Source organism: Parasphingorhabdus sp. (assembly GCF_048269865.1).
GTDB lineage: Bacteria > Pseudomonadota > Alphaproteobacteria > Sphingomonadales > Sphingomonadaceae > Parasphingorhabdus.
Map to the genome: position 1 here is coordinate 55632 of NZ_JBLWUA010000003.1, position 115343 is coordinate 170974.

General features: G+C 57.4%; 106 protein-coding genes and 1 tRNA gene (2 of these 107 cut by a window edge). 67 read left to right on the top strand and 40 right to left on the bottom strand.

Annotated features, from left to right (window positions below):
• From ACN0WW_RS04620 to ACN0WW_RS04630, 3 genes are all read left to right on the top strand, one after another.
• A protein-coding gene (locus ACN0WW_RS04620) for a potassium transporter Kup (protein WP_417609887.1) crosses the window boundary here: on the top strand, positions 1-1420 show its 3' portion. The gene continues 461 nt to the left of window position 1, outside the view; 1420 of the gene's 1881 nt are visible here — the last part of the coding sequence; the start codon falls outside the window, past its left edge; the stop codon is at positions 1418-1420.
• 266 nt (positions 1421-1686) lie between these two features.
• A complete protein-coding gene (locus tag ACN0WW_RS04625; RefSeq protein WP_417609889.1) occupies positions 1687-1974 on the top strand; it encodes a Flp family type IVb pilin in 288 nt (95 codons plus the stop codon).
• Positions 1975-2001: 27 nt separating this feature from the next.
• Positions 2002-2157: a lipid II flippase family protein gene (locus tag ACN0WW_RS04630; protein WP_417610490.1), complete on the top strand. Its 156-nt coding sequence runs from the start codon at positions 2002-2004 to the stop codon at positions 2155-2157.
• A gap of 44 nt (positions 2158-2201) precedes the next feature.
• On the opposite strand, the gene ACN0WW_RS04635 is transcribed toward ACN0WW_RS04630, so the two are convergent.
• The 4 genes from ACN0WW_RS04635 to ACN0WW_RS04650 all read right to left on the bottom strand — a co-directional run bounded on the left by ACN0WW_RS04635 (position 2202) and on the right by ACN0WW_RS04650 (position 3931).
• On the bottom strand, positions 2202-2354 hold the full coding sequence (locus ACN0WW_RS04635) for a hypothetical protein (RefSeq protein WP_417609891.1): 153 nt from the start codon (positions 2352-2354) through the stop codon (positions 2202-2204).
• Positions 2355-2422: 68 nt separating this feature from the next.
• Positions 2423-2860: a DoxX family protein gene (locus ACN0WW_RS04640; protein ID WP_417609893.1), complete on the bottom strand. Its 438-nt coding sequence runs from the start codon at positions 2858-2860 to the stop codon at positions 2423-2425.
• Complete coding sequence (locus ACN0WW_RS04645; RefSeq protein WP_417609895.1) at positions 2857-3285, bottom strand: ion channel; 429 nt, start codon at positions 3283-3285, stop codon at positions 2857-2859. The genes ACN0WW_RS04640 and ACN0WW_RS04645 overlap by 4 nt, the downstream gene beginning before the upstream one ends.
• Before the next feature lie 4 nt (positions 3286-3289).
• The gene (locus tag ACN0WW_RS04650) at positions 3290-3931 is read right to left on the bottom strand and encodes a hypothetical protein (protein ID WP_417609897.1); all 642 of its coding nucleotides are present in this window, start codon (positions 3929-3931) and stop codon (positions 3290-3292) included.
• A gap of 238 nt (positions 3932-4169) precedes the next feature.
• On the opposite strand from ACN0WW_RS04650, the gene ACN0WW_RS04655 reads away from it, so the two are divergent.
• The gene (locus ACN0WW_RS04655; protein ID WP_067200226.1) at positions 4170-4376 is read left to right on the top strand and encodes a cold-shock protein; all 207 of its coding nucleotides are present in this window, start codon (positions 4170-4172) and stop codon (positions 4374-4376) included.
• Positions 4377-4449: 73 nt separating this feature from the next.
• Here ACN0WW_RS04655 and ACN0WW_RS04660 read toward each other — a convergent pair whose 3' ends face one another.
• The gene (locus ACN0WW_RS04660) at positions 4450-5598 is read right to left on the bottom strand and encodes a JmjC domain-containing protein (protein WP_417609899.1); all 1149 of its coding nucleotides are present in this window, start codon (positions 5596-5598) and stop codon (positions 4450-4452) included.
• 132 nt (positions 5599-5730) lie between these two features.
• Between ACN0WW_RS04660 and ACN0WW_RS04665 the strand changes: the two genes are divergently transcribed.
• The 3 genes from ACN0WW_RS04665 to ACN0WW_RS04675 are packed head-to-tail and all read left to right on the top strand — an operon-like array spanning position 5731 to position 7793.
• The gene (locus tag ACN0WW_RS04665) at positions 5731-6276 is read left to right on the top strand and encodes a pseudouridine synthase (protein WP_417609901.1); all 546 of its coding nucleotides are present in this window, start codon (positions 5731-5733) and stop codon (positions 6274-6276) included.
• A gap of 60 nt (positions 6277-6336) precedes the next feature.
• The gene (locus ACN0WW_RS04670; protein ID WP_417609903.1) at positions 6337-7308 is read left to right on the top strand and encodes an alpha/beta fold hydrolase; all 972 of its coding nucleotides are present in this window, start codon (positions 6337-6339) and stop codon (positions 7306-7308) included.
• Positions 7308-7793 carry a hypothetical protein gene (locus ACN0WW_RS04675; RefSeq protein ID WP_417609905.1) on the top strand — a complete coding sequence of 162 codons (486 nt, stop codon included), beginning with the start codon at positions 7308-7310 and terminating at the stop codon, positions 7791-7793. Before ACN0WW_RS04670 ends, ACN0WW_RS04675 begins: the two co-directional genes overlap by 1 nt.
• On the opposite strand, the gene ung is transcribed toward ACN0WW_RS04675, so the two are convergent.
• Positions 7708-8421, bottom strand: coding sequence for a uracil-DNA glycosylase (ung, locus tag ACN0WW_RS04680; RefSeq protein WP_417609907.1), 714 nt, complete (start codon positions 8419-8421; stop codon positions 7708-7710). The two genes, ACN0WW_RS04675 and ung, sit on opposite strands and share 86 nt — an antisense overlap.
• Before the next feature lie 131 nt (positions 8422-8552).
• On the opposite strand from ung, the gene ACN0WW_RS04685 reads away from it, so the two are divergent.
• The 3 genes from ACN0WW_RS04685 (at position 8553) to ACN0WW_RS04695 (ending at position 10732) form a co-directional block, all read left to right on the top strand.
• Positions 8553-9686: a beta-ketoacyl-ACP synthase III gene (locus ACN0WW_RS04685; RefSeq protein ID WP_417609909.1), complete on the top strand. Its 1134-nt coding sequence runs from the start codon at positions 8553-8555 to the stop codon at positions 9684-9686.
• A 15-nt stretch (positions 9687-9701) separates the two neighbouring features.
• A complete protein-coding gene (locus ACN0WW_RS04690; protein WP_417609911.1) occupies positions 9702-10106 on the top strand; it encodes a GFA family protein in 405 nt (134 codons plus the stop codon).
• A 92-nt stretch (positions 10107-10198) separates the two neighbouring features.
• Entirely contained in the window at positions 10199-10732 is a 534-nt protein-coding gene (locus tag ACN0WW_RS04695; protein ID WP_417609913.1) for a hypothetical protein, read from the top strand.
• Between the two features lie 14 nt (positions 10733-10746).
• Here ACN0WW_RS04695 and ACN0WW_RS04700 read toward each other — a convergent pair whose 3' ends face one another.
• The 6 genes from ACN0WW_RS04700 to ACN0WW_RS04725 form a co-directional block, all read right to left on the bottom strand.
• Complete coding sequence (locus ACN0WW_RS04700; RefSeq protein ID WP_417609915.1) at positions 10747-11148, bottom strand: VOC family protein; 402 nt, start codon at positions 11146-11148, stop codon at positions 10747-10749.
• Between the two features lies 1 nt (position 11149).
• Positions 11150-11926, bottom strand: coding sequence for an enoyl-CoA hydratase (locus ACN0WW_RS04705; RefSeq protein ID WP_417609917.1), 777 nt, complete (start codon positions 11924-11926; stop codon positions 11150-11152).
• Positions 11926-12750 (bottom strand): SDR family NAD(P)-dependent oxidoreductase, encoded by an 825-nt coding sequence (locus tag ACN0WW_RS04710; RefSeq protein WP_417609919.1) that lies wholly within the window; start codon positions 12748-12750, stop codon positions 11926-11928. The genes ACN0WW_RS04705 and ACN0WW_RS04710 overlap by 1 nt, the downstream gene beginning before the upstream one ends.
• Positions 12751-12950: 200 nt before the next feature.
• The gene (locus ACN0WW_RS04715; protein ID WP_417609921.1) at positions 12951-13265 is read right to left on the bottom strand and encodes a DUF3297 family protein; all 315 of its coding nucleotides are present in this window, start codon (positions 13263-13265) and stop codon (positions 12951-12953) included.
• Positions 13266-13420: 155 nt separating this feature from the next.
• The gene (gene typA / locus ACN0WW_RS04720) at positions 13421-15238 is read right to left on the bottom strand and encodes a translational GTPase TypA (RefSeq protein ID WP_417609923.1); all 1818 of its coding nucleotides are present in this window, start codon (positions 15236-15238) and stop codon (positions 13421-13423) included.
• A gap of 105 nt (positions 15239-15343) precedes the next feature.
• Positions 15344-16606 carry an APC family permease gene (locus tag ACN0WW_RS04725; RefSeq protein ID WP_417609925.1) on the bottom strand — a complete coding sequence of 421 codons (1263 nt, stop codon included), beginning with the start codon at positions 16604-16606 and terminating at the stop codon, positions 15344-15346.
• Between the two features lie 58 nt (positions 16607-16664).
• Here ACN0WW_RS04725 and ACN0WW_RS04730 point away from each other — a divergent pair, with 58 nt between their 5' ends.
• The gene (locus ACN0WW_RS04730) at positions 16665-17648 is read left to right on the top strand and encodes a bile acid:sodium symporter family protein (protein WP_417609927.1); all 984 of its coding nucleotides are present in this window, start codon (positions 16665-16667) and stop codon (positions 17646-17648) included.
• Here the strand turns inward: ACN0WW_RS04730 and ACN0WW_RS04735 are convergent.
• Both ACN0WW_RS04735 and ACN0WW_RS04740 read right to left on the bottom strand, forming a co-directional pair.
• Positions 17645-20155, bottom strand: a complete 2511-nt coding sequence (locus ACN0WW_RS04735; RefSeq protein WP_417609929.1) for an ABC transporter permease — start codon at positions 20153-20155, stop codon at positions 17645-17647. The genes ACN0WW_RS04730 and ACN0WW_RS04735 overlap by 4 nt on opposite strands.
• Positions 20152-20877 (bottom strand): ABC transporter ATP-binding protein, encoded by a 726-nt coding sequence (locus ACN0WW_RS04740; RefSeq protein WP_417609931.1) that lies wholly within the window; start codon positions 20875-20877, stop codon positions 20152-20154. Before ACN0WW_RS04740 ends, ACN0WW_RS04735 begins: the two co-directional genes overlap by 4 nt.
• 17 nt (positions 20878-20894) lie before the next feature.
• On the opposite strand from ACN0WW_RS04740, the gene ACN0WW_RS04745 reads away from it, so the two are divergent.
• The 3 genes from ACN0WW_RS04745 (at position 20895) to ACN0WW_RS04755 (ending at position 23696) form a co-directional block, all read left to right on the top strand.
• Positions 20895-21620 (top strand): arylesterase, encoded by a 726-nt coding sequence (locus tag ACN0WW_RS04745; protein WP_417609933.1) that lies wholly within the window; start codon positions 20895-20897, stop codon positions 21618-21620.
• A gap of 150 nt (positions 21621-21770) precedes the next feature.
• On the top strand, positions 21771-22976 hold the full coding sequence (locus ACN0WW_RS04750) for a toxic anion resistance protein (protein ID WP_417609935.1): 1206 nt from the start codon (positions 21771-21773) through the stop codon (positions 22974-22976).
• 6 nt (positions 22977-22982) lie between these two features.
• Complete coding sequence (locus ACN0WW_RS04755; RefSeq protein ID WP_417609937.1) at positions 22983-23696, top strand: hypothetical protein; 714 nt, start codon at positions 22983-22985, stop codon at positions 23694-23696.
• Positions 23697-23751: 55 nt separating this feature from the next.
• On the opposite strand, the gene ACN0WW_RS04760 is transcribed toward ACN0WW_RS04755, so the two are convergent.
• The 5 genes from ACN0WW_RS04760 to ACN0WW_RS04780 form a co-directional block, all read right to left on the bottom strand.
• Positions 23752-24186, bottom strand: a complete 435-nt coding sequence (locus ACN0WW_RS04760; protein ID WP_417609939.1) for an ester cyclase — start codon at positions 24184-24186, stop codon at positions 23752-23754.
• 2 nt (positions 24187-24188) lie between these two features.
• Positions 24189-24617, bottom strand: a complete 429-nt coding sequence (locus ACN0WW_RS04765; RefSeq protein WP_417609941.1) for a glyoxalase superfamily protein — start codon at positions 24615-24617, stop codon at positions 24189-24191.
• Between the two features lie 256 nt (positions 24618-24873).
• On the bottom strand, positions 24874-25647 hold the full coding sequence (locus ACN0WW_RS04770) for an SDR family NAD(P)-dependent oxidoreductase (RefSeq protein ID WP_417609943.1): 774 nt from the start codon (positions 25645-25647) through the stop codon (positions 24874-24876).
• Positions 25648-25651: 4 nt separating this feature from the next.
• Positions 25652-26053, bottom strand: a complete 402-nt coding sequence (locus ACN0WW_RS04775) for an antibiotic biosynthesis monooxygenase family protein (protein ID WP_417609945.1) — start codon at positions 26051-26053, stop codon at positions 25652-25654.
• 10 nt (positions 26054-26063) lie between these two features.
• Complete coding sequence (locus tag ACN0WW_RS04780; protein WP_417609947.1) at positions 26064-27380, bottom strand: cytochrome P450; 1317 nt, start codon at positions 27378-27380, stop codon at positions 26064-26066.
• An 88-nt stretch (positions 27381-27468) separates the two neighbouring features.
• Between ACN0WW_RS04780 and ACN0WW_RS04785 the strand changes: the two genes are divergently transcribed.
• From ACN0WW_RS04785 to ACN0WW_RS04795, 3 genes are all read left to right on the top strand, one after another.
• A complete protein-coding gene (locus tag ACN0WW_RS04785) occupies positions 27469-28056 on the top strand; it encodes a carboxymuconolactone decarboxylase family protein (protein WP_417609949.1) in 588 nt (195 codons plus the stop codon).
• 11 nt (positions 28057-28067) lie between these two features.
• Entirely contained in the window at positions 28068-29333 is a 1266-nt protein-coding gene (locus ACN0WW_RS04790) for a cytochrome P450 (RefSeq protein ID WP_417609951.1), read from the top strand.
• A 137-nt stretch (positions 29334-29470) separates the two neighbouring features.
• Positions 29471-30808 (top strand): aromatic ring-hydroxylating oxygenase subunit alpha, encoded by a 1338-nt coding sequence (locus tag ACN0WW_RS04795; protein ID WP_417609953.1) that lies wholly within the window; start codon positions 29471-29473, stop codon positions 30806-30808.
• A 268-nt stretch (positions 30809-31076) separates the two neighbouring features.
• Here the strand turns inward: ACN0WW_RS04795 and ACN0WW_RS04800 are convergent.
• A tRNA-Gln gene (locus ACN0WW_RS04800) sits at positions 31077-31150 on the bottom strand.
• Positions 31151-31370: 220 nt separating this feature from the next.
• On the opposite strand from ACN0WW_RS04800, the gene ACN0WW_RS04805 reads away from it, so the two are divergent.
• Together ACN0WW_RS04805 and ACN0WW_RS04810 are read left to right on the top strand one after the other, a co-directional pair.
• A complete protein-coding gene (locus tag ACN0WW_RS04805; RefSeq protein ID WP_417609955.1) occupies positions 31371-32480 on the top strand; it encodes a Ppx/GppA phosphatase family protein in 1110 nt (369 codons plus the stop codon).
• Positions 32480-33154 (top strand): RlmE family RNA methyltransferase, encoded by a 675-nt coding sequence (locus tag ACN0WW_RS04810; RefSeq protein ID WP_417609957.1) that lies wholly within the window; start codon positions 32480-32482, stop codon positions 33152-33154. The genes ACN0WW_RS04805 and ACN0WW_RS04810 overlap by 1 nt, the downstream gene beginning before the upstream one ends.
• On the opposite strand, the gene ACN0WW_RS04815 is transcribed toward ACN0WW_RS04810, so the two are convergent.
• From ACN0WW_RS04815 to ACN0WW_RS04825, 3 genes are all read right to left on the bottom strand, one after another.
• Positions 33151-33936: a DsbA family protein gene (locus tag ACN0WW_RS04815; RefSeq protein ID WP_417609959.1), complete on the bottom strand. Its 786-nt coding sequence runs from the start codon at positions 33934-33936 to the stop codon at positions 33151-33153. The two genes, ACN0WW_RS04810 and ACN0WW_RS04815, sit on opposite strands and share 4 nt — an antisense overlap.
• 74 nt (positions 33937-34010) lie before the next feature.
• The gene (locus ACN0WW_RS04820) at positions 34011-35414 is read right to left on the bottom strand and encodes a M48 family metalloprotease (RefSeq protein ID WP_417609961.1); all 1404 of its coding nucleotides are present in this window, start codon (positions 35412-35414) and stop codon (positions 34011-34013) included.
• Positions 35415-35531: 117 nt separating this feature from the next.
• Positions 35532-38228: an Rne/Rng family ribonuclease gene (locus ACN0WW_RS04825; protein WP_417609963.1), complete on the bottom strand. Its 2697-nt coding sequence runs from the start codon at positions 38226-38228 to the stop codon at positions 35532-35534.
• A gap of 519 nt (positions 38229-38747) precedes the next feature.
• Here ACN0WW_RS04825 and ACN0WW_RS04830 point away from each other — a divergent pair.
• The 5 genes from ACN0WW_RS04830 to phoU all read left to right on the top strand — a co-directional run bounded on the left by ACN0WW_RS04830 (position 38748) and on the right by phoU (position 45399).
• Entirely contained in the window at positions 38748-39992 is a 1245-nt protein-coding gene (locus ACN0WW_RS04830) for an N-acetylmuramoyl-L-alanine amidase (RefSeq protein WP_417609965.1), read from the top strand.
• 109 nt (positions 39993-40101) lie between these two features.
• Positions 40102-42630: a penicillin-binding protein 1A gene (locus ACN0WW_RS04835; RefSeq protein ID WP_417609967.1), complete on the top strand. Its 2529-nt coding sequence runs from the start codon at positions 40102-40104 to the stop codon at positions 42628-42630.
• Between the two features lie 21 nt (positions 42631-42651).
• Positions 42652-43275 (top strand): GNAT family N-acetyltransferase, encoded by a 624-nt coding sequence (locus ACN0WW_RS04840; protein ID WP_417609969.1) that lies wholly within the window; start codon positions 42652-42654, stop codon positions 43273-43275.
• 141 nt (positions 43276-43416) lie between these two features.
• On the top strand, positions 43417-44463 hold the full coding sequence (locus ACN0WW_RS04845) for a substrate-binding domain-containing protein (protein ID WP_417609971.1): 1047 nt from the start codon (positions 43417-43419) through the stop codon (positions 44461-44463).
• 198 nt (positions 44464-44661) lie between these two features.
• Positions 44662-45399, top strand: a complete 738-nt coding sequence (phoU, locus tag ACN0WW_RS04850) for a phosphate signaling complex protein PhoU (protein WP_417609973.1) — start codon at positions 44662-44664, stop codon at positions 45397-45399.
• Between the two features lie 29 nt (positions 45400-45428).
• Here the strand turns inward: phoU and ACN0WW_RS04855 are convergent, their stop codons facing one another.
• The 3 genes from ACN0WW_RS04855 to ACN0WW_RS04865 form a co-directional block, all read right to left on the bottom strand.
• Positions 45429-46826, bottom strand: coding sequence for a porin (locus ACN0WW_RS04855; RefSeq protein WP_417609974.1), 1398 nt, complete (start codon positions 46824-46826; stop codon positions 45429-45431).
• Positions 46827-47019: 193 nt separating this feature from the next.
• A complete protein-coding gene (locus tag ACN0WW_RS04860) occupies positions 47020-47196 on the bottom strand; it encodes a hypothetical protein (protein WP_417609976.1) in 177 nt (58 codons plus the stop codon).
• Positions 47197-47220: 24 nt separating this feature from the next.
• Positions 47221-48864 (bottom strand): winged helix-turn-helix domain-containing tetratricopeptide repeat protein, encoded by a 1644-nt coding sequence (locus ACN0WW_RS04865; RefSeq protein ID WP_417610492.1) that lies wholly within the window; start codon positions 48862-48864, stop codon positions 47221-47223.
• A gap of 160 nt (positions 48865-49024) precedes the next feature.
• Between ACN0WW_RS04865 and ACN0WW_RS04870 the strand changes: the two genes are divergently transcribed.
• The 4 genes from ACN0WW_RS04870 (at position 49025) to lepA (ending at position 54632) form a co-directional block, all read left to right on the top strand.
• Positions 49025-49486: a hypothetical protein gene (locus ACN0WW_RS04870; RefSeq protein ID WP_417609978.1), complete on the top strand. Its 462-nt coding sequence runs from the start codon at positions 49025-49027 to the stop codon at positions 49484-49486.
• Between the two features lie 194 nt (positions 49487-49680).
• On the top strand, positions 49681-51054 hold the full coding sequence (locus ACN0WW_RS04875) for an MFS transporter (RefSeq protein WP_417609980.1): 1374 nt from the start codon (positions 49681-49683) through the stop codon (positions 51052-51054).
• Between the two features lie 4 nt (positions 51055-51058).
• Complete coding sequence (locus ACN0WW_RS04880) at positions 51059-52363, top strand: APC family permease (RefSeq protein ID WP_417609982.1); 1305 nt, start codon at positions 51059-51061, stop codon at positions 52361-52363.
• A 463-nt stretch (positions 52364-52826) separates the two neighbouring features.
• Positions 52827-54632: a translation elongation factor 4 gene (gene lepA, locus ACN0WW_RS04885; protein ID WP_417609984.1), complete on the top strand. Its 1806-nt coding sequence runs from the start codon at positions 52827-52829 to the stop codon at positions 54630-54632.
• Positions 54633-55030: 398 nt separating this feature from the next.
• Here lepA and ACN0WW_RS04890 read toward each other — a convergent pair whose 3' ends face one another.
• Genes ACN0WW_RS04890 through ACN0WW_RS04900 form a run of 3 tightly spaced genes read right to left on the bottom strand, consistent with a single transcriptional unit; the run spans position 55031 to position 58412 of the window.
• Positions 55031-55840 (bottom strand): class I SAM-dependent methyltransferase, encoded by an 810-nt coding sequence (locus ACN0WW_RS04890; protein ID WP_417609986.1) that lies wholly within the window; start codon positions 55838-55840, stop codon positions 55031-55033.
• 59 nt (positions 55841-55899) lie between these two features.
• Positions 55900-56550 (bottom strand): response regulator, encoded by a 651-nt coding sequence (locus ACN0WW_RS04895; RefSeq protein WP_417609988.1) that lies wholly within the window; start codon positions 56548-56550, stop codon positions 55900-55902.
• Entirely contained in the window at positions 56547-58412 is a 1866-nt protein-coding gene (locus ACN0WW_RS04900) for a 7TM diverse intracellular signaling domain-containing protein (RefSeq protein WP_417609990.1), read from the bottom strand. Before ACN0WW_RS04900 ends, ACN0WW_RS04895 begins: the two co-directional genes overlap by 4 nt.
• Positions 58413-58614: 202 nt before the next feature.
• Between ACN0WW_RS04900 and ACN0WW_RS04905 the strand changes: the two genes are divergently transcribed.
• The 3 genes from ACN0WW_RS04905 to ACN0WW_RS04915 all read left to right on the top strand — a co-directional run bounded on the left by ACN0WW_RS04905 (position 58615) and on the right by ACN0WW_RS04915 (position 63295).
• Complete coding sequence (locus tag ACN0WW_RS04905) at positions 58615-59193, top strand: hypothetical protein (RefSeq protein WP_417609992.1); 579 nt, start codon at positions 58615-58617, stop codon at positions 59191-59193.
• A 248-nt stretch (positions 59194-59441) separates the two neighbouring features.
• On the top strand, positions 59442-62234 hold the full coding sequence (locus ACN0WW_RS04910) for a TonB-dependent receptor (protein ID WP_417609994.1): 2793 nt from the start codon (positions 59442-59444) through the stop codon (positions 62232-62234).
• 5 nt (positions 62235-62239) lie between these two features.
• Complete coding sequence (locus ACN0WW_RS04915; protein WP_417609996.1) at positions 62240-63295, top strand: phytase; 1056 nt, start codon at positions 62240-62242, stop codon at positions 63293-63295.
• Positions 63296-63461: 166 nt separating this feature from the next.
• On the opposite strand, the gene prfB is transcribed toward ACN0WW_RS04915, so the two are convergent.
• Positions 63462-64589: a peptide chain release factor 2 gene (gene prfB / locus ACN0WW_RS04920; RefSeq protein ID WP_417609998.1), complete on the bottom strand. Its 1128-nt coding sequence runs from the start codon at positions 64587-64589 to the stop codon at positions 63462-63464.
• Between the two features lie 214 nt (positions 64590-64803).
• Here prfB and ACN0WW_RS04925 point away from each other — a divergent pair, with 214 nt between their 5' ends.
• The 6 genes from ACN0WW_RS04925 (at position 64804) to ACN0WW_RS04950 (ending at position 70596) form a co-directional block, all read left to right on the top strand.
• Positions 64804-65553, top strand: coding sequence for a carbonic anhydrase (locus ACN0WW_RS04925; RefSeq protein ID WP_417610000.1), 750 nt, complete (start codon positions 64804-64806; stop codon positions 65551-65553).
• Between the two features lie 74 nt (positions 65554-65627).
• Positions 65628-66542: an oxidoreductase gene (locus ACN0WW_RS04930; RefSeq protein ID WP_417610002.1), complete on the top strand. Its 915-nt coding sequence runs from the start codon at positions 65628-65630 to the stop codon at positions 66540-66542.
• 119 nt (positions 66543-66661) lie between these two features.
• Entirely contained in the window at positions 66662-68059 is a 1398-nt protein-coding gene (locus tag ACN0WW_RS04935) for a circularly permuted type 2 ATP-grasp protein (protein WP_417610494.1), read from the top strand.
• A gap of 13 nt (positions 68060-68072) precedes the next feature.
• Positions 68073-69023, top strand: coding sequence for an alpha-E domain-containing protein (locus ACN0WW_RS04940; RefSeq protein WP_417610004.1), 951 nt, complete (start codon positions 68073-68075; stop codon positions 69021-69023).
• Between the two features lie 2 nt (positions 69024-69025).
• Positions 69026-69826, top strand: a complete 801-nt coding sequence (locus tag ACN0WW_RS04945; RefSeq protein WP_417610006.1) for a transglutaminase family protein — start codon at positions 69026-69028, stop codon at positions 69824-69826.
• 32 nt (positions 69827-69858) lie between these two features.
• Positions 69859-70596 carry a peptidase gene (locus ACN0WW_RS04950; protein WP_417610008.1) on the top strand — a complete coding sequence of 246 codons (738 nt, stop codon included), beginning with the start codon at positions 69859-69861 and terminating at the stop codon, positions 70594-70596.
• On the opposite strand, the gene ACN0WW_RS04955 is transcribed toward ACN0WW_RS04950, so the two are convergent.
• Positions 70593-72614 (bottom strand): GMC family oxidoreductase N-terminal domain-containing protein, encoded by a 2022-nt coding sequence (locus ACN0WW_RS04955; RefSeq protein ID WP_417610010.1) that lies wholly within the window; start codon positions 72612-72614, stop codon positions 70593-70595. The two genes, ACN0WW_RS04950 and ACN0WW_RS04955, sit on opposite strands and share 4 nt — an antisense overlap.
• A gap of 44 nt (positions 72615-72658) precedes the next feature.
• On the bottom strand, positions 72659-73687 hold the full coding sequence (locus tag ACN0WW_RS04960) for a beta-propeller fold lactonase family protein (RefSeq protein ID WP_417610012.1): 1029 nt from the start codon (positions 73685-73687) through the stop codon (positions 72659-72661).
• Between the two features lie 147 nt (positions 73688-73834).
• On the opposite strand from ACN0WW_RS04960, the gene ACN0WW_RS04965 reads away from it, so the two are divergent.
• The 3 genes from ACN0WW_RS04965 to ACN0WW_RS04975 all read left to right on the top strand — a co-directional run bounded on the left by ACN0WW_RS04965 (position 73835) and on the right by ACN0WW_RS04975 (position 76530).
• The gene (locus ACN0WW_RS04965) at positions 73835-74401 is read left to right on the top strand and encodes a hypothetical protein (RefSeq protein ID WP_417610014.1); all 567 of its coding nucleotides are present in this window, start codon (positions 73835-73837) and stop codon (positions 74399-74401) included.
• A 3-nt stretch (positions 74402-74404) separates the two neighbouring features.
• A complete protein-coding gene (locus ACN0WW_RS04970) occupies positions 74405-75121 on the top strand; it encodes a hypothetical protein (RefSeq protein ID WP_417610016.1) in 717 nt (238 codons plus the stop codon).
• Between the two features lie 104 nt (positions 75122-75225).
• Positions 75226-76530, top strand: coding sequence for an FAD-dependent oxidoreductase (locus ACN0WW_RS04975; RefSeq protein ID WP_417610018.1), 1305 nt, complete (start codon positions 75226-75228; stop codon positions 76528-76530).
• Positions 76531-76547: 17 nt separating this feature from the next.
• Here the strand turns inward: ACN0WW_RS04975 and ACN0WW_RS04980 are convergent, their stop codons facing one another.
• Positions 76548-77900 carry a hypothetical protein gene (locus ACN0WW_RS04980; protein WP_417610020.1) on the bottom strand — a complete coding sequence of 451 codons (1353 nt, stop codon included), beginning with the start codon at positions 77898-77900 and terminating at the stop codon, positions 76548-76550.
• A 74-nt stretch (positions 77901-77974) separates the two neighbouring features.
• The gene (locus ACN0WW_RS04985; protein ID WP_417610022.1) at positions 77975-78865 is read right to left on the bottom strand and encodes an alpha/beta fold hydrolase; all 891 of its coding nucleotides are present in this window, start codon (positions 78863-78865) and stop codon (positions 77975-77977) included.
• Between the two features lie 77 nt (positions 78866-78942).
• On the opposite strand from ACN0WW_RS04985, the gene ACN0WW_RS04990 reads away from it, so the two are divergent.
• Entirely contained in the window at positions 78943-80685 is a 1743-nt protein-coding gene (locus tag ACN0WW_RS04990; protein WP_417610496.1) for an N-acyl-D-amino-acid deacylase family protein, read from the top strand.
• A 45-nt stretch (positions 80686-80730) separates the two neighbouring features.
• Here the strand turns inward: ACN0WW_RS04990 and ACN0WW_RS04995 are convergent, their stop codons facing one another.
• From ACN0WW_RS04995 to dnaN, 4 genes are all read right to left on the bottom strand, one after another.
• Positions 80731-82812, bottom strand: coding sequence for a TonB-dependent receptor plug domain-containing protein (locus tag ACN0WW_RS04995; RefSeq protein WP_417610024.1), 2082 nt, complete (start codon positions 82810-82812; stop codon positions 80731-80733).
• Positions 82813-82910: 98 nt separating this feature from the next.
• Complete coding sequence (locus tag ACN0WW_RS05000) at positions 82911-83357, bottom strand: hypothetical protein (protein WP_417610026.1); 447 nt, start codon at positions 83355-83357, stop codon at positions 82911-82913.
• A 120-nt stretch (positions 83358-83477) separates the two neighbouring features.
• Complete coding sequence (locus tag ACN0WW_RS05005) at positions 83478-83828, bottom strand: hypothetical protein (protein ID WP_417610028.1); 351 nt, start codon at positions 83826-83828, stop codon at positions 83478-83480.
• An 11-nt stretch (positions 83829-83839) separates the two neighbouring features.
• Positions 83840-84955: a DNA polymerase III subunit beta gene (dnaN, locus tag ACN0WW_RS05010; RefSeq protein WP_417610030.1), complete on the bottom strand. Its 1116-nt coding sequence runs from the start codon at positions 84953-84955 to the stop codon at positions 83840-83842.
• Positions 84956-85185: 230 nt separating this feature from the next.
• Between dnaN and ACN0WW_RS05015 the strand changes: the two genes are divergently transcribed.
• The 3 genes from ACN0WW_RS05015 to rlmN are packed head-to-tail and all read left to right on the top strand — an operon-like array spanning position 85186 to position 87601.
• Positions 85186-85830: a histidine phosphatase family protein gene (locus ACN0WW_RS05015; protein ID WP_417610032.1), complete on the top strand. Its 645-nt coding sequence runs from the start codon at positions 85186-85188 to the stop codon at positions 85828-85830.
• Positions 85827-86321, top strand: coding sequence for a hypothetical protein (locus ACN0WW_RS05020; RefSeq protein ID WP_417610034.1), 495 nt, complete (start codon positions 85827-85829; stop codon positions 86319-86321). Before ACN0WW_RS05015 ends, ACN0WW_RS05020 begins: the two co-directional genes overlap by 4 nt.
• Positions 86322-86344: 23 nt before the next feature.
• Complete coding sequence (gene rlmN, locus ACN0WW_RS05025) at positions 86345-87601, top strand: 23S rRNA (adenine(2503)-C(2))-methyltransferase RlmN (RefSeq protein ID WP_417610036.1); 1257 nt, start codon at positions 86345-86347, stop codon at positions 87599-87601.
• Here the strand turns inward: rlmN and ACN0WW_RS05030 are convergent.
• Positions 87598-87987 carry a RidA family protein gene (locus tag ACN0WW_RS05030; protein ID WP_417610038.1) on the bottom strand — a complete coding sequence of 130 codons (390 nt, stop codon included), beginning with the start codon at positions 87985-87987 and terminating at the stop codon, positions 87598-87600. The genes rlmN and ACN0WW_RS05030 overlap by 4 nt on opposite strands.
• Before the next feature lie 265 nt (positions 87988-88252).
• Here ACN0WW_RS05030 and ACN0WW_RS05035 point away from each other — a divergent pair, with 265 nt between their 5' ends.
• From ACN0WW_RS05035 to ACN0WW_RS05050, 4 genes are all read left to right on the top strand, one after another.
• A complete protein-coding gene (locus ACN0WW_RS05035) occupies positions 88253-89047 on the top strand; it encodes a cytochrome b/b6 domain-containing protein (RefSeq protein WP_417610040.1) in 795 nt (264 codons plus the stop codon).
• Positions 89044-89802, top strand: a complete 759-nt coding sequence (locus tag ACN0WW_RS05040) for a molybdopterin-dependent oxidoreductase (RefSeq protein ID WP_417610042.1) — start codon at positions 89044-89046, stop codon at positions 89800-89802. The genes ACN0WW_RS05035 and ACN0WW_RS05040 overlap by 4 nt, the downstream gene beginning before the upstream one ends.
• Before the next feature lie 35 nt (positions 89803-89837).
• Complete coding sequence (locus tag ACN0WW_RS05045; protein ID WP_417610044.1) at positions 89838-91088, top strand: class I SAM-dependent methyltransferase; 1251 nt, start codon at positions 89838-89840, stop codon at positions 91086-91088.
• Between the two features lie 146 nt (positions 91089-91234).
• Positions 91235-91717 carry a DUF4440 domain-containing protein gene (locus ACN0WW_RS05050; protein ID WP_417610046.1) on the top strand — a complete coding sequence of 161 codons (483 nt, stop codon included), beginning with the start codon at positions 91235-91237 and terminating at the stop codon, positions 91715-91717.
• Positions 91718-91723: 6 nt separating this feature from the next.
• Here ACN0WW_RS05050 and ACN0WW_RS05055 read toward each other — a convergent pair whose 3' ends face one another.
• Complete coding sequence (locus tag ACN0WW_RS05055) at positions 91724-92167, bottom strand: DUF1801 domain-containing protein (protein ID WP_417610048.1); 444 nt, start codon at positions 92165-92167, stop codon at positions 91724-91726.
• 89 nt (positions 92168-92256) lie between these two features.
• Between ACN0WW_RS05055 and ACN0WW_RS05060 the strand changes: the two genes are divergently transcribed.
• The 19 genes from ACN0WW_RS05060 to ligA all read left to right on the top strand — a co-directional run.
• The gene (locus ACN0WW_RS05060) at positions 92257-93477 is read left to right on the top strand and encodes an argininosuccinate synthase (RefSeq protein ID WP_417610050.1); all 1221 of its coding nucleotides are present in this window, start codon (positions 92257-92259) and stop codon (positions 93475-93477) included.
• Positions 93478-93492: 15 nt separating this feature from the next.
• Positions 93493-94467, top strand: coding sequence for a calcium/sodium antiporter (locus ACN0WW_RS05065; RefSeq protein ID WP_417610052.1), 975 nt, complete (start codon positions 93493-93495; stop codon positions 94465-94467).
• Positions 94468-94591: 124 nt separating this feature from the next.
• Entirely contained in the window at positions 94592-95149 is a 558-nt protein-coding gene (rimP, locus tag ACN0WW_RS05070; RefSeq protein ID WP_417610054.1) for a ribosome maturation protein RimP, read from the top strand.
• 2 nt (positions 95150-95151) lie between these two features.
• Positions 95152-96780, top strand: coding sequence for a transcription termination factor NusA (gene nusA, locus ACN0WW_RS05075; RefSeq protein WP_417610056.1), 1629 nt, complete (start codon positions 95152-95154; stop codon positions 96778-96780).
• On the top strand, positions 96761-97444 hold the full coding sequence (locus ACN0WW_RS05080; protein ID WP_417610058.1) for a DUF448 domain-containing protein: 684 nt from the start codon (positions 96761-96763) through the stop codon (positions 97442-97444). The genes nusA and ACN0WW_RS05080 overlap by 20 nt, the downstream gene beginning before the upstream one ends.
• A 66-nt stretch (positions 97445-97510) precedes the next feature.
• Entirely contained in the window at positions 97511-100054 is a 2544-nt protein-coding gene (gene infB / locus ACN0WW_RS05085; RefSeq protein WP_417610060.1) for a translation initiation factor IF-2, read from the top strand.
• 115 nt (positions 100055-100169) lie between these two features.
• Positions 100170-100571: a 30S ribosome-binding factor RbfA gene (gene rbfA / locus ACN0WW_RS05090; RefSeq protein WP_417610062.1), complete on the top strand. Its 402-nt coding sequence runs from the start codon at positions 100170-100172 to the stop codon at positions 100569-100571.
• An 83-nt stretch (positions 100572-100654) separates the two neighbouring features.
• Complete coding sequence (locus ACN0WW_RS05095) at positions 100655-101233, top strand: thymidine kinase (RefSeq protein ID WP_417610064.1); 579 nt, start codon at positions 100655-100657, stop codon at positions 101231-101233.
• Positions 101226-101765, top strand: coding sequence for a GNAT family N-acetyltransferase (locus ACN0WW_RS05100; protein ID WP_417610066.1), 540 nt, complete (start codon positions 101226-101228; stop codon positions 101763-101765). The genes ACN0WW_RS05095 and ACN0WW_RS05100 overlap by 8 nt, the downstream gene beginning before the upstream one ends.
• A gap of 64 nt (positions 101766-101829) precedes the next feature.
• Positions 101830-103257 carry a hypothetical protein gene (locus ACN0WW_RS05105; RefSeq protein WP_417610068.1) on the top strand — a complete coding sequence of 476 codons (1428 nt, stop codon included), beginning with the start codon at positions 101830-101832 and terminating at the stop codon, positions 103255-103257.
• 35 nt (positions 103258-103292) lie between these two features.
• Positions 103293-104267 (top strand): tRNA pseudouridine(55) synthase TruB, encoded by a 975-nt coding sequence (gene truB / locus ACN0WW_RS05110; RefSeq protein ID WP_417610070.1) that lies wholly within the window; start codon positions 103293-103295, stop codon positions 104265-104267.
• A 23-nt stretch (positions 104268-104290) separates the two neighbouring features.
• On the top strand, positions 104291-104560 hold the full coding sequence (gene rpsO / locus ACN0WW_RS05115) for a 30S ribosomal protein S15 (protein ID WP_348039410.1): 270 nt from the start codon (positions 104291-104293) through the stop codon (positions 104558-104560).
• 265 nt (positions 104561-104825) lie between these two features.
• Entirely contained in the window at positions 104826-107111 is a 2286-nt protein-coding gene (gene pnp, locus ACN0WW_RS05120) for a polyribonucleotide nucleotidyltransferase (protein WP_417610072.1), read from the top strand.
• A 119-nt stretch (positions 107112-107230) separates the two neighbouring features.
• A complete protein-coding gene (locus ACN0WW_RS05125; RefSeq protein WP_417610074.1) occupies positions 107231-109339 on the top strand; it encodes a hypothetical protein in 2109 nt (702 codons plus the stop codon).
• A gap of 3 nt (positions 109340-109342) precedes the next feature.
• On the top strand, positions 109343-110080 hold the full coding sequence (locus tag ACN0WW_RS05130; RefSeq protein ID WP_417610076.1) for a DUF3142 domain-containing protein: 738 nt from the start codon (positions 109343-109345) through the stop codon (positions 110078-110080).
• A 104-nt stretch (positions 110081-110184) separates the two neighbouring features.
• Positions 110185-110967: an outer membrane protein assembly factor BamD gene (locus ACN0WW_RS05135; RefSeq protein ID WP_417610078.1), complete on the top strand. Its 783-nt coding sequence runs from the start codon at positions 110185-110187 to the stop codon at positions 110965-110967.
• A 56-nt stretch (positions 110968-111023) separates the two neighbouring features.
• Complete coding sequence (gene recN, locus ACN0WW_RS05140; protein WP_417610080.1) at positions 111024-112688, top strand: DNA repair protein RecN; 1665 nt, start codon at positions 111024-111026, stop codon at positions 112686-112688.
• Complete coding sequence (locus ACN0WW_RS05145; protein WP_417610082.1) at positions 112688-113239, top strand: hypothetical protein; 552 nt, start codon at positions 112688-112690, stop codon at positions 113237-113239. Before recN ends, ACN0WW_RS05145 begins: the two co-directional genes overlap by 1 nt.
• Positions 113232-115343, top strand: the 5' portion of a protein-coding gene (gene ligA / locus ACN0WW_RS05150) for an NAD-dependent DNA ligase LigA (protein ID WP_417610084.1). 267 nt of this gene lie beyond the right edge of the window; 2112 of the gene's 2379 nt are visible here — the first part of the coding sequence; the start codon lies at positions 113232-113234; the stop codon falls past the right edge of the window. Before ACN0WW_RS05145 ends, ligA begins: the two co-directional genes overlap by 8 nt.

Consider the following 115343-nt stretch of genomic DNA (forward strand, 5'->3'; position numbering starts at 1 on the left):
ATTGATCGGTTTATTCTCCATACAGCGGTTCGGTACCGCCAAAATTGGACGCGTGTTTGGCCCTATTCTGGTCCTCTGGTTTTCGGCGCTTGCGCTGCTCGGTTTGCGAGGCATCTGGCTGGAGCCAGGGATATTGGTAGCCTTGAGTCCAAGCTGGGCGATACAGTTCCTGTTGACGGAATCGGCAACGGCATTTCTGGTCTTGGGAACGGTCTTCCTGGTGGTGACTGGGGGGGAGACCTTATACGCCGATATGGGACATTTTGGTGTGAAACCCATCAAGCTGGCGTGGTTTGCGTTGGTCCTTCCGGCCCTCTTGATCAATTATTTCGGACAGGGTGCACTGGTTCTTTCTGACAACGAGGAAATTGCCCAACCATTTTTCCATCTGGCTCCAGATTGGGCCCTGATCCCGCTGATCATCCTCGCGACCGTCGCAACAGTCATTGCATCCCAAGCGGTTATCTCGGGCGTGTTTTCGCTGACTCGTCAGGCAATGCAGTTGGGACAATTGCCGCGCATGGCGGTGGTCCAGACCGATGGCGAAGAATTTGGGCAAATCTATATTCCGTTTGTGAACTGGATGCTGTTGTTCGCTACAATAGGGTTGGTTTTGCTCTTTCAGTCCTCCGGCAACCTCGCTTCCGCCTACGGGCTCGCGATTGCGATGGATATGGTGATCACGACTTTTCTGACCCTGTTCGTTTTAGGGCGATGGGGTTGGAACAAAGCGCTGCTTGCGGCCTTGGCGATCATGTTCATTCCGCTCGACTTTGCCTATTTCGGTGCCAATATCGTGAAATTCTTTGACGGCGGCTGGTTCCCAACCATCGTGGCAGTGTTAATCTTTACTCTGATGACGATTTGGGCTCGCGGCCGGAGAAAATTGAACGAGCAAGTGAAGCATGGGGAAATGGAGGCAGCTCAGTTCGTCAAGCAGTTGCCCTCCAGTTCAATAATTCGCACGCCAGGCATCGCCATATTCATGACCTCGTTGTCCAAAGGCGTACCGACGTCTTTGCTGCATCATATCAAGCATAATCGTTCATTGCACAAACATGTGGTCCTGCTGCACGTCGAAATCCGGCCGACCGCCAAGATTGCGGCTAAAGACCAGATCATTCTCGAGACGCTCGGTCCGGACTTTTATCGCGTGACCTTTAACTATGGGTTCAACGAACGCGTCAACGTGCCACATCGACTGAAACGGTGCAAAGTGAAGGGCCTTGATCTTGATTTTGACAAAGCCAGTTATTTTCTCGGTCGGGAAACCATAACCTTCAAGCGATCAGGAAATGTGATCCGCGCTATCAGCAATTCGATCTTCTCCTTTCTCAACCGCAATGCAGGAAGGGCGACGCTGTTCTATGGCATTCCTCCCAATCGTGTGGTCGAACTGGGGTCTCAAGTCGAAATCTAGAACAGTCGCAGCGCGCAATATATTGGTTATTGGGAGAGGAAGGGGCCTTCTGTCGACCTTCCACACCAACCCTATCCGAAATAGCGCATTGACCGTTTTTCGATATCAAGCTCGATTGAGCACGATTCATCATCCGGTGATCTCAAAAAGATGACAACCGGAAATATTGCTAAAAAAAACCATCTCACCATTAACCAATTTTACCATTTTTGCACATTAAGGGGGGGGGCAATGCGTTAACGACACACGAAGACGGGGGCTGAAAATTGAATATCAAATATCTCATTGAAGACACCGCGGGAGCATCGGCTATTGAATATGGCTTGCTCGCAGCACTCATTGGCGTCGGTATGATTGCCGCCGTCACCAGCACCGGCACGGCAGTGAATAATACGATGACGAATGTTGAATCCTGTTTGGCCCATTCAACTCAACCATGTGCCCTCAACGACGCTAGTGGCTCAGATGACAGCTCTGCTGATGGGGACTCTGGCTCCAGCGGCCCTGGTAGTATCACCACTGGCACGGAAGGTGGGCGGCGCAGGACTAGATAGAGCCATCAATCACTGCAATTGTCGGTGATGACCGACGATGTGGTTAGTGGACGGGTCAGCCAGCCGATGTTCATGCGCACGATCACCTGGCTCTCGCTAAGCCGGGTGGGAGGAACCGTGCTCGCCCAAGCGCTCCTCCTCCCGTCTGCTTTGCTGGTTGCCTATATCGCTGGCGTCGTCTGAGAACTAACGGATCAACCGTATTACGGTCCGACCCTTGCGATCCTTTAGCTGAGCGCGGGAATGATCCACACCAGTGACAATACAATGATGGCCAGCAGCAAAGAAGCCGCCAATACGATTCTGACATTATGAGCGCCGCGCGGCTTGTTGCTGGCTTCCCGCTCGCTTACTTCGATTTTATCACCATGCTTTTCCATACATTCTCCTTTTCCCTGCCGCGTCTAGCGACTTCTTTCCTAATATAAATACCCACTTAGGGGCAGCTTTACGGCCTTTTCCTTCCAAATGGCCAATCGATTACGTCACCCGCGATCAGCGCCCACCAGATGAATACCGGCTGGAACGCCAGACGGGGACCATGATAGATCCAACTTGCCGTTTCTCCATTGATCGCGATATTATTGATCGCATGGTTGACGTTCGCAGGATAGACACAAAATGCGTAAAGCGCGAGGCCGATGCCCGCCGCATATCGAAGGCCTGGAACGAGCTTTGGCGGAATTAACAGCCCGATAGCGCCGGCAATCTCCGCCATTCCCGTGAACAGGATGACCTGTTTCGGAAACGGGACCCAGTCCGGCGTGATCGCCAGAAAGCCGGCGGGTGATCGAATATGGGCGATGCCGGCGACGAGATAGATCAGAGCCAGCAGCCAGCGGAAGAAGCTGCGCCAACGGCCCTGCTTTTGGTTGCCGTCCGTCATTTCGTTCTTCCCATACGCGCGACTACGGTGACAAAAAATGCGGTCGACCATCCGAGCAAAATGATACCATTCACCCCCTCTATCGCGGCCACCATGCGCCAGGCCACGTTAAAGCCTTCGTCATCATATCCGGTCGTTGAATAGGTGATGGTCGAAAAATAGATCGCTTCGTCTATCGTGGGAAGTGCGTCGAGACCAAGAAACACGAAAGCATAGAGCCATATCTCGATACCATGCAGGGCAATCAGGCCAAGCACCAGCGCCAGTGTCACCGAAATACCGCGCAGCGACATCGGATGTATATTTTCCGCCGCTTCCTCGCGCGCTTCGACTTTCAGGAATCGGCCCAATGCAAATATTCCGGAGCCATGGATAAAGACGGTGAGCAACACCATCATTCCGCTGACAGCCAGTTGAGCCAACATGGCTTTAGCTTCCCCAGGGCGGTGGCGGCAGGGCTACCGGTTTTGACAAGTCGAATTCGACCCGGAAAAAGCGCCCGTCTGCCGAGTTTGGCCGGCGCAGTTCATAGGCAAAACGCGATCCGGATTGGCCGGGTGGGGTGATCTCCATCGCCCATATATTGGTCACCGATTGATCCAGCCCATTGGCCTGAAACGAGGCGATAGATTCGTCGTCAGCGGGAAATTCCTGTCGGTCTGCCGTGCCATCTTTACCAGTTTCTCCACCATAATTGGTGACGTCGTCCAGACTGCCATCTTCGTGGCGATGGCGATGTTTCAAGCGAAGTCCCTGATCTGTCCGCGTTATCATCCACGTTCGCGACCGATCCCATTTGCCATCACCGTCGGCGATATGGAAGGGGATCTGGATATCGTTCAAGTCGCATTTGGCTACATGCATGATCATTGGCTTGCCCTTCATCTCCGCATCAGCTTCCTGATCCGATACCAGCAGACCGGCATAGGCTTTGCCGCAGAGTTTGCTCAGGCGTTCAAAAAACAGGTCCTCGGGGGAAGGTTCCTGCGCCGGCAGAGAAGCGGTATCGCAGGCAGCGAGCGGCATGCAGAGCGACAAAACTGCCAGACTGGTCACGAAGAATTTGTTCATTGTCGCCGCTGCTACACAATTTCGGCGGGCCATGAAACAGTCGAAATACATCTGTTTGCTTATTACCGAATAGGCTGTTATAGATAGTGAAGCTAATAAATCGCGTTACGACGAAATCATGGTCTCGCAACCCCTAAGGTCGCATACTCTTTTTCCCATTTCTCGAAGTTGGCCAATCCCGTCCGGTTCTGCATGTCGCAGCATCGGGCATAATTAAGTTATGAATAGGAATAAGACTATGCCTACAGGCACCGTAAAATTTTTCAACACCGACAAGGGCTATGGTTTCATTGCTCCTGAAGATGGTGGCGATGACAGCTTCGTGCACATTACAGCAGTTCAGGCTGCCGGAATGCAGTCGCTCGAAAAAGAACAACGTCTGACATATGACGTCGAAACCGGAAATAACGGCAAGAAAGCCGCTGTAAACTTGCAGCAGGCTTAAGCCTAAAACCGAATATAAAAAGGGCGGGAGTGCTTGGCACTGCCGCCCTTTTTTTGTCCTGAATCCCTGATGGCTAGCGCCAGTCGAACGAAAGGCTGCCGCGATTATACAGTCCTGCGAGCAGTGTCACCACGGCGTCCGACTTCTGCCATTCCGGATTGATGACAAACTGGTCCTGAGCGCACAGCATTTTCGCGACGGCAGCCGTTTCAGCTGCGCAGGGGAAAGATTCCCCGTCGACGAATAGCAGCAACTCATCTTCCTCCTCACGAACAAAAGAAAACCGGCTGGCGGGATTACGGAGCAGGGGATGGTCGGCTGTCAGCAAGCCGCGCAGATGTTCTGTTTCGATCGGCTCCTCGGGACGCCAGTCCGTATCCGGATATCGCGGTGTGCTGTTATGTTCCCCGAACCATCGGGCAAAAGCGGCGCGGTCGTTCAGCGTCTCGGTCAGCATGGCGTGCAGCCGGTCGATCGCCGTCTTTGGTATCTCCCCGGGATTGCTCTGAACGGACAGATCAGGGTCGCGATAGCGATCGTCATCGGTCAGTGTTGGCAGCAGATCATCGCACCAGTTGCCAATCAGTTCCTTGCGCGATGGCGAGCGGAAACCAATGCTGTAGGTCATACAGTCCTTGCCGACTGCGACGCCATTATGAGCAATGCCGGGAGGGATATAGAGCATGTCTCCCGGATCCAGCACCCATTCCTGTGTGGCTTCAAAATCAGCCAGAAGAAGCAGGTCTTCATGCGAACGCAACGGCGTGTGATCGTCACACATGCCGCCAATTTGCCAGCGCCGCCGGCCGAGACCCTGGATCAGAAAAACATCATAATGATCGAAATGCGGGCCCACACCGCCAGCGTCACTGGCATAGCTGACCATCACATCGTCTATGCGCCAGTTAGGGATGAACCGAAACGGATCGACAAGCGCTGCCACATCTGGAACGTGATGGTCGACCGCCTGAACCAGAAGCGTCCAGGGGGATTTTCCCAATTCACCAAAGCGCGTCGCAGGCAAGGGGCCGTGTTCTGCATTCCAGTCATCGCTCATTTGCGTAATCAGGCGTGATTCAACATGGTCTTCGCACGCCAGGCCGGCAAGTTCGTCGGGCGACAGAGGGTTTTGCCACTGCTGCCAGGGATTGCGGATCAAAAGTGGCCGTTTCTGCCAGTAATCGCGCAGGAAAGCTTCGGTTTTAAAATTTTTAAATTGCATCCGCACCCGTTACACATTTTCGAGCGAGACCGGTAGTGATAGCGGCACCGCCAATACTTTCCTCGCCCCTCACAATGATGGAACGCGATCCTGGTCCATTGCTCATTCTGTTCGGTGCTGGCAAAGAAGCGCATGGCCAAATTGATCCTCTTTAACAAGCCATTCGGAGTGCTGCCGCAATTTACCGATCGGGGCAGTGAAACCAAACGGCCTACGCTTTCCGATTATATCGATATGGGCGGCGTGTATCCCGCGGGACGGCTCGATCGCGATAGCGAGGGACTGATGGTTCTCACCGACGATGGAAAGCTGCAGGCACGGATATCCGATCCTAAATATAAATTACCGAAAAGCTATCTGGTGCAGGTCGAAGGCGATATTGAAGACAAGAGTCTCGCCATGCTGCGGCAGGGCGTTAAGTTGAAGGACGGCTTGACCAGGCCCGCCAAAGCGGAGCGTATCGCTGATCCGGAGGTATGGCTGCGCGATCCGCCAATCCGGGTGCGCAAAAACGTTCCGGACTGCTGGATAAAGCTCACCATAAGCGAAGGCCGTAACCGGCAAGTCCGCCGGATGACTGCGGCTGTCGGGAATCCAACCTTGCGGCTGATACGCTGGAGCATTGGCGACTGGGCAGTTGCAGACCTTCTCCCGGGACAATGGCAGGCTGTCGAATAAGTCTTTGGTGTGTATCATGACTCTTGTTACACTCGGCCTGTTCGGCACAAAGGCGATATCATGAAAAAGACGATCCGTATCTTGGTTGTGCTCCTGATTCTCTTGGGTGCGGCTTTCCTGATATTTCGCACGCCGGATACCGATCGCGCCGAGATGATCACGAAATATTCAAATGAATCGTCGCGTTTCCTGGATGACGGACAGGGCGGCAAAATCCATTATCGCGATGAAGGCAACAGGGATGGCCCCGCGCTGCTGCTGATCCATGGATCGAACAGTCTGCTACAGACTTGGGAGCCGCTGGTCGCCTTGCTCGGAAACAAATATCGCATGATTTCGCTGGACCTTTACGGACATGGCCTGACCGGACCCAGTCCAACGGGCGCTTATGATGCCGAAACCAATATCGCCTCGGCGGTCAAGGTCCTCGACGCAATTGGTGTCGACAAGGCCTATTGGGTTGGCAACAGCCGTGGCGGATGGATCGCCTGGCGCGCGGGTCTGTCTGTGCCGGAACGCACGTCGGGGCTCATTTTGATCGATGCCTCTGGTGCGCAGGTCGAGCAGGCCGGCAAGCCATATCTTGGTGCCAGACTCGCTCAGTCATGGCTAGGGCAACTTCTTTTGCCGGAGATAACGCCCCGCTTTCTGGTCAAATCTTCTCTGGAGGACAGTTATGCGCAGCCTGAGCGGTTGACGGAAAAAATGGTTGATCGCTACTGGGAGCTATTGCGCTTCCCCGGCAACCGCCAAGCGACACTGGACCGGGGAAAAACCGATCGTGAACCGGAAAAATGGAACGAAGTCGGCAGTCTGAATATGCCGGTTCTGGTGCTTTGGGGAGAACAGGACACCGTCATTCCGCCGTCCCATGCCAACGCTTTTGAAAGCAGGATTCCGGGGAGCACTTTGATAACCTATGCCGATGCCGGGCACCTGCCGATGGAGGAGACGCCGCATCAGGTCGCGCGTGATATTGACGCCTGGATCCAGGGAGTAACGGCTGAGGCATCAGTACCGAACCAGAACTGATGCAGGAGGTCGCAAAAACAGCCGGAGACGTGTCGATCGACCGTTTGGTCATTGTCTACAATGCCGATGACGGCTGGACCTCGGCGCTGATGGATGCGGTACACAAACTGGTGCGGCCCGAGACTTACGAATGCAGTTTGTGCATGATCAGTCACGGCGCCGTGTCCATGCGGAGGCCTTGGCGAAACTATCTCGACAGCCTGCCTATGGAAAAGCGCTTCTATCACCGGCAGGACTTTGCCCGCGCCTATCCGTCTGATGCTTTTCCGGTGATCGCTGGGCTCGATTTGCCTGCAATCTTGCTGGAATCAGACAGCGCATTGCATTGCTTGTTGTCCAGCCAGGAGTTGGGGCGTCTTGCCGACGTTAAAGCACTCATCGCCGCTCTTGATCGGGCGCTCAAGTCGTTTCGGAACCGACGGGGGGCAGGCTCCAGTCAATTGGAGCCAGTCCGTTCTGGTCGAGAAACGCGTTTGTTTTGCTGAAATGCTTGCACCCGAAAAATCCGTTATGGGCCGACAGGGGCGATGGATGAGGAGCTTTCAGCACCAAGTGCCGGCCGCCCTGGTCGACGCTTTGCACGAAAGCTGCCTTTTTCTGCGCGTAGCTGCCCCACAGGAGGAAAACCACCGGTTCGGATTTTGTTGCTATCAGGCGTATGATCGCGTCCGTAAACTGCTCCCATCCCTTGCCCCGATGAGAGGCGGCATTGGCCATTTCGACCGTCAATACGCTGTTGAGCAGCAATACGCCCTGTTTGGCCCAATGCTCCAGAAATCCGTGGCTTGGTCGCGCCAGACCAAGATCGCTTTCCAGTTCCTTGTAGATATTGACCAGAGAAGGCGGTGGTCGAACGCCGGGCTGGACGCTGAAACACAGTCCATGGGCCTGGCTTGGACCATGATAGGGGTCCTGGCCCAGGATCACGACGCGAACCTTGTCGAGCGGAGTCAGGTCGAGTGCCCGAAAATATTCTGCCCCTTTTGGGAATATCTGCTTGCCCGCCGATTTCTCTTTCAGCAAAAATTCGCGGAGATTTCCCATATATTCGCTGTCAAATTCGCTGGAGAGTGGCTCTTTCCAGCTGTCATCGAGTTTAACGCGGTCATTCATGGGCTATCGATAGCAAGCGGCGGCGGATTGGCAAAGCATGATCAACCCTTCTTGCCAGTTTCGCCAAGGGAGATTACCGTCGCATTCAAGCGCTATATAAAGCGCAATCGCAGAAGGAAAAATAGCTTCCCATGACGGATAATAATATTCCCGTGATTTCCGCTACCGGCCTGTTTACGCCGGAAGACAGTATCAGCAACGCCGAACTGGTTGCCAGTTTTAACGCTTATGCCGATCTCACCAATCGTCAGAATGCCGAGGCGATCGAAGCTGGAGAAGTGGCAGAAATACCGCATAGTTCAGTAGAATTTATCGAGAAAGCATCCGGCATCAAATCGCGCTTCGTGCTCTCGAAGGAGCCAATTCTCGATCCGGAGATCATGTGTCCGCGTTTGCCGGAGCGTCCGAATGAGCAAATCTCTATTCTGGCCGAAATAGGGGTAAAGGCCGCGCTGCAGGCACTGGAGCGGGCAGGGCGAAAGCCGGAAGACGTGGATGCGGTGCTCTGTGCCTGTTCCAATCTGCAACGGGCCTATCCGGCGATTGCGGTCGAGATACAGGATGCCCTCGGGATGGAGGACGGCTTTGGCTTTGACATGAACGTCGCTTGCTCATCGGCCACTTTCGGCATTCAGACAGCCGCCGATTATATCCGCTCGGGCAGTGCCAGATCGGTGCTGGTGATCAATCCGGAAATCTGTTCCGGCCATCTCAACTGGCGCGACCGGGACAGCCATTTTATTTTTGGTGACGTGGCCACCGCGATCCTGGTGGAAGCCAAGGACGTTGCCCCAGCCGAGCATTGGGAAATTATCGGTACGAAACTCAAGACCCAGTTTTCCAACAATATCCGCAACAACTTCGGTTTCCTCAACCGGACCCATCCGGAAAGCCGGGATGCCAAGGACAAGCTGTTTGTCCAGGAAGGCCGCAAGGTCTTCAAGGAAGTGGTGCCGATGGTTGCGACGATGATCAACGAGCAAATGGAGCGGCTCGGCATTGAAGCGGCCAAGTTGCGTCGCCTCTGGCTGCATCAGGCCAATGCCGGGATGAATCGCCTGATTGCGCAGCGCGTGCTTGGCCACGAAGCGAGTGACGATGAGAGTCCGACGGTCCTGGATACTTATGCCAATACGTCTTCCGCCGGTTCGATCATCGCCTTTCACAAGCATAGTGACGATCTGGATGAGGGAGAATTGGGGCTGATCTGCTCATTTGGCGCCGGTTATTCAGCCGGGACGGTTTTTGTGCGCAAGGTTGCCTAATCAGGGAGAATAGGGATGACGATAACAGGCCAGTGTTTATGCGGTGCGGTAAGCTATAGCATTGAGGGGGAACTGCAGATGTGCGGCGTCTGTCACTGCAAAAATTGCCAGCGACAGGCAGGCAGCGCTTATTCCGTGCTGTTCGCGGTGTCCGATGAACAAATCGATATCCACGGTTCTCTTGCGACATATGAAGACCATGCTGACAGCGGAAATATCGTCCATCGCCATTTCTGCGGTAGCTGTGGCTCGCCAGTAAAGACCACGCTTCCGACCCAGCCGGGCATGACCTTCATCAAGGCGGGAACCCTGGACGATACCAGCATACTCGAGCCTCAGGTCCATTTCTGGACCGACAGCAAGCAGCAGTGGGTTAAAATAGATGAAAATGTCGCCCAGATCGGGGGGAACCCTTCGTGAGGGGCCTTTCGCGCCTGTCGCTGTCCTTGCTCCTTTTGGTCGGTGTAGCGGCCTGTGCGGAAGAAAATCGAACAGCAGAACCGAGCGACGCAGTGGCGGAAGCAGAAGCGGATCAAACGGTCGATGCAAAACCCGAGAAACAAGATACGGTAAAAATTGCCGTAGCGCTCGACGGTGAGGGGCTTCGCTTCGTGAATGCCACGACCGGCAGCACGCGTCTGCTGGCATTCGGCACGGAGAGAGCTACAGCCGAACAGGCCATTGCGGCGCAACTGGGGCCCGTTGATAGCAGGACTTCAAATCAGGAATGCGGAGCGGGACCGGTTGATTTCAGCCAATTTGGCGATTTTACTGCCAATTTTCAGGATGGTAAGTTCGTTGGTTGGGCCTTGAGCGACGGCGATAAGAACTCAGACCTTACCACCATGAGCGGTATCGGCATCGGAACGGAGCGGACAACAATGGCGCAATCGATCACATTTGAGATCGATGATGACAGTAGCATCGGTACCGAATTTCATACCGGCGGCGATGGCGCTGGCGGGCTCTCCGGACTATTGGATAGCGATGCTCAAGATGCGAGAATTACAGACCTTTGGGCGGGGACCAACTGTATCTTCCGCTAACATCGCTTCCAACGCTATTCGCCGCGAAAATTGAGCTCCAGAAGCACGCCATTGGGTTCGCTGAAAAACAATTGCTTCAGATTGATAGACGGTATGTCATTCAGCCGATACTCGATATCATGGGCTTCGAGGCGCGCGATAAATCCGTTATGATCGCTGCAATCCAGCGCAACATGATGGATCGCGCCTGTCATCGGCCCGGATTGTGTATCGCGGCGATAGGCCTGCTGCATTTCTTTTGAATTGATGTGAAAAATCGCGCGGTCGCTATCATCATAAAGCCACTGCACATGCTCCGGAGGCAAGGGCTCCGGACCGTCGCGGACGTCAAGACCGAAAACTTCAGCAAAGAACTTCACCGTTCCGGCTAGATCGTCGGTAATGATGTTCACATGATCGAGCGCGTTGAGTTTCATCTCAGTTCTTTAACGCCCGGCCGCGCTCGATAACGGCAAGCCGTCTCTGCTCGACTTCTTCCGCCGTCACATCAGCATTCCACGCGTCAGTCGTCTGTTTTTCGAGCGCCATGGCCTCTTTGAAATTCTGATCGTAGCCATCGAAGATCAGCCGTTTGTACGCTTTCAGGAAGCTCGGATCCATGCTGGCCATGTCGGCGGCAAGGGCGTGGGCTTTTGTCATTAATTCATCCGGTTCATACACATGGTTCACCAATCCCCAGTCACAGGCGGTCTGTGCATCGAGAAATTGTCCGGTGAAGCTCAGCTCACAGGCGCGTGAAAGCCCGATGAACCGCGAGAGTTTCTGCGAAAGCCCCCATCCGGGGATGATGCCAACACGGCCGTGGGTATCGGCGAAACGGGCGTTGCTTGATGCGATACGGATATCGCAAGCCAATGCCAGTTCGAAGCCACCGGTAATGGCGACCCCGTTAATCGCGCCGATCACCGGTACGGCCAGCGATTCCAGTGCCCGGCAGGGATTGCTGGCGGGCTGCTGGTCGGTCGCTGCACCCAGGCCTTGTTCGCCCAGTTCCTTGAGGTCGAGGCCCGCTGTAAACGCCCGGTCACCGGCACCGGTAACGATGACAGCACGAATATCATCATCTTCGGAGATCGTTTGGCAGGCTGCGTGAAATTCACTTCTCAGTGCGTGAGACAGAGCATTCATCGCTTCCGGACGATTGAGCGTTATCGTCGCCACGCCCTCCGATTTTTCGAGTAATATCAGAGCCATCAGTCATCATCTCCTGCTTCATATTTTGCTGCAATCTCCGCGCCCATATCACTCGCGATGGAGAAACATTGCTCGGGATCGCTCTGACGCAATTTGGCCAGAGTCATCTCCGGACCCTGGGCGATGATCAGTTCCGGGACATTGTTGGCAATGCCATCCAGAATTTGCCGGGCACATTCTGCCGGCTCCATACCATTGTCGATAACCGAGTCAGACTTGCCCCGGCTGGCACCCTCCTTGGTCAAGGCATTGCGTGATACGTTGGTGCGGATCGAGCCCGGCAATATGTTGCTTACCCTGATATTATGCAGCCTTTCCGTTTCCGCTCGCAGCGCGTCCATATAGCCAATCAGCCCGTGCTTCGCGGCACAATAGGCTGTGCGCAGCGGGACGCCAACCCGGCCGGCAACGGAACTGATGCCAACGATATGTCCGCCGCCAGCCGCAATCATATGGGGGAGCAGCAGCTGCGTCAGCCAGATCGGGGCGAGCAGATCGACGTTGATAATTTTGTGATGCACATCGGGATGGGTTTCGAGTGCCAGACTGCGCTGGCTGATTCCCGCGTTGTTGACAAGGATATCGACCTTGCCTTTCCAATTGCGGGCTGCTTCAACTTGTGCAGGCAGGACATCATAATCGGTCGTCTCGAAAGGCAGCAGCAAACTTTCGGTTTCCAGTCCGTTGGCAACCCTTTGCAGCGCGTCTGTTCGGCGACCAGAGAGGATGATATGCGCCCCTTGTTCCGCAAAGGCCACGGCCAGCGCTTCGCCGATTCCTGACGATGCTCCCGTGATCCAGACTATTTTTCCGGCAAATGTCATACGTCCGCTCCCTGTTCAGCCAATTTACATTGCTTCCATCCGACATAGCATAGCATCAGCATGATGATATTGCCTACCGCGTTGAACGGTCCGATGCTGGTCAAGACCGGATTGTGAAAAGCGCTGCGCAACCACCGACCAAAGAAAACCAGCGCAATTGGCAACTGGATATGCCGGGGGGCATTGCCGGAGCGTTTCGATCAAGCGCCCTTGGTCATCTTCGGAGCGTCATCGCCAAGGTCTTCAAACCAGGCTTCCACTTCACCGTTCAACTTGATCAGCAGCGGATTGCCCTTGCGGTCCATCGTCTTGCCAGCCTGAACCTTTACCCAGCCCTCAGATACTGAATATTCTTCGATATTATGTTTGCGGGTACCGCGAAAGTTAATGCCGATCCCGCGCGACAACAAATCGCCCCCAAAATGCGGGCTACGCGGATTGATCGCCAGCCGGTCCGGCGGGATGTCCTGATCGGATTTCTCATTCGTTGCCATTTCGGATTTATCGTCAGTCATTCATCAGGTCTTTCAAAGAAAAGGAATTGCTGGCCCAATGCCACAATCATCCTGATATTCCAAGCGATCCTGAGCGCGGATTGACCTAGAATCGTGTGACCTAAATATAAAAAAGGCGGCCAAAGGGCCGCCTTTTGATTTGGATTGCTTTCGCTTTAAGCCGCAGCCGCTTGCCGCGATGCTTTCTTCCGGTCGTTCGGATCCAGATAGCGTTTGCGCAGGCGGATGTTTTTCGGCGTTACTTCGACCAGTTCGTCATCGTCGATATAGGCAATTGCCTGTTCCAGCGTCATGACCTTTGGCGTGGTCAGGCGAATGGCGTCTTCCTTGCCGGAGACACGGAAGTTGGTCAGCGCCTTGGACTTCATCGGATTGACATCCAGATCGCCCGGTTTGGCATTTTCGCCAATGATCATGCCTTCGTAAACCGGGGTCTGCGCGCCGATGAACAGTACGCCGCGTTCTTCGAGCATATTCAGTGCGTAAGCCGCGGTATTGCCGGTGCCGTTGGAAACCAGCACGCCAACCGGACGGCCTTCAATAACCCCCTTATAGTCGTCATATTTTTCGAACAGGCGGTTCATCAGGCCGGTACCGCGCGTATCGGAAAGAAATTCGCCATGATAGCCGATCAGGCCGCGGGAAGGCGCGGAGAAGGTGAGGCGGGTCTTGCCGGCGCCAGAGGGGCGCTGCTCGGTCAGTTCCGCCTTGCGCCGCTGCATCTTGGAAACAACGGTGCTGGCATACTCGTCATCAACATCGATGACGACAGTTTCATAAGGTTCTTCGCGCTTGCCATTTTCCTCGCGGTACAGAACGCGTGGCCGGGAAATACCGAGTTCAAAGCCTTCGCGGCGCATCGTCTCGATCAGAACGCCGAGTTGCAGTTCGCCGCGGCCAGCGACTTCGAAGCTGTCCTTGTCGTCGCTTTCGGTCACTTTGATCGCCACGTTGGATTCTGCTTCGCGTTCCAGACGATCGCGGATGACGCGGCTGGTGACCTTGTCACCTTCCCGGCCAGCAACCGGGCTGTCATTGACGGCAAAGCGCATGGAGAGCGTTGGCGGATCAATTGGCTGTGCAGCAATTGGTTCTTTTACCGATACATCACAGATCGTGTTGGACACGGTTGCTTTGGTCAGGCCGGCGAGAGAAATAATGTCACCCGCCTTGGCGCTTTCAACGGGCACCCGCTCTAGGCCGTTGAAAGCCATGATCTTGGTGGCGCGTCCGGTTTCGACGATATTGCCGTCCATATCGATCGCGTGGATCGGCATGTTGACGTCGATTTTCCCGCTTTCGACCTTGCCGGTCAATATGCGGCCAACGAAATTGTCGCGGTCCAGCAGAGTAACCAGGAATTTGAATTCCGCATCCGGATCGACGTCAGGCTCTGGCACATGTTCGATGATCTTGTCGAAAAGCGGCGACAGGTCGCCTTCACGAACATCCGGCGTTTCGCCTGCGTAGCCGTTGCGCCCGCTCGCGAAAAGCGAGGGAAAGTCGAGCTGCTCGTCATTCGCGTCGAGATTGACGAACAGGTCGAACACTTCGTCGAGCACTTCTTCAGCACGGCCATCAGGACGGTCGATCTTGTTGACGACGACAATTGGCTTCAGGCCAAGCGCAAGTGCCTTGCCGGTCACAAATTTGGTTTGCGGCATGGCGCCTTCGGCGCTGTCCACCAGCAGGATCACCCCATCGACCATCGACAGGATGCGTTCAACCTCACCACCGAAGTCGGCGTGGCCCGGTGTGTCGACGATATTGATCCGTGTGCCCTTCCACTCAACGCTGGTGCATTTGGCGAGAATCGTGATGCCGCGCTCTTTTTCCAGGTCGTTCGAATCCATCGCTCGTTCTTCGACGCGTTCATTGTCGCGGAACGTGCCGGATTGGCGGAAAAGCTGGTCAACCAGCGTGGTTTTGCCGTGATCAACGTGCGCAATGATTGCAATATTGCGAAGGGACATATCAAATTCTACCGTAAGAAGAGGAAAGGGCGGCCATCAGCAACGCCCCGCAGTGGCCGCGCCTCTACCGGAAATCGTGCTGCGCTGCAACAACAGTCTTGTGGATTACTGGCTGGTTCGTTTCTTGAGCAGGATCGGGCGCACGAAGATCGAGATCAGAATAAGGCTAGCGAGAATCATCAGCGGAATAGGCTGGCTATGGGCCAGATGATAGATCAGCACGACACCGATCGCCGCGCACAGCACGGTTCCAATCCAAGCGACGAGGTCGCCGTTGGCCATCGTTCGTGCGCACAAATAGTTGACCACGCCAAATGTGGCGACAAACACCAGACTTGCCGCTTCGACCAGCGACGAGAGGGAGCCGGTAATCGCAAGCATCCCGGCGGTCAGACCTAATGCGATGACCGCGCGATCCGGGATATTATTGCTATTTTTATGGCCCCAGAATTTCGGCAATTCCTTGTCGCGGGTGATCCGGGCCGCCAATTTTGCGGTCGAAAAGAGAGTCGAATTAATTGCTGCCGAAGTGGCAAAGGCTGCGGCGACGGTCATGCCAATAAGTCCTGGGATACCAAGAACTTTTTGTGCCGCATTGGAAAGCGCGACTTCCTTGCCTTCGACCACGCCGCCAGCGCCCAGGATCATCGTGGCGCCCAGAGTCACGGCGACATATATGCCGATCACGAAAATGCTCGCTGAGACCAGCACGGGGACGAAATATTTCTTCGGCTCGACCAGGTCGCCATATTCATAGGCGAGCAGTTGAAACCCCTCATAGGAAATGAATATCACGGCCGCACCGACGAAGGCGGCAGAGAGCGGCTTGTCGGGGACGCCGTCGCTCAGGGCGGACGGGTTCCAGTCGAGCATGCCGATGACTGCAAGGACAGTGAGGATCAGCAGATTTCCCGTCACGATCAAGACCTCGACACCGGTCAGTTTGCCTGCTCCCATCAAATTCAGACCGATCATCAGGATCGCGATCGCCAAAGCCAAGGCGCGGATGATCATTTCGCTGCCGCCAAAGCTGTGGGCGACATAATGGCCGAATGCATAGGCATAGACAGAAATCGTCAATGTATAGCCGATGATCAGCAGCCAGCTAAGGCTGCCGGCGACGTCGGGATGCTTCATTTCTTCCAGAAATTCAAAGGCACCGCCGGAGCGGCCAAATTTGTTTGACAGCTTGCCGTAGCTGTAGGCCGAGATGAGTGCAGCCAGTCCGGCGATGGCAAAGCTCAGCCAGGCCCATGCGCCTGCCGCCTGGATCACCACGCCCAGGGATATATAAATGCCGCCGCCGACCATGCCCCCGGCCGCAAGTGCCCATGCGCGAACCGGGCCGATGGTCTTTTCGCTTTTCACAGTAACAATCTGCAATAATAGTTGCTGTGAGGCAACGGGAAAGGCATGGCAGCGCGCGATGCAAACCCTTCGCCTGATCCTTACCGACAAATTTATCTGGCTGCTCAGCGGAGCAGTGTTGCTCGCGACGCTTGTCCCGGTCCAGGGCACGGCCAAGGATGTTGCGGAAATCTTGTTCAATGCGGGGATTTTTTCGGTGTTTCTGCTGCATGGCATCCGTTTGGAACGTCATGAAGTGCGGGCTGGACTGGGAAATATTCGGTTGCAGGGAACGATATTTGTCTGGGTATTCGGCGTAATGCTCACCATCGGCCTGCTCCTGTCGAAGGCCGTCGCTACGGTTCTGCCGGTCGACGTCGCGCTTGGTTTTCTGTTCCTGGGCGTGCTGCCCTCGACCGTTCAGTCCGCGACCAGCTATTGCGCTATCGCCAGAGGCAATGTTGCTGCCTCGGTTGTCGCTAGCGCATTCATCAATCTGGTCGGAGTCTTCCTGTCGCCGCTATTATTTGCCTTGCTCGCCAGCGCTGCCGGGGTCGAGATCACCAGCGGCACGATCACCAAGCTGGCCGCCATATTGGTGTTGCCCTTTGTACTCGGGCAGGTCTTTCAGCAATGGCTGCGCCCGCTGGTCATAGAATATAAAGCGCTTGCGGGCTGGATTGATCGGGGTGCTATTGCGCTGGCGGTTTACGTCTCCTTTTCAGCCGCGATCATTGCCGGGATGTGGAGCCGGGTAACCGGTGCGGAATTCGGCTGGTTGGGCGCTGCTCTTGTGCTTTGGTTGGGCCTGGCTTTTGGCGGCACATGGCTGCTCGGCGGCTGGATGGGATTTGTCCGCGCCGATCGTAAGACATTGCTGTTTTCCGGGTCACAGAAAAGCGTTGCAATTGGCGCGCCATTGGCAGCGATCCTCTTCGCGCCAGAGCGGGCTGGCCTGATCATTCTGCCACTGATTTTTTACCATCTCTCGCAACTGTTTCTGTCCGCGCCCATTGCTGTGAGGCTGGCGGGAGATCCAGCGCTGGATGAGGGCGCGGCCTAAAGTTCTCTCAAAGCTCTCGCCGGTTTTGCCGATAGCACGGGAATCGAACCAAGCAGACCGATCGACAGCGTCGCGATCGCGCCGACACCCAGGGTCAGGAGCACCACCGCCCAGTCCGGTTGCCAGGTAAACTCGAAGATCTGGGTGATAACGAACCAGCCCCCCAACAGACCAAGGCCGAGCGCAACCGCTGACAATAAAAATGCCAGCAACGCATATTCGATGGCTTGCACCGACAATATTTGCGAGCGCGTTGCGCCGAGCAGCTTCAGGATCACGCTGTCATAGACACGCGCTTGGCGGGAGGCCGCGATGGCCCCGATCAGTACGGCGATACCGGACAGGATGGCGATCGACGCGGCCGCAGCGATGGCGGTGGCCATCTGGTCCAATATATCACCAATCTGTGCGGCAATCTCCTTGACCTTCACCATCGATATCGAGGGAAACTCGCTCGGCAAGATACTGAGAAGCCGGTCTTCCTTGGCTGGATCGAGCTGGATCGTTGCAGCAACATTGTGAGGGACATTGGCCAGCACGCTCGGCGGAAACACCAGCACATAGTTGAATCCGAAATTGCGCCAGTTAACCTTGCGGAAAGACGCAACTTTCGCTGGAATTTCAACGCCCAGCAGGCTGACCGTCAGACTGTCTCCGATCTTGAGGCCCAAGGCAGCGCCTTGCTCTTCGTCAACCGAAACCAGCGGCGGCCCGTCATAATCCGCGTCCCACCATTCGCCCGCGACGACTTCGCTGCCTTCGGGAATCGTGGCGCTATAGGTCAGGCCACGATCACCGCGCAGCACCCAGGCGCCCTCCGGCAGCGTTTCCAGGTCGGCTACCCTTTGGCCCCCAAATTCGGTGATTGTCCCACGCAGGGTCGGCACGACATTAATTTCCGCATCGCTGGCGGTTTCAGCAACTTTGGCGCGGAAGTCGTTGGCGCGCTCGACCGGGATGTCGAGGACGAAAAAGCTGGGCGCATCGCGCGGCACCGTCGAGCGGATCTCATTCGTCAAACTGGTCTGGATCGCGGCCAGCGTGGCAAACAGGGTGAGGCCCAGACCCAGCGCCACGACCAATTGTCCGGTTTGCGCTCCCGGTCGATGGAGGCTGGTCAAAGCAAGGCGTAGCAAAGGTTGCTTGGGACGGGGTGCCTTGCTCGCTAGCCAGCGGATCAACGCGCCGAGCGCGGTGAGCAGCAGCAAGATGGCAGTTGCCGCCCCGATAAAGGACGCTGAAAAAAGCGGCTCGCGAGCAGTCGCCAGGGCCAGCGCGATGATGGCAGCGATCGACAGGCCGACGCCGATCAAGCTCTGGCGGTCAATCCTGCGCCAGGACCGGCCTTCGCCGCGAAAGATGCCAGCTGCCGGGATGGTTTTGGCGCGCGACAGCGGGGGCAGCGCAAAAATGACGGCGATCAGCAGTCCGTAGAGCGCGCTTACAAGCAGAGGTAGCGGATAGACGGCAAATTCCGGCTTGATTGGCAGGACATCTCCGGCGACCTCAATAATCGCCAGCGGTGCCAAAGCCCCGATAGCGAGACCCACAACAATCGCGCCCAGCGCCACGGCCAATATCTGGAGCAGATAGATGCGAAAAATCATCGCGCTGTCTGCGCCGAGAATCTTGAGAGTCGCAATTGCGCCCTGTTTGCCGCGCAAATAGGAAGCGACGCCATTGCCGACGCCGATGCCGGCGATCACCAGTGATGCAAGGCCGACCAGAGTCAGAAACTGCCCCATGCGTTCGATGAACCGCCGGGTGCTGGGCGCGCCGTCATCGCGGGTCTTCACTTCCCATGAGGCATTGGGAAATTTTTCGGTGAGTTGATCCGCGATTTCGCCGGGTTCAGATATTGGCGGTAATTTGACGCGATATTTGCTCTCGAACAGGCTGCCCGGCTGGATCAATTGCGTCGCGCGCAGCCCTTCGAGCGACACAATTGCTACCGGACCGAGGGAAAGGCCCTCGCTGAGCCGGTCGGGTTCTTGGCCGATGATACCGGAAACCGTAAAGCTGGTCTCGCCAAATGACACTGTGTCGCCAATGGCCAGTGACAGGCGCTGCATCAGGGCAGGGGTAATGAAAATTTCGTCGGCTTTTGGGCCCGAGGCCATATCGCCGTTTTCCAGGGTAAATGTTCCGTAGAGGGGATAGGCGTCATCCACCCCTTTCAGTTCAACCAATTGTGTGTCGCTGCCATCCGGCAGCCGCGCCATGGCCTGCATCCGCAAGGTTTCGGACAGTGTTCCGGCATTTCGCAGCGCCGCCAGTTCGGAGCTGGTTGCTTCGCGCTGGGCAACCGCGACCTCCAGATCGCCGCCCAGGATCGCCTGTCCGCGATTGGCGAGTTCTTCGGTGATCGCATTGGTGAGACTGCCGATAGCGGCCAAGGTTGCAACGCCGAGCAATAAACAGACGATCAGCAGTCGTAACCCGACAAAGCGTCCTCGCAGGTCGCGGCGCGCGATTGTCCAGGCTTTGCCGAGTTCGGTGCGCGTCACGCGGCGCTATCCTTCTCGATCAGCCCATCGCGCAATTCGATAATCCGGTCGCAGCGTTTGGCGAGCTCGGGGTCATGGGTAATGATCAGCAGGGTTGCATCGGTCGCTTTCTGACGATCGAACAGCATGGTGATAATTTTCTCCCCGGTGGCTCCGTCAAGATTGCCCGTCGGTTCATCTGCGAAGATGATCGTTGGGCGTGAAGCCATGGCCCGGGCAATGGCGACCCGTTGCTGTTCACCGCCGGAAAGCTGGGTTGGATAGTGGCCGAGCCGATCGCCAAGGCCGACTGCCGCCAGTTCTTCTGCGGCAATCTCAAAAGGTCTGGATTGGCCATCCAGTTCCAGCGGAACCGCAACATTTTCCAGCGCTGTCATCGTCGGCAACAGATGAAAAGCCTGCAGAACGATGCCGACACGTCCGCGCCGGGCCACTGCCAGCTGGTCTTCGTTCATCGTGCCAAAGTCGGCGCCGGCGATGTTGACGGAGCCGCCGCTGGCGCGTTCAAGGCCTGACAGGATCGCCATCAGGGATGACTTGCCGGAACCGGATGGACCGAGCAGGGCGACCGTCTTTCCTTCTTCGATCGACAGATCGATGCCGCGCAGAATATCGACCCGTGCGGTCCCTTCACCCAAAGACAGGGTGACATTCCGGGCTGCAATCGCGATATGGGGTTCAACTGTGGCGGCGTCGCTGGATGCGGCGGTTTTCTGGATCATGGGAGTAAGGATATCCAATGCTGAAGAATTTGATCTTATATGGGTTCACGCTGGCATTTCTGCAACTTTTGATCGCTTGTGGTCCGGCGCCGGACGAACCGCAAGCTGTTCAGGAGGACGTAGGCTCCGCCTCGACGGAAACGGGTGGCGAGCAATCCGCAGCGTCGGAAGAGGCCGAGACCCTGGTCGTTGCTTTTGGCGACAGCCTTTACGCAGGCTATGGCCTTGAGCCGAACGAGGGTTTTGCGCCGGAATTGCAGGCCGCTCTGAAAGCGGACGGCAAGGACGTCCGGGTGCATAATGCCGGGGTGTCGGGGGATACCACGGCGGCAGGATTGCGGCGGATGGATTTTGTGCTCGACAGCCTGTCGCGCAAACCGGATCTGGTGATTTTGGGCCTGGGGGGCAATGATATGCTGCGCGGGCTGAAACCGTCAGAAACGCGGGCCAATCTCGAGGCGATGATCGCGAATCTGAAGGACCGGGATATTCCCGTGATGCTGACTGGCATGCTGGCGCCGCCCAATCTGGGTGCAGAATTCACCAAGGAATTCAATGTCATCTATCCGGCCCTGGCCAAGAAATATGATATCGCGCTTTACCCGTTTTTCATGGACGGAGTGGTGGGGAAGCCGGATCTTTTTCTTCCCGACGGGATTCATCCGACCGCTGACGGGATTGATGTGATCGTCGGGAAAATCGCGCCGCAGGTGGTTGCTGTGTTGGATGACCAGCCAGCTTAGACGGTGGAAGAAATGGAAGCATGTTGCGTGGTTTTCGAAAAACTGTATTATATTTCTAATACAGCAGTTGAAACGCTTGAAAAGCGGGGCATTTGCATCCATTTATAAGGAAAGCCCCGCACTGGTGCCGGGGCAGGGAGGCTGAACAGCATGGCGACCGAAACAACCACCGCGACCGAAGATTTGAAACTGACTCCGCCCGATCCGGTGGTTCCGGTCGCGCCCGAGAAGGCCGGCGGCCTGGTGTCGATCGGCGACGAGGTAAAGTCCAAACTGGAACAAAAAGTCGACACTTTTATCGATGATTTGATCGCACAGGACGAGAACAGCCCGGAATTCGGCAAGAAAGTGGACCAGATTACCAATATGGGCCGCAAGGAAATCGCCGAGGCGGCGGGGCAGTCCAACCGCTTTCTGGATCGCCCGATCCGGTCGATGGACGAGAGTAGCGGTATCGGTTCCGATCTCGCCGAACTGCGTCGCACGGTTGAGGATCTCGATCCGGGCAAACGCGGCAATCTGACCGCGAAGCGCAAGATTTTCGGGATCATCCCGTTCGGCAACAAGATGCGGAATTATTTCGACGGCTACAAAAGCGCGCAGGGCCATATCGCCTCGATCCTCGACCGGCTTCGCTCCGGCAAGGACGAATTGCTGATGGACAATGCGGCGATCGATGTCGAACGCAAGAATCTGTGGGCAGCGATGGGCCGACTGGAACAGATGATCCACGTCTCCAAGGTCATGGACCAGCGGCTGGAAGACAAGGCCGCCGAACTGGACGCAACCGATCCGGCCAAGGCCAAGGCGATCCGCGAAAGCGCGCTCTTCTATGTGCGCCAGCGGACGCAGGACCTGCTGACCCAGATGGCGGTCACGGTGCAGGGCTATCTCGCGCTCGATTTGGTCAAGCGCAACAATGTCGAGCTGGTCAAGGGCGTCGACCGTGCCAGCACCACCACCGTGGGCGCTTTGCGCACCGGCGTCACCGTGGCCCAGGCGCTGACCAACCAGAAGCTGGTCCTCGACCAGATCAGCGCGCTGAACACGACGACAGCGGGCGTGATCGACAGCACCAGCGAGATGCTGAAAAACCAGACCGGCCAGATTCACGAACAGGCCGCTTCATCGACGATCCCCCTCGAAACGCTGCAACGCGCGTTCCAGAATGTCTATGACACGATGGACAATATCGACACGTTCAAGCTGAAAGCGCTGGAAAATATGAAGACTACGGTCAACAGCCTGTCTGGCGAGATCGAAAAGTCGAAAGGCTATATCGCCCGGTCTGAAGGGCAGGCCAAGGCGCAGCTGGAAGCGCCCTCGGAAAATCCGCTTACGGCGTTGGAGGAATAAGGACCGGTGGCCGAAACCAATCAGCAAATCTACGACGGCGCGGCGCGGGCGCTCCGCGAATCCCAGTTCCGGCGCTCGATCGGCAATCGCTCGCACAAGCTGAAGCAGGGCCATTTTTTCAAGAAGCTCGGCCGCGCTGCCCTGTGGACTGTCGGCGTGCTGGTCGGTGCCAGCGTCGTCGGCGGAATATTGAGCGGCATCGGTTTCTGGGGCGTGATGATTTCTGCCGGTCTGATCGCGGCCGGTATCTGGGCCTCGATGACATTTCCCAAAATGAAAATGCCGACGCCCGAAACGATCATGAAGTCGGATCTGAAATCGCTGGCCGGCAAGACCGAAATCTGGCTGGAAAACCAGCGCCCGGCGCTCCCGGCACCGGCGGTGCAGATTGTCAACGGCATCGGCGTCCAGCTGGATATGCTGTCGCCGCAGCTGAACAAGCTCAACGAAGGCGATGCCGCAGCCTATGAGGTGCGCAAGCTGGTCGGCGAGCATCTGCCCGAACTGATCAATGGCTACCGCGCGATTCCCCTTTCGATGCGCGCCAAAACCAATGACAGCGGCAAATCGCCGGACGAGCAGTTGATCGGCGGCTTGACCCTGATCGAAAAGGAAATCGCAGGGGTTACCCAGCAAATAGCGAAGGGCGATATCGACAATCTGTCGATCCGCGGTCGTTATCTTGAGCTCAAATATGACAAGAATGCCGAAGCCGAATAAGGCTGGCACAGGCTGCCAGCTTCAAGTTTCCGGAAAACCGGCCGATCAGAGCTGATCAGCCGGGACCCTGGGTCAATTGCTGGAATACCGACAGGCGATCCGCAATCTGCCAATGGCCAGACAGCCGGTCTCCCTCAAAACTGTAGATGGTCAGGCCGGTCATGGTGATATTCCTGCCGGTCGCCGGAATGCCGGGAATGTCTCCCAGATGGGTTCCCGACCAAGACCATGCAACGGCAATGTCATTGCCTTCCTCAACCATTTTCTCGACATCGAAGATCTGATCCGGCGCCATCGCGCGAGACTGGATCAGGCGATCCTTGAATCCCGCTATTGAAAGAGTCTGCCCGTCCCACGGATCGCCGGGATCATTGTGAATGCTGTAGTTGTCGGCCAGATAGTGATCGACTTTCTCAACCTGGCCATCGGTCCAGACATCCTGAAGGAAGTCGGTGAGTATCTGCTTGCGGGCCGATATTTCTCCTCCCATCGTCACAGCTCCAATATCATATGCGGTTCACCGTTGGACGTCCTTGCCGGAGAAACACCGCTGTGGTCGACCGTGCAGCTCAAGCGCCTGCGGAAGTTGGAAAAGGAATCAAACGTCACTACGTCGATCGCTTGTTCCAGCTGGATCGAGACATGATAAAGCTGACCCAGCTTCACTGTCCGGATACTGACAACTTCGCCTGCAAATGCCTGTCCCAGATAGCGACCGCGCACGGTGTCGCCCAAGCCCAGCTTTTCAAAGGCGGGACGGTTGGAAGCGGTCGCATGCAGCGTATTCCAGTCCTTGAAACCTTGTTGGTGGGCAATCATCTCGAGCGATTGGCTGTGCGAGATTGGCGCAGATTTCGCGGCGATTTCGGATCGCAAGCGACGCGCCTGCTGTTTCAGTTCATTCAGGTACGGGGAATTCATATCATATCTCATTCATTGCAAAATATGCTTCGATAAAATGGTGCCTGCATTGCCATCCTGAAGCATGTTCTGAACATGACGAGATGTGTATCTTCCGGGAGCTTCACCACGACAATTGTCTGCAGGCGGCAGGTGTCCCGAACCGATGCCCGAATATTGCCAGGCGGATTTGAAGTCAACCGGCTTCCTGACCGAAACCGCTGCTTCTCCAGATCGACTATTGCCCGATACCGACCCTTCAGTCTTTCGATTCTGCCTAATGCGCGAGAGCGGCAATCTGCCTGAGGCTCTCCTGACGCGATGATCCGCTGTAGCCGAAAGAACAGGCTGCTCCGGTTATACCTTCCGGTCCCTGATCGATGATATGAAAAACGGCAGCGGCGATGTCTTCGGCTTTCATGCCGGCTTCGGCAATCTGTTGGTTGACCGCACGGAGCATCGGGGTGTCGACCGCTCCAAAGCAAAGTTCATTGACCCTGATATTCTTTGGCGCGAGCTCGCGCGCCCAGCTTTTTGTCAAACGCGACAGGCCGAATTTTGCGCAATCATAGCCAGAGGCTGCGGCGATATGGGTCAGCGCGCGATCCTCATCCATATGTTCGGTGTTGAGATTGATGATATTCGCATTGGACGATTGTTCGAGCAGCGGCAGCGCAGCCATTGTGCAGCAAAATGCGGCGGTCGTGCACGATTGCAAGGCGCGCTCAAAGGCTTCTGTCTGGCTGTCATAATCGCCGCCGGTCAGCGAAGTGTCATTCCAGATTGCCGCGTTGTTCGCGAGCAGGTCTAGCCGGTCGACCTGTCCGGCAATCTCCGCAAAGATCTGTTTTACCGCATGGGCATCACCAGCATTTTCTGCAAAACTCACGCACCGTCCACCAGCCTGTTCTACCAGCCTGCCGGTCTCCAGATTCTGCTCCTCGTCCGGATCAATGTTGAACAGCAGGCCGCCGCGTTCGGCGACCGCGATTGCGATGGCACGCCCGATGCCGACTGCGCCGCCCGTGACCAGTGCGATTGGTGCGGTCACGATCCTATTTCCGTCCCGTCCACCAGCTCGCTATGTCGAGCGGGAAGCGGTCCTGGGCAATTTTCATCGGTTCCTCCATATCGTCCGTCAACGCCGGATCGACAGTGGTCGGCAAACCGCCGCCAGCGCCCTTCACCGGATCGACATATTCCAGCCTGATATCGGCAATCACGTCGCCGAAGTCATGGCCTTCGTGATGGTCCGACATCTGGTGCCGGTAGAAAGCCCATTTGTCCTCGAACGAGAGCAGGCAATAATAGAAATTTTCTTCCTGACCTTTCCAATATTCATAGCGCAATACGCCGGTCTCGGTCTCCAGCGTCTGCTTGACCATATCCGCCGTGATCGCCTCGAACTTCTCTTCCTTGCCGGATTTGATTTTAATATGTGCGAGCAGCGTAGCCATGGAGCGTCTCCTATGCCGGGGTGAAGGTCAGGTTCAGTCGATTGGTGCCCAGCATGATGCCCGGCTGATGGAGGAAATCATTGTCCAGCCCGAACTGGATATCATCGAGACGGTCGAGCAGCCGGTTCCAGGCAATGGTCTGTTCCAGGCGCGACAATCCGGCACCCGGGCAGACCCGTGGGCCGGCGGAAAAGGCGAGGTGGCGCGTGACCGCCTTGCGGTCCGGTTTCAATTCCTTGGGGTCTTCAAATTCATCCGGGTCGATATTGGCTGCGCCCCAGCGAAGATGCAGCGAAGAACCGGCGGGCACTTTCACACCCTGGAATATTTCGTCGCGGCTGGTGATCCGCGTCGACAGGCCCTGCGTCGGTGAGCGGAGCCGCATGCCCTCCTCGATAAAGCCGCGGATCAGGCTGCGGTCGGCCTTCAGCTCCTGGAACAGACCGGGCCGTTCGCAGATCAGCTGCGCCTGTTCGCATATCGCATATTGGGTGGTTTCCAGTCCGCCGATGACCATGGCGTAGACGACACCGTTGATCTCGTCGTCGGTCAGTTTCCGGTCGAGCGCCTGATAGTGCACCTGCGTCAGAAAACTGACCATGTCGTCCTGCGGACTGGCGCGTTTTTCGCGGGTCTTTTGCCGGACATAATCCGAGAATCCGTCGAGCAGGCGGAATTTCTCGCGCGCCTGTTCCGGAGTCAGCTTGTTGTTGTGGCCGCAGCCGTGGACATAAGACATGACCTGCGCATTGCCCCAGATTTCCAGCCGGGCGACGTCTTCAAGCGGAAATCCGAGCACCGACGCCATCGTGCGCTGGGGCAAGGGGCGGGCAAATTGCCGGACGAAATCCACTTCCCTGTCCGCGATCCACTGGTCGATGAGGAAGTCGACATGGTCAGTGATCATCTCACGATGGCGACCGGCACCGGGGCCAACCCACGGATCGGTCAGTTCCTGCCGGTGGGCGCGCCACAGTTCCGGTGTTGGTCTTAGCGAGCAGATAGAGATGATCATCGCATCGAGATCGGGCATCTCCTGCGGCAAGCTGCCCGTCGCCTCAATCTGATCGACAAGCAGCGACAGGGTTGGCGGGAAACGCTCCCAGTCCTTGACCACCCGGGAAATATCAGCGTGCTTGGTGAGGATGAAGGCATCCTTGTCCGGTGTCAGGCCTTCGTCGGCCAGACGCAGCACCGGCGCTTCCCGATGCAAGATATCATAGGCTTCGTACCAGTGCTCTGCCGCACCGGGCTCGAACAGATCGACATCCTCCAGAGCGACCGGACAGGGCATCGGACTCAACGCGTGATTGGGGGTCTTGTCCAAATCCTCTCCTTCTCCAAATGGACAGTATCTTTGCCACCAGTAAAACCTATTCTGGAAAAAACGCCATTGACAGATTGGAGAGGATCGGATGAGCCGCATATCGAAATTGCCGCCGGAGGACTGGGATCCGCGAATCCGGGAGGCGGTCAATCCCGATGCTGCTACCGATCTCGAACAAGGTCTGGTCCGCTATTTCGCGCATTGTCCGGAACAGGCGCTCGGCCTGATGCAATTTGGCGGCGCGCTCAAGCGCGGTCGCACCCTGCCGGAACGGCTGGTCGAGCTGGTCCGTCTGCGCATCGCCTTTTTCAACCAGTGCCGCAGCTGCATGGCCATCCGCTACACCGACGCGGTCAAGGATGGCGTCGATGAAGGTGCGGTCTGCTCGCTGGAAAAGCCGCAGGAAGCAGATAATCTGAGCGACGCGGAAAAAGCGGCGATCCATTATGGCGAGCTAATGGCGACTGATCATCTGGCGATTGATGACAGCGTGCACGCTGGTTTGCGGGAGCATTTCAGCGAAGCGCAAATTGTCGAACTGGGCATGACCTGTGCCTTTTTCGTCGGCTTCGGGCGGCTGGGGGCGACCATGCACATGGTCGAAGAGCTGCCCGAAGCCTTTCAGAAAGCCGAAAAAATTGCACCATGGGGCGAGGAAAAAATTCAGGTGCGCTAGGGAGAAGCGATATGGCAACCACGGGCGATCTCGAGATCAATCTGCTGGATGCAGAAACGCAGCAATGTCCTTATGATGCCTATAAAAGGTTGCGCGACGAAGCGCCGGTCTACAAGCAGCCGGGCACCGATATCTATGTCATCACCCGCTATGAGGATGTCCGCCGGGTTCTGCTGGACCCGGAGACTTTTTCCAGCAGTCCGAAGAAATTCGCAGCTTTCGGCAAGACCGGCAGCGCGGAACGTCAGCGCGTCGTGCAGCAGCGGTTTGAGGAGAAGGGCTGGCTGCCCGAACCGACGCTGGGCAGCCGCGATGATCCCGACCACAAGCAGATGCGGGCGATGTTCAACGAAGCGTTCAGGCCGAGCAAGATCAAGACCATGGACCCGCTGGTTGAGAATCTCGCCTATGAGCTGATCGACGGCTTTATCGACGATGGCGAGTGCAACTGGGTCAGCCAGTTTGCGGTGCCATTACCGCTATATATCATCGGCGAGCAGATGGGCGCGCCGCGCGAGGACATGTGGAAGATCAAGCGCTGGACCGACGCCTTCTTTCACCGGATATCGATGATGCTCGACGAGGAAACGGAACTCGAGATGGTCGACCGCGAGATCGAGGGGCAGCATTATTTCCATCCGGTTTTCGAGCGGCTGCGCAAAAATCCCGACGACAGCCTGCTCAGCGAGCTGGTCAACCGGGTGATCGAGGAATGGGGCCGACCACTGAGCGACAATGAACTGCACGCCGAAATGATGGCCGACACATTTGTCGGGGGCAGCGAGACCACGACCAACGCGCTGGCCTCCGGGATTAGGTTGCTGATCGAGAACAAGGATGTCTGGGAGCAGCTGAAGAGCGATCCCGACCAATATATGAAGACCTTTGTCGAGGAGGTGGTGCGTCTGGAATCGCCGGTGCAGAGCCTGATGCGCTTCGCCGCAGAGGATGTCGAATTACACGGCGTAGCGATCCCCAAGGGGGCGCTTATCAATGTCCGCTTTGCCGCGGCCAACCGCGACGAGAGTGTGTTCGACTGCCCGGAGAAAATCGACCTCGAACGCAAACGGGCAGGGGCGCACATGGGCTTCGGTTCGGGCGTCCACCATTGTCTTGGCGCGCCGCTCGCCCGGCGCGAACTGACCTGGGGCTTTACCGCCGTGGTCGACCGGTTCGAGGATATGTGGTTTGTCGAGGGCAAGAATGATTTTGCCATCCACCCGCATTTCCTGCTGCGGTCGCTCAAGGAACTGCACATCGGATTTACCCCGAAATAGAGCCGCCAAGGCTGCTGTCTGACAGGCGATAACCTTGGAGCGCCAGCGCTCATCATTAGAATAGTGCTCATAGGATCGCTCAAATGTTATGATATTTTCAAATAACGTCTGGAAGAAAAATATTAGGAGAGAAGAACATGGCTGACCGCGATCCTGGTGAAATGACCCGGCAACGGGCGGACATTTCAAAGCAACCCGAGCCGACTTTGCGCGGTGACCCGATCACGCCGGAGCGCTATTTTTCCAAAGATTATATGGACCGGGAATGGGACAAGATTTGGACCCGGACCTGGCAGATCGCCGGACTTAAGCGGGAACTGGAAAACCGCGGCGACTATATCACGACGTCGCTGGGCCGGGAGCGGATCCTGGTAACGCGCGGCGATGATGATGTCATTCGGGCCTTTTACAACGTCTGCCAGCACCGCGGGCTGCAGCTGATGGCTGAACCATCGGGCAACACGCGCCGATTGACCTGCCCCTATCATGGCTGGGCCTATGACCTGAAAGGAACGCTGAAAGCGGTTCCGGACGAAGCCGATTTCGCGCAGGGCAGCCCGTGCGGCAAACTCAATCTGGTCGAGATTCCGTGCGAGAGCTGGGCCGGTTTTGTCTGGTACAATATGGATCAGGACTGCTCGCCGCTAAGAGAATTTCTCGGGCCGATCGCGGACCAGATCGATTCCTATCCGATGGAAGACATGCGGCGGACCCACTGGGTGACGATCGAAGGCGATTTCAACTGGAAGCTGGTGCAGGATAATTTTAGCGAATCCTATCATGTGCCCTTTGTCCATCCGTCGTCGAAATTCGTAATCGAGTATAGTCACCATCAATGCCAGTTCGATCATTATCCGGAAGGCCATTGCCGGATGTTCATGCCGGGCGCCGGGCCGGCGGAAGCGATCAAGGGCGGGGAAAAGGAAACGCTGGAATCGCTGAGCGAAGAGCTGAAGCGGTGGGAGCTGAACCCTGACGATTATCGCGGCGGCAAGACGCGCAATATCCGCAAGGACCTGCAACGGCAGAAGCGCAAGCTGGGTGAATCCAAGGGCTATGATTTCTCGAGCTATCATGACGACCAGCTGACCGATAACTGGCACTATACGATTTTCCCGAACCTGTCGTTCAGCCTCAAGCCGGACGGCAATATCTGGCTGCGCGCCCGGCCGCATGAAAGCGACCCGGAAAAATGCTATTTCGACATGTGGTATATGACGCTGTTCCCGAAGGGTGAGACAGAATATTATTCCTGGGTGATGGGCGAATTTGTCTCGATCGACACGCCTGCGCAGCATGTCCAGGGCAAGGCAGGGGAAGTATCCGCCGGACCGGCCATCGACGAGGATCTCGAAATCTGGCCGCTGCAACAGCAGGGCCTGCACTCGAGAGGCTATCAGCGCGATTATCTTGCGGGACAGGAAAGCCGGATGCGCTATTTTCACGAAACGCTGGAAGACTGGCTGGAGCGTTAAGCCGGGCAACGGTTTGAGAGCGACCATCTGGGCGAGCTGCAGCAGCTGTGGCTCGCCTGCGATCGGCAGGACGGAATCGGGGAGCGATTTGCGGTTTTCTGATCCGTCGCTGCTGCGGTAGGCTCAGGGGCCGTGTGCCGCGCCAGGCTTTCTCTTAAACGGATATTTGGGCCGGTTGATCAGGTCATTTGGACCGAACCGCGCGTGCGTACGCCGCGCTGTGCCGCGCCTTTGGCCTTTTCCGCTATGCTGATCTGAGGAGAAATATTGGATCCCCCGTGAGGATTCGAACCTCAATTAACGGAGTCAGAGTCCGTGGTATTACCATTATACGACAGGGGAGTGCCGGTGCGGGGCAATAGGCAGGGAGCGGCTGCGGGTCAACCCCTTTGGTGATGGTCAGCCAAGATAGGTTGAGGTCGCTGAGGGCGGCAATAGTGACCGCATATTATATTTTCCATGCGACATGGTTACCGCCCCTTGCGCCGGGCGCATAGCGACGTTATCTTCGCAACCAAGTACCGGCGGTATTATCCGATCCGGAGAATATAAGAGTACGGTTATGGCGGATCACGCATCCCCATCGCCGCATGATAAAAAAGGCGGATCATCCGCAAGGAAATCCCGCCCGAAACCTGCGGCGACACATAAAAAACAGGGCAGTAATGCGCCTATCGTCCGTCCAGGACCGGCGCGGTGGCCGAAGCTGCGCTCCTATGCAGCTATCGATCTGGGAACCAACAACTGCCGATTGCTGGTGGCAAAGCCGTCTTCGGATGGTTTTATCGTCACCGATGCTTTCTCGCGCGTAGTGCGGCTCGGCGAAGGACTGGTTGAAACCGGTCAGATCAGCAACCGCGCAATGGACAGGGCGGTTGCGGCGCTTTCCATCTGTGCAGACAAGTTGCGGCGGCGCAATGTTACGCTTGCCCGGTCGGTTGCGACCGAGGCTTGCCGGCGAGCCAGCAATGGCGACAAGTTTATCGAACGGGTTCGGCGCGAAACCGGCATTGCGCTTGACGTGATCACGGCGGAAGAAGAGGCGCGGCTGGCGGTTCTGGGCTGCCAGATCTTGCTGGAGCCAGGCGAGGGGCCAGCGCTGATCTTTGATATTGGCGGCGGCTCGACCGAGCTTGTGCTGGTCGACACCAGCGGTTCTGCGCCCGAGATTATCGACTGGCAGAGCGCGCCCTGGGGTGTTGTCTCTCTAACCGAAAGCGAAAAGTTCGATGGCAACGACCCGGCAGCGCGGCGCGCGGCCTTTGCAGCGATGCGGGCACGGGTCAGGGACAGTTTCGCCAGCTTCGCCGAACGCTTGCCGCGGGTGGACCGGTGCGATTACCGGCTCCTGGGTACCAGCGGTACGGTGACCACGCTTGCCAGCCTGCATCTGAAACTGCCGCAATATGACCGCAAAGTTATCGATGGCCTGATCGTGCCCACGGAATCGATGCGGGAAATCAGCAATATGCTGGCTCACGCCTCGCCGGACGAGCGCGCGGATATCCCGTGTATCGGTCGCGAACGGGCCGATCTGGTCGTTGGCGGCTGTGCGATCCTTGAATCGATACTCGATATCTGGCCAGCGACCCGAGTCGGCGTCGCGGATCGCGGCATTCGCGAAGGCATATTGCGCTCGCTGATGTCGGCCAACGAACGGCGCGCTGTCTGATGAGCCGGGGCAGATCAGGAGGCAAACAGAGAGTCAAAACCGCCAAGGGGCGGAAGATCGGATCGACCCGTTGGCTCGAACGGCAGTTGAACGACCCTTATGTCAAAAAGGCGAAGGCAGAGGGCTATCGCTCTCGTGCTGCCTACAAGCTGCTGGAACTCGACGAGCGATTCAAACTGGTGCGCAACGCCAAGGCGGTTGTCGATCTGGGCATCGCACCGGGTGGCTGGGCGCAGGTGATGCGAAAATTTGCCCCAAAGGCGGCTGTCGTCGGAATTGATCTGCTGGATGTCGACCCGATCGATGGGGTGACGATTTTCAAGATGGATTTCATGGACGATGCGGCACCGGACATGCTGATCGAAGCCCTAGGCGGCAAGCCGGATCTGGTGCTGTCGGATATGGCGGCAAATACGGTTGGCCATCAGCAAACCGATCATTTGCGGACAATGGGGCTGGTCGAAGCCGGTGCCTATTTCGCGGTTGATAATCTGCAGGAAGGCGGCGCGTTTGTTGCCAAGGTTCTGGCGGGCGGGACCGACAATGAGCTGCTGACGCTGCTCAAGCAGCATTTCGATGTGGTCAAACATGCCAAGCCGCCAGCGAGCCGCAAGGGATCGTCAGAATGGTATGTGATTGCCCAGGGCTTCAAGGGCAAGCCGTCTGCCGCTTAATTGGCAGCGCGGGCTTTTGCGATCATCTCTTTGAGTCCATCATAGCCCACCGCGCCGACTTCTGACTGATCGCCGATCACCCAGGCGGGTGTGCCGGTGAAGCGCAGTTTCCGGGCGATAGCGATATTGTTTTCGATTTCCTTTTTCGCCTCGGGCGACTTGATGAAGGCCCGCGCCGCAGCCATGTCCAGTCCGACTTCATTTGCCGCCGCCTCTATTGTCGAGGGTGTTGGCCGGCCGGTGGCGAACATGGTTTTGTGAAACGCGTAATATTTGCCCTGTTTCGCCGCCGCGAGGGCCATGAGAGCGGCGTCATTGCTGGCTTCACTGAGAATCGGAAGCTCGCGGAATACCACTTTGACATTCTTGTCTTCCGCAATAAGTTTGGCGATGTCGCGCTCTGTTTGCTTGCAATAGGGGCAGTTAAAATCGGAATATTCGACAACGACTACGTCGCCATCGGGATTGCCCGCAAATGCCGCCCCGGCGAACGGCTTTTCGATCTGGTCGCGCACCTCATCAATAGCGGAAGCCTTTTGACGGTTTTGCAGCAGCTCGACCGCTTCCGGAATGATTTCGGGATTTTTCAGGATATAATCGCGGACGATCGCTTCGATCGCCTTTTGCTCTTTCGCATCAAAACCCGCAGCCAATGCCGCTTCGGTCGCTGCTTGCGTTGAGGCCGTGCTGCTGGTCTGCCAGAACCAGACACTCAATGCTGCCGCTATGGCCAGTCCGCCACCCGCCATAATCATCCACTTTCTGTTTTTGTTATCATCCACAATCGGCTTCTTTCGTTGCAGGAGGGCATTGGCGATGGTCGCACCGCTTGTCCAGCCCAAACCATAGATATGGGCTAGCGGCGGCGGCGGTTGTTTTTCTCAAATTCGGCCTTGGCAATAAACGAAATATCCTGGGCACGGATCCAGTCGGGGGTGTTTTCAGGAATACCGGCCATGGCAATCTGCGAGCTGCGGATGGCGCTCGCGTAATTTCGTTCGAGCAACGAACTTTCTGCCGTCGCCAGCTGGGCGCGCGCGATATCGCCTTGCTGGGAATAGACAACGCCGAGCTGGTACCAGGCGAAGGGGTTGCGATTGTCCTTGTTGACTGCCGCTTTCAGGACCTTCGCCGCCTCATCGAGATATTGCGGGTCTTCGGTGGCGATCAGGGCATGGCCAAACAGACTCGCGATCAGCGGCTGGTTGTTGGTCAAATGGACGGACTTGCGCAGCGCCTGCAGCGCTTCATCCGGCTTGCCGGACTCGAGCAGAATCTGGCCCTGCAATTCGAGGAAATAGGGATCATTCGGTGCGGTTTTGAGGAGATTGTTGACCTCATAGAGAGCCCGATCCGGATAGGCGCTCTTGTGCCAGGCATAGGCCCGTGCATAGCGGGCAGGGACGCTCTGATCGCTCTCGGGATATTCGCGCAAGGTGACGGCCGGTTCAGCAGTATAGCCGAGCAGCTTGGCCTTCACCCGCTGGAACCGTGCTTCAATCTCGGGGTCTGACGGTTTGTCCCAGGCCGGGTCCTTTTGATAAACGTCGCGGAGCAGGGTTACGCGTTCGCCCGATAGAGGATGGGTTCGCCCGTAGCTGTCCTCTTGCGGGATTCCGAGGCGGAATTCATAATTTTGCAGCTTCTTGAAAAAATCGATCGAGCCTCTGCCGGATATGCCTGCGGCAGACAGATAGCGTGCGCCCGCCGAGTCCGCCGACCGTTCCTGCACTCTGCTGAAGGCCAGAAACTTGCCCATTGCGGCTTGCTGACCCGCGGCCAATATGCCCATTCCGGCATCGCCAGCACCAGCAGCGATCGCCGCCGCCCCCAGAAGGAGACTGAGTACGGTGATGCCGGTAGCGGTTTTTACGCCCTCGTCGAACCGGATGATATGTCCGCCGGTGATATGGCCAAGCTCATGGGCCATAACGCCTTGCACTTCATTCGCGGTGTCGGCGGTTTCGATAAGGCCGGAGTAGAAATAAATTCGCTGACCGCCAGCGACAAAAGCGTTAATCTGACGATCATTGATCAGGACGACTTCCACCTCGTCAGCGTCGAGTTCGGATACGGCCACCAGCGGTGCCACCATATCGGTAAAGAGAGCTTCCGTCTCTGCATCGCGCAGGATGGATTGAGCGGCGACCGGCTGCGCCGTGATCGACACTATCGCCAGCAACGCGACCATGAAACGGATCGACCGGCCAGCGGATCGCAGGCAAATGCGGGAAAATGGGACAGCAAGCAAATTGCGCATGGAATTCCTAAGCATCTAAGTCCGGTTAAAGTCTTCCCCTGCCACTAGCTGCCTGAACCATGGATGAAACCAAGGCCGTTCCCGCCCGATATTCGGGCGGGAACGGCCTATAGTTTTTTATCCGAACGTGCGTTGCCACCAGCCCTGACGGGGCTTCTCATCGCTCGATTCCTTGGCATCGCTGTCCGATGCTTTGGCGACGGCTTCGTCTTTTGGCTTGGCCGCTGTCTCGTCTTTCGGTTTGGCCGCTGCCCTGGATTTGCGCGGCTTGGCTGGCGTCTTTTCCTTGGCTTCTTTCGCGTCCTCTGTCGCTACCGATGCCGCCTTGTCAGCGGTCTCGGCATTGTCAGCCTTTTTGGCACGTGACCGTGGAGCCCGTTTTGCCGCCGGCTTTTTGGCCGTGGTTTCTTCGGTGGTTTCGCCCTTGGCCTCAGGCGCAGAGGCTGCGGCGTCGGCCTTTGGCTTGCGCGGTGCGCGACGCCGTTTCGGCTTTTCTTCAGCCGCTTCGGCACCGTCTTCCTTGCTGGCTTCAGGCTGCTCGGCCGGGGCCTCGCTTTTTGCAGTACGGCGTCTGCCGCGCGGCTTTGGCTCGGCTTTGTCCTCGCCATCGGCTTCGGCGTTCGCGTCGGGTGCAGCATCCGCCTTGCGGGCGCTGCTGCGGCGGGTCTTGGGTGCAGGCTTGTCGGCCTTGTCCGAGCTGTCCGTTTCGCTTGCCTGTGCTTCGGCTTCGCCGGAATTGTCCGAACCGGCATTTTCAGTATTACCAGAATCCGAACGATCGCCGCCGCGATTGCGTCTGCCGCGCCGCCGCCGTTTGCGTTTCGGGCGATCTCCGCCGTCATCGCGGGAGTCCGACTGCCGCTGCTCGCCGTCGGAGGCTTCGGTCTCGTCCGCGATATCGTCATCATCGTCGTCATCATCGACAATGGGTTCGAACTTCGGCATGTTTTTTGGCGGACTGCCAGAGGTCTGGATGTCCATCCGCGCCCCTTCGGTCTCCCCATCGGGCACGATTTCGATCGAGACGCCGTAGCGTTTTTCAATATCCTCAATCTCGTGACGCTTGCTGTTCAGCACGTAAATGCACGCTTCCTGGCTGGTGCGCAGAGTGATCTGGCTTGCCTTGCCCTTGGCGGCTTCCTCTTCCAGCAGGCGCAGGACGGACAGCGCTGCAGAGGATGCCGTCCGCACCAGTCCGGTTCCTTCACAATGCGGGCAGACCTTGGTCGAGGCCTCCAGAACGCCGGTGCGCAGGCGCTGGCGGCTCATTTCCATCAGACCAAAGCTGGATATGCGTCCGACCTGGATGCGGGCCCGGTCGTTTTTCAGCGCATCGCGCATCGCGCGCTCAACTTTGCGGACATTGCCGGTGCGGTCCATGTCGATGAAATCGATCACGACGAGGCCGGCCATGTCGCGCAGGCGCAGCTGCCGAGCGATCTCGGCGGCGGCTTCCATATTGGTCTTGACTGCGGTCGCCTCGATGCCGTGCTCGCGGGTCGAGCGACCGGAGTTGATGTCGATCGACACCAGTGCCTCGGTCGGATTGATCACCAGATAGCCACCGGATTTCAGCTGCACTTCCGGCGAGTACATCGCCGACAGCTGGTCTTCGACGCCATAACGCTGGAACAGCGAAACCGGGTCGGCGTAGCTCTTCACGCGTTTGCTGTGGCTTGGCATCAGCAATTTCATGAAATTCTTCGCCGCCGTATAGCCGCTGGCGCCTTCGACAAGCACTTCTTCAATCTCGCGATTGTAAATGTCGCGGATCGCGCGCTTGACCAGATCGCTGTCGCTGTGGATCAGGCTTGGTGCCGTTGCGCTCAGCGTCTTTTCGCGGATCTCATCCCACAGCCTGGCAAGATAATCGAAGTCGCGCTTGATTTCAGGCTTGGTGCGGGACAGGCCAGCGGTGCGGACAATGCAGCCCATGCTGGTTGGCAATTTGAGGTCGGCGATGATCGATTTGAGACGCTTTCGATCGCCAGCATTGTTGATCTTCCGGCTGATGCCGCCGCCGTGAGACGTGTTCGGCATCAATACGCAATAGCGACCGGCCAGGCTGAGATAGGTGGTGAGCGCAGCGCCCTTGTTGCCGCGTTCTTCCTTGACGACCTGGACGAGCACAACCTGCCGGCGCTGAATAACGTCCTGAATCTTGTAGCGTTTGCGCAGCGCCATACGCTTCTGGCGCGCCTGGTCGCTGGCCTTGGGCATGTTGCCTTTGCCGCGACCCTTGTTGCGGCCACCACGGCCGCGACGGCCACCCTTGTTCTTGCCGTCCGCGCTGTCTTCCGACGAATCATCATCCTCGTCGGAGTCGTCGTCCTCGTCGTCTTCGTCATCGCCAGGATTTTCCTGCGGAATTTCGCCTTCGGTGACGTCGATCGTGTCGACGCTGTCATCCTTGTCGACTTCCACCAGCGCGGTATCGAGTTCTTCTGTGGCTTCGCTGCGCACCATATCGGCTGGCGCGTCGTCCTCTTCCTCTTCCTGCGCGCGCAGGGCGGCTTCCTCTGCCGCATGTTCGGCTTCTTCAGCCAACAGCCGCTCGCGGTCTTCTGTCGGAATCTGATAATAGTCGGGGTGGATTTCGGAAAAGGCCAGAAAGCCGTGGCGGTTGCCGCCATAATCGACAAAAGCAGCCTGCAGCGACGGTTCGACGCGGGTGACTTTCGCTAGATAGATATTGCCTTTGAGCTGTTTATGCTCGGAAGATTCAAAATCGAATTCCTCAATCTTGTTTCCTTTTACGACCGCCACCCGGGTTTCTTCCTGGTGGCGCGCGTCGATTAGCATGCGCGTAGTCATTCAATAGTCTCCTGACATGGAGCCCCGGGTCGATGCCCGGCGGGGCCATGCGATATAATAGGGATGACGGTTCTGTGCGCGCGGTCCTTTGATGAGGGGCGGGCGACGTCATCCGGTTGATTTCAAATATTTCAGATAAAAATGCTTCTGCAACAACCGCATGGCTCTGGCCGTTAGCCAAAGTCTTTCCGCCCAAGGAAGCGCCTCCCGTCTGGAGAGCTTCAAAGTCGGAGATGTCATGCCTCATGTTGCGTCAACCTGGTGTATGCCGGATGATTTCCGGCATTTTGATAAGCCACTCCCGGACGGATCCGGAAAGGCTCAGTCGATTGCTAGCACTGCTTGCGGTGGTCGGCAACTAAAACGTCATAGTTCAGAAACTTAGTTGCGGGTCCTGGTCGGCCTCTTTTCTTCCCTAACAGTCCGTTAACCGCGTCGTTTCACTGCGCTTTACGAATGCATCCTTAATTTGATGTTCACACCGTTCGATAGTGCAATTCATTCAGGACACCGCAATATATGAAATTTGACTGGACCAAAAAGGCCCGCAGGATGCATAAGCAGGCCATGGCACTGGCAACCATATTGGCATCTGCATTATTGTCGGTTCATCCGGCGCAAGCGGGCTCGATCAGCCGGATCGAAGCCGACGGTTCGCATATTACGATCGCGTTTGACGATGTGGTCGAAGAAGTTTCCACCTTCTCCCTGGTGGGTCCTGACCGGATTGCTGTTGATATTCGCGGCGGCAAGGCCGGGCAGGGCGGTTCTGCAAGAGGGATCGTCAAGGGCGTCCGCCAGGGACAATTTACGCCCGACACTGCTCGTGTCGTGTTCGATCTGGAACAGCCCGCGGTGATCACCGATGGCAGTTTCTCCCATGATGGAAAAAGCCTCAGTCTGCGTCTGCGGTCCGTGGGTGAGGGGCAGATTCACGCCAGCCGGCAGTCGTTCCTGCCACCGGCACAATTCCGTGCAGAGCCACCGCGCAAAAGCTACAGCGTCAAGGTTCCCTTGGGCAAACCCAAGGATTCTGTCCGCTTGCCGAAAATATACGGGCCGGATGACCCGAACAGACCGCTGGTGGTCATTGATGCCGGCCATGGTGGCCATGATCCGGGCACGGTATCGCCGCACGGCGGAACCTACGAGAAGAATGTGGTCCTGGCGATTGCACTAGCGGTCCGCGATCGGCTGATCGCCGGTGGCCAGGTGCGCGTGGCATTGACCCGTGATACCGACTCCTTCCTCGTGCTCGAAGAACGGTACGGCATTGCCCGACGGCTCGGGGCGGATCTGTTCCTGTCCATTCACGCCGATGCTGCCGGCAATCAGTCAGCGTCGGGCGCTACGGTCTATACGCTGTCGGAAGTAGCTTCCGACCGGGAAGCGGCGAAACTGGCCGCCCGCGAAAACAAGGCCAACATCATCAATGGCGTCAATCTTGGCGGCGCGACGCATGACGTGTCCTCGATCCTGATCGACCTGACGCAGCGTGAGACGATGAATGTTTCCGCAGATTTTGCCAAATTGCTGCACCGCGAAGCCCGTCAGCAAATGGCATTCCGAAAAATTCCCCACCGTTTCGCTTCGCTGATCGTCCTGAAAGCGCCGGATACGCCGTCGGTCCTGTTCGAAACCGGATATCTTACCAACAAGGACGACGTCGCATTTTTGAATTCCCGGCAGGGAAGAAGCAAGGTTGCAGCGGGAGTGGCCAGTGCAATTGAGGCGCATTTTGCCCGGAAACTGGCGCTGCGCTAGAGGAAAATATCCGCGCGTGATAAGAGCGTCGTCCCGACCCGGGGCGGCGCTCGTTTTTCATCGATAATCGCTGGAAAATGGACGCGAGGCGGTTTAGATAGCCGAACCTATGGTAAATGATGCGTCTGATACGGCTGGAGAAAGCCTCGCCTACAAGCTGGAGCGAAGCACGGGCAGCTTTTTCGAGCGAGTGGAAACGCTCTGGCAGAAAAAATGGTTTCGCCTGCTGGTCGCGTTCCTTGGGCTTTGTATTCTGGGATGGTTCCTCATCTGGCTGATCTTTGCTCGGGATTTGCCGGACGCAACCGCACTGCAGACCTATGAGCCACCGTTGCCGACCGTCGTTCGCGCCTATGACGGCGAGCCGGTTCACAGCTACGCTCGCGAGCGGCGCGTGCAGCTTGAATTTTCCGAATATCCCGCGCTGCTGGTCCGGGCCTATCTGGCTGCCGAAGATCGCACGTTTTTCGAGCATGGCGGACTGGACTATCCCGGTATCGCGACGGCCATCCTCACCAATATCTCGAACAGCGGCCGACCAGTTGGGGCATCCACGATCACGCAGCAGGTCGCGAAAAATCTGCTGCTGAGCAGCGAAGTATCCTACCGGCGCAAGGTTCGCGAAGCGATCCTGGCCTACCGGATTGAGGATGTACTGACCAAGGAGGAAATCCTCGAGCTCTATCTCAACCAGATTTTCCTCGGTCGCAACGCTTATGGGGTTCAGGCCGCCGCCCAGGCCTATTTTGGCAAGGATGTTGATGAGCTGGCCCTGCATGAAATTGCCTATCTCGCGATTTTGCCAAAGGGACCGTCCAACTATCGTCCGGAAGTGCACGAAGAGCGTGCGATAAAACGCCGCAACTGGGTGCTGGGAGAGATGCGCGACAATGGCTGGATCACCGCTGCGCAATATCAGACAGCAAGTGCGCAGCCGCTGGGAACGATTTCGCGTGCAGGACCGCGTTTTGAGCGGGTCGGCGGTTATTTCATTGAAGAAGTCCGGCGTCAGTTGATTGAGCAATTTGGCGAGAATGAAAAGGCTGGCCCCTATAGCGTCTATTCCGGCGGGCTTTGGGTGCGCACATCACTGAATCCGGAATTGCAGGAATATACCAAATCTGCACTGCGCAGCGGCTTGCTGCGCTACAGCAGCGGCAAGGGGTGGAGCGGGCCGATCGCCAAGATCGAGATCGACGATCAATGGGCTCAGCGGCTTTCATCGACGTTCATCGGGACAGATTATGACAACTGGCAGATTGCCGTCGCCATCGGCACCGGCAGTGGCGGAGCGGAGATCGGATTTTCGGACGGGACCACAGGCCAGATCAATTCTGTGCCGAGCGCGCTGAAGGCGGGAGATATCATAGCCGTCAGTCCGCTGGGCGGCAGCCGTTACCGGCTGGAAAATGTTCCGGAAGTCTCTGGCGGCATGGTCGTGCAAAATCCGCGCAACGGCCGGATCTGGGCCATGCAGGGCGGGTTTGACGACCGGATGAGTTCGTTCAACCGTGCGACGCAGGCCGAGCGTCAGCCCGGTTCAACGATCAAGCCCTTTGTCTATGCCACCGCGCTGGAACACGGGATGACGCCGGCGACGCTGATCGATGATGCGCCATTTTGCGTGTATCAGTCGGCCTCTCTCGGACGCAAATGTTTCCGGAACTTCGGCAATTCGCGCGGCGCTGGCCAGCAAACGCTGCGTTGGGGCGTCGAGCAGTCCCGCAACCTGATGACGATCCGCGCGGCGAACGACGCCGGCATGGAAAATGTTGTGAAGACGATCAAGACAATGGGCATCGGGGACTATAAGCCCTATCTCGCATTTGCGCTGGGCGCGGGCGATACCACGGTGATGAAGCTGACCAACGCCTATTCAATGCTCGCCAACCACGGCCGCGAATTGCATCCGACGGTGATTGACTTTGTCCAGGACCGCCATGGCAAAGTTATTTTTCGCGCCGACCAGCGGGTCTGTGACAATTGCAATATGGACGACTGGGATGGGCAGCCGATGCCCCGGCCCCGGCCATCAGGCAAACAGTTGATGGATCCAATGACCGCTTACCAGATGATCGACATCCTGCAGGGAGTGATCACGCGCGGCACCGCGCAGAATTTGCGCAGTCTCGACCGGCCCTTGTTCGGCAAGACCGGAACCACCAGCGGCCCGACCAATGTCTGGTTCGTTGGCGGATCGCCCGATATGGTCGCAGGCGTTTACCTTGGCTTCGATCAACCGCGCAATATGGGTGGTTATGCGCAAGGCGGGACGCTCGCGGCGCCCGTTTTCCGGCGGTTTGCCGAAAAGGCGATGGCTGGCATGCCAAAAACGCCGTTTGTCGCGCCTAAGGGTGTACGGATGGTGCGTGTTGACCGCCGGACCGGCAAGCGCGTGTACGGCGGCTGGCCGACCGACGAGCCCAAAGCCGCTGTCATCTGGGATGTGTTCAAGCCCGAAACCGAGCCTCGCCGGTCGATCCGCAAGGATGAGCTGTTGGCGCGGCTGGAAGCCCGCAAGGCCCAGTTGATTGCGGAACGGGCCGCAGCCCGTGAGCGGGCTTTGGAGGCCAGCCGCAATCGGCGGCCTGCGCGGAATGACGATGAATTTCTTCAGGCCGAAGGCGGTATTTATTAGCGGGCGTTCGATTGGACGCCGATGCTGAAGGTATCGGATATCAAGCCCGCAGAGGGCGTGCACACCGTTGGGCGCGAGAGCGTTGCTGCACTGGCCGCTATTACCGCGGATGCGTTTCGGGATGATCCGTTTAATAGCTGGGTCTTCGGCGGGTTTGAACCGATGCATCGGACTTTCGTCAATCTTGCGCGTCATATCTATGTGCCAAGCGGCTTTTGCCAGATCTTGAAAGAAGACGGTGAAGATCTGGCTGCGGCCATGTGGTTGTTGCCAGGCGATAGTCCGGATGCGAATCTGTGGGGAATGCTGAAGACCTATTGGGGTCTCTTTGCCAGCGGCGGCACTGCAGCGCTGATGCGTGGCAAAGCCGCCGAGGACGTCATGGCCAGACACCATCCGCAGGCGCGTCATGCCTATCTGTTCACGGTTGGCGTCACCAGCGCCGCACGGGGCAGGGGGCTGGGCCGGCGTCTGATCAAGCCGGTCCTGGATGCCTGCGATTCCACCGGCACGATGGCCTATCTGGAAAACAGCAACCCGGCGAACCGGCGCTTTTACAACGGGCTCGGGTTCGAGCGCGTTAAAATACTCCATGCGACATCGGACAGCCCGCCGCTCGAATCCATGCAAAGGGTTCCGCGCTAGGCGCTGCGACCGGCGGCGGCTGCTGCAACAATAGTGAAATATATATGTAATCCAACGGTCATTGAGCACCGGTAGATGGCATGCTCAGAAGGCCGCCCGGGATTGGACCGGGCGAAACGAACCTTGAACAAGGAATTACGGATGAAAACCAAATTTGCATTAATCGCAATGGCTGCGCTGGCACTGGCGGGCTGTGACAACCAGGCTGGCGGCAGCGGCGGCGGTGGCAGCCGCGACCAGATCCGCATTGTCGGATCCTCGACCGTCTTTCCCTTCGCGAAAGCCGTATCGGAAAATTTCGTCAATTCCGGCACCTACAAGGCACCTGTTCTGGAATCGACCGGAACCGGCGCTGGCATGAGCCTGTTCTGTTCCGGCGTTGGCGCTGACACGCCCGATATCGAGAATGCATCACGCCGGATGAAGGCATCGGAATTTGACCTCTGCCAGACCAACGGTGTCACCGATATCGTTGAGATCACCGTCGGTATCGACGGCATTGCGGTCGCTCAATCGAAGGAAGGTCCAAGCTTCGTTCTGACTCCGAAGCAGATTTACGAGGCGATTGCCGCCAAGCCGTACGGCAAGGAAAATACCAACGAGAAATGGTCTGATATCGATCCATCGCTGCCATCGATTCCGATCAGCGTCTACGGCCCGCCATCGACGTCCGGTACGCGTGACGCGCTGACCGAACTGATCATGGAAGTCGGTTGCAAGACCGATCCGGCGACCAAGGCGCTCAAGGACAGCAACAAGGACGAATATGAGCTGATCTGCCATGAAATCCGCACCGATGGCCCATATCTGGATGCCGGCGAGAACGACAATCTGATCGTGCAGAAACTGAAAGCCAATCCGAACGCGGTTGGTATCTTTGGCTACAGCTTCCTTGAAGAAAATATGGATACGGTGCGCGGCATCTCGATCTCGGGCGTTGCACCGGATTATGACGCGATTGCATCCGGCGAATATCCAGGCGCCCGTCCGCTGTATATCTATGTCAAGAAACAGCATGTCGGCGTCATCCCTGGCATTCAGGAATATGTCACGGAATTCGTCAAAGCCGGTACCCGTGATGGCTATCTGGTCAAGGCTGGTCTGATTGCTTCGCCAGAAGCGACCCACGCATCAATGCTGGAAGCGGCGAAAAACCTGCCTCTGCTGACCAAGGACGTGTTGAAATAGGAGACCCGCCAGGGTTGGTGGATCCACGAAAATAGCGCCGGACGATCGCATAACTCCGGCGCTGAATATAAGGGGCTGTTGGCAACAACGGCCCCTTTTTTATGCTCTAAAAACAGAGGTTTAAGGCAGGTTTTGCAAAAGATTTGCCATTTATATGACATTTTTGTTACAATATAGAAAGCGTAACAAGGAAATCTGATGAATCTCACCAACCTCCAGCATACGGTGTCGGCATTCGATGCGGAAATTCACAATCTTCGGGACATGGTACTGGAGATGGGTGACAAGAGCACCAATGCCATCACCCGGTCGATCACGGCGCTGGAAAAAAATGATCTGGCGCTGGCGCAATCGGTCGTCGCCGATGACCAGGAAATTGACGCTCTGGAACGGCGGATTGACTCGCTGTCGATCCAGACCATCGCGCTGCGGGCACCGATGGCGGATGATCTGCGCCACCTGATCGCGACCTTCAAGATTTCCAGCATTGCCGAGCGGATCGGGGATTATGCCAAGAATATCGCAAAGCGCGTGCCGCTGGTAGCGGACTCCAGCCGCCAGATCGAACCGGTGGCGCTGTTACCGTCAATGGCGAAAATCGCTGCCGACCTGGTTGCGGACTCGTTCCGCTGCTACGCCGATGGCGATGTTGATCTCGCGGTTTCGGTGTGGGCGAGGGACCAGACGCTGGACAATTTCTACACCAGCTTCTTCCGCTCGATCATCACCTATATGATGGAAAATCCGGCGCATATCAGCGAATCCGCGCATCTTCTGTTCATCGCCAAGAATCTCGAGCGGATCGGCGATCATGCCACCAATATTGCCGAGCTCAGCTATTTCGCCGAGACCGGCCGGCAGATGCCGGACCGGACCAAGGGCGACAGCGTTGCCGGGCCAAGCTGGGCCGACAAGGAAAATCTGCTGATTGAATAGGCGGGCGCGTTAACCGCCGGTGGTGCCGATCAGAAGCTGATCTGGAACCGTCCGGCGACCGCATCGACATCATAATCGCCGCTGCCGGCCGCGAGGATCGCGGCATTGCCGTAATCGAGCTTGGAATAGGACAGCAGGAACCGGACATAGTCGACCGGCGTCCAGATCAGCGACGCCTGATAGGCATCCTGGGTGCCCCCGATAAAGCCGGCATCGACCAGATCGAGCCGGTCGTAGCGGACATTGACCTGCCACGCGCCCATGCCGCCCTGGTCAACCGGATTGGCCACCTTCACGCCCTTGAACACGCCTTCCTTGTAGCCGCGCGTATCGTCGGTCAGGAACAGGCCGGCCTCGATCGCGCCGCCGAAGAAGGTCGGCTCGGCGAGAGTGCCGGTGCGGTTCAGCTTGAGCCAGTGCGCTTCGCCCGCGGCATGGAACCGCCCGGCGATCAGCGCAGCCTCCAGCCCGTAACTGGTCTCGGACTCGGCGTTGGCAATAGCGCCGGTGTCGATAAAGCGCCTATCGGTGAAATGCACCGCCGGGCGCTGGCGATAGCGGCGCGCAGTGATCGCATCGCCAAGATCCTTGTAATGGTATGACGCGCCGAAGTGGGTCTGGACATCGCCGAATTTCGGCATCGCCACCGCGCGCAGGTCAAAGCCGATGCTATTGTTCTCGTCATTGGTCAGATCACCGATATTGTCGGTGAACACACCGGCCTGAAACAGCAGGTCCGATACGCCATATTGCGCGGAGATGCCGAGCTGCCGCTGGAAACCGAAGGCATCGGTAAAGGCCGCGCGCTCGATAAAGCTGGTGTCGTTGCTGCTCGACAGCTCTTCCAGGCTCTGGAAATTATTGTGTTGACCGAGTGTCATCGTCAGACCGCCGGTTTCATAGGTCAGAAAGACATCGGTCAGGTCGACGTCATTGTCGGCAAAATCCGCTTCCAGCTTGTAGCCGAAGCCGCCGGGGATGGTGCCCGATGCGCCCAGCCGGATCCGCCGCGCTTCATTGCCGAAGCCCAGACCGGGGTCGACAATGCTGTCAGGAGCGCTGACCGTACCGGCATCGACCAATATCCGGCCGCGCGGCTTGAAGCTCCAGCCGCCGTCGCCCTTGATCTCGGGCGCGCCCTTCCAGCCGATCTTGGCCGGTTTCTGTTGCTGTTCCAGCTTCGCTTCGGTCGCGGCAATCTTGGCATCGGTGGCGGCAAGGGCGCTGGTCGAGGCCTGCTGCGATTGCTTGACATTGCCGAGCTGCGCCTTGAGATCGGCGACTTCCTGCTCCAGCTGGTTGAGCCTGGCGAGCAGGGCGGCGGCCTGTTCCTCGGAAATCGGCGCGGCCATCGCCGATGAGGGATAGAGCGCAATCGCTGCGGTGCCGGCCAGCAGGCCGATGGATTTGAGCATCGAGGATTTCATCAGTTCAGCCTTTCTGTTGTGGATCACTTTTCAATTGATGAGCGATCTATGACGGTATCGTTGCCCTTTCATGGCAAATTTATTGCATGTTTGTGACAGGAATTTGCAGCGCCACGCAAGCGCTTTCGGCGGACGCTTTTGGGCGCGGTGGAAGCTTGGATGGGTCCGGTCTGCGAACAGGCCGGGGCGGGCTTTAGCCGGAAGCGGGCAACCGGCGCTTGCCTTTCGTGCGGCTGGTCAGATGATAGTGAAAGCAGCGATCACAGCGATAGGGGCGGAGGTCGATGGTGGCGCTTTGTGCCGCGGCTGTCGCTTCTGCCTCGGTGGCAAAGCGCTTTTTCTTGCGGCAGATGGCGAGGCGGGTGCGCATGGCTGGTGGTCCCGATTGGCAATATCAGGACTGGGTTCCGCTCTCGCCGGACGAGAGCGGGATCAGAGCGTCCAGCGCTTTGGCGCATTGGGTCGCGTTGGGGGAGTTTAGCGACCATTGCTTCATCTCCCCGACAAATTTAGGAACGATCTGATCACCCTCGAATGTCTCCGCCTCGCGAATGGCGGCCAGTGACAAATCGGCCTTGCCCAGACCCAGTAGCGCCCAAGCAAGCGACAGGCGCGGCTGATAATAATTGGGGGTTCGCAATATCGCCTGTTTGCAAGCCGGCACCGCGGAGGCATAGTCTAGCATGAACAGATGACCCGACGCCCGATAGGTTGCCCACAGACCGAAACGGGGATGATGCGGTGCGCGTTGCTCTGCGGATTCGATCAACCCTATCCCTTCGGGATTGGATTCCACCAGACAGGTCTGCCACCCCAGCACGGCCAGCGCATGGGCCTTGTTCGGATCGAGGTCGAGAGCCCGTCGCAGGAAGACGAGCGCTTCCCTCGGACGGTGGAACATGGCGTTGACTATCCCGGCTCCGGCGATCACATCTGGATTAGCCGGTTCCATCGCCAGCGCATGCTCGATATGATCGAACGCCAGTCGCTCGGCTGCTTGCGGGTCTGCTTCCCACTGGCTGACGACATTCTGGCTAAGCTGCACCGCCAGATTTGCCCGCAGGACAGCATGATCAGGGTCGATCGCGAGACCCTCCCGGCAAAGCCTGACGATCTCCTGGGCCACTTCCTTCCCGTAGCGATATCGCAGGGTCTCCGTCATCTGCAATATGTGGTATATGTCGTTCTTGAAGGGCTTGCTCCGCAACTCCGGCCGCGACAGCGGAAATCTGACCCGGGTGGAAATCGCGGTGGACACGCTCAGCAGAACATCATTCTGCACCTCGAAAAACTGGTCGAGATTCGTAATATATTTGCCCGACCATGCGAGCGAGGAGTCCTGCGTGTCGATTAGCTCGAAGCGCAGCGTGATCTTATCGTCCCACCTGCGGAAATTGCCGGTTAGGAGAAAGCGGCAGTCCAGCGTGCGGGCAATCGCCCCCAGCGAATCGTCGGGGTCATGCAGCGCTGCAACCGAACTGTAGGGGGTGACAAAAAGCATGGCGGTGGTCGCGAGGAAACTGGTCAGGTCGCGGCTCATGCCATCGGCCAGATATTCATTTTGGGGCAGGCGGTCCTGGTCGGCCACCGGTAGCACGGCCACAGAGAGATTATATTCCCGGCTGCTTTCCGGATGCGATCGCCAGCCCGTACCGTCTTCATCCAGGCCGGTTACGGTTGCGTCCAGTCTGTACCCTGATTTGGAAACCGTCACTATCGACTTGGCGAGTGTCGGAAAGGAGCGAAAGGCCCGTCGCAACTGATAGACTAGGCGAGTCAGCGACTCGTCGCCGCCAAGACCGTCCGGCCAGATATGTTCGAGCAACTGATCCCGGCGGACCAGCTCGTGCGGGTGCCTTGCCAGGATAACCAAAAGCGCCATCACCTTTGGTTCCACCCTTACTGTCAGGGGCAAGTGGCCAAGACAATGATTGGCGATGTCCACGGCGACATCATTGACGAAAAATGGCTCGGCAGGTTGTTCCTCGGACTTGGCGAAGGGCTTTCCCGTTATATTTGCGGCCGGCATTTTCTGCATGATCAAATGCGTTCCCCCCGATCACCACCTCGCAGATCATGGCACAAAAGTAGCCGATTATTCATCATAAAAAAATCATATTGTTCATCAGGACTTGAAATTGGATTTTCGGCAGGTTTCCGGACTGGCGATGTCGCCAGAATTAGAGGGGGACCTGAACATGAATATTCTGACCAAATTTGGCACGCTGGCTGCCGCAACATTTCTGGCATCGGCGGTGCCAGCCCAGGCACAGCTGGAAATATATGACGACTATGAAGTCTCTGACGCCGTCTGGAGCATCAGCACCGTCAAGGTCGATGCCAATATGGGCGATTATTATCTGGAAGGCCTGCGCTCGACCTGGATCGCCAGCAACGAGGTCGCCAAGAAGCTCGGCCAGATCGAGGATTATTCGATCTATGCCAGCGAGTTTCCGCAGTCCGGCGAGTTCAACATGCTGCTGATCGTCAAATTTGCCAATACCGCCGACCTGGCGCCGAACAAGGCCAAATATGACGCGTTCATGAAGGCTTGGGGAGAGACCAAGGTCAAGGAATCCCGGCAGATTTCCAAGGATCTGTATCCGACGATCCGCACTATTACCGGCGACTATCTGATGCGCAAAGTCGAGGTCAAATAGGCATCCTCGCTTGACAGTGATTGGGCTGTTTTCCCGGCCCGCCATGTCCTGAGGACTGGCGAGCCGGGGTTCATCCCGTGTCCGGCGAGAGTTTATGCGACCCGACTCTCGCCGGGCATTTACCCAGCGCCCGCGGCACCAGCGGGCTCGGGCAGCGGGCGATTGCCGCCCTGATGCCTGTCCGGAGAAATTGCATGGATAGTCTCGCCGTACCGACCCGCCTGCGCCCGCCGCTTTCGCTGGCCGAAAACCGCAAATTGCGGCTGTTCACGATATTCCTTCTCTATGCCGGGCAGGGCATTCCGCTCGGCCTGTTCGATTTTACGATCCCTGCCTGGATGGCGGTCAATGGAGCTGCGGCGGCGGATATTGCCTTTGTCGTGGCGATGGTGGGCATCCCCTGGAGCTTCAAGTTTATCGCCGGCTTTGTGATGGACCGATATACATTGTTGTCGATGGGACGGCGGCGGGTATGGATCGTTGGCGCGCAAGTGGTGATGATCGGCTTGCTGGTCGCCTTTGCCCTCGTCAATCCGGGGCCGGACGACGTTCTGATCCTCGGCATCGTCGGACTGGCGGTCAATACCGCCACCGTGTTTCAGGATGTCGCGGTCGACGGCCTGACCGTCGATATTCTGCCGGAGGAAGAGCGCTCGATGGGTGGCGCGCTGGCGTCCGGCGGGCAGGTGATCGGCATCGCCGTGTCTGCTGCCCTGACCGGGACCATGGTTTATGCCTTTGGCGCCAGCGCCGCCTATATCGCCTGCGGATTTCTGGTGATGCTCGTGACCATTCACATCATCTGGGTGCGCGAACGGGTGGGCGAGCGCCGTCTGCCCTGGTCGGAAGGCGAAGCACACGCCGAGAACCGGATCGCGCACGCCGGTGCATGGCTGCCGCTGGTCACGGCCGCGCTGCGCAATTCGCTGTCCGGACACAGCCTCGCCTGGTTTCCCAATCTGCTGGTTACCGGCCTGACCTACGGCATCTGCATCATCGCGGTCCCGCTGATCGCCACCGGCGCTACCGGCTGGTCCGAGGACCAGCTCGGCTCGCTCAACGGCACCGCCCAGCTGGTGGCCGGGATCGCCACCATCGCCATTGGCGGCTATGCCGTCGGCAGGATCGGGGCCCAGCGCTCGCTCTGGATGCTGCGCCTGCTTTTTGCTGGTCTGATCGGCTGGATGGTCTGGTCATCCGGTAGCTGGAGCGATCCCAGGGTGCTGATGGCCTTTGTCTTCGGCTGGATCGGCCTGCATTTCCTGTCCGGAATCAGCGACGTGGTGATCAACATGCGGCTCAGCCCGCCGGCGATCTCGGCGACTCAGTTCTCGATCTTCATGGCGGTCTCCAACATGGGTATCAGCCTCGCCGGCATCCTGGTCGGCTCGATCGCGATGCTGGCCGAGCCGAAGGCGATGCTACTGTTCCTGATGACGGTGCAGGGCGCGTCGGTGCTGATGCTGCTGCTCTTCAAATTCCCGGAGCAGCAGATTGGGGGACTGGCGCGGGCGGGTGATGGCGGCAGGACGGTTCCGCCGCCGGGCGCAACGCCGGCGCGGGACTGAAGCGGTGAGCGACAGCGTCGACCCGCCGCGCGTGGTGCGCACCGCCGGTGCCATATTGCTCAACCTCAACGGCATGGTGGGCGCAGGCATTTTCGCCCTGCCGGCCTTGCTCTATCTCAACATCGGCAGCTTCGCCCCCGTCGCCATCCTGCTGTTCGCCATACCCATCGCCTGTGTGGCCGCGCTGATCGCCAAGCTGTCGACCCTGTTCGAGCGGTCCGGGGGAGTCCAGCTCTACGCCGAAACGGCGCTCGGCAAATTTGCCGGCTTCCAGACCGGCTGGCTGATGATCTGCGCCAGCACCACCGGCCGGGCGGCGAATTTCCACGTGCTCGTCTCCTATCTGGCGGCGCTGTTCCCGGTGTTCGAGGGGCCGGTGGCGCGGCCGGTGACGATCATCGCACTGATCGCGTTCATGACCGTGCTCGGCATCACCGGTACCCGCCGGTCGATCGGCGGCATCTGGATCGGCACGTTGTTGAAGTTCGCACCGCTGGTGCTGCTCTGCCTGGTGGGCTTTGGCAGCAACGGCTTTCCGGCCGCCATCAGCCTGCCGAGCTTTTCCGGGATGGAATCGGTGGCGTTGCTGATCGCCTATGCCTTCTCCGGTTTCGGCGCATCGGTGACCGCGGCCGGCGAGACCCGCGATCCGCGCACCACCCTGTTCCGCTCGGTCCTCTTTGCCATCGGCGGCGTCGCGGTCTTTTACGCCATCGTCCAGTGGGCCTATATCGCCATAGACCCCGATGTCGGCAGCGCCGAGACCCCGCTCGCCGCCGCCGGCCAGAAGCTGTTCGGCGACTGGGGCGCGATGATGATCAGCATCGCCGCGATCTTCTCGATCGGCACCAACCAGCTGAGCAGCTTTGTCGTCTGGCCGCGCATCCTGTTCGGCATGGGCGAACGCCAGCTGCTGCCCGCCTTTTTCGCCCATGTCTCGCCGCGCTACCGGACCCCGGACCATGCTATCCTGGCCTATGCCGGCATCGTCACGATTATTGCGCTCTCCGGCTCTTTCGCCACGCTGCTGCCGTTGCTGGTCGCGGTCGAGCAGGCGATCTTCCTGCTGCTGCTGGCCTCGCTGTTCCTGTTCTGGCGCAGCAATTTCCGCGGCCTGCGGGATGCCATGGGCATCGCGTGGCTGGTGATCGTGCCAGTGGCGACGGCGATGGTCCTGTGGATGGCGGCGCAGATTCCGGCGGCGGCAGTGCTGTCGCTTGCCGGCCTGGCGGTGGTGGGGGCGGCGCTCTACTGGCTCGCCAGGCGTGCGGTTGCCTTTGAACGGTCCGCGGGAGCGGTGGCGGGGTAGAGGCCAGATGAAGCCCAGCCCCTCCTCCCTGCCGCAACGCGGCGGGGAGGGCAACCATCCGCGTTCGCCAAGGCTCCGGCGGCTGCCCCCTCCCCATCGCTGCGAGGCAGGGAGGATGCTGGCGTATCCAACACCCTTTCCTACAGTCGCCGCCCCGTGCCATATTCCATCTCGGCTCTTTGACAATCGAATCCGGTTCCGGAACGGCTTGCCCGACGATCGCCTTTGCGCGGGCGCTTTTTTGTTCAGCAAGGCCTCTTGAAAGCTTAACGGCGTCGTCGGTGGCGCGCCTATAAGGTGGTGAAGTTGCCACTTTGATCGGCGAATGGCGTTTCTCCCTTTGACCCTGTAAAGTTTGTCAAGATAAGCGCCGGCCCCGGCGAGGGCGCGGCCTGCAAAAGCACCGCTCCTGCTGCCGTCGTTTCCTGCTGACAAGCCTTTGCGCCCCTGCTAACGGCTGGCCATGACCGAACGTTCTCATATCCGCAATTTCGCCATCATCGCTCATATCGATCATGGCAAATCGACACTGGCCGACCGGCTGATCCAGCATACGGGCGGGCTGACCGCGCGCGAGATGAGCGAGCAGGTGCTCGACAATATGGATATCGAGAAAGAGCGCGGCATCACGATCAAGGCGCAGACGGTGCGGCTGAATTACAAGGCGAAGGATGGCGAGAATTATGAGCTCAGCCTGATGGATACGCCGGGCCATGTCGACTTTGCCTATGAAGTGTCGCGGTCGCTGGCGGCCTGTGAGGGCGCGTTGCTGGTGGTCGATGCGGCGCAGGGCGTGGAAGCGCAGACGCTGGCCAATGTCTACCAGTCGATCGAGCATGACCATGAGATCATTCCGGTGCTCAACAAGATCGATCTGCCCGCCGCCGAGCCGGAGCGGGTGCGCAAGGAGATCGAGGAGATTATCGGGCTGGATGCCTCGGAGGCGGTGCTGGCCAGCGCCAAGTCGGGGATCGGCATTGAGGATATATTGGAGCAGATCGTCGCCAAGATTCCGGCGCCGGGCGGTGACCGCGACAAGCCGCTGAAGGCGATGCTGGTCGACAGCTGGTACGATCCCTATCTCGGCGTCGTCATTCTGGTGCGGGTGATCGACGGCGTGCTGACCAAAGGGCTGAAGATCAAGTTCATGGCCCAGGGCACCGAGCATCTGGTCGACCGGGTCGGCTGCATGCGGCCGAAGATCGAGCAGTTGCCGGAACTGGCAGCGGGCGAGATCGGCTTTATCACGGCACAGATCAAGGAGGTCAGCCAGACCGCGGTCGGCGACACGATCACCACGGTGAAGAATCCGGCGCCCGAGCCGCTGCCGGGCTTCAAGGAAGTGCAGTCGGTGGTGTTCTGCGGCCTGTTCCCGGTCGATGCGGCGGACTTCGAGAAGCTGCGCGAGAGTATCGGCAAGCTGCGGCTCAACGATGCGAGCTTCACCTTTGAAATGGAAACCAGCGCGGCGCTGGGGCAGGGCTTCCGCTGCGGCTTTCTGGGGCTGCTGCATCTGGAGATCGTCCAGGAACGGCTGACCCGCGAATATGATCTCGACCTGATCACCACGGCGCCGTCGGTGGTCTACCGGATCGAGATGAACGACGGCAGCGAGCAATATCTGCACAACCCGGCGGACATGCCCGACATCGTCAAGATCCGCGAGATCGAGGAGCCTTGGATCGAGGCGACGATCTACTGCCCGGACGAATATCTCGGCGGTATCTTGAAGCTCTGCCAGGACCGGCGCGGGGTGCAGAAGAACCTGACCTATGTCAGCGACCGGGCGCAGGTGGTCTACGAACTGCCGCTCAACGAGGTGGTGTTCGACTTTTATGACCGGCTGAAGAGCATCTCGCGCGGCTATGCCAGCTTTGACTATCACCAGATCGGACTGCGTACCGGCCAGCTGGTCAAGATGAACATCATGGTCAATGGCGATCCGGTCGATGCGCTGAGCATGATCGTCCACCGCGACGCCGCCGAAGCGCGTGGCCGGCACATGTGCGAACGGCTGAAGGACCTGATCCCGCGCCATCTGTTCAAGATTCCGGTGCAGGCTGCGATCGGCGGCAAGGTGATTGCGCGCGAGACCATCTCGGCGATGCGCAAGGACGTGACGGCGAAATGCTATGGCGGCGACATCAGCCGCAAGAAGAAGCTGCTCGACAAGCAGAAGAAGGGCAAGGCCAAGATGCGCGAATATGGCAATGTCAGCATTCCGCAGGAGGCCTTTATCGCGGCGCTGAAGATGGGCGACGAGGGCTAGGCTGCGACCGTTGTGAGCGGGAGATGCCCCGCTCGGCCAAACCAGACTTCCGCGTTGAGCGCGGCTTTGTGCCATTTTGGGCCGGGAGCTTCACGGGAACGTTGAAAATTGGTGTAAAATCGTTTACGCCTGATTCACCATAATAAATGGAGAGGGTCGCATCCCGTTTACGGAGTCCCTATGTTCACCTTTTTTGAACCGACCGATCGCCGGACCAGAGACGATCAAGAAATAGGCTATATTTACGACAGATATGGAGCTGACGCTCCGACTATATTAAGTGAGCGGGCGGAAGATAGCTCTCTTTCCTCCCGTGACCGCCGTCACTGGCGGAGGCTAGCGCGCAAGGCGCGCCGCCAGCGCAGCAAATGGATGGAGCGGCTTACGACCAGCTGATCCTATTTGAGTTGCGCCTGATAGGGGCAGGGTATTATCTTCTCGGGTGTTTTTCCGGGCCCCTTGGCCCGGAAGCGCGCGAAATATCCGCCGAGTTCGGGCCGCTCCATGAATCCGACCAGCTCATAGCCGACCGCTTCAAATTCGCAGAATAGCTGCTTGGGCGGTATTCCGTGCTGCGTGACATCGCGGTTGACATCGACCACGATCACCTCGCCTGCGCCGCGTGTCTTGCTCTTGTCAATCAGCGCCGGCCGCAACCGTGCCAGAAAGGCATAGGGCTCACGTACTTCGTGATACATGTGGACCAGAAAAATCCGGTCGAAACTATTCTCCGGCAGGCGCGGATCATCGGGTGCGCCGAGCTTGATCGACACATTATCGAGACTCTCCCGGTTGACCCGCTCGGCCAGCCGGTTGATCGCGCCCTCGTCGATATCCTGAGCCAGTACGCGGCCATTGGCACCGACTTTCTCTGCTAGCCGGACGGTATAATAGCCTTCGCCTGCACCGATGTCGGCGACCGTCATGCCGGGTTCCAGTCCGGCGGCTTTCATGATTTCCTCGGCCTCGCCGCGATTGTCGCGGGCGGTTTCGGTCGACCATTGATTGCCGCCAAGCGCCGAGACCGGCCGCGACGCCGGCGGATAGGCGCGCGCGGTCTCTGCGCGATCGGCATCGGCATCGTCGATCCGCTTGCAGGCACCGAGCGGTGTGGTCAGCAATGCTGCGGCCGAGAGAGCCGTAAGCAAAGGGGAAGGGTGCCAGCTGGCCAGCCATGGCTTGGAAATTTTTGAAGCGATAATTTTCATCCGGCGGAGACTAGGCGAGGGCAGGATGCGGTTCAATCCTTGATTGATCGCGAACCATCTCAGTCGCGCTCAATCAGCTGGTCCCGGTTTCGCACGGCGAATTCCAGCAGCTTGTTGTGGCCGTGCAATTCCAGTTTGTCGGCAATATTGCGCCGATGGCTCTGCACTGTGCGCGGACTGATGTTCAGTTCCCGGCCGATTTCTTTGCTGGTCGCTCCCTCGGCGAGCAGACGCAATATTCTGCTTTCCGCAGGTGTCAGCTGATCGAGCCGGTTATCGCCCAATTGTAGGGAGAGAAAGTTGGTCGAACGACCCACTGACTCGCTCATGAAAAACTGCCCTTCCGGCGTTCGGAGTGCCTGATCGAGTTCGGCGACGGCGTCCTCCTTTGCAATGAATCCCCTGGCCCCCAGTTCTTTCGCACGCTCGGCGTAAACCTGGTCGGCGAACATCGACATGACGATGATGCGCGTTGGCATCCGTCTTTCATGTGCGGACTGAAGAATCTCGAACCCGGTCATGCTTGGCATGGACAGGTCGATTACGGCCCAGTCGGGTTGCATCGTTTCCAGCCGATGGAAGCAGACCTGCCCGTCTCCTACTTCACCGATAAGCTCAAAGTCTTTGCGCGACCGGAAATATTGGCGCACACCAGTACGGAAGGCGGGATGATCGTCCGCGATTAATATGGTCTGTTTGCTCTCGTTCATGGTGCATCTTTCATGCCGAGCGGCCGGAAGGCAAAGCGCAGTCTTAGCCCATGGGGCTGGACATGGTCTTTTTCCAGTCTGCCACCAAGCCGGATGACCCGTTGTTCCATCGACGACAGGCCGAGTTTGTCTGGTCCGCGGTCCCCGTCTCCACCTTTCAACCCGACGCCGTTATCGCATATCTCGATCTGGATTTCAGCATTTTGCGCCTGCATCTGAAATCGGCAATCGGTGGCTTGGCTATGGCAGATGATGTTGGATATCGCTTCCTGGACAATCCGGTGAATTTGGACTTTTTCGTCGATGGAAAGCAGTTCCTCGTCAAAATTGATTTCGACGTTTGTCACGATTGCGTGCAGTTTCCGGAGATCAGAAAACATGCTTTCGAGCGACTTCTTGAGACCGAGATGATCAAGCCGCGCGGGGTGCAAGGCGTGGCTGATCCGGCGCGTTTCGGATATGGCATAACGGATGGCAAGCTTGCTGTGCACGGCCCGGTCTTCGGCTTCCTCAGGCAGGCCGGACACCCCTTCCAGCCCCTCAAGATGGGCGCTGGCCATGGCCAGACTATGGCCGATGGAATCGTGCAGGTCACTGGCCAAACGGGAGCGCTCGCGATCCTGGATCATGGCAAATCGCTGCGCGGCCTCTCTCTCCATTCGGTTGAGCTCGGCTTGTGCTGCGGCGGCCTCTGCCGCGATAAACCGGATACGTGTTGCCAGAATGAGCGAGAAGGCCAGAGCCTCGAGGGCCAATGTAATCTCGAGAATATGATTTTCTATGGGTCCGAAATCAAGCGCCGACAGGCTGTGCATATAGACCATGGTCAAGCCGCTGAGAATGATCGTCATCGGGATGAGCATCAACGGTGCCTGGGGGTTGCCCGCTCGGATACTGAAAAATATCAGACCAAGCTGGATCGCAAAGAACCCCGCCGCAAGACATAGAAGGACGCCGTGCAAAAACGGGTTTAGGGAAATTGCTGCGACCAGTGCAATCAGAAAGGCGGAAATTCCATAAGCCTTGTTGAGCAGCATGACATGGGGCGGAAGGCTCCGCCGCCCGAGAAAGGCGGACGTGAAAAAGCTGCCGAACATCATCGCCCCGCCTATCGACAGCAGGAGGATACGGTTGTTCCATTGCGGTGCTTCCGGGAACAACCAATATCCCAGGCTGCCGGAAAGATAGCCGGCAAGCAGAACAAGGCATGCAATGGTGATCGCGTTCGATGCAAATAGCGGATCGCGGGACAACAAAGACAGCATTAGATTGAACAGGATCATCGCTGTGCAGAACCCGAAAATCAGCAGGCGGAGATAGCGATGCAGTTCGCTGGTTTTCAGAAAATTAGCTTCATTCCAAACGGTCACCCGGTAATCGACCCGGGAAAATTGTTCTATCTTCAGATAGCGTTCGCTATTCTCCGGTAATTGCGCGCGCAGCTTGAGCGCCATTTCAGGTACCTGCATTGATCGCCGGGAAAACGGGACAGTATCCCCGGTGCGTTGGACGTGCCATTTCGAACTTTCGGCTTCGCGTTCGAACAAGGTGATCCGATCTGCTGGGTTGTTCAACTCGACGACCATAGCGGGTTTTAAAGGCGGAAGCTTTAACCAGACGATTCCCGATTGATATCCGGTTGATGCCCGGTCGCTGACTTGCCAATCGGATGGATCGGATTGCCGTGCAATATGGCTCGCCGTCGCCGTTTTTGCATCTCTACCTTCGTACAGGTCGAAACTAATGAACGGGTTGCTGTCCGGATCGGTCGGAACAGGAGCCGCGGATGGCTGCAGGACCACGACCAATAGCGCGATGATCATATTCCAGACTTGCGGAAAACAGTTCAAAATCCCACGCAATCAAAACCTCTTTGCCGTACGAGCGCATCCTATACCATCGAAACCGGCTTATCGCGAGATCGGCAAATGTGCGTAGGCATTTGAGCAAAGCTGCGAATGGTATCCCAACCGCTCTTCTCTAAAATCTTCCGAGCCAATGCGGGCACTTTCAAACCCGCCCGGCCGTTGCGCTCCACGTGGTGAAGGATGAAGAGGAAAGACGATGAGAAAAGCCGCCTACGTTGCCCTGGCCCTGCCGTTGTTCGCTATTCTGGTCGCGCCGATATGGCAGCCCTCGGCTGCTCGCAAAGTCGCGATCAATGGGGCGCAAATCCGATTTTGTGAAAACCAAACCGAGCGCTGGGTTACTTATCCCGCTCCAAATGATCAGACTTTCTTTCATCAGGAACTGGTTCTGGGGGAAGGCAGCTATTCGCTTGCCGTGATTCCCAATGGGCGGTTCAGGATGAATGCCTTCGTCTATGGCGGTGAAAACTCGCGCTATCTGGGTGGTAACAAGAACGTTAGCTCCTACACCCACCGTTTTCGGGTCGGGGATTCATTCGGAGAGAAGTTTCTCATCCAGCTTGTTAAAACCAGTTCCACCTGCGACCGTTGCAATGTGACGATGGTCCTGACCGCGCAGAACTGTCCCAATCGATCAAGTGCCCGCAAACCGACGCGGCCTTATTGCCCCGTCAATCAATGCATGACCGGTACCGGCCTTTTCGGTATTGATAAGCCGCGCTGTATCTCCAAGCCGGGTGCGCGTGGGGGGATGTGCGGATCTCCTGGAAATTAGGGATAGTCCGCCCAAAAGCAGTTCCGAAATCTTGATTGTCCAACCGTCACCGGATTCGGCGGCCTAGCCACGAACGGCTTTGCTTGGTGATTTTCGCCGTTTCCCCCGCGCTTCTGTTGCAAAGTTACCGCCTGTCACAAATCCCCAATATCTCCGACATATCTCCGTCACACCATTGGTCAGAAAGAGTCATTCAACTTCCCTAGGGCGGCGTCAGATTCATCATGACCAACAGGGAAAACAGAAAAATGTCGCGCCAATCCAAATCAGTGACCACCGCTTTCAAACTCGCTCTCATGCTCGGTTGCGCCTTGCCATCCACGGCCTGGGCAGGGACCATTGCAGGCGTTGTCGTCGACCCGAGCGAAACGCGCGGACTGCAATCAGCGCAGGTCCGCATTGTTGAGCTGGACCGCGTTGCGACCACAGAACGCGACGGCAGCTACCGTTTTCCGGACGTGCCTGCGGGGACCTATACGCTGGAAACCCGCTATGTTGGTGCCGATCCGATACAGACCAAAGTGAACGTTACCGAAACCGGTGTTTCACGGGCTGATATCGTTCTGGAAGGGGGGCCGGGCGCTGAAATTGTGGTGATCGGACAGAGCGCGAACCAGGCGAGCGCATTGTCCCGACAGCGGGAAGCGGACGGGGTTTCCTCGGTGCTCACACGGGATGCTATTGGCCAGTTTCCGGATCAGAATGTGGCTGAGTCGATCCGCCGTCTTCCGGGCGTGAATGTGCTCAACGACCAGGGCGAGGGACGCTTTGTATCGGTCCGCGGGCTTGACCCCGAACTGAATTCCAGCTCGCTAAACGGCGTTCGTCTGCCTTCGCCGGAATCGGATGTTCGGTCGGTCGCGCTGGACGTGATTTCCAGCGATCTGATTGAATCGATCGAAATCAAGAAATCGCTCACCCCTGACATGGATGCCGACACCATCGGTGCCTCGGTCGAGATCAACACGACCAGCGCTTTTGACCGGAAGAAAGGACTTTTCGCGGTCAAGCTGGAGGGCAGCTATAATGAATATGCCGACAGCGTCACGCCAAAGGGAAGCGTCGATTTTTCCACGCGGATTGGCGACAATGTCGGGATTTCCGGGGGTATCAGCTATTACAAACGGGAATTCGAGAGCGACAATATCGAGGCGGATGACTGGAATGAGGATGCCGGGATCGTCTATGCCGAGGAAGTGCAATATCGCGACTATGATGTCACCCGCGAGCGGATCAGCGGCACGCTGAATGTCGATGTCCGGGCGTCGGATACGACTACCATGTTCGTCCGCGGCAATTTCAGCCAGTTTGACGATCAGGAATATCGCCGCCGGACGACGATCATATTCGACGAGCCGCCGGCAAGCGGCAGCGCCACCGGCGCGTCCTTTACTGATGCCGATGGCCGGATTGAAGTAAGACGGGACATCAAGGACCGCTTTGAACGGCAGCGGATTGCTACCTACCAGATTGGCCTCGATCATGATGATGGCATTTGGGAAGCGCATCTTTCCGGCAGCTGGGCCAGGTCGAGTGAGCTGGAAAATGGTTCGGTGGATCCGACCCGTTTCCGTTCGCGCTTTGACGGGGATGGTGTTGACATCGATATGGACTATAGCGATGTCCGTTTGCCGCTATACACTGTGACCAGCGGTGCCGATCTGTTTTTCGATCCGTCGGAATATAAGTTCAACCGCGCTGAGTTGACCCGGCTCTCGGACAGCGTCGACAAGGAATATGCCCTCAAGGCGGATCTGGGGCGAAGCTTCGTCATGGATAGCGGGGAATTTACCGTACAGGCAGGGGTCAAGTCCCGCTGGCGGACCAAAAGCTATAATGCCGACGACGTGTTTTACGGCGATTATGACGGCGACTATACGCTTGCCGACGTGCTGGGCGAGCAGACCTATCGCATCACCGATATCGGACCGGTGGCGACCTATCGCGGTGCAACCGAATTTCTCTTTGCCAATCTCGGAAATTTCGAGGTTGACCAGTATGAGACGGACCTTCTCAGCCTGCCCAGCGACTATTCCGCCGACGAAGATATTCTCGCTGGCTATTTTCTGGGTCGCTATGACAGCTCGACTCTTCGGGTGATCGGGGGGCTTCGTGCCGAGCGGACCTCGAACAAGCTTTTCGGTCAGCTGGTGGTCGATGACGGGGATGATGTCACGGATGTCATCCCGGTGAATATTGCGCGCCGCTATACCGACTGGTTGCCCAGTCTCACCGTGCGTTTCCAGCCGCAGCAGCAGCTGGTTCTGCGCCTCGCCGGTTACAAAAGCCTGGTGCGTCCGAAGCTGTCGAAAATGGCGCCGCGATTCACGATCAACGAAGACAAGGAGGCCGAATTCGGCAATCCTGACCTGCTGCCTTACCGCGCGTGGAATGTAGACGCTTCGGCCGAATATTATTTCAGCAGCAATGGCGCGATGTCTGTCGGGGCGTTCTATAAAAAGATCGACAATTTCATTGTTGACCAGACGCTGACGGCGGCCGGTACCTTCCAGGGTGTCGACTACGAGGAACTGACCCGCGCGATCAACGGCGAAAGCGCTGAAGTATTCGGCATTGAAGCCAGCGTAAGCCAGGTAATGGATTTTCTGCCATCACCACTCGACGGTCTCCTGGTCAATCTGAACTATACCTATACCGATGCAACGGGTACGGTGCTGACCGACGGCGACATCGCGACGCCGCGTGAGATCAGTTTGCCAAGCAGCTCTAAGCATACGTTCAACGCTGTGCTGGGATATGAAAAAGGGCCGTTGGATTTCCGTATCGCGGGCACCTACCGGGACAAATATCTCGACGAACTGGGCAGCGATGCGGCAACGGATCGCATTGTCGACAGTCATTTCCAGCTGGATGCGAGTGTGAAATTCAAGGTGACCAAGAATATCCGCCTCTTCGGGGAATGGATCAATATCAACAATGCCAAATATTTCGCCTATCAGAATTTTGGAGGCGCGCAGCGTAACCTGCAATATGAAGCATATGGCTCGACCGTAAAATTCGGCGTGAAGGTGACGATGTAATGCGCATGGCGAAATTTCTTCTGGCTGTATCCGCTGTTGGTCTATCCGCTTGTTCAGCGCAGACCGGTATTGAAACATCCGGTGCCGCTGGCGTGCCGACGCTCGAGCTTGTGGCAACGGGTGAAACCGTCCCCGTCGGCACGACGGCGCGCGACGCCGCCGATGATCCGGCGATCTGGCGCAATGCCGCTGATCCGGCGAAAAGCCTGGTGATCGGCACTGACAAACGGGCGGGTCTTTATGTCTTTGGCATGGATGGAGCCAAGAAATCCTTCCTGCCGGAGGGAGAACTCAACAATGTCGATCTGCGGGAAGTGACGATCGACGGACGCCAGACCGTGCTGGTCGGAGCGAGTATCCGCAATGACCGGGATAATGCCTATATCGGGCTATACACGCTTGACACCGAAAGCGCAGAACTGACACCACTGGGCAAATATCCGGCCGGAGCTGGCGAAGCTTATGGCTTCTGCTTCGGACAGGATACCGCCGGTGAAACATTCGCCTATATGATCACAAAGGCCGGCAATGTCCGGGAAATGAAATTGTCGTTCGCCGGAGGTGTCCCCAACGCCTCGGTCAGGCGCGAGCACAAGCTGACGACGCAGCCGGAGGGCTGCGTCGTCGATGACCGGATCGGACGGCTCTATGTCGGCGAGGAAAATGCCGCGATCTGGTTATATGATCTGAATGCCGATGCCTTCGTCCCACAGCGCTTTGCCGATGTGAATGGCCGGGAGCTGGTCGCTGACGTTGAAGGTCTGGCGCTCGCACCGTCAGGGGACAACGGCGGCTATCTGGTTGCCTCCAGCCAGGGCGACAATGCCTATGTGCTCTATGATCTGGTGACGGGGGCCTATGTCAACCGGTTCCGGCTGGTGGACGGCGTCGTTGATGGCACGTCGGAGACTGACGGGATTGAAGTGATGCCGGGAGACTTCGGGCCGCAATATCCCGATGGGCTGATGGTCGTGCAGGATGGCGACAACGGCGACCAGACGCAAAATTTCAAATATGTCAGCTGGCGAGATGTCGTAGAGGCGGTGGACGGGTCGAAATAGAGCCGTTTATCGCAGTGCCCCTGCGCAGGCAGGGGCCCATCTCGTGCTTTTGCGGATAGAGAACGAGTGAGGTGGTGTGTCAAGTCCGCCGCGATCGCTCTCAACAACCGTTGACTATTGCCTCTCCTTCAGGAGATGGCCCCCTGCCTGCGCAGGGGAACGAGTGCTAGTCTACGTCCTCGACATCGACCTTCTCGCCGGTCACTTTCTGCGCGAGGGTTGCGGCGATAAATTCGTCCAGCCCGCCATCCAGCACGGTATTGGGGGCGCTGCTGGTGTGGCCGGTGCGCAGGTCCTTGACCATCTGGTAGGGCTGCAGAACATAAGAGCGGATCTGGTGACCCCAGCCGATTTCGGTCTTGGCTTCATATTCACCGGAGGCTTCGGCTTCCCGGCGTTGCAGTTCGGCTTCGAACAGGCGCGCTTTCAGCATGCCCATGGCAGTGGCGCGGTTCTTGTGTTGGCTGCGGTCATTCTGGCTGGCAACGACGATACCGGTCGGCTGGTGGGTGATGCGGACGGCGCTGTCCGTGGTGTTGACATGCTGGCCGCCCGAGCCCGAGGCGCGATAGGTGTCGATCTTGAGGTCGCTTTCGTTGATCTCGACCTCGAAACTGTCGTCGATCACCGGATAGACCCAGACGCTGGAAAAGCTGGTGTGGCGCTTGGCGGCGCTGTCAAACGGGGAAATGCGGACCAGCCGGTGTACGCCGCTCTCGGTCTTGGCATAGCCATAGGCATTCTCGCCCTTCACCTCGATCGTCGCCGACTTGATGCCGGCCTGATCCCCGGCCTGATAGTCGACCATCGAGACTTTATAGCCGCGCGCTTCGGCCCAGCGCTGATACATGCGCAGCAGCATCTCGGCCCAGTCCTGACTCTCGGTGCCGCCGGCACCGGCGTGGATTTCGATATAGGTGTCGAGACTGTCGGCTTCGCCGGACAGCAAGGCGTTGACCTTGTCGCGGTCGGCGCGAGCAGCGAGCTTTTCCAGACTGGCGACGCCTTCGTCGGCAACCGAAGTATCATTTTCCTCTTCGGCCATCTCGATAAACTCGAGCGCGTCGTCGCGTTCCTGCTCGATTTCTCTGGCCGCGCTGATCGATTCATCAAGGCGGCGGCGTTCGGTCATCACTGCTTGCGCGGCGGCCTGATCATCCCACAGGGTCGGGTCCTCGACGCGCGCGTTCAGCTCGTCGAGACGGCGCAGGGCCACATCCCAGTTGAGCGAAGTCCTGATCAGGTTGAGGGCGGCGTCGATCCGGTCGACATAGGCTTGCGCGTCGGCACGCATGATAATCTCCAAAGCTAGTGGCAGCAGCGATTAGACGATATCGCCGGGAAGTAAAGTAGTGTGCGGGTTGGCTGGCGCAGGTGGGCGTAACGAAGCGGCTGCGTTATTCATATTTTCTATTGATATGGGAATTATCAATCGATTGGCTCGTCTAAAGACGACTGTCTAGTGAATGTGTTCGCGGGCTCAAGCCCGGATATCAGAAAGGAATAGCATGACATATCTAAGGATTTCAGGAGCTTTGGCGGCTGCTTTGCTAGCCTCGGGTCCGGCTCTCGCCGATCACCACAAGGCTTATGGCTATGGCACCGGCGATGGCCCGGAAAAATGGGGGCAGCTCGACGGCAAATATGCGCTGTGCGAGAGCGGTGACATGCAATCACCGATCGATTTGGCCGGAGCGAATGCTACCGGCAAGATCGCTCTTTCGGTGAACTATCAGGCCGGACCGCTGACCGTTTCCAACAAGGGCTTGACCGTTCAGGCCGACTTCGCGCCGGGATCGAGCATGACCAGCGGCGGGATGACTTTCAACCTGATCCAGATTCACTTTCATACCCCGTCAGAACATGCGATCTCCGGCAAGCGCTACCCGTTGACCGGCCATTTCGTTCACGCGACAGAGGATGGCAAGCTCGGCGTTCTCGGTGTGATGTTTGAAGAGGGTGCGGCCAATCCGGAACTGGCGAAAATACTTGCGGCTGCTCCGGAAGAGAAATCGGATCCGGCAACGGTAGCGGGCGTGAGCATCGATCCCAACGGCATGTTGCCTGCCGATCGTTCGATCTATCGCTATATGGGGTCGCTGACCACGCCGCCGTGCAGCGAAGGGGTGAACTGGCATGTTCTGAAAGCGCCGATCTCCGCGAGCGAGGATCAGATCGAGGCGTTTGAGGAGCTGATGGGGGACAGTGCGCGTCCGGTGCGGGCGCTGAACAACCGTCTGGTCGTCGCGCCGGAGTAACCGGCCGCTATCCGATTGTCTGTGAGTCCCCGCTTTTTTGTGATAGAATGGCGGGGCGATCAGGAGACGACGCAATGACGATAAGCAATTTTACCGACCAGGACGTGCCCGATCAGAGCGGGCGCGTCTTTTTTGTAACCGGTGCCAATAGCGGGCTGGGCTATGAGACCGCGAAGGTACTGGCCGGCAAGGGCGCGCGCGTGCTGATGGGGTGCCGGTCGGACGCAAAAGCGAAGGCGGCGATGGAGAGCATCCGGGACGCCCATGCGAATGCCGACCTGCGCTTCATCCCGCTGGACCTTGGCGACCTCGATTCCATCGACGACGCCGTCAAGCTGATCGCCACCGAACCGCGCCTGGACGTCCTTGTCAATAATGCGGGGATTATGATGCCGCCCCGGGAAGAGACCCTCGACGGGTTTGAGTCGCAATTTGGCGTCAATCATCTGGGGACATTTGCGCTTACGGGTCTGTTACTCGACAAGCTCGCGAAAGGGCGGGCACCGAGGGTGGTGATCACCTCGAGCATGGCGCACCGCAGCGGGAAGATCGATTTTGACGACATCAACGCGGAGGAAAGCTATAGCCGGTGGGGCCGCTATGCGATGAGCAAATTGGCCAATCTGCTGCATATGTACGAACTTGACCGTCGTTTGCGCGCCGCACAGTCGCCGATCATGGCGCTGGCCTGTCATCCCGGCGTCGCTGACACCGAACTTGCCAGAAATTTCCCCGGCGTCCTGGTGTCGCTGATCCGGCCGGTTTCCAGCCTGTTTATGAACAGCGCGGCCCAGGGGGCCTGGCCGACGCTTGCTGCAGCGACGGCAGCCGATGCGGAAGGCGGCGACTATTTCGGGCCAAGCCGTAACGGCGAGTGGGTCGGGCCAGCGCGCAAAGTCCAACCGCGTCCGAAAGCCAAAAGGATCGAGCCGGCAAAGCGCTTATGGGCTGTGTCGGAAGAGATGACCGGGGTCAAATATCCGGTCTGACCGCCCCAGTTTTGCTGATTTCGGTATTTCCTTTGCTTCGAGAGCTTTGTTGCGGTAGCCTTGCTGTCGGAGGAGAGTTTTGACCACGTCGTTCGGGGGGATATTTATTGTTCGATGAAATGTTGGGTAGCGGGGACGATGTTCGTCACCCCTATCAAGACTATAAACACTGGCTTGACGGCGAGAACGTCAAGCGGCTCCACCGCAAATCCGCAGAGGCAGAAGCCTTTTTTAGAAAAACCGGGATTACCTTCAACGTCTACGGGCAAGATGAAGCCGATGAGCGGCTGATACCGTTTGATGTGGTGCCGCGCGTGCTATCGGCGCGCGAATGGCGCAAGCTGTCGAAAGGCATCGAGCAGCGGGTTCGCGCGATCAACGCCTTTCTGTACGATATCTACCACCGACAGGAAATCCTGCGAGCGGGCCGTGTGCCGATCGAACTGATCGCCAATAACGAAGCCTTTCTGCCGCAAATGATCGGCGTCAATCCGCCTGGCGGGATTTATACCCATATCATCGGGACCGATATCGTCCGCACCGGCGACGAAGAATTTTACGTGCTGGAAGACAATGCGCGCACCCCGTCGGGTGTCAGCTATATGCTCGAAAATCGCGAAACGATGTTGCAGATGTTCCCTGAACTGTTTGCCAAGATCAAGGTTCAGGAAGTCAGCAACTATCCGGGGCAATTGCGCCGTTCTCTGGCGGCTTGCGCTCCGCCGAAATGTGAGGGCAAGCCGGTCGTTGCCGTGCTGACGCCCGGTATCCACAACAGCGCTTATTTCGAGCACAGTTTTCTGGCCGATCAGATGGGCGTGGAACTGGTCGAGGGGCATGACCTCAAGATTGTCGATGGCCGGGTCGCGATGCGGACAACGCAGGGCTATACCGCGATCGACGTCTTGTATCGGCGGATCGATGACGATTATCTGGATCCGCTGAATTTCGAACCACATTCAATGCTGGGTGTCCCCGGTATTTTTGATGTCTACCGGTCAGGCGGCATCACGATCGCAAACGCGCCGGGAACCGGGATAGCCGATGACAAGGCTCTGTACAGCTACATGCCGGACATCGTTGAATTTTACACCGGCGAAAAACCGCTACTGGAGAATGTGCCGACCTGGCGCTGCTCGGAGAAAGACGAGCTTGCCTATGTGTTGGAGCATCTGGAAGAGCTTGTCGTCAAAGAAGTGCACGGCTCGGGCGGATATGGAATGCTGGTCGGGCCTGCCGCTTCAAAAAAGGAAGTCGCGGCGTTCCGGGCAAAGCTGATCGACAATGCGAACAATTATATTGCGCAGCCGACGCTTGCGCTGTCCACCGTGCCTATCTTCACGAAAAAGGGATTGTCCCCGCGACATGTCGATCTCCGGCCGTTCGTGCTGGTATCGCCGAACGGGATCAGCATTACGCCGGGTGGTCTGACCCGGGTCGCGATGACCAAGGGTTCGCTGGTGGTGAACAGCAGTCAGGGTGGAGGCACCAAAGATACATGGGTGCTGGAAGAATGAGGGGGCTAGTCTGATGCTGGGTAAAACAGCCGCGAGCCTGTTCTGGATGGCGCGCTATCTTGAGCGGGTCGAGAATAGTGCGCGTTTCATTGATGCCGGATTCCGGATCGCCTTGACCCGCTCGGCGTCCGCCAGCGAAGAATGGTCATCGGTGCTCAAGTCATCGGGCGTGATTGAAGCCTATCGTGCCAAATATGATGATTTTGAGTCCGCGAAGGTCATAAATTTCCTGCTCCGCGATCGCGATAATTCCAGCAGTGTCATGGCGTTGATGAAACAGGGCCGCGATAGCGCGAGAACCGCACGAACCGCTTTGACGCGCGAAGTTTGGGAAGCGACCAACGAAAGCTGGATGACGTTGAAGGCAGCCATGGCTAAGCCCGTAAAGGAGCAGGATCTGCCTGAAACACTGGGGCTGATCCGGCAGCAAAGCGCTCTCGTCAGAGGCGCGACGCTTGGCACTATGCTGCGCAATGACGGGTTCAATTTCCTCCGTCTCGGCAGCTTCCTGGAGCGGGCGGACAGCACCGCGCGTATTCTGGACGTCAAATATTATCTGCTCCTGCCTTCGGTCGCTCTAATCGGTTCCTCGGTGGACAATGTTCAATGGGAGACGATCTTGCGGTCGGTATCGGCGCATCGATCTTTTCGCTGGCTCAATGGTACGGACATCAGCGCACAGGCTGTTGCTGACTATTTGATCCTGCATAAACAGATGCCGAGATCTTTGACCTTCTGTTACTCCAAGATCCGCGACAATGTGCATTATATCGACGACAACTATGGCCAGAAGAGCCGGTCCGGAGAACTTGCGGATGAAATATGCAACGATATTCTGAGCCGGCCGATCGAAGAGATTTTTGAAAATGGGCTGCACGAATATATTTCCGAGTTCATTGTCGCGAATAATGGCTTGGCCGCGCAGATCGAGACCGATTTCAATTTTCAGGACAGGATCGGATAGCCATGCTTTTGAAGATCAATCATGAAACCCGCTACGTCTATGATGCGCCCGTCCAATACGGGCTGCAGCAAGTGCGGCTGCGACCGAAAGAGCGTGCTGGCCAGCAGGTCAAGAGCTGGGATATCGAAATCGACGGCGGCAAAGTGGAGCTGTCCTTTGAGGATCAGCATTGCAATCATGTCGACCTGATCAGCATCGACCAGGGCCGCACAGAAATATCGATAAAGTGCACCGGTGAAGTCGAGAATAGTGATGGCAGCGGCATCATCGGCTCGCACAGCGGATCCGCACCACTTTGGTATTTCAAGCAGGCAACGGATTTAACCAAAGCTGGTCCCGAGACCAGAAAACTGGTCGAATCGCTCGGCGATGATTTTGACAATGATGTGGCGAAACTTCATCGCCTGTCGGCTGCCGTTGTTGAGAAAGTGACTTATCGGACGGGCGAAACGGACGCCGAAACCAATGCAGAGGCCGCGCTTAAGGCCGGGGCAGGCGTATGTCAGGATCACAGTCATATTTTCTGCGCGGCGGCGCGCTTGCTCGGCTTTCCTACCCGCTATGTGTCGGGCTATCTGATGATGAGCGACCGGGTGGATCAGGATGCTACCCACGCCTGGGCAGAAGCCCATGTTGCGGGTCTCGGCTGGGTCGGTTTTGATGTCTCCAATGGCTATTCTCCGGATGAACGCTATGTCCGCGTCGCAACCGGTCTGGACTATCGGGAAGCCTCGCCGATATCCGGTATGCGATATGGCGCCTCCAACGAAGATATGATTGTCACGCTGCAGGTTCAGCAGTAAGCGGACGCTCCACCTCATTCAGGAATTTGACGATGACTTATTGCGTAGGCCTGCGGATGAAACGCGGCCTTGTTTTCATGTCCGATACCAGAACCAATGCCGGTGTTGACGACATCTCCCAAGTCAAGAAACTGACCAGTTGGGAAGTGCCGGGCGATCGGGTGATTACCTTGTTGTCAGCAGGGAATCTGGCGACCACCCAGGCGGTCGTCAGTTTGCTGGACGAAAGGGGCAAGCATCCGGATGATCGCAATCCATCCATTTTGCAGGCACCGTCCATGTTCCAGGTGGCGACGATCATCGGCGAAACCTTGCGCGAAGTCGTGAAAACCTATTCGAACGAGGGGCAGGACGCCAAATCTCCCTTTGGAGCCACCCTGATCGTTGGCGGTCAGATAAAGGGCAGCGACCCGCGGCTTTTCCTGATCTATCCCGCTGGCAATTTTATCGAAGCCAGCGATGACAGTCCGTTTTTCCAGACCGGAGAAACGAAATACGGCCGGCCGATACTGGTTCGGGCCTTTGACCCTGACATGTCCTTCGAAAATGCGGTCAAACTGTTGTTGGTCTCTTTCGATTCCACCATTCGCGCCAATCTTGCAGTGGATTTGCCGCTCGATATGCAAGTTTATGAGACGGACAGTTTCGCGATTTCGCAGCAACAGCGGATCAGCAAGGATGATCCCTATTTTCAGACGATTTCAGAAGGTTGGGGCGATGCGCTGAGAAGCGCTTTTCAATCCTTGCCGGATTTCCATTTCAAGGCCTAGCCGAAGCGTCTTTTGCCTGCCATCGCCCGGTGCGCCATCGCCATCGTGGTTAACTGCGCGTTGACCCTTATGCAGCTGGGCATGACGCTGGCATCGGTAACATAGCAATTGGTGGTGTTGTGAACCCGCTGATTGAGGTCAACCACGCCCTTTTCCGGATCGATATTGATGGCATTCCCGCCATGCGGATGAGAACTGGACAGAACCACATCATCCGGTTCTTCGATCGCTTTGTCGTAAAAGGCATTAATTTCCGCATGGCTCATATCGCTGGTCAGCGTCTGGCCGCGGAGCAGGGCAGGGTAGACTTCGATGGCACCGTTGAGAAAATGGACTTTCGTCATGGTTGCCAGCGCCCGCCGCAGCAGGGCCAGTTCCGGCGCGCCGATTTTCAGCTTGAGCTTGCCATTGTCCATATAGCCAAGCCGGTCGGCAGGAAACAGGACGCCGGCGGAGACGAGCCGATTGTAGTTCCGCATCCGCTCATAATGATCCTCAAACCAGCCCGGCACCAGCGTCGCCATGCTCATCGGCGGCTGGAAATGGCTCTCAATGAGAAAGTCCCCGCGATCGACATAAGTCGCCATCTGGTCCTCGTTCCAAACATTGACATTGGTCCCTTCGGGCATCAGCGCCACGACCGGGCAGGCTATATTCAGCGAGATACCAGTTCCGGATTGGGTTATGCCGCTGTCGTGGAGCAGATTGCTGGATGCCAGGGCGCCGGCTGCGACGACGACCCCTTTTCGTGCGCGGATGGTTCGTTTTCTGCCGTCGTTCAGTTTGACTGTGACGGCGTGCGCGATCTTCTTATCATTGGCCCCTTCGTCCCACAGGATTTCGGTTGCTTCGGCGCGGTCCAATATCCGGGCCGGCCTGCTGCGCTCCTTGCTCGTGGCATGGGCCAGGAAGCTTTCCGGCATCGCCTTTTTTCGGCCATAGGGACAACCGGTGTTGCAGTAGCCGCAATAGACGCACTCGGTTTTCGGCTGCGTCGGGCCGTAATTTTTCCGGAACCAGGCGGTGATAGCTTTTTTGTCCATCGGGTCGTCGGACTGCGCCGCATATTTATTCCAGCCGTCGATCAGATGCGGCCCGTTGTTGCGGCCGACAATCCGATCGATTTCTGATACTTCGAGAGCCTCCTCGATTGCATCATAGCTGCGGGCAAGATTCGTTTCGCTGATTGGAGCACCCAGTTCGGCCCAGGTGTCATAGACATTTTCGGCATCCGGATGCACCAGACCCTCATGCTTCATACGCAGGCAGATTCCGTTGTTGATAACGGTAGACCCGCCGACAACCCGCCCCTGAAACACGATGATGTCGCGGTCTGTCGTGGTTTGCAGGGCTCCATCCTTGAACATCCGCGCGGTCATCCGCGCTTCTTCATGGCTGATCTGCGAAGAAGGGTAATGGCGGCCAGCCTCGATGATCAGCGCTTCATGCCCCTCGTCGGCGACCGCCGCAGCTGCGACGGCGCCGCCTGCGCCCGATCCGATTACGATCACGTCGGTTTCCTCGGGAATGGCGCCATGACCGACGAATGCTCTGGCCGTCAGATCACGATCGGATTCACGGCTGACCGGACGTTCCCCGGCAGCCGTGCGGTCGCGCTGCGCCGGCAATTCGAAATCAAGGTCGGCATAGATGGGGTTGTCGAAATTATCCTCTTCATCGCCCGGCTGCCAATGGCCGTAATAGCCGGCCAGAATGACCCCCTTGGTGCGGGCGATATCCTGAAACAGGTCGATCCGGGAACGCTGTAGCCGGCGGCGGATGAGTTTCTTCCGAATGGCAGGCGGCGCGAGCAGGAAAAAGGGGCCGCCCAGGACAAGCAGCAGTCCGTAAAGCGCCATGCCGATTTCGGCAGGCTTGTTGCCATCGATATTGGAAAAATGCTCTTGCAGATTGTCCACCACCTGGTCGGGCGAAATAGCCATTTTGCGATTGTGAAACAGCGCTTCAGCCATCGCCTTGATCATCAGGGCCTGAAGGCGATTAAATGGCTTTTTCAACTATCATCTCCCGTGGTGCGACCCGGGGTATCAATTGTTATGGTTTAGTCCTGTTCGGCTTCGCCGGTCAGCACGATGCCCAGCCCGTCTCCGTCTTTTCCGGCCTTGAACCGGCGGACAACCTTGCCGGCAGCCAGATCAACCTGGGCAATTGTATCAGGGCCGGTTTCCGCGACAAAGAGATTTTTTCCATCCGGTGAGAAGAGGATGGTCACTTGCCGGCTATCAGCGGTGCCGCTTATCTCGATCGTGCCCTTGGCTGATCGCTTCGCTACGTCGAACAGGCCGAGCGCGCCATCGCCCAAATTGGATGTGATGGCGGTTTTTCCATCCGGACTTATTGCCACGCGGATCGGGAATTTGCCGGTCTCGATCTGCTTCAATGGCTTCAGATTATCGGCATCGAAAACATGTAACTGGTCGCCGGCTCGATCGGCCACCCAGACCGTGGCACCATCGGGCGCGATCGCGATGCCTTCCGGTTCCGTGCCCGCCGGCAGGTCCGCGATTTTGCGCATCTTCGCAAGATCGAGAACGCTGACTGTGCCTGATTGCATATTGGTCACAAACGCGCGCGACTTGTCCGGCGTGACCACCAGCATATGGCTGCCCTTCTGGCCGGTCTTGATCGATGAAATCTTGCGTTGTTGCGCTGCGCCGGTTGGCGGAGAAACGATGGTGATGCTGTCGCTGCCTTCGGTCGTTGCAATGATCCGGCCGTCGTCCAGCCACAAAATCCCGTGCGGCCGCCGCTCCGGGAATAGCGATACGGTTTCGATTCTGTTCCGTGCCGCGATGTCAAAAATATCGATGGTCTGGCCGCCATAGGAGACGACGGCGGCAAGCCGGCCATCTGGAGACATCGCTATTTCATGCGGCTGGTCTCCCGTGGCTTGCCGTGCGGTTTCCTTGCCGCTTTGCAAATCGATAAAGCTCAGACTGTCCTCGGCCTTGTTCCCCACCAGCAGCGTACCCGACATTTTACCGGTTTGCGCAGCGCCGTTTGCGCTGAACAAGGCGACGACCAAGAGCAATGCCATTGCCGGAAAAAACCGCGTAAATCTGCTGATCATTGTCGAAACCATCCTATCATTTCGGGCAGACTAACAGCTAATCCTCATATTTCCAGCCCCTGCTTTTGTCGCAGATGTGATCCATGGCACTGCGCCGTCCGCTGAAGAGGCTAGGCTATGGGTTCGAAACGCTATTGAGGCTCTGTCATGTTTGAAACGGCTCGTCATTTTACTTCCGCACTGGTCGCTGCGACAATGATGACGGCTCTTGTCGCGCCCGTGCCAGCACAAGCCCAATTTGGCGGCCTGTTCAAAAAAAGACCGCCGGTCGATCAGAAATCGGATGAAAATGGATGTGCGACCGATGCGAAAAGTTCGATTGGCAAATCCATATTGGGAAATGTGATCGGCGGTTTTACGCGGCGGGCGACCAGGGGCATGGGTGCTTTCGGCTCCTTTGTGCCGCGCGCGGAGGTGGCCGAAACGCTGACCAATTCGATTGCCTGCCGGCTCGATCCGGACGAACAGTTGCAGGCCGCCGAAGCGACGCGCAGCGTGACCGAATCCGAACAGCTGGGGGAGAGCGTCCAATGGACCAGCGAGACGCGCCCCGGTGTATCCGGCAGTTCCACCGCAACCAGCAAGTCGCTGTCGGCAGACGGTTCAAGTTGCATGTCGATCACGGATATTGTTATTGTCGATGGTGAAGAAACCCGCGTGTCCAAGCGGATGTGCAGAGCTCCGGGAGAAACACGATATATTGTCGTGGCATGAAATATGATGAGAAATATCAAAGCCGCAATCGTCGTCGCCTCTCTTTTTACAATCGGCGCTGCTGATGTAAAACCGGGCATGGATCCGGACAATCCGACGTGCCCCAGCACGCCCAACTGGTCGAACAACAAAACCATGGAGCTGACGCCAAAGATTATCGATGGCACCAAGATATTGCTGGCCGAGGGGGCCGTCGATCAGGAGTTGCCGGATCGATTGCGCAAGGTGTTGACCGAAAATCCCGATATTGCAGAGATCTGGCTGCGCTCATCCGGCGGGAATGCGAGAGCGGGCAACGAAGCTGGCCGCGTTATCCGGGAAGCCGATGGCTTGATCATCACCCGCATCCCGACCGGCTGGACCTGTTTCAGCGCCTGCAACTTCGTGTTCATGGGCGGCAGAGCGCGGATCGTTGAGCCAGGTGCCCATTTCATGGTCCATATGTTCACGATGACCAACGACCGGAACGCGATCAACTACAGCATCGAAATGGGCACCGACTCTACCGTCGGCCTGATCGGTGAAGTCGAACAGCAAAGCGCGCTGCTGGCGACCGAAGACAATGATTTCCTGATCAGAATGGGCGTTTCGCGCAAATTGTTGTCGGAAGTCATGTATCGGACCAACGCAGTAAAAACCGAGGATGGCGACCAGTCCACCCGTCGCTGCCTGACCACCGAAGAAGCGCTTCGCTATAATGTCGCGAACGTCGGCGGCTAGTCCGCTGCGCTCGAAAGTCCGGCCTCACGAAAATGACAGCGCCTTTTGCTTTTCTTTTGCGATTAAGGCGTTAGCATAAACGCGCTAATCGGGGAGGCAGGACGATGCGTCATATTGCGATCATAGGATCGGGACCTGCAGGCTATTATTCGGCGGAAGCGGCCCAGAAGAAATTTGGCGACAATGTCTCGGTCGATATCATTGATCGCTTGCCCGTTCCTTTTGGATTGATCCGTTCCGGCGTCGCCCCCGACCATCAATCCATCAAGGCGGTTTCGCGCCGCTATGAGAAAACCAATCTCGGCGAGACGGTGCGCTTTGTCGGCAATGTGACGGTTGGTGAAGATATCAGCGTTGCCGAGCTGCAAGAGCTGTACGACGCGGTTGTGCTGGCAACCGGCGCGCCGATGGACCGGGTGCTGGAAATTCCCGGCAGCGACCTTCCCGGCGTGGTCGGGAGCGCGGCCTTTGTCGGATGGTATAATGGCCACCCGGACTTCAAGGACCTGAACCCGCCGCTTGATGTGAAATCGGTGGCGATCATTGGTAATGGCAATGTGGCGTTGGACGTCGCGCGGATATTGGCGAAGACCGAAGAGGAGCTCGGCGGCAGCGATATCGTTGCTCATGCTCTCGATCGTCTGCGTCATAGTAAGGTCGAGAAAATCACCTTTCTCGGGCGGCGCGGTCCCCATCAGATCGCGATGACCCCAAAGGAACTCGGCGAGCTGGGTGAGCTTGAACGCGCTCGTCCGATCGTCGATGCCGACGATTTCCCGGATGTCGGAGATGATGCGATGCTGGAGCCGGGGATGAGAAAATCCGTCACTCATTTGCGCAATTTTCAGATCGCGGCAGCGGACGCGCAATCGAAGCCGATTGAAATTGCGTTCGACTTTTTCGCCATGCCGGTTGAGGTGCAGGGAGAAGGCAAGGTCGAACGGCTGATCGTAGAAGAGACGACGCTCGACAAGGATCTTCGCTCGATCGGTACCGGTGAGCGCTATGAGCTCGACTGTCAGCTGGTGATCAGCTGTATCGGCTACCGCACGCCACCGATAGAAGGCGTGCCCTATGAACATGGTCGCGGCCGTTTTGCCAATAGCGACGGGCGGATATTGCCGGGTCTCTACTGCGTCGGATGGGCAAAGCGTGGGCCATCCGGAACCATTGGCACCAACAAGCCGGACGGCTTTGCCGTTGCTGACATGATTGATGAGGATGTCGGAGAGAACAGCCGCAAGCCTGGCCGACCAGGTCTCGACGCGATGCTGGCAGGTCGCGGCGTCGATGCGGTCACGTTTCGGGATTGGCAGAAAATCGACAAGGCAGAAATCGCCCGAGCCCGCGAAGGATCACCGCGCGAGAAATTTACCGATATCGATGAGATGATTGCGGCGCGGGACTGACGGCTTCGTTGGCGGTTCTAATCCGGGTCAATAGCATCAGTATTTTCGGATATTTGATTGGGACTGACTGTTTCAGGACTGACTCTTTCATGTGAAAGCTTTGGAGGAGGTGGAGACCATTGCCTCAAATGCTGGCCTACCGATTCGTAAAAATGTGGGACCGAAGTTTCTAACTCTTGGATTATTGTTCTGGTCTGACCGAAACGATTGCCCAAATCTACCGGTACAATGACATCGAATCCGACGACTGTCATTTTGCCTTTATCTTCACCAATTCTGTCTGGGCTTTCTCTAAGCTCGTTCAATGGCAGTTGAGTAGGTGGTGAAGAGCCTGGCCAGTACATTCTTATGTGAGCGTTTGAATCTGCCTGTTTGGGGATTTGCCTTAGCAACCAATTCAAGCGAGCTTTATTTGAGACTTTATCCCCCGGTGCCTTTACATACATAGAGTTTAAAATGGAGCGACGGCGTAAATCAACTATTACCGACAGGGGGGCTGCCGCGTCGGGCACATCCAAATTTATGGACAGCGCTTGCTTTGAAACGAGTTCCTTAACATCACTTTCAAACTTTGCTCCGGGACTAGAGGATTCCGCGCGGGAGAGTTTTTCGCGCACAAACGTACCAAGCTGACGGCTCAAAATGAGACTCAAATCCTTAGTCTCTTGCTGCCACGCTTCAACGACGGCATTGAGATTGTCATTGCGCAACAGTTTACCTCCCGCTTGCACTAGAGCGCAGACTGTACTCCATGCCTTTGGCATTTGGGAGAAGCCTTCTACCCCGGCGCTCGGGTGGCTTATAAAACGCAGAAATTCTTTTAGAATATTCGCTTGCTCTTCATCGTCAATATCCTGATTTGCCGTTAACAGCCTAGCCACGGTCATTATTTGCATCCAAGAGAAATGATATAGCTCGATGCTTTTGAATTTTGTCGAGGTGATCTTGACTGGATGATGATCGGGTACCGTCGCAAATTGGTTCGAAATTGTTATGACGGCATCTATTTTTTTAGATTTAGCAATCTCTAAATAGCGCTCCAATTGATCGTTTGATATTTCGGATTTTCCGACCTTCGCTTCGACAAGTGCGGTCCAAGTACGCTTGCCGGTTTCTAACACAATCAACCCATCCGGGCGGCCCAGCTTTTTATGAGTTAGGTTATTGAAATTCACTTCTGTGTATGTGGCTATCGTCGTTGTTGTTCCAATTCTTTGACCAATCGAACCAAATAGATTGTGAGAAAAGTTGCGAACGAAAGTAAGTGTCGCAAGGAAAATTGAGAGTGTTCTTCCTTCTTTAGAAGTGTCCGCCAGAATAGGGAAAAGTCGCGCACGCTGTGGATTCATCAAATCAGGAAGGTCAGCCATGTTAGTCTCCACATTTTTCGCCAAGAGCGTAACTATCATTGTCGCCATACTCAAATTAATTCAAAATTCTTTGGCTAGCCGAGCGAATCCCGCAAAATCGCATTCACCTTTTCGGGGGCTTCCTGTTGCACCCAGTGCGACACGCCGGGCAGGCGGTGCAGTTCGAGATTGGGGACCCACTCTTCGGTGCCGTCGGTGCAGCGGATATCGATCGCGCTGTCTTCCTCGCCCCAGACCATCAGCGTCGGAACGTCAACCATGCCATCGCCAATGCAGCGCGCATCTGGCGTGCGCAGCAGGGCGCGATAATAGTTGATCATGGACCGAAGCGCGCCGGGACGGCTGGCGGCGTCGGCATAAATCTGTAAGTCTTTCTCTGGAAAGCGGCTTTTGTCGACGGCCATGCGGGAAAAGGCGCGCTTGATCCGTTTGGCGCCATGCCGGCCCAGAAACCATTCCGGGATACGGGGGAGCTGAAAGAAGAAAATATACCAGCTTTTCTTCAACTGATACCAGTGCTTCAATTCCCGCTGCGCGCATTTCGGGTGGGGGACGTTCATGATCACCAATCTCGTCAGCGGCCGGGTTTTGAGGATCGCGAAATGCCAGGCAATGATCGCGCCCCAGTCGTGCGCGATCAGGGTCACCTCCTCGGCGCCGCTGGCATCAATCAGCGCCGCGACATCCTGCACCAGCGTGTTCAGGCGATAAGCCTCGACGCCTTCCGGTTTGCTCGAGCCGCCATAGCCACGCAAATTGGGTGCCCAGACCTTATAGCCCAGTTCGACGAGTAGCGGGATCTGGTGGCGCCAAGAGTAATGCAGCTCGGGAAAGCCATGCAGGCATAGTGCCAGCTTTTTGCCTTCACCAGCGGTAGCCACTTCCAGTTTCTGGCCGTTGGCTTCCATCCATTGCATGGTGATGCCGCTTTCCGGTGCGGGGTTCCAGGAAAATGAATCGTCCATATTCTATTCTATCATCATCAGACTTTAATCATCCAGTTAAATCTGGTAAGCACAGGCAAAATATAAAGGAGAGAATGATGCACGATCTGGTAATTCGGGGCGGTACTGTGGTTGATGGAACCGGCGGCGAGCCTGTTGTGGCCGATGTCGCGATTGATGGCGACCGGATTTCGCTGGTCGGGACGGTGGCGGCGCAGGGGCGTGAAGAGATTGATGCTACCGGCAAATTTGTAACGCCTGGTTTTGTCGATGTGCATACTCATTATGATGGCCAGGCGACCTGGGATGACGAGATGGCACCCTCCAGCTGGCATGGTATTACCACGGTGGTGATGGGCAATTGCGGTGTTGGTTTCGCGCCGGCCAAACCCGACCGGCACGACTGGCTCATCGGTCTGATGGAAGGTGTCGAGGATATTCCCGGTACGGCGCTCGCCGAAGGGATGAGCTGGAACTGGGAAACCTTTCCCGAATATCTCGATGAACTGGAAAAAATGCCGCGGACCGTCGATGTGGCGACCCATGTGCCGCACGGGGCGGTCCGCGCCTATGTGCTTGGCGACCGGGAGAAACCCGGTGCTGTTCCTACCCAGGATGAAATCGATCAGATGTCGAAAATCGTCGAGGACGGACTCAGGGCCGGCGCGCTCGGCTTCTCGACCTCGCGCACTATTTTGCATCGCAGTGTCGACGGCGAGCTGGTGCCCGGCACCACGGCGACCAAGGAAGAACTGATCGGCATTGGTCGGGCGATGGGCAGGGTCGGTTATGGCGTGTTTGAAATGGCCAGCGATCTCAACAGGGAATGGGACGAATTCGGGTGGATGGGCGACCTCAGCCGCGAAACCGGCATGCCGGTGACCTTTGCCGCGCTGCAGTCGATTGCCAAGGAACAGTCACTCGACGAGCAGATCGCCAATATGCGCGCGGAAAATGACAATGGTGCCAATATCATTGCGCAGATTGCGCTGCGCGGCAACGGCATCGTCATGGCCTGGCAGGGCACTGTGCACCCGTTCATCCGGCACCCGAGCTGGATGGCGATGGAAGAGCTCAGCTGGGATGAAAAATATGCCAGGCTGAAGGACCCGGCATTCAAGGCGCAATTGTTGAGTGAGACCAGCACGCCGCCGGAACAGGTCGACATGATGCCGGTGTTCATGGTGATCACGCAGGGCTGGGCGATGCAGTTCGAAATGGACCCGGATTTCAACTATGAACCGCAGGCCGATGAAAGCATCGCTGCCCGCGCCGAAGCCGCTGGCAAATCCGGTGCCGAATATGCGTATGACCTGATGATGGCAGACGACGGCAAGGGCTTTATCTATCTGCCATTGCTCAATTATATGGATGGCAATCTCGATTTTCTGGAGACCCTGCAGCAGGCGGACGATACGGTGAACAGCCTGTCCGACGGCGGCGCGCATTGCGGCACGATCTGCGATGCAGCGAGCCCGACCTTCATGCTCGAACATTGGGTGAAGAACCGCAAGCGCGGCACGATCACGCTCGAACATGCGATCAAGCGGCAATGCCTCGATACGGCGCGGCTCTATGGCCTCTATGATCGCGGACTGCTGAAGCCCGGTTATCTCGCTGACGTCAATGTCATCGATATGGACCGGATCAAGCTTGGCAAGCCATGGCTGGCCTTTGACCTGCCGGCGGGCGGCAAAAGACTGCTGCAGAAGGCGGACGGCTATGACTATACGATCAAATCCGGCCAGGTGACGTTTAAGGGCGGTGTTGTGACCGACAAGCGTCCGGGCGGGCTGATCCGTGGTCCGCAGATGGTCGAGATGCTCGAAGCGGCGGAATAGAGCGCAGCCGGTTTTCCGGCTGCGCCCCAAAATCAGTTTGCAGAATTAGAATCCGGTCCAGCGGATCCGGATAAAGGCGCTTCTGCCTGCGCCCGGCAGGCGTGCGCCGATTGCCACGTCCGAACCGCTGACGCGGTTATAGCCTGCGAGATGTTCGGTATAATTTTTGTTGAACAGATTTTCCACACTGGCGTCGAGCGTGAGACTTGGTGTCAGTTCTACATGACCGAACAGGCCCGCCAGCAAATAGCCATTGCTCGGCTGTTCGTCGTTGGTGGCAGACACCTTCTTCTGATCTGCAAAGACCTGCAGTTCTGCGCCGAGATGCCAGGCCGTCTCCTGCCAGCTCAAGGCGACGCGCGCATTTGGCGGTGCGATGCGATAGAGATTGTCGTCAATGTCGCGACGTTTTGCCCGGACGTAGCTCGCCGTGCCATCCAGATGCAGCGGCCCGCTGATATTCCAGCCGAAATCGAGGTCAGCGCCGTAAATCTCCGCATCGACATTGCCAAAGCGCAAGGGCGTCAGATCGCCGTTCATATTTGCGACCATTTCCACCGGACTGTTGATGATGCCCGGTGTGTCATCGAACGGAACGCCCTGAATGAAATCATCCACACGACGATAAAAAAGCGTCGGGCGTGCGTAGAATTGGCTATCCTGATAGTCGAAGCCGAGCTCGGCAATCCACGCCTTTTCATTCTTCAGATTCAGATCGCCGACGTAGATATTTCCGTCGGCGAGGCCCCCACTGGCACCGGTGGGTAGCCATGAGAAACGCTCAAGTGCAGAGGCCACACGGGTTTTATACGCCAGTGAAAGCCGGGGCTTGAAACTCCCGATATCACTCCAGAAGCGCGCCGCTACATCAATTGTATCATCGGACCAGCTGCGATCCGAAGCGGCAAAAGCACTGGCGAGAAGGCGTGGACCCATCGGCACTGCGCTGCCCAGAAACGGCGACCCTGCCTCCATCCGGTGATGATCAAAGCGGGCGCCGATTTCGGCTTCAACAGCGCCAAATCCCAGACGGCTTTCGACGAAGGCACCGAGCCGGCTACCCGAAATATTGTTCAGCGATGTCAGGAAAAAATCCGGGTTCATCGGATTGGTGATCCGCACATCCTTGTCCATCACTTCGACGTCAGCACCCAGTCTGACATGACGATCTGGCGACCCAATGCGTAGCGAGGTGGAAGCAGTGCTGGTGTCTGCGTCGGCAAAAGTGGCGCGCTGGCGCATCGGGCTGGGCGGTCCCTGGCGCAGGGAAAAATTGTCCATTAGATGTCGAACCGCGACATGGCCCGCTTCCAGTTCCAGATAGAGATTGTCGCTGAGCTTGCCTTCATAAGCGAGGCTCAGGAAGTCGGTGTTGAAATACTGGATATCCATCGGGAAAGGTGGGTTGCCGGTCGGGTCGGTTTCCTGACGGCGGTAGGACAGGGTCAGGCTGCCGTCGCCGACTTTCAAGCCCGCATGCGCTCCATAGTTCAGCCGCTCGAAGCTGGATGCAGCAATCGTTCCGCCCGGAAATTGCAGGTCATCGCCTTTCTCGTAGGAAGCGATGACCCCCAGTTTGACCCGTTCGCTGGACAGGCTGACAAGCCCTCCCATGAGATAGCTGTCGTCGCCGCTGCGATAGCCCGCGGTCAGATCGGCTTGCGGTTGCAGGGCAGCACCATCGGAGAACTGGGCTTCTTTCAAAATGGCATTCACGCCACCGCCGAGACCCGGGCCTTTGCGCACGGGACTGATGCCCCGGTCGATTTCGATCCGATCGACTAAAGCCATCGGCGCATAATGCAGCGGTGGATCCATAAGATTGGGGCCGCCAGAGGAAAAGCGCTGACCGTTAACGCGGACCAGGATACGATCACCGAACAGGCCGCGATACTGGACCTGACCGGACAGGCCGCCATTGTCGATCAAGGCGGCGCCCGGTGCCCGCGCTACCAGCGACGCTGCGTCGGGGCTGGAGACAATTTCCTTCTCGCTTTCAATCTCGTCGATGGTCGCCGCAGCGCGCTGACCGGTGACGATAATATCAGTGAGCGGGTGGGCTTCGGCATAAGCAGGAGAGGCGAGGACGATGTTCGCCGTAAAGGCGGTTAATATTGTTCTATTCATGATAAATCCCAAACGGCCATGGCCACCAAGTGGGCCGGCCGCAAAACAATGCAATGGTGCGATCCCTCACGCGTCAGGGGCGGAGATCGCGGGCTATTTCAGATGGTTTGGGAAATTACAGGCGGTCCGGTCGCTGGCGGGATATTGACGCGGTTGCGCAGCGCAAAGCGGCGGGGTTCTGAGGGTTCGTGCGTGGCCGGTTGGAGCGTTGGTGGAGACAGCATCGGCCCCTCGGCAGCAGGGCCAAAGGCGGAACCGAAGGCGAAGGCGCAGACGGATGTGTCCTGTTTGGAAGCGGGCTCCGGCGTATCGTTCTGCTTGTCACCATAGACCAGCTTGAGCAGTGCATAGTCCGGATCGTCCGCCGCTACCGTCAGGAGGTTGTTGGCATGGCCGGAGCAGAGCTTGATCGCGAAGCCGTCGGTGGTCTGGGTGGGCATAAAGCCTTGCGGGGCAAGCGTACTCAATAATATCGCAAGCAGGGCGAAGGCGTGGAACGCTGACTTGGTTTTCAGAAACCGGGATAGGGACAGGTGCCGATTCATAGTATAGCCGGCCGTTATATTGCGTCGTGGCGGTGAATGCTAGCCCTCGAAACATTCTCCTTCGAGAGAGAATGACAATACTTGAATAGCTTGATGGAAGCTGGGAAGGTCCACCGATCTCTAAGGAAGATCTTTAAACCGCACCAGATACAACGGCAGTGAAGGCAAATTTGCGCCGACAACTTTCATGAAACCGTGCATCATATCGTCTTCTCTCGTCAATTCAGCTTCTAGGTTCGCTTCCGTTATGCTGGGTCCCCAAACGCTTTCCATGTCAGGATCAAATTGGGTAATTGAGAAACTTCCTATGAATTTATCTCCGGAGACTTCGTAAGTTCCTACATAGGCGAAACCGGAGTCGCCGCCAAAACCTCGACCACTTTCTAATACTAGCACACCACCGTTATCAACTTGACCGGGACTTTGGTGGTCTCCAAATTTGACAAGCCACAAAGCTTCAACTGAAGGCATATGCTTTTCCTCTAAACCCGCATCGGCATCAGCACGTAAAGCGCTGGGCTTTTGTCATTCTCGCGGATCAGCGTCGGGGCGCTCGCATCGGCGAGGTGCAGTTCTACGGTATCGCCTTCAATCTCGCCGAGAATATCCATCAGATATTTCGAGTTAAAGCCGATTTCGAATGTATCGTCCTTGTAGGCCCCCGGCACTTCTTCCTCGGCCTTGCCATTTTCCGGCGAGGTGACGGACAGGGTGATCTTGTCGTCGCCGAGCGCCATCTTGACCGCGCGGGTCTTTTCGGTGGCGATGGTCGACACGCGGTCGACGCCCTGGGCGAAGCTTTTCGGGTCGATCTTGAGCAGCTTGTCATTGCCGGTCGGGATGACGCGGGTGTAATCCGGGAAGGTACCGTCGATGAGCTTGCTGGTCAGGATCGCGGTGCCGAGTGTGAAGCGGATCTTGCTGGCCGACAGATTGATCTGCACGGAAGATTCGCTGTTCTCGTCCAGCAATTTGCGCAGTTCGTTGACGCATTTGCGCGGGACAATCACATCCGGCATGCCTTCTGCGCCAGCCGGGCGGGGCAAGGTGACCCGGGCGAGACGGTGGCCGTCCGTGGCGGCGGCCTTCAGCACTGGTGATTCCTCATCCTGCACGTGAAGGAAGATGCCGTTGAGATAATAGCGAGTTTCCTCGGTGGAGATCGCAAAGCGGGTCTTGTCGATGATCTGGATCAGTGCGGTCGCCGGCAATTCAAAACTGGTGGGCAGTTCGCCTTCGGCAATGATCGGAAAATCGTCGCGGGGCAGAGTCTGCAAGTTGAACCGTGCACGACCGGCATTGACCTTCATCTTGCCATCGGCGGCGTCGAGCTGGACCTGCGATCCGTCGGGCAGCTTGCGGGCGATGTCGAACAGGGTGTGTGCGGAAACAGTGGTGGAACCGGCGGTCTCGACCTGGGCTTCGACGGTCTCAACAACCTGCAGGTCGAGGTCGGTCGCCATCAGCTTGATGCTGCCGTCGGCGCTGGCTTCGATCAGCACATTGGAGAGGATCGGTATGGTGTTGCGCCGCTCAACCACGGACTGGACATGGCCCAGGCTCTTTAGCAATGCCGCGCGTTCAATGGTCGCTTTCATAAACCGTCCTTCTTGTTCCCAGTTATCCGTGAAAATAGATGTGCGGAAGCACTCCGGTCTGGTTCACGGATAGTCCATGGCTTCATTAACAATAAAGTCCCGCAGGGCAAGCCCGATCGCCTTCTCATAACCGATAATGCCGTGAAAAACTGTGGAAAAAAGCGTGCAGGCAGCTAAAGCCGCTGGGGTAAGGGGTGGATTTTACCATTTCGGGACAGAATAGGGTTAATATGAGCGGCATCGACACTAACGGTAAACGCCTGTTTATTGCGCGGCACGGCGAAACGATCTTCAATCTGGCAGGCCGCATTCAGGGCGAGCATGTTCACACACCACTGACCCGCACCGGCTTTGCCCAGGCCGATGAAATGGGCCGCGTGCTGGCGCTGCATCTGGAAACGGAAGAGCCGATACTGGATCTTGTTGCTTCCGACACGGATCGGGCGTTGCAAACTCTGTCGCTGATTGCCGAGCATGTCGGTCTGGACTGGCATCAGGCGCGCAGTGATCCGCGGCTGCGGGAGATCGATATGGGTGAATGGGGCGGTGCATGGTACAGCGATCTCGCCGGAAAACTTGAAATTGACGAAACGGAGCGACTGTTTGTGACCGTGGCTCCCGGTGGCGAGGATTATCGGGCTATCGCAAAACGGCTTGAACATTGGATTGCGGACCAGGATTTTGCCCGAGATGCGGTGGTGATCAGTCACGGCATGACGAGCCGCGTGTTGCGCGGTCTGCTGACCGGTATGGACCCGCACCCCCGCTTTGGTGCGCCGATCGCAGAAGGCTTGCCGCAGGGCTCTATCGTGCAGATTTGTGATGGTGTGGAAGAGATTGTTCATCTCGGTGGAGGGGAGGGAGAGAAGGCTTGAACAAGCGGCTCGTTCTTCTCGCATTGGCTGCGTCTGCTCTTGCGACACCAGCGATCGCGAAAGACTCTCTGGGCATATTCAACAGCTGGGGCGCTTTCCGCGATCCGGATGTTCCGCGCTGCTATGCAATTGCGGAGTCGGAAGAAATTACCGGCAAGGCGCAGCGCAAATCCTTCGCCACCATCGGTTTCTGGCCCAACCGGTCAATCCGGAGACAGTTCCATGTCCGCCTGAGCCGCGACCGCTCGACCAACAGCCGGGTGATGGTGAGCATTGCCGGTCGCCGATTTCAGCTGACCGCCAGCCGCAGAGACGGCTGGTCGCAGGACAAGCGAATGGATGCCGCCATTGTTGCTGCGATCCGGTCCGCGACCAGCATGACCGTTGAGAGCGTCGGTCGTGACGGCAAACCGATCGTGGATGCCTACCGTTTGCGCGGCGCGGCGACCGCGATTGATGCGGCCTCGCTGGGATGTTCGCGGTTGCGGTAGATTTTCCTCAAAACAGTCCTTATATGCCGCTCATGCAGATTCCCGGCCATATTGATCCCGTTCCCTTGCCCGCCAAGGTCACTCCGCGCCCCGACGGAAGGCTGGACCTTATCGGTCTCAGCGTCGGCGAAATACGCGAAGTGCTGATCGCCGCGGGACTGGAGGAAAAACAGGGAAAGCTGCGGTCCAAGCAGCTGTTCCACTGGATGTACCATCGCGGGATCAGCGACTTCGCGCAGATGACCGACATGAGCAAGACGCTGCGGCCCTGGCTGGCCGAACGATTTGTGATCGGACGGCCGGAAATTGTCGAAGCCCATCTGTCAGAAGACGGGACGCGTAAATGGCTGCTCCGCTCGGCGGATGCCCAGGATTATGAAATGGTGTTCATCCCCGACGAGGATCGCGGGACTTTGTGCATTTCCAGCCAGGTCGGCTGCACGCTCAATTGCCGTTTCTGCCATACTGGCACGATGCGGCTGGTTCGCAATCTCACCCCCGGCGAGATTGTCGGGCAAGTGATGCTGGCGCGCGATGCGCTGGGGGAGTGGCCGAAAGGCGTGATGGATTTTGCCGACGACGAAGAATCGGAAAATACCAAGGAATATAATCAGGCTTACAAGTCCGACGGCCGGCTGCTGACCAATATCGTGCTGATGGGCATGGGCGAGCCGCTGTATAATTTTGATAATGTCCGGGATGCGATGAAGATCGTCATGGATGGCGACGGACTGGCGCTGTCCCGCCGCCGGATCACGCTGTCGACCAGCGGCGTGGTGCCGATGATCGCGCGCGCCGGTGAGGAGATCAACGTCAATCTCGCAATTTCGCTGCACGCGGTGAACAAGGAAACGCGGGACGAGATCGTGCCGCTCAACCGCAAATATTCGATCGAGGAACTGCTGCAGGCATGCGCCGACTATCCGGGGGCCAATAATGCCCGGCGGATCACCTTTGAATATGTGATGCTGAAGGACAAGAATGACAGCGATCAGGACGCCCGCGAACTGGTCAATCTGCTGCGCAAATATGATCTGCCGGCCAAGGTCAATCTCATCCCGTTCAATCCCTGGCCCGGTTCCGACTATGAATGTTCCGCGCCGGAGCGGATCAAGGCATTCTCGAAGATCATCTTTGACGCAGGTATCAGCGCGCCGGTCCGGACGCCGAGAGGACGGGATATCATGGCGGCGTGTGGCCAGTTGAAATCGGCCAGCGAAAAGAAGAGTCGCGCAGAACTGGATCGTCTGGCGGAAGAAAAACAGGCGGCGTTGGGCTAGACGGCCGCAATGACGTCAATCTCGACCATCAGGTCCGGCAAGGCCAGGGCTTGTACCTCAACAATCGTGTCCGCCGGATAGGGATACTCAAAATAGACTTTCCGCGCCTGCACGATTTTGGGGAAATTCTGCATCTCGGTGAGATAGATGGTGACCTTGACGATTTGGTCCTTGGAGCTGCCCGCCGCATGCAGAACGCGGTCGATATTTTTGAAAACCTGCGCCAGTTGCGCGTCGAAATCGCCGGGGCCGGCGATCTCGCCCTGCTCGTTGATCGCTGCCTGACCCGAGAGAAACAGCAGATCGCCAACCTGCCACCCCGGTGATATCGCGTAGGGCGCAAGCGGATCAGGATCCAGTTTTACAACTTGTTTATAGGCACTCATAATCTCTGATCCTTCAAACCATGAGCCTGCATTTTGCCGGATTTTGGACGTTTTGGAAAGGTACAAAAAGGGCGGATATCGCTATCCTCCCCGTTTCCTGTCGCCGGAATTTTCAGAATCCTGCCGCCGCACGATGGCCAAGAAATCGATGAATTGAATATGAGCGGGAGGCGGAGTGAGATGATCACTTGGCGGCTGAGAGTAACGATAGGCTTGGCAATGCCGAACCAGTAGCTAGAGTGTATTCATGCCAAGGGACGTTCTTATGCAAAACCACCCCCGCCATCGCCTGACAACCCGCCTTTGGCACGGGGTTAATGCGCTGTGCCTGCTGATATTGCTGATGAGCGGTCTGACGATTTTCAACGCCCATCCGCGGCTCTATTGGGGGGAATATGGGGCCAATAATGACTATGCCTGGATGGCGGTCGGCTCCTCGTCCACCATGGGATATCTTCGCTTTGGTGAAACGCGTATTGAGACGACCGGGGTCTTGGGAAACTGGCAGGATAGTGAAGGGCGCACCCGCACATGGGTCTTTCCCGGCTGGGCAACCATACCATCCTCTTACAGTCTGGCCGACGGCCGCCGCTGGCACTTTTTCTTTGCCTGGATATTCAGCCTTGGTCTGATGCTGTTCATGATCCGGTCGCTTTGGAACCGGCATGTCCAAAGGGATTTGCACATGAGCAAAAAGGAGTGGAGGCCGTCCCATATCTGGCGATCCTTCCGCGACCACACCAGGATTTCCGTCATCCGGCAATCGTGGTCTGAGGAGTATAACGTCATCCAGAAATTGACCTATATCGGGGTGATATTCATCCTGCTGCCGCTGATGATATGTACCGGCCTGGCGATGTCGCCTGCGATGGACGCCAACTGGCCGTTGTTGACGGACCTGTTTGGCGGCCGCCAGTCCGCGCGGTCGGTGCATTTTATCACTGCTTCGCTGTTGGTGCTATTTTTCGTGATCCATATGGTGATGGTGCTTTTGTCGGGCCCGATACGCCAGATCCGGGGCATTATTTTAGGCGGCACCCGCAAGGAGCAATCGAAATGACCATAATCTCGCGCCGAACCCTGATTACCAGCGCTGCTCTTGGCGCAGGCGGCCTCTTGACCGGCTGCGATGCCCTGAACCGCAACCCGGATTTCCAGCGCATGTTGGCGAGCGCCGAAACGGCTAATTTTACGGTCCAGCGGGCGCTCGGCGACAGGTTTCAGATGGCCAGCGAATATAGCGTGGCAGACCTGTCTCCGACTTTTCGGGCGAACGGCACGCGCGATCCGGCGACCCCGGCTTATGCTGCCAGCGAAGCGCAGGGTTTTGCCAACTGGTCGCTGCGGCTGTTCGGACTGTTCCAAAAGCCTCAGCAGTTCAGCATCGCGGCGCTCCAGGCGATGCCGCAGCGCACCCAGATCACCCGTCACGACTGTGTCGAGGGGTGGAGCGCGATCGGGCAATGGACCGGAGTGCCGCTCAAGATATTGCTCGATATCGCAAGGCTGCAGGACCGCGCCCGGTTTCTGGTTTTTCACTGTGCCGACAAATTGGGCGGCCGGCCCTATTATGAAAGCATCGATCTGGTGGACGGCTTTCATCCGCAGACGATATTGGCGCACCGTCTGAACGGTCAGGCCTTGCCGGTCGCCAATGGCGCGCCGCTGCGGCTCAGGGTGGAGCGTCAACTCGGCTATAAGCACGCGAAATATATAACCGGCATAGAAGCCGTCGCCTCTCTGGCCGGCATCGGTGAAGGCAAGGGCGGCTATTGGCAGGATGTCGCTAATTACGCATGGTATGCGGGCATTTGATTTCATCATAATTTGAGCTGATCGGGAGTGAATATATGTCGATATTGGGCAGATTTCTGCAAAACGTCATTGAGAAAGGCTCAATACGGGTTACCCATGCGGACGGGTCTACCGAGAAATTTGGCACATCGACTGCGGGCTATCCTGACGTAGGTATCCGGCTCGCCGACAAAGGCGTGATCCGACAGATTTTGCTGGATCCGCGGCTGGGCGCAGCAGAGGCGTTCATGGATGGCCGCCTGATTGTCGAGCAGGGCGACATCATGGAGCTGGTCCAGCTGCTGCGCGCCAATCGGCCATTCGAACGTGGTGGCAAGCTCAAAGAGCCGAGCCCGTTGAAGAAAGTCCGCGATCGTGCGGCGGGCAGCCTTGACCGGATCAACCGGCTTGGCCGGTCCAAAAGCAATGTCGCGCATCATTATGATATCGGCAACGACCTCTACGAGCTATTTCTCGACGACGACCTGCAATATAGCTGCGCCTACTGGGACTTTGACAAGCATGGGCCGGATCTGACGCTGGAACAGGCCCAGGCCGACAAAAAAGCGCATATTGCCGCCAAGCTCGATCTGAAGCCGGGGCAGCGGGTGCTCGATATTGGCTGCGGCTGGGGCGGCATGGCGCTCTATCTGCATCGGAAAACAGGAGCGGAGGTTCTCGGGATCACGTTGAGCGAAGAGCAGCTTAAAAAGGCCCGGGAACGGGCCGAAAAGGAAGGCGTCGCTGATAAGGTAAAGTTCGAACTCATAGACTATCGTGACCTCGCTCAACGCGACGCCGGGGCATTTGACCGGATTGTTTCGGTCGGGATGTTCGAGCATGTCGGTACACCGCAATTCAAGACCTTCTTCCGCTGCTGTGCCAACCTGATGACCGACGACGGGGTGATGCTGTTGCACACGATCGGCAGAATGGGCGGACCCGGCACAACCGACGCCTTTACCCGCAAATATATTTTTCCCGGCGGCTATATTCCGGCGCTGAGCGAAACCCTCGCGGCGAGCGAGCCATTTCGCCTGATCGCTACCGATATCGAGACGCTACGGCTGCACTATGCCTTCACCTTGCGCGAATGGTACAAGCGGACGGTGCAGAACCGCGATAAAATCATCGCGCTCTATGACGAGCGTTTCTACCGGATGTGGACCTTCTATCTCGCCGGCGCGACGGCGGCTTTTGAAAATGGCGGCATGTGCAATTACCAGATCCAGTTCAGCCGCAATCGTCATGAATTGCCGATAACGCGCGACTACATCGGCGAAACGGAGAAAAATCTGCTGAGCTAGTTTCAGGTGTTTTGCGAACGGGACGTTCCGCAAACCGGTAAATTCGATCAGTGATCATGGTCATTCGACTAACGGCGCCAGAGACGGTTTTATTTGTCCGCAGACATTAGCATAAACGGTCCTCAACTTCGCGATGGAGGAACAAAATGCGTAGAGCCTTTTATGCGCTACCCCTGTTGGTATTTGCAATATCTGCCCCGACAAAAGCTGAAACAACACAGGACAGACAGGCGGACGAAAAGCAACTGCGTCACATCAAGTCCACTCTCTGGCCGGGCTATTACCGCGACCAGAATATTGATGGGTTAAGAGATTTTCTGGCTAGCAGCTTTGTTAATATTGGTCCTGATGGATCGGCTGTGGAGAAGGATGAGGAACTTGCCGCGCTGGCGGGAGACCCATGGAATCCAGTGAATTTCCGCTATGTCGTGGATCGGTTGGACTGGCATGGAGAGGACCTCGTCACGATCACCGGACGGGGAATGAGCGAAAGGACGAATAGAGACGGTTCAACCTGCCTGCACAGCTACGCATCGTCGAATTTGTTGCGCCGGGCGGAAGCGACAAAAGCAGGCTGGCAAGCGCTTTCGAGTCATGTCTCGGGAGTTGAATGCAACCCATTGGATTAACTTCTCTTATGCCGGATAGCGCTCATTCATCAGCGCCCAATTGTTGCTGATGAGCTGTTCCAATATGACCACGTCCACTTGTTCGAGGCGATTGATATAGAGGCAGGACTTGCCGACGCTATGCTTGCCCAGCAACCCGAATAGCCGGTCTTGCTCCGCTTGTGCATCGGGTGTGCAATAGGCCCCCATTAGATAGAGGCTGTGCTTGGCCTTCCGCGGCGAAAAACCGGTGCGCAGCCAAGTCCCTTCTCGGCCACTTGCATATTTATAGTCATAGCTGCCGAACCCGATGATGCTGTCGCCCCACATTTTGGGTTGCTCGCCGGTTATGCGCCGGAACAGGTCGATCAGTTGCCGGGCTTCCTCTCGCCTGCGTTCCGGCTCGGCGGTGGCGATGAAGGCTTCGACATCTGCACTGGTCGGTTTGGTTTTCAGATCCGCTTTTGCCACAATCCTCTCCTTATTATTCCAGCATATCATATTGCGCGGTAAATTGGAGCCTGTTAGGCGCGGCGCTTAATTCATGGAAAGACGATAAAATGAGCGATTCCGTAAAGCGTGTGGTTCTGGCCTTTTCCGGGGGTCTTGATACCAGTGTGATCCTGAAATGGCTGCAGCAGGAATATCAGTGCGAGGTCGTGACCTTCACTGCTGATCTGGGGCAGGGCGAAGAACTGGGTCCTGCGCGACGCGTGGCGGAAACACTGGGTGTGAAACCCGAGCATATTTTTATTGACGATCTGCGCGAAGAATTCGTCAAGGATTTCATCTTTCCGATGATGCGCGCCAATGCGCTATATGAAGGCCTGTATCTGCTCGGTACGTCGATCGCTCGTCCGCTGATATCCAAGCGCCAGATCGAGATTGCCCGGCTTACCGGCGCCGATGCAGTGGCGCACGGTGCGACCGGCAAGGGCAATGACCAGATCCGGTTCGAACTCGGCTATTATGGTCTGAGCCCAGATGTGAAAGTGATCGCACCCTGGCGCGAATGGGATTTGACCAGCCGTACCCGGTTGATTGAATTTGCTGAAAAGCATCAGATTCCGATTCCAAAGGACAAGCGTGGCGAAGCACCGTTTTCAACTGATGCGAACATGCTGCACACCTCTTCCGAGGGCAAAGTGCTGGAAGATCCTTGGGAAGAAGTGCCCGACTATGTCTATTCGCGGACCAACAATCCCGAGGATGCGCCCGATACGCCGGAATATATCACGATCGATTTCGAACGTGGTGATGGCGTCGCGATCAATGGCGAGGCGATGAGCCCTGCGACGCTGCTGGAGAAGCTTAACGATTATGGACGGGAACACGGGATCGGTCGGCTCGATCTGGTCGAGAACCGCTATATCGGGATGAAATCGCGCGGCATGTATGAAACGCCGGGCGGCACGATTTATCACGCGGCCCATCGCGGGATCGAGCAGCTGACACTGGATCGGGGTGCAGCGCATATGAAGGATGAGCTTGCGCCGCGCTATGCAGAGCTGGTCTACAATGGCTTCTGGTTCTCACCGGAGCGCGAGATGCTGCAGGCTGCGATCGATCACAGCCAGGCACGGGTGAACGGCACCGTCCGGCTGAAGCTGTACAAGGGCTCGGTGAATGTCGTCGGGCGCAAGTCGCCAGACAGTCTCTACAGCGAGAAAGTCGTGACATTTGAGGATGATGCCGGCGCTTATGATCAGAAAGACGCAGAAGGCTTTATCAAGCTCAATGCTCTGCGCCTCAAGTTGCTTGGCAAACGCAATGGCCTCTAGCATGGCGTCTCGCTGATGCTCATTCCGCTGCTCATTCTGCTGGCCGGCTTTGTCGTGCTGATTGTGGGCGGTGAGTTGCTGGTGCGGGGCGCTGTCCGGGTGGCGGAACGGGCAGGGATGTCCGAGCTACTAATTGGCCTGACCATTGTCGGCTTCGGGACTTCTGCTCCGGAACTGGTGGCTAGTATCGAAGCTGCGCGCGCCGGATCACCGGGCATTGCCTGGGGTAATGTGGTCGGCTCCAATCTCGCCAACAGCCTGCTCATCCTGGGGGCGGCCTCGCTGATTCTGCCAGTGGTGGTGCCGAGAGGGCCGCTGTGGCGCGATGGCGGTCTGGCTCTGGCTGCGACCATCGTGCTTTGGCTGGTGGCCACGACAACGGGAACGACGGTTGCTATAGGCATCGGCTTTCTTTTGGTTCTGGTTGGCTATCTTGGCTATGCCTATCGGGCGGAACAGACCCAGCCAGCGGGTGCCAGCGCCGTGCACGAAAAAGCCGAGGCGCTGGAGGCTGCCGATACTCACTTGCATGACGCGCAGCCGCTCTGGCGGTCGATTTTGGTGCTTCTTTTCGGCATCGTGATGATCGTGCTCGGCGGGCGCTGGCTCGTCGAAGGCGCAGTTGATCTCGCTCGACTGGTCGGGATGAGTGAAGCGGTGATCGGCTTGACGGTGATTGCGATCGGCACCTCGCTGCCTGAATTGGTGACGTCGGTGATCGCGGCCTACAAGGGTGCAAGCGCCGTCGCATTGGGCAATGTGCTCGGATCGAACATCTTCAATCTGCTGCTAATCGGCGGCGTGACGGCGATTATTGCCCCCGGCACTATTCCAGGAGAAATCAGTAATTTCGGTCTGCCGGTGTTGATCGTCGCGTCGATATTGCTGCTGATATTTGCCGCGACCGGGCGCAAGATAACCCGCTGGGAAGGCGGGATATTGCTAATCACCTATCTGGCGCTACTGGTCTATAATGTCGTCGCCGTTTGAATCAGCCGTTGCAATTTCAAGAATCTGTCCCTAAATAGCTCCTATCCCAACAATTTGAGATTTGAAGGGGCTGGCGCCAGACGGGGCCGGCAACCAAGGTCTTGCATTTGGAAATGGAACTGATTTGACTGATATCGCTACCCTGACCAACCTGATTAAGCCGGAAGTTGACGCTTTGGGCTTTGATTTGGTGCGGGTGCAATTTGTCGCCGGGGCGGACGAGCCGACCCTGCAGATCATGGCCGAGCGTCCGGAAACCGGACAACTTGGCATTGATGATTGTGCGGCTTTGTCGCGGCGGATTTCGGCGAAGTTTGATGCGCTGGAAGAAGAGGGGCGCGATCCGATCGATTACGCCTATCGTCTGGAAGTCAGTTCGCCGGGTATTGATCGGCCACTGACCCGCGCGATCGACTATGCGAACTGGGCCGGGCATGAGGCGCGGATCAGCGTGATCGATGCGGTGGCGGGCAAGAAACAGCTTCGCGGCCTGCTGCAAGGCATAGACGGCGATGTAATAAAGATTGACGATCGTGAGACGGGAAGTCAGGAGACGCCCCTTACGAATGTCCATAAGGCAAAATTGATTCTGACAGACGCGCTGATCGCTGCAACCGTTCCGGTTTCAACTGACGGTGCGGACGAAATTGAAGAACAGACTTTAGAAGAACAGGAAGACTAATCATGGGCAGTGCTATTTCAGCCAATAAAGCCGAGTTGCTTGCGATCGCGACTGCTGTTGCGACGGAAAAAATGATCGACAAGACGATCGTGATCGAGGCGCTGGAGGAAGCAATCCAGAAGGCGGCGCGCGCTCGCTATGGTGCCGAGAATGACATTCGCGCCAAGTTCGACGTCAACACCGGTGACTTGCGCCTTTGGCGGGTTGTTGAAGTGGTCGAGGAAGTCGAAGATTATTTCAAGCAGGTCGACATCAAGCAGGCTGAAAAGCTGGAGCCCGGTGCCAAGGTTGGCGATTTCATTGTCGACCCGCTGCCGGAAGTTGATTTGGGTCGGATTGATGCGCAATCGGCGAAGCAGGTCATTTTCCAGAAAGTCCGTGACGCTGAACGCGAGCGGCAATTTGAAGAATTCAAGGACCGCGCGGGCGAGATTATCACCGGCGTGGTGAAATCGGTCGAGTTCGGTCATGTGGTTGTCGATCTGGGCCGCGCCGAAGGCGTGATCCGCCGCGACCAGCAGATTCCGCGCGAAGCCGCCCGGGTTGGCGATCGCGTGCGCTCGCTGATCTTGGATGTGCGCCGCGAAAACCGCGGGCCACAAATATTTCTCTCTCGCGCCCATCCTGATTTCATGCGGCATCTTTTTGCTCAGGAAGTGCCGGAAATTTATGACGGCATTATCGAGATCAAGGCCGCCGCTCGTGATCCCGGATCGCGCGCCAAAATCGGCGTGATCAGCCATGACAGCTCGATCGATCCTGTTGGCGCTTGCGTCGGCATGAAGGGTAGCCGCGTGCAGGCCGTCGTCCAGGAAATGCAGGGCGAAAAAATCGACATCATTCCCTGGTCGGACGATATTGCAACGTTCGTCGTCAATGCCTTGCAGCCGGCTACCGTTAGCCGCGTGGTTATCGACGAAGAAGAGGGCCGGATTGAAGTTGTCGTCCCGGACGACCAACTCAGCCTCGCTATCGGCCGTCGCGGTCAGAACGTCCGCTTGGCGTCGCAGCTGACCGGTCTCGCCATCGATATCATGACCGAAGCGGATTCGAGCGAGAAGCGTCAGGCTGAATTTGCCGCACGCACCGAGATGTTCCAGGAAGACCTGGACGTCGATGAAACCTTGTCGCAGCTGCTGGTTGCCGAAGGCTTTAGCGAGCTGGAAGAAGTCGCCTATGTCGCGCCGGAAGAAATTTCCAGCATCGAAGGCTTTGACGAAGAGCTGGCTGCAGAACTGCAGAGCCGGGCCCTTGAAGCACTGGAACGGCGCGAAGCGGCTAACCGCGACAAGCGCACCGAACTGGGCGTTGAAGACGCGATTGCTGAATTGCCGCACCTGACTGAAGCCATGCTGGTGACGCTGGGTGAAGCTGGCCTGAAGACGCTTGATGATGTGGCTGACCTTGCGACCGACGAACTGGTTCTGAAACGCAAATCGGAGCCGCGTCGCCGCAATGATAACCGCAAGCCTGAGCCGGATGGTGTGTTGGCCAAATATGGCCTGACCGAAGAGCAGGGTAACGAGATCATCATGGCGGCGCGTGCGCATTGGTTCGACGATGAAGACGAGCCGGTCGCTGCCGACAGTGAAGAAACCCGGGAGGTCGCAGATGCGGAATCTCCCCAATGAAACGCGGTCTAAACCTCTAGATCAAGCGCCACACCGTAAATGCATTTTGACTGGGGAAAGTCTTCCTCAGGACCAGTTGGTGCGCCTGGCGATGGGTCCGGATGGGCAAATCGCACCGGATGTTCGTGCCAAGGCACCAGGTCGCGGCGCCTGGATAGCTGTCGATCGGGCCACGCTTGAAACTGCTCAGGCGAAGGGCCAGCTGAAGGGAGCCTTGGCAAGGGCGTTTAAAACCGGCCAGCTGGATATTCCGGACAATCTTGCCGAGATGCTTGAATCTGCGCTCGAACGCTCCACCTTGGATAGGCTGGGTCTCGAAGCGCGGGGCAGCACATTGCTGACTGGCTCCGAAAAGATCGAAACGGCGGCGCGGCAAGGCGATCTTGATATGCTGCTCCATGCCTCCGACGCCGGGCGCGATGGTTGCGCCAAATTGGATCAGGCCTGGCGGGTCGGCAGCGATCGCGAAGGCACAAATGTCCGTGGTTTGATTTTGCCGGTGGACCGGCAGGGCCTTTCTGTGGCATTGGGCCGCCAGAATGTTGTGCACATCGGTATCACCGACAAACGCGCAGCGGGGCGGATTTCGCACAGCCTGACAAGATGGCTTCACTTTATCGGTTCTGATAAAGTGGATGATGATGCCGAAAAGAAAGTTGCGTGATCCGGTTTTGATACGCTGGGTAAGATGTTGCAGTAATATATATATTTTAAGGATTAAGTCTGTTCGATGAGTGAAGATAAAAAAGATACGGCAAAACCAGCACGCAAACCACTTGGGTTGAAGCGTTCGGTTGAGCCTGGCGAAGTCAAACAGACGTTCAGCCACGGGCGCACCAACAAGGTTGTGGTCGAAGTAAAACGCAAGAAGCTGGTCGGCAAGCCCGGTGCGCAGGAAGCGGCGAAGGAAATCGTCAAGGAAACGCCTGTGCCTGCTCCGGCACCGGCTCCGGCGCCGAAACCTGTAGTGAAAAAACAGCCGGCTGCGCCAAAAGCGAACGATGCCCTGTCCCGTCAGGAGTTGCAGGCGAAACTGCTGCGCGAAGCGGAAGAAGCGCGCCTCGAAGCGATGCAGGAAGCCCGCAAGCGTGACGCGCGCGAGAAGAAAGAACAGACCGCTGAAGAGAAGAAGCGGGCTGAGGAAAATCGCAAGGCCGAAGAAGAGCAGGCGCGCAAGGCGCAGGAAGAAATCGCTGCTGCAGAAAAAGCCGCTGCTGATGCTTCTGTTGTGGAAGAGGCACCGAGTGCGCCAGCCCCAGCGGCGAAGACCGACGCGCGTCCCCCGGCTCGTAAATTTACGCCGGTGGAAACGCCGAAGCGTGCCAAGCCTGAGAAGGAAAAGCAGAAGGTCGGACGCGAGGATCGCAATGATCGTCGTCAATCGGGCAAGCTGACGGTCAACCGTGCGCTGCGCGGCGAAGATGGTGCTGCGCGCGCCCGTTCCCTGGCTGCGCTGAAACGTGCCCGGGAAAAGGAAAAGCGGGCCCAACGGTCCGGTCGTCCGAGCGAACCGCGCGAGAAGCAGATCCGTTCGGTGATCGTGCCCGAGGCCATCACCGTTCAGGAACTGGCGAAGCGTATGGGCGAAAAGGGCGCCGATCTGGTCAAATCCCTGTTCAACATGGGCTCCATGGTGACCGTCAACCAGACGATCGATCAGGATACGGCTGAACTGTTGGTCGAGGAGTTTGGCCACAACATCCAGCGTGTGTCGGAGTCCGATGTGGAAATCGATACGCAGGCCGATGTCGATCCGGAAGAAACGCTGAAGCCGCGTGCACCGGTGGTGACCATCATGGGCCATGTCGATCACGGCAAGACGTCATTGCTCGATGCTCTGCGCGGAACCGACGTGGTTGCTGGCGAAGCGGGTGGTATTACCCAGCATATCGGCGCCTATCAGGTGACGATGAAGAACGGCGACAAGGTCACGTTCCTTGATACGCCGGGCCATGAGGCCTTTACCGAAATGCGGATGCGTGGAGCCAATGTCACCGATATCGTGATCCTGGTGGTCGCAGCCGATGATGGCCTGATGCCGCAGACGATCGAGGCGATCAATCACACGAAGGCAGCTGACGTCCCGATGATCGTGGCGATTAACAAGATCGACAAGGAAGGCGCCGATCCGACAACGGTCCGCACCCGCTTGCTCGAGCATGAAGTGATTGTCGAAGAAATGTCCGGTGACGTGCTTGACGCGGAAGTGTCCGCGCTCAAGAAAATCGGACTCGATGAGTTGATGGACAAGATCCACGTCCAGGCCGAATTGCTGGAATTGAAAGCGCGTCCTGATCGTCCCGCGGAAGGGGCCGTGGTTGAAGCAAAGCTGGATATTGGCCGTGGTCCGGTTGCGACCGTGCTGATCGAACGCGGTACGCTGAAACGCGGTGATGTCTTCGTCGTCGGTTCGCAGACCGGCAAGGTCCGGGCGATGATCGATGACAAGGGCAAGCAGGTCAAGGAAGCAGGGCCTTCGACACCAGTCGAAGTCCTCGGCATCTCTGGCGTTCCGTCCGCTGGCGACAAGCTGACCGTGGTCGAGAACGAAGGCCGTGCCCGCGAAGTGGCCGCTTATCGTGCTGAGCAGGAGAAGCTGAAACGGACCACGCAGGCACCGACCAGCCTCGAGAATATGTTCTCGGCCGCTGCCAACAGCGCAGTGGAATTCCCCGTGCTGGTCAAGGCCGATGTGCAGGGTTCGACCGAAGCCATCGTGCAGGCGCTGAACAAGATTTCGAACGACGATATCAAGGTGCGCATATTGCACAGCGGTGTCGGCGCGATCACGGAATCGGATGTGACTCTGGCCGGAGCGAGCAAGGCGCCGATCATTGGCTTCAACGTTCGTCCCAACGCCAAGGCGCGTGAAATCGCCAAGCGCGATGGTGTCCGCTTCAAGTATTTCGACATCATCTATGATCTGACCGACGATATCCGTGCCGAAATGGCCGGGGAACTTGGTCCCGAGAAGATCGAGAATGTTGTCGGCCGTGCGGAAGTCAAGGACGTGTTCAAGTCGGGCAAGAAGGACAAGGCAGCCGGCTTGCTGGTCACCGAAGGCGCGTTGCGCAAAGGACTGTTCGCTCGCCTTACCCGCGACGATGTCATTGTCAGCGCGACGACCATCGCATCGCTGCGCCGCTTCAAGGACGATGTTGAGGAAGTGCGTGCCGGCATGGAATGTGGTGCGGTTCTGGAAGATACCAACGATATCAAGCCAGGCGATATGCTCGAAGTCTTCCAGGTCACGGAGAAAGAGCGGGTTCTCTGATAATATTGTCATCCCGGACCTGTTTCGGAATTCTGCGTGAACAGTGGTGCGAGTTGCGCCGCTTCTGACGCACGAAGAAACAGGTTCGGCGTGACGAATTTGAGGCTTTATTATTGTGGCAAAATATAACGACACATCTCCCGAAGGCCGTTCGGTCCGCTTGCTGCGCGTTGGCGAGCAGGTTCGGCATATCCTGTCGGAATTGCTCATGCGCGGCGAGGTGCATGATGAATTGCTGACCGCGACCAGCGTCAGCGTCACCGAAGTGCGTATGTCGCCAGATCTGCGCCATGCGACGGTATTCGTGAAGCCTTTGCTCGGGGCGAATGAGGCCGATGTGCTCAAGGCGCTGAAGACCAATACCGCTTTCTTCCAGAAGGAGGTCGCAAAGCGGGTGAAGATGAAATATGCGGCCAAGCTGAAATTTCTGGCCGACGAGAGCTTCGATACGGCGGAGCATATCGAAAACCTGCTCAACAACCCCAAGGTTGCACAGGATCTGGGCGGGGACTCCTAGATTCCTCTTGTCGTCATCCTGAACTTGTTTCAGGACCTCTACAGATCCTGAAACAAGTTCAGGATGACGAGTGACGGAAGTCTATGGCGAAACTCTATTTCTATTATGCGTCGATGAACGCCGGCAAGTCGAGCAATCTGCTGCAGGCAGCGTTCAACTATGGCGAGCGCGGCATGAAGGTGATGCTGTGGACCGCCGCGATCGACAATCGGGCCAGCTTTGGGGCAATTGCCTCGCGGATCGGTCTGCACGCCGATGCCCATCGCTTTGACGAGGATACGGATTTATTTCAGGCGGTCGGCGAAGAGCATGAGGCAGGCAAGCTCGCTTGCGTGATGATCGACGAAGCCCAGTTTCTGACCGAAGCGCAAGTCTGGCAATTGGCACGCCTGGCGGACGAGCTCGGTATTCCGGTGCTGTGCTATGGCCTGCGGACCGATTTTCAGGGCAATCTGTTCTCCGGTTCGGCCAAGCTGCTCGGCATTGCCGATAGTCTGGTCGAGTTGAAAGCGGTCTGTGAATGCGGCCGCAAAGCGACGATGAACCTACGCATTGATGAAGCGGGCAGGGCGATTGCCGCTGGTGCCCAGACCGAAATTGGCGGCAATGAAAGCTATCTGGCGCTGTGCCGGAAGCATTTTCGGGAGCGGCTGAATGGCTGAACTGTCGACAATATTGGAACAGGGCCCGGTTCGTCTCGAACCACTGGCCGACCATCATCTCGAACCGCTGCGTGCGGCCTGCGCCGAAGATCAGGAAATCTGGGAAATCTATCCGGTTTCGATGCTGGACGATAATTTCGACCAGGCGATCCGCTCCTTTCACAATACCAGCAACTGGGTGCGCTTTGCCGTCATCAATGCCGATACCGGTGCACTCGTCGGCATGACCAACTATATCAACCCGGACGGGAACACCAAGGTGACCGAAATCGGCGGCACCTATATCGCGCCCTCGGTTCGGGGCAGCGGATTCAACGGGATCATGAAGAAGCTGATGATCGAGCATGCGTTCGCGAACGGCTTTACACGCATCGAATTTCGTGTCGATACCCGCAATAAACGGTCGATGGCGGCGGTGCTGAAACTGGGCGCGCAGCATGAAGGAACGCTGCGCAAGAACCGGATTACCTGGACCGGCTATGTTCGGGATACCGCAGTATTTGGTCTGCTGAAGGAAGAGTGGCAGGGCTAGGCGGGCGATCGCCACCGACTAAAGCTAACATTTTGTGAACCATTACAGGCTATTGGGCAGGCCTATGAACAGGTCCATTATCTCGCTTGAATTAAACGAGCTTTGCCCGCCTCTGCTGGACTTGTGGATGGGCGAGGGCTTGCTTCCCAATTTTTCCCGGCTGCATGCACAGTCACAGGTTTTTACCACCTATCCCGACACGGAAAAAGCCGATGAACTGGAACCGTGGATCCAATGGTATTCGATCCATACCGGATTGCCCTTTGCCGATCATGATGTGTTCCACCTGACCGATGGGCGCGATGCGAAGGACGTCGATATCTGGCAGTTTTTGCTGGCGCAGGGCAAGTCGGTGATGAACTTCTCGAGCATGAATGCCGCGCCTTTTGCAGCGCCGGGCTCGCTTTATCTGGCCGATCCCTGGTGCCATGACGGACGCAGCTATCCGCCTGAGCTGAATCGCTTCGCCGATTTCGTGGCGCATAATGTGCGGGAACATTCGAACCAGGACGGTCAGCTTGACGTCTCGAGTTATGCGGCCTTTATCGGCTTCATGATCACTCATGGCTGGAGTCCGGATACGATCATGCGGACATTGTCCCAGCTGGTCGCAGAGAAATCCGATCCTGCCCGCAATGCGCAGCGTGTCGCAATACTGGACGCGATGCAATATGACGTTTTTGCCCACTATTCCCGAAAACTGGCACCTGACTTTGCCAGCTTTTTTGTCAATTCGGTCGCGCACCTGCAGCATAGCTATTGGCGGCATATGGATCCTGATACGTTCACCGTTCGTCCGGCCCCTGCGGAACTCGACAAATATGGCAGCGCGATCCGGGAGGGCTATATCGCCATGGATCATCTGATTGGACGCTTTCTGCGCCTTGCAGAAAAGCAGGATGCGCTGATCATCTTCCAGACTGCGTTGAGCCAGCAGCCTTTTCTGCGTTATGAGGATCAGGGCAGCCAGCATTTTTATCGGCTGCGCGATCTCCAGGCGCTGCTTGATGGCTGTGGGTTGTCCCCAAGCCATGCCGAACCGACGATGACGCACCAGTATATGTTGCATTTTGCCGACCGTGCGGAACGCGATACCGCGCGCGCAAGACTGGAAGGATGGGAGACCGAAGCCGGCGATCAGGTTTTTGGATTCAGCAAGCATGACCGCGAGGAAAATGCGCTTTATTTCGGATGCCAGCTGCGCACAGTGATGGATGATGACGCGATCATCCACGATCGCTCCACCGGCCGTTCGCACAAATTTAGTGACTGGCTCTATGCGATGGAGGCCACCAAGAGCGGATGCCACCATCCAGACGGCTGCCTGTGGATTGCGACGGGTGATCATGCGGTGCATGATGATAAAGTCTCCATCCTCGACATCTGGCCAACGATAGTCGAGCTCAGCGGCGTGCAGGATCGGTCTTCGGAACGGCCCGGCAAAAGCCTGATCCCCCGCTTTATACTGGAGGAAAGCCGCCGCGCCGCCTAAGGCCATTGCCCTGACATTGGGAGCAACAGGCAGATATGCACGGCTGGATCATTCTCGATAAACCGCTCGGACTGGGATCTACCCAGGCTGTTGGTGCAGTGAAACGCAATTTGCGCGAAGCTGGGCTGATGGGAAAAGGACGGAACAAGCGAAAAGTAGGGCATGGCGGCACGCTCGATCCGCTGGCGACCGGGGTCTTGCCGATTGCGATCGGGGAGGCGACCAAGCTGTGCGGGCGAATGCTCGATGCTTCGAAGATTTACGAATTTACGATTGGGTTCGGCACCGAGACAGAGACCCTGGATGTTGAGGGAGCGGTTTCGGAAACATCGGACCATCGTCCGACGCTAGCAGAGATCGAAGCGATACTGCCCCAATTCACCGGGCCGATCGAGCAGATACCACCAAAATATTCGGCGCTGAAGATCGATGGCAAGCGGGCTTATGATCTCGCCCGGGCCGGCGTGGATGTGGAGATGAAGCTGCGGGAGGTGACAATATATGATCTGGCCACTCGTCATCCTGAACTTGTTTCAGGACCCCGGGAGATCCTGAAACAAGTTCAGGATAACGAGCCATTAGAACCTTTGCAAGAAATCACCCTAACGGCCACCGTCTCCAAGGGCACCTATATCCGCTCACTTGCCCGCGATATTGCGCGTGCCTTGAACACAGTCGGCCATGTCACCATGTTAAGGAGGACCAAGGCCGGCCCCTTTACGCTGGAACAGGCGATTTCGCTGGACAAACTCAACGAAATTGGTAAGGGCGCGGACATTACAGACTATCTTTTGCCGCTTGAGGCAGGGCTGGACGACATCCCGGCTTATGACCTCACTCCTGATCAGGCAAAACTGCTTCGACAAGGCATGACGCTGGACGAACAGGAAATGATTGGGAACCCCGCACTCAACGGGCTTTTTCTCGCGACAGAGAACCATGGTTCTCCGGTTGCGCTGGCCGAGCTTGTTGATGGCACCGTCAAGGTGGTTCGCGGGTTCAATATGTGAATGATGTTCGAAGGAAAAACCATATGACGATTACCGCAGAAAAAAAACAGGAACTGATCAAGAAATTCGGCCAGACCGAAGGCGATACCGGTTCCCCGGAAGTTCAGGTTGCCGTGCTCACCGAGCGCATCGTGAACCTGACAGAGCATTTCAAAGGCCATCATAAAGACAACCATTCGCGTCGCGGATTGTTGATGATGGTTAACAAACGGCGCAGCCTGCTGGATTATCTTCGCAAGAAAGATGTCGAGCGCTATGCCAAGCTGATCAAGGACCTTGGTCTGCGTAAATAACGCAATCGTTCGGCCCGCTTATGCGGGCCGTTTACGTTTTGCGTCATCCCCGCGCAGGGGGGGATCCATCTCCGAGAGTTGCAACTAGACGTAATGTTTCGAGATGGACCCCGGCCTTGGCCGGGGAACAGTGCCAAATTTCGCAATAAGGTGAAGTGAGGCGAGAAAATGGGGCACAATGACCCCGAACCGTTGTTCAGCCGGATTGCTGGGCACTAGAAAGCCCCCGCACTGCATAGGGCAGGCGGGATAAAGGAAAATACGAATGTTTAATGTAAAGAAAGTTGAAATGGAGTGGGGCGGACAGACCCTCACCCTCGAAACGGGCCGGATTGCCCGTCAGGCTGACGGCGCGGTGCTCGCGACCCTCGGCGAAACGGTTGTACTGTGCGCAGTAACTGCCGCCAAGTCCGTGCGCGAAGGGCAGGATTTCTTCCCGCTCACCGTCCACTATCAGGAAAAATTCTCAGCCGCCGGTCGTATCCCGGGCGGCTTCTTCAAGCGCGAAGGCCGTGCGACGGAAAAAGAAACGCTGACCTCGCGTTTGATTGACCGTCCTTGCCGTCCGCTGTTCCCCGAAGGTTTCTACAACGAAATCAACGTGATCTGCCAGGTATTGAGCTATGACGGCATCAACGAACCGGACATTCTGGCGATGGTTGCGGCCTCTGCTGCCCTCACGATCTCTGGTGTTCCATTCATGGGCCCGATTGGTGCGGCACGTGTTGGCTACAAGGAAGGTGAATATCAGCTGAACCCAAGCATGGAAGAAGTCGCTGAAGGCGAACTCGACCTGGTGGTTGCTGCTACCCATGGTGCGGTGATGATGGTTGAATCGGAAGCCCAGGAGCTGTCCGAAGAAGTCATGCTCGGCGCGGTCCAGTTCGCTCATGAAGCGTCCAAGGACGTTGCTGGCCTGATCATCGATCTGGCTGAACAGGCAGCGAAAGAGCCCTGGAAGCTCGACGCCGGCGACGATAATAGCGAAATCAAGGAAGAACTGCGCAAGCTGGTCGGAGACGATATCGCTGCGGCTTACAAGAAAACCGACAAATCAGAGCGTAGCGACGCGCTGAACAAGGTTCGCGAAAAAGCCAAAGAAAAATATGCCGATGCAGACGGCCAGACCCAAATGACCGCTGGCAAAATGGTCAAGAAGCTGGAAGCGGAAATCGTTCGTGGCGCGATCATCAAGGATGGCACCCGTATCGATGGCCGCAAGCTCGATCAGGTTCGCCCGATCGAAGCGATGGTTGGCCTGCTGCCACGGACCCACGGTTCGGCTTTGTTCACCCGCGGTGAAACGCAGGCGATCGTGACCACTACCCTGGGCACCAAAGATGCCGAGCAGATGATCGATGGGCTCGACGGTTTGAGCTACAGCAATTTCATGCTGCACTATAACTTCCCGCCTTATTCGGTGGGTGAAGTTGGTCGTTTCGGATTTACCAGCCGCCGCGAAACCGGTCATGGCAAGCTCGCATTCCGTGCGCTTCGTCCGGTATTGCCGACAGTGGAAGATTTCCCATACACGATCCGCGTATTGTCCGACATCACCGAGTCCAATGGTTCGTCTTCGATGGCGACCGTTTGCGGCGGCTCGCTGGCGATGATGGACGCCGGTGTGCCTCTGGCGCGTCCGGTTTCCGGTATCGCGATGGGCCTGATCCTCGAAGGCGAAGATTTTGCGGTTCTGTCCGACATTCTCGGCGACGAAGATCATCTCGGCGACATGGACTTCAAGGTTGCGGGTACCGAAAAGGGTATCACCTCCTTGCAGATGGATATCAAGGTAGCCGGCATTACGCAGGAAATCATGAGATCCGCTCTGGAACAGGCCAGCGGCGGTCGCGCTCATATCCTCGGTGAAATGAGCAAGGCGTTGTCATCGGTCCGTACCGAAATGTCGGAACATGCTCCGCGCATCGAAACCTTGCAGATCAACAAGGAAAAGATCCGCGAAGTCATCGGCACCGGCGGTAAGGTTATTCGCGAAATTGTCGCGGAAACCGGCGCCAAGGTTGATATCGACGATGAAGGCCTGATCAAGGTTTCTTCTTCCGACAAATCCCAGATTGATGCAGCGATCGCCTGGATCAAGGGTATCGTGGAAGAAGCCGAAGTCGGCAAAATCTACGAAGGCAAGGTCGTGAACCTGGTCGACTTTGGTGCATTTGTGAATTTCATGGGCGGCAAGGACGGTCTCGTCCACGTCTCTGAAATCAAGAATGAACGTGTCGAGAAGGTGTCTGACGAACTGAGCGAAGGTCAGAGCGTCAAGGTCAAGGTTCTCGAAATCGACCAGCGCGGCAAGGTGCGCCTGTCGATGCGGGTTGTTGACCAGGAAACCGGTGAAGAGCTGGAGGACACCCGTCCTGCCCGCGAACCGCGCGGCGACAAGCCTCGTGGACCACGCCGTGATGGTGGTGGTCGTGGACGCGACGGCGGCGGACGTGGCCGTGATGGCGGCGGACGCGGTCGGAACAACGACGGTCCCAAGAACGAAGGCGGCGGCGATATTCCATTGCCTGCTTCGATCACGGAAGACTGAGACTGACAGCATGAATTGGAAAGAGCCCCGAGAAATCGGGGCTCTTTTTTTTGTTTGTTTGGCCGCCGGGAAAAACGGGCTATTCGGGGCAATAGTTTAATGGAATGAGGGACCATGAGATGAGGTTGATTCGGATATTCAGTATCGGGCTGATGATCTGGGCAACGACCGGGGTGCCTGCGCAGGCCAGTTCGGATTATTTCCACCAACGACCCTGGGCATGGGACGGCCGGCAACTCTCACCGGGCAACAACTTGGCCATGTTGCAACCCGGCAATGATACCAGAGTCAATTTGCTGCTTCTGCTGCAGGACGACCGGCGAGCCAGCGCGGCCGACGGTGAAGGAAAAGTCTTCTTCGAATGGCCGGAGCTCAGCAATTCCCTATATCCCGCTCCAGCCGATTCTGAATCAGACAGTCGGTACTCGCATTCCCGCTGCCAGACCGTCGACACTGGCCGCGATGCCTTTGTGCAGGCGGTTGGCGCTGTGAAGAAAATGGCGAAGATGGAACGCGATCTGCTGATTTCGGTCCGTCGCTCGCTGTCGCCGGATTGCGAAGATCCCGCCGCAACAGCCGGAGGCGTTGCCCGACTGTCGGCGCTGCGCACCCAGACAGGGCGGGATTTCGGGGTCTATCTGACCAGCGCGCTGGCCTTTTACAACGGCGATTTTGACACGGCGACCAAAGGATTCAGTTCGCTCGTGCAGGCCGAAGATGATTGGCTGAAAGAGACGTCGCTATACATGATCGCGCGTTCCGAGCTCAATCGGTCGCAGGTTCGCGCTTTTGACGACTATGGATATTTTGACGGAAAGACCGCGGTGGATAAGGGCGCGATCCGTAACGCCGAACGCGGTTTCAAGCTTTACCGGAAGATTTACCCCAAAGGATCCTATCAGCAATCGGCCAAGGGATTGCTCCGCAGGGTCTACTGGCTCGCCGGCGATATCGGGAAGCTCTCGGCGGAATATGGAGATGTTCTGAGCAGGCCGGGCACGACCGGATTGCAACTTCCCACGCTCATTCAGGAGGTGGACGATAAATTGCTCCCGAACTTGTCGACGGGCAGCATCGCAAATGATCCGGAGCTTCTGGCGATGGCCGCTCTCTATGAGATGCGGAAACCCTATGATCCCTACGGTGAGGAAAAGCCAAAACCGGCGATCCGCCGCAGTCAAATAGAGGCCATGCGCGATTCGCTGGCCAGCCGTCCCGGCCTGTTTGAATATCTGCTGGCTGCTCATGCATTTTACGTCGCAAATGATCCAAAGATGGTGCTGGCAACGATCCGGGATGACGCCAGACAGCCGAGTTATGGCTATCTGGATTTCAGTCGGCAGATGTTGCGCGGACGGGCTCTGGAGGCGGTCGGCGATCGCAATGCCCGCGGCTTCTGGCAGCAGCTTCTGACCGGCGCAGAAAGCGGTTATCAGCGCGGTCTCGTCGAATTTGCCTTGGCGAGGAATTTGGAGCGGAGCGATTCGGTTGCCGATGTTTTTGCTGCGAACTCTCTTGTCCAAACGCCGGTATTGCGGGAAATATTGCTGCAATATTCGGCGGGACCGGCCCTGCTGCGCAGGGAGGCGAAGGACGCTAGGGCGGTCAAGAGAGAGCGTGATCTGGCTTTATATGTATTGCTGTACCGGGAATTGACGCATCGGGATTATTCGGCCTTTCTGGATGACCTCAAACTGGTCCCGACCAATGCAAAGCTGGCCGAGCCGTTCTACAATCTGAGCACCGAAAACAATTACGGCTATGAAGTCGAGCCAAGACCTGTGCCGCTGGGACTGTTCACCAAATTTGATGAAACGACGGCATTTGGTTGCCCCCGGCTGAAGCAGACGGTTCAGACCCTGGCATCCAGCCCGAATGATCCGCGTGCCCAGCTGTGCCTGGGGGATTATTTGCGCATGGCCGGTTTTGACGACTACTGGCTCGACGAGCAGCCGGATGCCGACAGTCTGGGCGGCCAAAAGCAGGGGTTTCCCGGATCAAAATTCTCACGATTGGAAGCCTATAAACGGATCATTGCTGATCGACGTTCCAATCCGGAAAACCGCGCCTATGCTCTCTATCGGGCGGTATGGTGCTATGGCCCTGCCGGCAGAAACAGCTGTGGCGGCGAGGAGGTTGATCAGGATCAGCGTGCGGCCTGGTTCCGCGAACTGAAAACGCGATATCGTTCTTCGCAATGGGCGCAAAAGCTCAAATTCTACTGGTAGTCCTTGGCTCGTTTGCTATTTCTGGCATTCGCCGTCCTGTTTGTGGGCGGATGTGACCGCTCCGCGATGCCAGAGGCGCAAACGGTAGTTGCCGAAAATTATGATTCCTTCTGGCTATGGGCCGGGGTCAAGCCGCAGCCCGTGCTGGATCGGGCACAGTCGATCTATATTTTGGCCGGAGAAGTCAGGGCAGGCGACCCCGGCCGATTTCGCCAGCTCAGGCCGGCCACGCCCGATGTTTCTGTGGACGAGCTGTGGCTGGTGGTGCGCGTTGAAACGCTCGATTGGTCGCCAGCAATCGCCGACGAAATCCTTAAACTGGCGGAAAAATGGGACAGGCGGGATCGGCCGCTGACCGGCGTCCAGATCGATTTTGACGCGCGCACCAATGGTTTGGAAGGTTACGCTGCATTTTTGCGGTCTTTTCGAAATATTCTGCCTGACCGCTTCAAGCTCTCGATTACCGGTTTGCTTGACTGGAGTGCCAATGGGGACCCCTCGGACTTGTCCGCGCTGGCTGATGTCGCTGATGAGGCGGTTTTCCAGACCTATCAGGGGCGCGCGACGATCCCCGGATATGAACAGTGGCTCGGACGACTGCGCGACCTGCCGATGCCATTTCGCCTCGGTCTGGTCCAAGGCGGTCAGTGGCAAGCACCCGATCATTTGGATGACATGCCAAATTTTCGCGGTTTTGTGGTTTTTCTGGTAAATCCGTCGCGCGTGGGAGCCGCGGATTAATGTCTGGTAAAGCTGCAACAGAACAGGAAGGAGCGATCTGGTTCAGCGGCTTTTTTTGCTTTATTCTTGGCTGGACGAAAACAAGCGGTTAAGAGGTTTCCCATATGAAAAAACACATGATGAAATGGGCTGTAATCGGCCTCTCCGCGACGATGCTTTCCGGTTGTGCAATGTTCGGTGGCGGCAGCGGAGGTGGTACTGATACCCGCTACGTCGCGCGGGATGTCGACACGCTGTACAACGCAGCAAAAGACCGGCTGGATCGCGGCCAGTACAAGATTGCTGCCGCGCTGTTTGATGAAGTCGAGCGCCAGCATCCCTATTCTCCCTGGGCCCGCCGCGCACAGCAAATGAGCGCGTTCAGCTATTATCTTGCCGGCGATTACAACAAGGCGACAGAATCAGCGCGCCGTTTTCTGTCGATCCATCCGGGTAACAAGGATGCGCCTTATGCCTATTATCTGATCGCGCTCTGCTATTACGAGCAGATCAGCGATGTTACGCGTGACCAGAAGATCACCGAACAGGCGCTTGCTGCGCTCGGTGAGGTTGCTCGCCGCTACCCGAATTCGCGCTATGCTGCCGATGCGAAGCTGAAAATGGATCTGGTCAACGACCACCTGGCCGGCAAGGAAATGGAAATCGGTCGTTTTTATCAGCGGCGCGGCAAATGGCTGGCCGCCACCATCCGCTTCCGGACGGTGATCGATAAATATCAGACAACGACCCATACCCCGGAAGCGCTGATGCGGCTGACCGAATCCTACCTTGCTCTGGGCATTCCGGTGGAAGCGAAGAAGACCGCTGCCGTGCTGGGCGCCAACTATCCGGGTACCAAATGGTACGAGCGTGCTTATGAGCTGGTCAACAAACACGGCGCGACCTAGCATTCCATCTGCTGCAATGCGTTGCAGCTAGGATAAACGTGTTTTAAGAGGGTGCTGTGCTGCAGTCCCTTTCCATCCGCGATATCGTATTGATTGAGGCGCTCGATCTCGAGTTCGGGGCGGGCCTGACCGTGCTGACCGGCGAGACCGGCGCCGGCAAATCGATCCTGCTCGACAGTCTTGGACTGGCGCTGGGTAATCGGGCGGATAGCGGACTGGTCCGGCAAGGCATGGAAAAGGCCCAGGTTACCGCAAGTTTTGCGCCTCCGGTAGCGGGCGGCAAGCTGGCTGATATGTTGGCAGAAAATGATATTGAAATCGAACCCGGCGAACCGTTGATCATCAAGCGGTCGGTCAAGGCCGATGGCGGCAGCCGCGCGTTCATCAATGACCAGCCCTGCTCGGCGACGTTGCTGCGCGCGATCGGCAGTCAGCTGATCGAAATCCACGGTCAGCACGATGATCGCGGTCTGATCAACCCCAAGGGGCACCGGGCGCTGCTTGATACGTTCGCCGGTGTTGACGGCAAAGCTGTGCGCGAGGCGTTTGAGGCCTGGCAGGACGCGAAGATCGCGCTGGAACAGGCCAGAGAGGATCAGGACGCGGCGGAGCGGGATCGTGAATATCTCGAGCATAGCGTTGCCGAACTGTCCAAATTTGCGCCGCAACCGGGCGAGGAACAGGAATTGGCGCTGGAGCGCGCGACGATGATGCAGGGGGAGAAGCTGACCGGCGATCTCGAATCCATTCGGTCGGCTTTTGATGGCTCGGATGGCGGTCTGGCCTCGCTCAGGGCGGCGGCGCGGCGGCTTGACCGGATTGCCGAGGATCATCCGTTGCTCAAGGAAGCGCTGGAGGCGCTGGACCGCGCGATTATCGACGCTACCGATGCCGAGGACAAGCTCAACGAAGCGGCGGCTGCGCTGAGCTTTGACCCGCAGCGGCTCGACGATATGGAGACCCGGCTGTTTGATCTGAGGGGGCTGGCGCGCAAGCATCGGGTGGAGCCGGACCAGCTGTCCAATCTGCTGGATGAGCTGCAGGCAAAGCTGACGGCGATCAGCGATGGCGGCAAGACGATGGAAGAATTGGAAGCATCTTTGCTCCGTTCGAAAACTGCTTATGTGGCGGCCGCCGAAAAGCTGAGGGCGCAGCGGACCAAGGCGGCGAAGGCCTTGGACAAGGCGGTGGCAGGGGAGCTGGCACCGCTGAAGCTGGACGCGGCGCGGTTTGAGACTTTGCTTGAAGAATTGCCTGAAGAGCATTGGAATAAAAGCGGAATGGACCGCATCGAGTTTCTGATTGCGACCAACCCGGGAGCGCCGCTGGCACCGCTCGGCAAGATTGCGTCCGGTGGTGAGCTTTCGCGGTTCATTCTGGCCCTGAAAGTTGCATTGGCGGAAGAATATGGGCTGAAATCGATCATTTTTGACGAAGTCGACCGCGGCGTCGGCGGTGCTGTCGCCTCGGCGATCGGCGACCGCCTGTCGCGCCTGTCGAAAGGCGCGCAACTGCTGGTCGTCACCCACAGCCCGCAGGTCGCCTCCAAGGGCGATGCCCATATGCTGATCAACAAGTCGCTCAGCGGCACCGTATCGCGCACCGATGTGCGGGCGCTGGACGACGAAGGCCGGCGGCAGGAGATTGCGCGGATGCTGTCGGGCGCGGATGTGACCGATGAAGCGAGGGCGCAGGCGGACCGGTTGCTGGAGGGGGTTTGATGGATTGGGAAACTATACTGACCAGTTCTGTGGTTGCCATATTAGTTGCGTCAATTGTTGGTTTGATAGGCCATTGGATTTCAAGGAAAAATGCGACTCTAGCCGCTACAATTTCTACTGAAGACGCTAGGTTGGCCGCCTGTATCTCAAGAGAAAATTCCTCATTGGCGGCTGATATTTCCGAGCAAAATGAAAAATTGAAAGCAAGCCTTCAAGCCAACGTAAAACTCGCAGAATTTCGGCAAAACTGGATAAATGATCTCCGTAGGGACATGGCTAAAATCAACTCAATAGGTGTAACACCCTCAGCAGACCATTCGCAGAATTTGGAGTTTTATGATCTGATGGCCCGGATCCAACTGAGGATGAATCCGAAAGATGAAAATTATGAAGAATTGAATGACTGCCTTTATGATCTTTTGAACAAAAGTGCTGAGGAAAAATATGGCGCCTCTCCTAATTTCATTCGCGTCTCACAAAAAATATTGAAGCGCGAATGGGATACTCTCAAAGCCGAGATTGAATCTGTGTCATCATCAGAAAATGACTAGCGACATTCCCTCCGAAGCCGATGCCGCCAACGAACTGATGCGGCTCGCGCGCAAGATCGCGCATCACAACAAGCTCTATCATGCCGAGGATGCGCCGGAAATTTCCGATGCGGACTATGATGCGCTGGTGCGGCGAAACAATGAGTTGGAAGCGGCCTTTCCGCATCTGGTGCGGGAGGACAGTCCGAACAAGCTGGTCGGGGCGGCGGTGGCGGCTTCGCCTTTGTCGAAGGTCAAGCACGAGCAAAGGATGATGAGCCTCGATAACGGCTTTGCCGACGAGGATATCGCCGAATGGCTGGCGCGGGTGCGGCGGTTTTTGAATCTGGACGAGGATGCGCCGGTCGCGGTGACGGCGGAGGACAAGATTGACGGGCTGTCCTGCTCGCTGCGCTACGAGAAGGGCGAACTGGTGCTGGCGGCTACGCGCGGCGACGGGCAGGTGGGGGAGGATGTTACTGCCAATGTGCGGATGATTGGGGATATTCCGCAATCGCTCCGTTCGTCTCGAGCGAAGTCGAGAGACGATGAAGCTGGACAAGGTGTCTCGACTTCGCTCGACACGAACGGCAATTCCGCTCAAGTGCCCGATCTGTTCGAAATCCGCGGCGAGGTCTATATGGCCAAGGCGGATTTTGCGGGGCTGAACGAGCGGCTGATGGACGAGGGCAGGGCCGAGGCGGAGGCCAAGGGGGTGGCGTTCGATCCCGAAAAAATCCGGCAATTTGCCAATCCGCGCAATGCGGCTGCGGGGTCGCTGCGGCAGAAGGATGCCAATATTACGGCCAAGCGGCCGCTGAAATTCTGGGCGCATGGCTGGGGGGTGCACAGCGATCTTCCGGGCGAGACCGCGCTCGACGTGATGGAGGCGATTGCCAGCTGGGGCGTACCGGTTTCGCCGCTGGTGAAGCGGTTTGAAACGCTCGACGGCATGCTCGGCCATTATCGCCATATCGAGGCGGAGCGGGCAGAGATGCCCTATGATATCGACGGCGTGGTCTACAAGGTCGACCGGCTCGACTGGCAGCAGCGGCTCGGTTTTGTCGCCAAGGCGCCGCGCTGGGCGATTGCGCATAAATTCCCGGCGGAGCAGGCGCAGACCACGCTGGAGAGTATCGATATCCAGGTCGGGCGTACCGGCAAGCTGACGCCGGTCGGGCGGCTGAAACCGGTGACCGTAGGCGGCGTCGTGGTGTCCAATGTGACGCTGCACAATCGCGACGAGATTGGCCGCCTCGGCGTGCGGCCCGGCGACCGGGTGGTGATCCAGCGAGCGGGCGACGTGATTCCGCAGGTCGTCGAAAATCTGACACGTGATGAAAAGCGCGAGCCTTATCATTTCCCCGATCATTGCCCGATCTGCGACAGCGAAGCCGTGGCCGAGGAAGGTGAGGTCGATGTTCGCTGTACCGGCGGGCTGATCTGCCCGGCACAGCGCTTTCAGCGGCTGGCCCATTTTGTCTCGCGCGCGGCGCTGGATATCGACGGCCTGGGTGAGAAGAGTATCGCCGAATTTATCGAGGCGGGTCTGATCGAGAGTCCAGCGGATATTTTCCGCCTGCGCAAGCATCGCGCGGAGATTCTGGCGCGCGAAGGGTGGCAGGACAAGTCTGTGGATAATTTGTTGGCGGCTGTGGAAAAGAAGCGGCAGCCCGATGCAGCGCGGCTGCTGTTCGGGCTGGGCATAAGGCATATTGGCACGGTGACGGCGAAGGATTTGCTGAAGAATTTTACGACCTTGAAGCGCTTGCGTGAAGTTGCCGAATTGGCCCAGGAATCCGGAATATACCGCTCGTCTCGAGCGCAGTCGAGAGACGGGCAGGGGAAGGACGGTGTCTCGACTTCGCTCGACACGAACGGAGAGAAGACAACCGCTACAACCGCTGTCTCGACTTCGCTCAAGACGAACGGAGAGGGGGATGACACTGGAGGGGAGGGTACTGCGCTCGAAACGACAGGGACAGAAGCCGGTGATGCCGCCTGGGCGGAGATTGTCTCTATCGACGGGGTCGGCCCCACCGTGGCGCAGGCGCTGGCGGATTTTTTCCACGAACCGCATAATCGCGAAGTCTGGGAGGACTTGCTCAGCGAGGTTTCTCCGCCG

Coding starts and splice junctions, on each gene's coding strand:
- ACN0WW_RS04630 (WP_417610490.1), top strand. CDS start 2,002: ATGACCGACGATGTGGTTAGTGGACGGGTCAGCCAGCCGATGTTCATG.
- ACN0WW_RS04635 (WP_417609891.1), bottom strand. CDS start 2,354: ATGGAAAAGCATGGTGATAAAATCGAAGTAAGCGAGCGGGAAGCCAGC.
- ACN0WW_RS04640 (WP_417609893.1), bottom strand. CDS start 2,860: ATGACGGACGGCAACCAAAAGCAGGGCCGTTGGCGCAGCTTCTTCCGC.
- ACN0WW_RS04645 (WP_417609895.1), bottom strand. CDS start 3,285: ATGTTGGCTCAACTGGCTGTCAGCGGAATGATGGTGTTGCTCACCGTC.
- ACN0WW_RS04650 (WP_417609897.1), bottom strand. CDS start 3,931: ATGAACAAATTCTTCGTGACCAGTCTGGCAGTTTTGTCGCTCTGCATG.
- ACN0WW_RS04655 (WP_067200226.1), top strand. CDS start 4,170: ATGCCTACAGGCACCGTAAAATTTTTCAACACCGACAAGGGCTATGGT.
- ACN0WW_RS04660 (WP_417609899.1), bottom strand. CDS start 5,598: ATGCAATTTAAAAATTTTAAAACCGAAGCTTTCCTGCGCGATTACTGG.
- ACN0WW_RS04665 (WP_417609901.1), top strand. CDS start 5,731: ATGGCCAAATTGATCCTCTTTAACAAGCCATTCGGAGTGCTGCCGCAA.
- ACN0WW_RS04670 (WP_417609903.1), top strand. CDS start 6,337: ATGAAAAAGACGATCCGTATCTTGGTTGTGCTCCTGATTCTCTTGGGT.
- ACN0WW_RS04675 (WP_417609905.1), top strand. CDS start 7,308: ATGCAGGAGGTCGCAAAAACAGCCGGAGACGTGTCGATCGACCGTTTG.
- ung (WP_417609907.1), bottom strand. CDS start 8,421: ATGAATGACCGCGTTAAACTCGATGACAGCTGGAAAGAGCCACTCTCC.
- ACN0WW_RS04685 (WP_417609909.1), top strand. CDS start 8,553: ATGACGGATAATAATATTCCCGTGATTTCCGCTACCGGCCTGTTTACG.
- ACN0WW_RS04690 (WP_417609911.1), top strand. CDS start 9,702: ATGACGATAACAGGCCAGTGTTTATGCGGTGCGGTAAGCTATAGCATT.
- ACN0WW_RS04700 (WP_417609915.1), bottom strand. CDS start 11,148: ATGAAACTCAACGCGCTCGATCATGTGAACATCATTACCGACGATCTA.
- ACN0WW_RS04705 (WP_417609917.1), bottom strand. CDS start 11,926: ATGGCTCTGATATTACTCGAAAAATCGGAGGGCGTGGCGACGATAACG.
- ACN0WW_RS04710 (WP_417609919.1), bottom strand. CDS start 12,750: ATGACATTTGCCGGAAAAATAGTCTGGATCACGGGAGCATCGTCAGGA.
- ACN0WW_RS04715 (WP_417609921.1), bottom strand. CDS start 13,265: ATGACTGACGATAAATCCGAAATGGCAACGAATGAGAAATCCGATCAG.
- typA (WP_417609923.1), bottom strand. CDS start 15,238: ATGTCCCTTCGCAATATTGCAATCATTGCGCACGTTGATCACGGCAAA.
- ACN0WW_RS04730 (WP_417609927.1), top strand. CDS start 16,665: ATGCAAACCCTTCGCCTGATCCTTACCGACAAATTTATCTGGCTGCTC.
- ACN0WW_RS04740 (WP_417609931.1), bottom strand. CDS start 20,877: ATGATCCAGAAAACCGCCGCATCCAGCGACGCCGCCACAGTTGAACCC.
- ACN0WW_RS04745 (WP_417609933.1), top strand. CDS start 20,895: ATGCTGAAGAATTTGATCTTATATGGGTTCACGCTGGCATTTCTGCAA.
- ACN0WW_RS04750 (WP_417609935.1), top strand. CDS start 21,771: ATGGCGACCGAAACAACCACCGCGACCGAAGATTTGAAACTGACTCCG.
- ACN0WW_RS04760 (WP_417609939.1), bottom strand. CDS start 24,186: ATGGGAGGAGAAATATCGGCCCGCAAGCAGATACTCACCGACTTCCTT.
- ACN0WW_RS04765 (WP_417609941.1), bottom strand. CDS start 24,617: ATGAATTCCCCGTACCTGAATGAACTGAAACAGCAGGCGCGTCGCTTG.
- ACN0WW_RS04775 (WP_417609945.1), bottom strand. CDS start 26,053: ATGGCTACGCTGCTCGCACATATTAAAATCAAATCCGGCAAGGAAGAG.
- ACN0WW_RS04785 (WP_417609949.1), top strand. CDS start 27,469: ATGAGCCGCATATCGAAATTGCCGCCGGAGGACTGGGATCCGCGAATC.
- ACN0WW_RS04790 (WP_417609951.1), top strand. CDS start 28,068: ATGGCAACCACGGGCGATCTCGAGATCAATCTGCTGGATGCAGAAACG.
- ACN0WW_RS04795 (WP_417609953.1), top strand. CDS start 29,471: ATGGCTGACCGCGATCCTGGTGAAATGACCCGGCAACGGGCGGACATT.
- ACN0WW_RS04805 (WP_417609955.1), top strand. CDS start 31,371: ATGGCGGATCACGCATCCCCATCGCCGCATGATAAAAAAGGCGGATCA.
- ACN0WW_RS04810 (WP_417609957.1), top strand. CDS start 32,480: ATGAGCCGGGGCAGATCAGGAGGCAAACAGAGAGTCAAAACCGCCAAG.
- ACN0WW_RS04820 (WP_417609961.1), bottom strand. CDS start 35,414: ATGCGCAATTTGCTTGCTGTCCCATTTTCCCGCATTTGCCTGCGATCC.
- ACN0WW_RS04825 (WP_417609963.1), bottom strand. CDS start 38,228: ATGACTACGCGCATGCTAATCGACGCGCGCCACCAGGAAGAAACCCGG.
- ACN0WW_RS04830 (WP_417609965.1), top strand. CDS start 38,748: ATGAAATTTGACTGGACCAAAAAGGCCCGCAGGATGCATAAGCAGGCC.
- ACN0WW_RS04835 (WP_417609967.1), top strand. CDS start 40,102: ATGGTAAATGATGCGTCTGATACGGCTGGAGAAAGCCTCGCCTACAAG.
- ACN0WW_RS04840 (WP_417609969.1), top strand. CDS start 42,652: ATGCTGAAGGTATCGGATATCAAGCCCGCAGAGGGCGTGCACACCGTT.
- ACN0WW_RS04845 (WP_417609971.1), top strand. CDS start 43,417: ATGAAAACCAAATTTGCATTAATCGCAATGGCTGCGCTGGCACTGGCG.
- phoU (WP_417609973.1), top strand. CDS start 44,662: ATGAATCTCACCAACCTCCAGCATACGGTGTCGGCATTCGATGCGGAA.
- ACN0WW_RS04855 (WP_417609974.1), bottom strand. CDS start 46,826: ATGAAATCCTCGATGCTCAAATCCATCGGCCTGCTGGCCGGCACCGCA.
- ACN0WW_RS04860 (WP_417609976.1), bottom strand. CDS start 47,196: ATGCGCACCCGCCTCGCCATCTGCCGCAAGAAAAAGCGCTTTGCCACC.
- ACN0WW_RS04865 (WP_417610492.1), bottom strand. CDS start 48,864: ATGCAGAAAATGCCGGCCGCAAATATAACGGGAAAGCCCTTCGCCAAG.
- ACN0WW_RS04870 (WP_417609978.1), top strand. CDS start 49,025: ATGAATATTCTGACCAAATTTGGCACGCTGGCTGCCGCAACATTTCTG.
- ACN0WW_RS04875 (WP_417609980.1), top strand. CDS start 49,681: ATGGATAGTCTCGCCGTACCGACCCGCCTGCGCCCGCCGCTTTCGCTG.
- lepA (WP_417609984.1), top strand. CDS start 52,827: ATGACCGAACGTTCTCATATCCGCAATTTCGCCATCATCGCTCATATC.
- ACN0WW_RS04890 (WP_417609986.1), bottom strand. CDS start 55,840: ATGAAAATTATCGCTTCAAAAATTTCCAAGCCATGGCTGGCCAGCTGG.
- ACN0WW_RS04895 (WP_417609988.1), bottom strand. CDS start 56,550: ATGAACGAGAGCAAACAGACCATATTAATCGCGGACGATCATCCCGCC.
- ACN0WW_RS04905 (WP_417609992.1), top strand. CDS start 58,615: ATGAGAAAAGCCGCCTACGTTGCCCTGGCCCTGCCGTTGTTCGCTATT.
- ACN0WW_RS04910 (WP_417609994.1), top strand. CDS start 59,442: ATGTCGCGCCAATCCAAATCAGTGACCACCGCTTTCAAACTCGCTCTC.
- ACN0WW_RS04915 (WP_417609996.1), top strand. CDS start 62,240: ATGGCGAAATTTCTTCTGGCTGTATCCGCTGTTGGTCTATCCGCTTGT.
- prfB (WP_417609998.1), bottom strand. CDS start 64,589: ATGCGTGCCGACGCGCAAGCCTATGTCGACCGGATCGACGCCGCCCTC.
- ACN0WW_RS04925 (WP_417610000.1), top strand. CDS start 64,804: ATGACATATCTAAGGATTTCAGGAGCTTTGGCGGCTGCTTTGCTAGCC.
- ACN0WW_RS04930 (WP_417610002.1), top strand. CDS start 65,628: ATGACGATAAGCAATTTTACCGACCAGGACGTGCCCGATCAGAGCGGG.
- ACN0WW_RS04935 (WP_417610494.1), top strand. CDS start 66,662: ATGTTGGGTAGCGGGGACGATGTTCGTCACCCCTATCAAGACTATAAA.
- ACN0WW_RS04940 (WP_417610004.1), top strand. CDS start 68,073: ATGCTGGGTAAAACAGCCGCGAGCCTGTTCTGGATGGCGCGCTATCTT.
- ACN0WW_RS04945 (WP_417610006.1), top strand. CDS start 69,026: ATGCTTTTGAAGATCAATCATGAAACCCGCTACGTCTATGATGCGCCC.
- ACN0WW_RS04950 (WP_417610008.1), top strand. CDS start 69,859: ATGACTTATTGCGTAGGCCTGCGGATGAAACGCGGCCTTGTTTTCATG.
- ACN0WW_RS04960 (WP_417610012.1), bottom strand. CDS start 73,687: ATGATCAGCAGATTTACGCGGTTTTTTCCGGCAATGGCATTGCTCTTG.
- ACN0WW_RS04965 (WP_417610014.1), top strand. CDS start 73,835: ATGTTTGAAACGGCTCGTCATTTTACTTCCGCACTGGTCGCTGCGACA.
- ACN0WW_RS04970 (WP_417610016.1), top strand. CDS start 74,405: ATGATGAGAAATATCAAAGCCGCAATCGTCGTCGCCTCTCTTTTTACA.
- ACN0WW_RS04975 (WP_417610018.1), top strand. CDS start 75,226: ATGCGTCATATTGCGATCATAGGATCGGGACCTGCAGGCTATTATTCG.
- ACN0WW_RS04980 (WP_417610020.1), bottom strand. CDS start 77,900: ATGGCTGACCTTCCTGATTTGATGAATCCACAGCGTGCGCGACTTTTC.
- ACN0WW_RS04985 (WP_417610022.1), bottom strand. CDS start 78,865: ATGGACGATTCATTTTCCTGGAACCCCGCACCGGAAAGCGGCATCACC.
- ACN0WW_RS04990 (WP_417610496.1), top strand. CDS start 78,943: ATGCACGATCTGGTAATTCGGGGCGGTACTGTGGTTGATGGAACCGGC.
- ACN0WW_RS04995 (WP_417610024.1), bottom strand. CDS start 82,812: ATGAATAGAACAATATTAACCGCCTTTACGGCGAACATCGTCCTCGCC.
- ACN0WW_RS05000 (WP_417610026.1), bottom strand. CDS start 83,357: ATGAATCGGCACCTGTCCCTATCCCGGTTTCTGAAAACCAAGTCAGCG.
- ACN0WW_RS05005 (WP_417610028.1), bottom strand. CDS start 83,828: ATGCCTTCAGTTGAAGCTTTGTGGCTTGTCAAATTTGGAGACCACCAA.
- dnaN (WP_417610030.1), bottom strand. CDS start 84,955: ATGAAAGCGACCATTGAACGCGCGGCATTGCTAAAGAGCCTGGGCCAT.
- ACN0WW_RS05015 (WP_417610032.1), top strand. CDS start 85,186: ATGAGCGGCATCGACACTAACGGTAAACGCCTGTTTATTGCGCGGCAC.
- rlmN (WP_417610036.1), top strand. CDS start 86,345: ATGCCGCTCATGCAGATTCCCGGCCATATTGATCCCGTTCCCTTGCCC.
- ACN0WW_RS05030 (WP_417610038.1), bottom strand. CDS start 87,987: ATGAGTGCCTATAAACAAGTTGTAAAACTGGATCCTGATCCGCTTGCG.
- ACN0WW_RS05035 (WP_417610040.1), top strand. CDS start 88,253: ATGCAAAACCACCCCCGCCATCGCCTGACAACCCGCCTTTGGCACGGG.
- ACN0WW_RS05040 (WP_417610042.1), top strand. CDS start 89,044: ATGACCATAATCTCGCGCCGAACCCTGATTACCAGCGCTGCTCTTGGC.
- ACN0WW_RS05045 (WP_417610044.1), top strand. CDS start 89,838: ATGTCGATATTGGGCAGATTTCTGCAAAACGTCATTGAGAAAGGCTCA.
- ACN0WW_RS05050 (WP_417610046.1), top strand. CDS start 91,235: ATGCGTAGAGCCTTTTATGCGCTACCCCTGTTGGTATTTGCAATATCT.
- ACN0WW_RS05060 (WP_417610050.1), top strand. CDS start 92,257: ATGAGCGATTCCGTAAAGCGTGTGGTTCTGGCCTTTTCCGGGGGTCTT.
- ACN0WW_RS05065 (WP_417610052.1), top strand. CDS start 93,493: ATGCTCATTCCGCTGCTCATTCTGCTGGCCGGCTTTGTCGTGCTGATT.
- nusA (WP_417610056.1), top strand. CDS start 95,152: ATGGGCAGTGCTATTTCAGCCAATAAAGCCGAGTTGCTTGCGATCGCG.
- ACN0WW_RS05080 (WP_417610058.1), top strand. CDS start 96,761: ATGCGGAATCTCCCCAATGAAACGCGGTCTAAACCTCTAGATCAAGCG.
- infB (WP_417610060.1), top strand. CDS start 97,511: ATGAGTGAAGATAAAAAAGATACGGCAAAACCAGCACGCAAACCACTT.
- ACN0WW_RS05095 (WP_417610064.1), top strand. CDS start 100,655: ATGGCGAAACTCTATTTCTATTATGCGTCGATGAACGCCGGCAAGTCG.
- ACN0WW_RS05100 (WP_417610066.1), top strand. CDS start 101,226: ATGGCTGAACTGTCGACAATATTGGAACAGGGCCCGGTTCGTCTCGAA.
- ACN0WW_RS05105 (WP_417610068.1), top strand. CDS start 101,830: ATGAACAGGTCCATTATCTCGCTTGAATTAAACGAGCTTTGCCCGCCT.
- truB (WP_417610070.1), top strand. CDS start 103,293: ATGCACGGCTGGATCATTCTCGATAAACCGCTCGGACTGGGATCTACC.
- rpsO (WP_348039410.1), top strand. CDS start 104,291: ATGACGATTACCGCAGAAAAAAAACAGGAACTGATCAAGAAATTCGGC.
- pnp (WP_417610072.1), top strand. CDS start 104,826: ATGTTTAATGTAAAGAAAGTTGAAATGGAGTGGGGCGGACAGACCCTC.
- ACN0WW_RS05125 (WP_417610074.1), top strand. CDS start 107,231: ATGAGGTTGATTCGGATATTCAGTATCGGGCTGATGATCTGGGCAACG.
- ACN0WW_RS05135 (WP_417610078.1), top strand. CDS start 110,185: ATGAAAAAACACATGATGAAATGGGCTGTAATCGGCCTCTCCGCGACG.
- ACN0WW_RS05145 (WP_417610082.1), top strand. CDS start 112,688: ATGGATTGGGAAACTATACTGACCAGTTCTGTGGTTGCCATATTAGTT.